Origin of the sequence: Pseudomonas sp. NFACC04-2, from assembly GCF_900119265.1 — a bacterium.
Taxonomy (GTDB): Bacteria; Pseudomonadota; Gammaproteobacteria; order Pseudomonadales; family Pseudomonadaceae; genus Aquipseudomonas; species Aquipseudomonas fluorescens_AA.
The window spans coordinates 1-113,709 of sequence record NZ_FPJC01000010.1; the positions used below are offsets into that span (position 1 = coordinate 1).

General features: G+C 60.1%; 107 protein-coding genes, 1 tRNA gene and 1 pseudogene (1 of these 109 only partly in view). 74 read left to right on the plus strand and 35 right to left on the minus strand.

Translation table 11 applies throughout. The features are described 5' to 3' along the window. The 5 genes from BT125_RS29440 to BT125_RS14840 all read left to right on the plus strand — a co-directional run. A partial coding sequence (locus tag BT125_RS29440; protein WP_218190269.1) for an autotransporter outer membrane beta-barrel domain-containing protein occupies positions 1-1,350 on the plus strand: 1,350 nt, incomplete at its 5' end. 96 nt (positions 1,351-1,446) lie between these two features. Beyond that, positions 1,447-3,111, plus strand: coding sequence for a ShlB/FhaC/HecB family hemolysin secretion/activation protein (locus BT125_RS14820; RefSeq protein WP_218190270.1), 1,665 nt, complete (start codon positions 1,447-1,449; stop codon positions 3,109-3,111). Positions 3,112-3,626: 515 nt separating this feature from the next. Then, entirely contained in the window at positions 3,627-4,463 is an 837-nt protein-coding gene (locus tag BT125_RS14830) for a response regulator transcription factor (protein ID WP_083564501.1), read from the plus strand. Further along, positions 4,463-6,862: a hybrid sensor histidine kinase/response regulator gene (locus tag BT125_RS14835; protein ID WP_083564502.1), complete on the plus strand. Its 2,400-nt coding sequence runs from the start codon at positions 4,463-4,465 to the stop codon at positions 6,860-6,862. The genes BT125_RS14830 and BT125_RS14835 overlap by 1 nt, the downstream gene beginning before the upstream one ends. 1 nt (position 6,863) lies before the next feature. Continuing rightward, positions 6,864-9,215 carry a TonB-dependent receptor gene (locus BT125_RS14840; protein ID WP_072408041.1) on the plus strand — a complete coding sequence of 784 codons (2,352 nt, stop codon included), beginning with the start codon at positions 6,864-6,866 and terminating at the stop codon, positions 9,213-9,215. On the opposite strand, the gene BT125_RS14845 is transcribed toward BT125_RS14840, so the two are convergent. Further along, positions 9,199-10,284, minus strand: coding sequence for a sensor domain-containing diguanylate cyclase (locus tag BT125_RS14845; RefSeq protein ID WP_072408043.1), 1,086 nt, complete (start codon positions 10,282-10,284; stop codon positions 9,199-9,201). The genes BT125_RS14840 and BT125_RS14845 overlap by 17 nt on opposite strands. Positions 10,285-10,782: 498 nt before the next feature. On the opposite strand from BT125_RS14845, the gene BT125_RS14850 reads away from it, so the two are divergent. From BT125_RS14850 to BT125_RS14865, 4 genes and pseudogenes are all read left to right on the plus strand, one after another. Next, positions 10,783-11,148 carry a DUF6124 family protein gene (locus tag BT125_RS14850; RefSeq protein ID WP_072408045.1) on the plus strand — a complete coding sequence of 122 codons (366 nt, stop codon included), beginning with the start codon at positions 10,783-10,785 and terminating at the stop codon, positions 11,146-11,148. 158 nt (positions 11,149-11,306) lie between these two features. Further along, positions 11,307-11,729, plus strand: a pseudogene (locus BT125_RS14855) (GNAT family N-acetyltransferase); the annotation flags it as partial. A 175-nt stretch (positions 11,730-11,904) separates the two neighbouring features. Next, complete coding sequence (locus tag BT125_RS14860; protein WP_072408047.1) at positions 11,905-12,390, plus strand: DUF3592 domain-containing protein; 486 nt, start codon at positions 11,905-11,907, stop codon at positions 12,388-12,390. A 61-nt stretch (positions 12,391-12,451) separates the two neighbouring features. After that, entirely contained in the window at positions 12,452-13,147 is a 696-nt protein-coding gene (locus BT125_RS14865) for a hypothetical protein (RefSeq protein WP_072408049.1), read from the plus strand. Between the two features lie 30 nt (positions 13,148-13,177). Here BT125_RS14865 and BT125_RS14870 read toward each other — a convergent pair whose 3' ends face one another. Next, positions 13,178-14,530: a PBS lyase gene (locus BT125_RS14870; protein ID WP_072408051.1), complete on the minus strand. Its 1,353-nt coding sequence runs from the start codon at positions 14,528-14,530 to the stop codon at positions 13,178-13,180. Positions 14,531-14,718: 188 nt separating this feature from the next. Here BT125_RS14870 and BT125_RS14875 point away from each other — a divergent pair, with 188 nt between their 5' ends. Further along, on the plus strand, positions 14,719-14,949 hold the full coding sequence (locus BT125_RS14875) for a DUF6429 family protein (RefSeq protein ID WP_072408053.1): 231 nt from the start codon (positions 14,719-14,721) through the stop codon (positions 14,947-14,949). A 219-nt stretch (positions 14,950-15,168) separates the two neighbouring features. Here BT125_RS14875 and BT125_RS14880 read toward each other — a convergent pair whose 3' ends face one another. Both BT125_RS14880 and BT125_RS29675 read right to left on the minus strand, forming a co-directional pair. Then, the gene (locus BT125_RS14880) at positions 15,169-15,501 is read right to left on the minus strand and encodes a type II toxin-antitoxin system HicB family antitoxin (protein WP_072346904.1); all 333 of its coding nucleotides are present in this window, start codon (positions 15,499-15,501) and stop codon (positions 15,169-15,171) included. Continuing rightward, positions 15,498-15,689: a type II toxin-antitoxin system HicA family toxin gene (locus BT125_RS29675; RefSeq protein WP_371857812.1), complete on the minus strand. Its 192-nt coding sequence runs from the start codon at positions 15,687-15,689 to the stop codon at positions 15,498-15,500. Before BT125_RS29675 ends, BT125_RS14880 begins: the two co-directional genes overlap by 4 nt. 244 nt (positions 15,690-15,933) lie before the next feature. Between BT125_RS29675 and BT125_RS14890 the strand changes: the two genes are divergently transcribed. Then, a complete protein-coding gene (locus BT125_RS14890) occupies positions 15,934-16,617 on the plus strand; it encodes a hypothetical protein (protein WP_072408055.1) in 684 nt (227 codons plus the stop codon). Positions 16,618-16,736: 119 nt separating this feature from the next. On the opposite strand, the gene BT125_RS14895 is transcribed toward BT125_RS14890, so the two are convergent. The 3 genes from BT125_RS14895 to BT125_RS14905 form a co-directional block, all read right to left on the minus strand. After that, positions 16,737-16,997: a Rho-binding antiterminator gene (locus BT125_RS14895; RefSeq protein WP_072408057.1), complete on the minus strand. Its 261-nt coding sequence runs from the start codon at positions 16,995-16,997 to the stop codon at positions 16,737-16,739. A 73-nt stretch (positions 16,998-17,070) separates the two neighbouring features. Further along, entirely contained in the window at positions 17,071-17,958 is an 888-nt protein-coding gene (locus BT125_RS14900; RefSeq protein ID WP_072408059.1) for a dihydrodipicolinate synthase family protein, read from the minus strand. Between the two features lie 19 nt (positions 17,959-17,977). Then, complete coding sequence (locus BT125_RS14905) at positions 17,978-18,760, minus strand: aldolase (protein ID WP_072408061.1); 783 nt, start codon at positions 18,758-18,760, stop codon at positions 17,978-17,980. A gap of 150 nt (positions 18,761-18,910) precedes the next feature. Here BT125_RS14905 and BT125_RS14910 point away from each other — a divergent pair, with 150 nt between their 5' ends. Together BT125_RS14910 and BT125_RS14915 are read left to right on the plus strand one after the other, a co-directional pair. Further along, the gene (locus BT125_RS14910; protein WP_072408063.1) at positions 18,911-19,477 is read left to right on the plus strand and encodes a helix-turn-helix domain-containing protein; all 567 of its coding nucleotides are present in this window, start codon (positions 18,911-18,913) and stop codon (positions 19,475-19,477) included. A gap of 513 nt (positions 19,478-19,990) precedes the next feature. After that, positions 19,991-20,350 (plus strand): DUF6124 family protein, encoded by a 360-nt coding sequence (locus BT125_RS14915; protein WP_072408065.1) that lies wholly within the window; start codon positions 19,991-19,993, stop codon positions 20,348-20,350. A gap of 143 nt (positions 20,351-20,493) precedes the next feature. Here the strand turns inward: BT125_RS14915 and BT125_RS14920 are convergent, their stop codons facing one another. The 7 genes from BT125_RS14920 to BT125_RS14950 all read right to left on the minus strand — a co-directional run bounded on the left by BT125_RS14920 (position 20,494) and on the right by BT125_RS14950 (position 29,236). Beyond that, positions 20,494-21,708, minus strand: a complete 1,215-nt coding sequence (locus BT125_RS14920) for a putative phage abortive infection protein (protein ID WP_072408068.1) — start codon at positions 21,706-21,708, stop codon at positions 20,494-20,496. A 101-nt stretch (positions 21,709-21,809) separates the two neighbouring features. Continuing rightward, the gene (locus BT125_RS14925) at positions 21,810-24,329 is read right to left on the minus strand and encodes a DEAD/DEAH box helicase (protein ID WP_072408070.1); all 2,520 of its coding nucleotides are present in this window, start codon (positions 24,327-24,329) and stop codon (positions 21,810-21,812) included. 73 nt (positions 24,330-24,402) lie between these two features. Further along, on the minus strand, positions 24,403-25,251 hold the full coding sequence (locus BT125_RS14930; protein ID WP_218190271.1) for a HamA C-terminal domain-containing protein: 849 nt from the start codon (positions 25,249-25,251) through the stop codon (positions 24,403-24,405). A gap of 418 nt (positions 25,252-25,669) precedes the next feature. Continuing rightward, a complete protein-coding gene (locus BT125_RS14935; RefSeq protein ID WP_072408072.1) occupies positions 25,670-27,007 on the minus strand; it encodes a hypothetical protein in 1,338 nt (445 codons plus the stop codon). A 518-nt stretch (positions 27,008-27,525) separates the two neighbouring features. Then, positions 27,526-28,395, minus strand: a complete 870-nt coding sequence (locus tag BT125_RS14940; RefSeq protein ID WP_139271739.1) for a hypothetical protein — start codon at positions 28,393-28,395, stop codon at positions 27,526-27,528. A gap of 138 nt (positions 28,396-28,533) precedes the next feature. After that, the gene (locus tag BT125_RS14945; RefSeq protein WP_072408076.1) at positions 28,534-28,863 is read right to left on the minus strand and encodes a hypothetical protein; all 330 of its coding nucleotides are present in this window, start codon (positions 28,861-28,863) and stop codon (positions 28,534-28,536) included. A 288-nt stretch (positions 28,864-29,151) separates the two neighbouring features. Next, positions 29,152-29,236 (minus strand) — tRNA-Leu (locus BT125_RS14950). 108 nt (positions 29,237-29,344) lie between these two features. On the opposite strand from BT125_RS14950, the gene queA reads away from it, so the two are divergent. The 6 genes from queA (at position 29,345) to BT125_RS14980 (ending at position 35,430) form a co-directional block, all read left to right on the plus strand. Beyond that, positions 29,345-30,394 carry a tRNA preQ1(34) S-adenosylmethionine ribosyltransferase-isomerase QueA gene (gene queA / locus BT125_RS14955; protein WP_025211994.1) on the plus strand — a complete coding sequence of 350 codons (1,050 nt, stop codon included), beginning with the start codon at positions 29,345-29,347 and terminating at the stop codon, positions 30,392-30,394. Between the two features lie 14 nt (positions 30,395-30,408). Then, a complete protein-coding gene (gene tgt, locus BT125_RS14960) occupies positions 30,409-31,524 on the plus strand; it encodes a tRNA guanosine(34) transglycosylase Tgt (RefSeq protein ID WP_161951757.1) in 1,116 nt (371 codons plus the stop codon). Positions 31,525-31,567: 43 nt separating this feature from the next. Continuing rightward, positions 31,568-31,906, plus strand: coding sequence for a preprotein translocase subunit YajC (gene yajC / locus BT125_RS14965; RefSeq protein ID WP_007916913.1), 339 nt, complete (start codon positions 31,568-31,570; stop codon positions 31,904-31,906). Between the two features lie 65 nt (positions 31,907-31,971). Continuing rightward, positions 31,972-33,840, plus strand: a complete 1,869-nt coding sequence (gene secD, locus BT125_RS14970) for a protein translocase subunit SecD (protein WP_072408078.1) — start codon at positions 31,972-31,974, stop codon at positions 33,838-33,840. Positions 33,841-33,849: 9 nt separating this feature from the next. Then, positions 33,850-34,764 carry a protein translocase subunit SecF gene (secF, locus tag BT125_RS14975; protein ID WP_072349309.1) on the plus strand — a complete coding sequence of 305 codons (915 nt, stop codon included), beginning with the start codon at positions 33,850-33,852 and terminating at the stop codon, positions 34,762-34,764. Positions 34,765-34,881: 117 nt separating this feature from the next. Then, positions 34,882-35,430, plus strand: coding sequence for a glycine zipper 2TM domain-containing protein (locus tag BT125_RS14980; protein WP_014336691.1), 549 nt, complete (start codon positions 34,882-34,884; stop codon positions 35,428-35,430). A gap of 183 nt (positions 35,431-35,613) precedes the next feature. On the opposite strand, the gene suhB is transcribed toward BT125_RS14980, so the two are convergent. Beyond that, a complete protein-coding gene (gene suhB, locus BT125_RS14985; RefSeq protein WP_003185165.1) occupies positions 35,614-36,432 on the minus strand; it encodes a type III secretion system regulator SuhB in 819 nt (272 codons plus the stop codon). 144 nt (positions 36,433-36,576) lie between these two features. Between suhB and trmJ the strand changes: the two genes are divergently transcribed. The 21 genes from trmJ to BT125_RS15090 all read left to right on the plus strand — a co-directional run bounded on the left by trmJ (position 36,577) and on the right by BT125_RS15090 (position 55,540). After that, on the plus strand, positions 36,577-37,347 hold the full coding sequence (gene trmJ / locus BT125_RS14990) for a tRNA (cytosine(32)/uridine(32)-2'-O)-methyltransferase TrmJ (RefSeq protein WP_072408080.1): 771 nt from the start codon (positions 36,577-36,579) through the stop codon (positions 37,345-37,347). A gap of 1 nt (position 37,348) precedes the next feature. Then, positions 37,349-38,125, plus strand: coding sequence for a serine O-acetyltransferase (gene cysE, locus BT125_RS14995; protein WP_060739095.1), 777 nt, complete (start codon positions 37,349-37,351; stop codon positions 38,123-38,125). A gap of 250 nt (positions 38,126-38,375) precedes the next feature. Further along, positions 38,376-38,867, plus strand: coding sequence for a Fe-S cluster assembly transcriptional regulator IscR (iscR, locus tag BT125_RS15000; protein ID WP_003185160.1), 492 nt, complete (start codon positions 38,376-38,378; stop codon positions 38,865-38,867). 50 nt (positions 38,868-38,917) lie between these two features. Continuing rightward, positions 38,918-40,132 (plus strand): IscS subfamily cysteine desulfurase, encoded by a 1,215-nt coding sequence (locus BT125_RS15005; protein WP_072408082.1) that lies wholly within the window; start codon positions 38,918-38,920, stop codon positions 40,130-40,132. 43 nt (positions 40,133-40,175) lie between these two features. After that, complete coding sequence (iscU, locus tag BT125_RS15010; protein ID WP_003185157.1) at positions 40,176-40,562, plus strand: Fe-S cluster assembly scaffold IscU; 387 nt, start codon at positions 40,176-40,178, stop codon at positions 40,560-40,562. A 25-nt stretch (positions 40,563-40,587) separates the two neighbouring features. Next, on the plus strand, positions 40,588-40,911 hold the full coding sequence (gene iscA / locus BT125_RS15015) for an iron-sulfur cluster assembly protein IscA (RefSeq protein WP_003185155.1): 324 nt from the start codon (positions 40,588-40,590) through the stop codon (positions 40,909-40,911). Positions 40,912-40,919: 8 nt separating this feature from the next. Beyond that, on the plus strand, positions 40,920-41,441 hold the full coding sequence (gene hscB, locus BT125_RS15020) for a co-chaperone HscB (protein ID WP_072408084.1): 522 nt from the start codon (positions 40,920-40,922) through the stop codon (positions 41,439-41,441). A 50-nt stretch (positions 41,442-41,491) separates the two neighbouring features. Continuing rightward, on the plus strand, positions 41,492-43,354 hold the full coding sequence (hscA, locus tag BT125_RS15025) for a Fe-S protein assembly chaperone HscA (protein WP_072408086.1): 1,863 nt from the start codon (positions 41,492-41,494) through the stop codon (positions 43,352-43,354). A 3-nt stretch (positions 43,355-43,357) separates the two neighbouring features. Continuing rightward, complete coding sequence (gene fdx, locus BT125_RS15030; RefSeq protein ID WP_042727996.1) at positions 43,358-43,699, plus strand: ISC system 2Fe-2S type ferredoxin; 342 nt, start codon at positions 43,358-43,360, stop codon at positions 43,697-43,699. A 13-nt stretch (positions 43,700-43,712) separates the two neighbouring features. Then, the gene (gene iscX / locus BT125_RS15035) at positions 43,713-43,913 is read left to right on the plus strand and encodes a Fe-S cluster assembly protein IscX (protein WP_072408088.1); all 201 of its coding nucleotides are present in this window, start codon (positions 43,713-43,715) and stop codon (positions 43,911-43,913) included. A gap of 87 nt (positions 43,914-44,000) precedes the next feature. Then, positions 44,001-44,426 carry a nucleoside-diphosphate kinase gene (ndk, locus tag BT125_RS15040; RefSeq protein ID WP_042727994.1) on the plus strand — a complete coding sequence of 142 codons (426 nt, stop codon included), beginning with the start codon at positions 44,001-44,003 and terminating at the stop codon, positions 44,424-44,426. Between the two features lie 28 nt (positions 44,427-44,454). Continuing rightward, on the plus strand, positions 44,455-45,603 hold the full coding sequence (gene rlmN / locus BT125_RS15045; protein ID WP_053118626.1) for a dual-specificity RNA methyltransferase RlmN: 1,149 nt from the start codon (positions 44,455-44,457) through the stop codon (positions 45,601-45,603). Between the two features lie 12 nt (positions 45,604-45,615). Then, positions 45,616-46,374 (plus strand): type IV pilus biogenesis/stability protein PilW, encoded by a 759-nt coding sequence (gene pilW, locus BT125_RS15050; RefSeq protein ID WP_072408090.1) that lies wholly within the window; start codon positions 45,616-45,618, stop codon positions 46,372-46,374. After that, a complete protein-coding gene (locus tag BT125_RS15055; RefSeq protein ID WP_072408092.1) occupies positions 46,374-47,405 on the plus strand; it encodes a RodZ domain-containing protein in 1,032 nt (343 codons plus the stop codon). The genes pilW and BT125_RS15055 overlap by 1 nt, the downstream gene beginning before the upstream one ends. Positions 47,406-47,408: 3 nt before the next feature. Then, a complete protein-coding gene (gene ispG, locus BT125_RS15060; RefSeq protein ID WP_003185136.1) occupies positions 47,409-48,518 on the plus strand; it encodes a flavodoxin-dependent (E)-4-hydroxy-3-methylbut-2-enyl-diphosphate synthase in 1,110 nt (369 codons plus the stop codon). A 22-nt stretch (positions 48,519-48,540) separates the two neighbouring features. Next, positions 48,541-49,830, plus strand: coding sequence for a histidine--tRNA ligase (gene hisS / locus BT125_RS15065; RefSeq protein ID WP_025212010.1), 1,290 nt, complete (start codon positions 48,541-48,543; stop codon positions 49,828-49,830). A gap of 40 nt (positions 49,831-49,870) precedes the next feature. Further along, positions 49,871-50,512, plus strand: a complete 642-nt coding sequence (locus BT125_RS15070) for a YfgM family protein (RefSeq protein WP_025212011.1) — start codon at positions 49,871-49,873, stop codon at positions 50,510-50,512. Then, positions 50,505-51,656, plus strand: coding sequence for an outer membrane protein assembly factor BamB (gene bamB / locus BT125_RS15075; RefSeq protein ID WP_060739088.1), 1,152 nt, complete (start codon positions 50,505-50,507; stop codon positions 51,654-51,656). Before BT125_RS15070 ends, bamB begins: the two co-directional genes overlap by 8 nt. A 201-nt stretch (positions 51,657-51,857) precedes the next feature. Beyond that, positions 51,858-53,330: a ribosome biogenesis GTPase Der gene (gene der, locus BT125_RS15080; protein ID WP_072408094.1), complete on the plus strand. Its 1,473-nt coding sequence runs from the start codon at positions 51,858-51,860 to the stop codon at positions 53,328-53,330. Between the two features lie 279 nt (positions 53,331-53,609). Beyond that, positions 53,610-54,758: a pyridoxal phosphate-dependent aminotransferase gene (locus BT125_RS15085; RefSeq protein ID WP_072408096.1), complete on the plus strand. Its 1,149-nt coding sequence runs from the start codon at positions 53,610-53,612 to the stop codon at positions 54,756-54,758. Then, positions 54,746-55,540, plus strand: coding sequence for an amidohydrolase (locus BT125_RS15090; protein WP_072408325.1), 795 nt, complete (start codon positions 54,746-54,748; stop codon positions 55,538-55,540). Before BT125_RS15085 ends, BT125_RS15090 begins: the two co-directional genes overlap by 13 nt. A gap of 276 nt (positions 55,541-55,816) precedes the next feature. Here the strand turns inward: BT125_RS15090 and leuA are convergent, their stop codons facing one another. From leuA to xseA, 3 genes are all read right to left on the minus strand, one after another. Further along, a complete protein-coding gene (gene leuA, locus BT125_RS15095) occupies positions 55,817-57,496 on the minus strand; it encodes a 2-isopropylmalate synthase (RefSeq protein ID WP_060739084.1) in 1,680 nt (559 codons plus the stop codon). Positions 57,497-57,934: 438 nt separating this feature from the next. After that, the gene (locus BT125_RS15100) at positions 57,935-58,756 is read right to left on the minus strand and encodes a peptidoglycan DD-metalloendopeptidase family protein (RefSeq protein ID WP_072408098.1); all 822 of its coding nucleotides are present in this window, start codon (positions 58,754-58,756) and stop codon (positions 57,935-57,937) included. Positions 58,757-58,759: 3 nt separating this feature from the next. Continuing rightward, on the minus strand, positions 58,760-60,139 hold the full coding sequence (xseA, locus tag BT125_RS15105; protein ID WP_072408100.1) for an exodeoxyribonuclease VII large subunit: 1,380 nt from the start codon (positions 60,137-60,139) through the stop codon (positions 58,760-58,762). A gap of 254 nt (positions 60,140-60,393) precedes the next feature. On the opposite strand from xseA, the gene BT125_RS15110 reads away from it, so the two are divergent. The 4 genes from BT125_RS15110 to guaA all read left to right on the plus strand — a co-directional run bounded on the left by BT125_RS15110 (position 60,394) and on the right by guaA (position 65,156). Further along, the gene (locus BT125_RS15110; protein ID WP_072408102.1) at positions 60,394-61,161 is read left to right on the plus strand and encodes a sulfite exporter TauE/SafE family protein; all 768 of its coding nucleotides are present in this window, start codon (positions 60,394-60,396) and stop codon (positions 61,159-61,161) included. A gap of 66 nt (positions 61,162-61,227) precedes the next feature. Beyond that, positions 61,228-61,776, plus strand: coding sequence for a sugar ABC transporter ATPase (locus BT125_RS15115; RefSeq protein WP_072408104.1), 549 nt, complete (start codon positions 61,228-61,230; stop codon positions 61,774-61,776). A 253-nt stretch (positions 61,777-62,029) separates the two neighbouring features. Further along, the gene (gene guaB / locus BT125_RS15120; RefSeq protein ID WP_060739079.1) at positions 62,030-63,499 is read left to right on the plus strand and encodes an IMP dehydrogenase; all 1,470 of its coding nucleotides are present in this window, start codon (positions 62,030-62,032) and stop codon (positions 63,497-63,499) included. 79 nt (positions 63,500-63,578) lie between these two features. Further along, positions 63,579-65,156, plus strand: a complete 1,578-nt coding sequence (gene guaA / locus BT125_RS15125; RefSeq protein ID WP_072408106.1) for a glutamine-hydrolyzing GMP synthase — start codon at positions 63,579-63,581, stop codon at positions 65,154-65,156. A gap of 207 nt (positions 65,157-65,363) precedes the next feature. Here guaA and BT125_RS15130 read toward each other — a convergent pair whose 3' ends face one another. Further along, positions 65,364-65,993, minus strand: coding sequence for a TetR/AcrR family transcriptional regulator (locus BT125_RS15130; protein WP_072408108.1), 630 nt, complete (start codon positions 65,991-65,993; stop codon positions 65,364-65,366). A 104-nt stretch (positions 65,994-66,097) separates the two neighbouring features. Here BT125_RS15130 and BT125_RS15135 point away from each other — a divergent pair, with 104 nt between their 5' ends. From BT125_RS15135 to BT125_RS15150, 4 genes are all read left to right on the plus strand, one after another. Further along, complete coding sequence (locus tag BT125_RS15135) at positions 66,098-66,991, plus strand: NAD(P)/FAD-dependent oxidoreductase (RefSeq protein ID WP_072408110.1); 894 nt, start codon at positions 66,098-66,100, stop codon at positions 66,989-66,991. A 56-nt stretch (positions 66,992-67,047) separates the two neighbouring features. After that, on the plus strand, positions 67,048-67,425 hold the full coding sequence (locus BT125_RS15140; RefSeq protein ID WP_072408112.1) for an antibiotic biosynthesis monooxygenase family protein: 378 nt from the start codon (positions 67,048-67,050) through the stop codon (positions 67,423-67,425). A 169-nt stretch (positions 67,426-67,594) separates the two neighbouring features. After that, positions 67,595-68,440: an alpha/beta fold hydrolase gene (locus BT125_RS15145; protein ID WP_072408114.1), complete on the plus strand. Its 846-nt coding sequence runs from the start codon at positions 67,595-67,597 to the stop codon at positions 68,438-68,440. 63 nt (positions 68,441-68,503) lie between these two features. Continuing rightward, the gene (locus BT125_RS15150) at positions 68,504-69,367 is read left to right on the plus strand and encodes a class I SAM-dependent methyltransferase (RefSeq protein WP_072408116.1); all 864 of its coding nucleotides are present in this window, start codon (positions 68,504-68,506) and stop codon (positions 69,365-69,367) included. Between the two features lie 101 nt (positions 69,368-69,468). Here BT125_RS15150 and BT125_RS15155 read toward each other — a convergent pair whose 3' ends face one another. After that, positions 69,469-70,380, minus strand: coding sequence for a LysR family transcriptional regulator (locus tag BT125_RS15155; RefSeq protein WP_072408118.1), 912 nt, complete (start codon positions 70,378-70,380; stop codon positions 69,469-69,471). Positions 70,381-70,481: 101 nt separating this feature from the next. Here BT125_RS15155 and BT125_RS15160 point away from each other — a divergent pair, with 101 nt between their 5' ends. Together BT125_RS15160 and BT125_RS15165 are read left to right on the plus strand one after the other, a co-directional pair. Then, positions 70,482-70,808 carry a nuclear transport factor 2 family protein gene (locus BT125_RS15160; protein WP_072408120.1) on the plus strand — a complete coding sequence of 109 codons (327 nt, stop codon included), beginning with the start codon at positions 70,482-70,484 and terminating at the stop codon, positions 70,806-70,808. Further along, complete coding sequence (locus tag BT125_RS15165) at positions 70,805-71,587, plus strand: SDR family oxidoreductase (RefSeq protein WP_072408122.1); 783 nt, start codon at positions 70,805-70,807, stop codon at positions 71,585-71,587. Before BT125_RS15160 ends, BT125_RS15165 begins: the two co-directional genes overlap by 4 nt. A 141-nt stretch (positions 71,588-71,728) precedes the next feature. Here the strand turns inward: BT125_RS15165 and BT125_RS15170 are convergent, their stop codons facing one another. Next, positions 71,729-72,340 (minus strand): TetR/AcrR family transcriptional regulator, encoded by a 612-nt coding sequence (locus BT125_RS15170; protein WP_072408124.1) that lies wholly within the window; start codon positions 72,338-72,340, stop codon positions 71,729-71,731. A gap of 104 nt (positions 72,341-72,444) precedes the next feature. On the opposite strand from BT125_RS15170, the gene BT125_RS15175 reads away from it, so the two are divergent. Continuing rightward, the gene (locus BT125_RS15175; RefSeq protein WP_072408132.1) at positions 72,445-73,359 is read left to right on the plus strand and encodes an SDR family oxidoreductase; all 915 of its coding nucleotides are present in this window, start codon (positions 72,445-72,447) and stop codon (positions 73,357-73,359) included. A gap of 56 nt (positions 73,360-73,415) precedes the next feature. Here BT125_RS15175 and treR read toward each other — a convergent pair whose 3' ends face one another. Continuing rightward, complete coding sequence (gene treR, locus BT125_RS15180) at positions 73,416-74,120, minus strand: trehalose operon repressor (RefSeq protein WP_072408134.1); 705 nt, start codon at positions 74,118-74,120, stop codon at positions 73,416-73,418. A 245-nt stretch (positions 74,121-74,365) separates the two neighbouring features. Between treR and treP the strand changes: the two genes are divergently transcribed. The 8 genes from treP (at position 74,366) to tadA (ending at position 84,352) form a co-directional block, all read left to right on the plus strand. Further along, positions 74,366-75,808, plus strand: coding sequence for a PTS system trehalose-specific EIIBC component (treP, locus tag BT125_RS15185; RefSeq protein WP_072408136.1), 1,443 nt, complete (start codon positions 74,366-74,368; stop codon positions 75,806-75,808). A gap of 70 nt (positions 75,809-75,878) precedes the next feature. Continuing rightward, positions 75,879-77,522, plus strand: a complete 1,644-nt coding sequence (gene treC, locus BT125_RS15190) for an alpha,alpha-phosphotrehalase (RefSeq protein WP_072408138.1) — start codon at positions 75,879-75,881, stop codon at positions 77,520-77,522. A gap of 142 nt (positions 77,523-77,664) precedes the next feature. After that, entirely contained in the window at positions 77,665-78,888 is a 1,224-nt protein-coding gene (locus tag BT125_RS15195) for a maltoporin (RefSeq protein WP_072408140.1), read from the plus strand. A gap of 71 nt (positions 78,889-78,959) precedes the next feature. Beyond that, a complete protein-coding gene (gene ptsP / locus BT125_RS15200) occupies positions 78,960-81,494 on the plus strand; it encodes a phosphoenolpyruvate--protein phosphotransferase (RefSeq protein WP_072408142.1) in 2,535 nt (844 codons plus the stop codon). Between the two features lie 2 nt (positions 81,495-81,496). Continuing rightward, on the plus strand, positions 81,497-81,784 hold the full coding sequence (locus BT125_RS15205; RefSeq protein WP_072408143.1) for a PTS sugar transporter subunit IIB: 288 nt from the start codon (positions 81,497-81,499) through the stop codon (positions 81,782-81,784). Between the two features lie 106 nt (positions 81,785-81,890). Continuing rightward, a complete protein-coding gene (locus tag BT125_RS15210) occupies positions 81,891-82,283 on the plus strand; it encodes a DUF6632 domain-containing protein (RefSeq protein WP_072408145.1) in 393 nt (130 codons plus the stop codon). A gap of 195 nt (positions 82,284-82,478) precedes the next feature. Then, entirely contained in the window at positions 82,479-83,855 is a 1,377-nt protein-coding gene (locus BT125_RS15215) for a multicopper oxidase family protein (RefSeq protein ID WP_072408147.1), read from the plus strand. Next, positions 83,855-84,352 (plus strand): tRNA adenosine(34) deaminase TadA, encoded by a 498-nt coding sequence (gene tadA, locus BT125_RS15220; RefSeq protein ID WP_072408149.1) that lies wholly within the window; start codon positions 83,855-83,857, stop codon positions 84,350-84,352. Before BT125_RS15215 ends, tadA begins: the two co-directional genes overlap by 1 nt. Before the next feature lie 35 nt (positions 84,353-84,387). On the opposite strand, the gene cmoB is transcribed toward tadA, so the two are convergent. The 8 genes from cmoB to BT125_RS15265 all read right to left on the minus strand — a co-directional run bounded on the left by cmoB (position 84,388) and on the right by BT125_RS15265 (position 93,838). Next, positions 84,388-85,344, minus strand: a complete 957-nt coding sequence (cmoB, locus tag BT125_RS15225; RefSeq protein WP_072408151.1) for a tRNA 5-methoxyuridine(34)/uridine 5-oxyacetic acid(34) synthase CmoB — start codon at positions 85,342-85,344, stop codon at positions 84,388-84,390. Further along, positions 85,341-86,084 carry a carboxy-S-adenosyl-L-methionine synthase CmoA gene (gene cmoA / locus BT125_RS15230; RefSeq protein WP_072408153.1) on the minus strand — a complete coding sequence of 248 codons (744 nt, stop codon included), beginning with the start codon at positions 86,082-86,084 and terminating at the stop codon, positions 85,341-85,343. Before cmoA ends, cmoB begins: the two co-directional genes overlap by 4 nt. 152 nt (positions 86,085-86,236) lie before the next feature. Further along, positions 86,237-86,872 (minus strand): lysoplasmalogenase, encoded by a 636-nt coding sequence (locus BT125_RS15235; RefSeq protein WP_072408155.1) that lies wholly within the window; start codon positions 86,870-86,872, stop codon positions 86,237-86,239. A 2-nt stretch (positions 86,873-86,874) separates the two neighbouring features. Further along, the gene (locus BT125_RS15240; RefSeq protein WP_014336724.1) at positions 86,875-87,267 is read right to left on the minus strand and encodes a protease inhibitor I42 family protein; all 393 of its coding nucleotides are present in this window, start codon (positions 87,265-87,267) and stop codon (positions 86,875-86,877) included. Positions 87,268-87,481: 214 nt separating this feature from the next. Next, positions 87,482-89,896, minus strand: a complete 2,415-nt coding sequence (lon, locus tag BT125_RS15245) for an endopeptidase La (protein ID WP_072408157.1) — start codon at positions 89,894-89,896, stop codon at positions 87,482-87,484. A gap of 151 nt (positions 89,897-90,047) precedes the next feature. Next, positions 90,048-91,361 carry an MFS transporter gene (locus BT125_RS15250; protein WP_060739061.1) on the minus strand — a complete coding sequence of 438 codons (1,314 nt, stop codon included), beginning with the start codon at positions 91,359-91,361 and terminating at the stop codon, positions 90,048-90,050. A gap of 410 nt (positions 91,362-91,771) precedes the next feature. Next, positions 91,772-93,013, minus strand: coding sequence for an HlyC/CorC family transporter (locus BT125_RS15260; protein ID WP_072408162.1), 1,242 nt, complete (start codon positions 93,011-93,013; stop codon positions 91,772-91,774). 12 nt (positions 93,014-93,025) lie between these two features. After that, positions 93,026-93,838, minus strand: a complete 813-nt coding sequence (locus tag BT125_RS15265) for a cytochrome C assembly family protein (protein WP_060739059.1) — start codon at positions 93,836-93,838, stop codon at positions 93,026-93,028. Positions 93,839-94,033: 195 nt separating this feature from the next. Here BT125_RS15265 and ffh point away from each other — a divergent pair, with 195 nt between their 5' ends. The 11 genes from ffh (at position 94,034) to BT125_RS15320 (ending at position 104,576) form a co-directional block, all read left to right on the plus strand. After that, positions 94,034-95,410 carry a signal recognition particle protein gene (gene ffh, locus BT125_RS15270; protein ID WP_060739058.1) on the plus strand — a complete coding sequence of 459 codons (1,377 nt, stop codon included), beginning with the start codon at positions 94,034-94,036 and terminating at the stop codon, positions 95,408-95,410. A 251-nt stretch (positions 95,411-95,661) separates the two neighbouring features. Further along, positions 95,662-95,913: a 30S ribosomal protein S16 gene (rpsP, locus tag BT125_RS15275; RefSeq protein ID WP_003198088.1), complete on the plus strand. Its 252-nt coding sequence runs from the start codon at positions 95,662-95,664 to the stop codon at positions 95,911-95,913. A 5-nt stretch (positions 95,914-95,918) separates the two neighbouring features. After that, entirely contained in the window at positions 95,919-96,455 is a 537-nt protein-coding gene (gene rimM, locus BT125_RS15280; RefSeq protein ID WP_058544503.1) for a ribosome maturation factor RimM, read from the plus strand. After that, complete coding sequence (trmD, locus tag BT125_RS15285) at positions 96,437-97,210, plus strand: tRNA (guanosine(37)-N1)-methyltransferase TrmD (RefSeq protein ID WP_170842268.1); 774 nt, start codon at positions 96,437-96,439, stop codon at positions 97,208-97,210. The genes rimM and trmD overlap by 19 nt, the downstream gene beginning before the upstream one ends. A gap of 45 nt (positions 97,211-97,255) precedes the next feature. Next, the gene (rplS, locus tag BT125_RS15290) at positions 97,256-97,606 is read left to right on the plus strand and encodes a 50S ribosomal protein L19 (RefSeq protein WP_003175895.1); all 351 of its coding nucleotides are present in this window, start codon (positions 97,256-97,258) and stop codon (positions 97,604-97,606) included. 132 nt (positions 97,607-97,738) lie between these two features. Beyond that, on the plus strand, positions 97,739-98,635 hold the full coding sequence (gene xerD, locus BT125_RS15295) for a site-specific tyrosine recombinase XerD (protein WP_072408166.1): 897 nt from the start codon (positions 97,739-97,741) through the stop codon (positions 98,633-98,635). Between the two features lie 299 nt (positions 98,636-98,934). Next, complete coding sequence (dsbC, locus tag BT125_RS15300) at positions 98,935-99,666, plus strand: bifunctional protein-disulfide isomerase/oxidoreductase DsbC (RefSeq protein ID WP_072408168.1); 732 nt, start codon at positions 98,935-98,937, stop codon at positions 99,664-99,666. A gap of 132 nt (positions 99,667-99,798) precedes the next feature. Continuing rightward, positions 99,799-101,103 (plus strand): homoserine dehydrogenase, encoded by a 1,305-nt coding sequence (locus BT125_RS15305; RefSeq protein WP_072408170.1) that lies wholly within the window; start codon positions 99,799-99,801, stop codon positions 101,101-101,103. Between the two features lie 103 nt (positions 101,104-101,206). Then, on the plus strand, positions 101,207-102,616 hold the full coding sequence (gene thrC / locus BT125_RS15310) for a threonine synthase (RefSeq protein ID WP_063322824.1): 1,410 nt from the start codon (positions 101,207-101,209) through the stop codon (positions 102,614-102,616). 120 nt (positions 102,617-102,736) lie between these two features. Continuing rightward, positions 102,737-104,125, plus strand: a complete 1,389-nt coding sequence (locus BT125_RS15315; RefSeq protein ID WP_072408172.1) for a transporter substrate-binding domain-containing protein — start codon at positions 102,737-102,739, stop codon at positions 104,123-104,125. A 163-nt stretch (positions 104,126-104,288) separates the two neighbouring features. Next, positions 104,289-104,576 (plus strand): DUF3509 domain-containing protein, encoded by a 288-nt coding sequence (locus BT125_RS15320; RefSeq protein ID WP_060739052.1) that lies wholly within the window; start codon positions 104,289-104,291, stop codon positions 104,574-104,576. 294 nt (positions 104,577-104,870) lie between these two features. On the opposite strand, the gene BT125_RS15325 is transcribed toward BT125_RS15320, so the two are convergent. Next, positions 104,871-106,070 carry a CaiB/BaiF CoA transferase family protein gene (locus tag BT125_RS15325; protein WP_072408175.1) on the minus strand — a complete coding sequence of 400 codons (1,200 nt, stop codon included), beginning with the start codon at positions 106,068-106,070 and terminating at the stop codon, positions 104,871-104,873. A gap of 147 nt (positions 106,071-106,217) precedes the next feature. Between BT125_RS15325 and BT125_RS15330 the strand changes: the two genes are divergently transcribed. The 3 genes from BT125_RS15330 to BT125_RS15340 all read left to right on the plus strand — a co-directional run bounded on the left by BT125_RS15330 (position 106,218) and on the right by BT125_RS15340 (position 110,133). Beyond that, complete coding sequence (locus BT125_RS15330; protein WP_003198109.1) at positions 106,218-106,760, plus strand: YaeQ family protein; 543 nt, start codon at positions 106,218-106,220, stop codon at positions 106,758-106,760. A gap of 167 nt (positions 106,761-106,927) precedes the next feature. Further along, entirely contained in the window at positions 106,928-108,637 is a 1,710-nt protein-coding gene (gene recJ, locus BT125_RS15335; RefSeq protein ID WP_072408176.1) for a single-stranded-DNA-specific exonuclease RecJ, read from the plus strand. Between the two features lie 389 nt (positions 108,638-109,026). Then, a complete protein-coding gene (locus BT125_RS15340) occupies positions 109,027-110,133 on the plus strand; it encodes an NADH:flavin oxidoreductase/NADH oxidase (protein WP_072408178.1) in 1,107 nt (368 codons plus the stop codon). A 176-nt stretch (positions 110,134-110,309) separates the two neighbouring features. Here BT125_RS15340 and BT125_RS15345 read toward each other — a convergent pair whose 3' ends face one another. Then, on the minus strand, positions 110,310-111,938 hold the full coding sequence (locus tag BT125_RS15345) for a glucan biosynthesis protein D (RefSeq protein ID WP_060739047.1): 1,629 nt from the start codon (positions 111,936-111,938) through the stop codon (positions 110,310-110,312). Between the two features lie 362 nt (positions 111,939-112,300). On the opposite strand from BT125_RS15345, the gene BT125_RS15350 reads away from it, so the two are divergent. Continuing rightward, positions 112,301-112,486 carry a hypothetical protein gene (locus tag BT125_RS15350; RefSeq protein WP_003198116.1) on the plus strand — a complete coding sequence of 62 codons (186 nt, stop codon included), beginning with the start codon at positions 112,301-112,303 and terminating at the stop codon, positions 112,484-112,486. A gap of 44 nt (positions 112,487-112,530) precedes the next feature. Here the strand turns inward: BT125_RS15350 and BT125_RS15355 are convergent, their stop codons facing one another. From BT125_RS15355 to BT125_RS15365, 3 genes are all read right to left on the minus strand, one after another. Beyond that, positions 112,531-112,830, minus strand: coding sequence for a type II toxin-antitoxin system RelE/ParE family toxin (locus BT125_RS15355; RefSeq protein WP_063322817.1), 300 nt, complete (start codon positions 112,828-112,830; stop codon positions 112,531-112,533). Continuing rightward, entirely contained in the window at positions 112,793-113,056 is a 264-nt protein-coding gene (locus BT125_RS15360; protein WP_072408180.1) for a CopG family ribbon-helix-helix protein, read from the minus strand. Before BT125_RS15360 ends, BT125_RS15355 begins: the two co-directional genes overlap by 38 nt. A gap of 146 nt (positions 113,057-113,202) precedes the next feature. Continuing rightward, positions 113,203-113,709 carry the 3' end of a gamma-aminobutyraldehyde dehydrogenase gene (locus BT125_RS15365; protein WP_072408182.1) on the minus strand. It continues 918 nt past the right edge of the window, so only the last 507 of its 1,425 coding nucleotides appear in the window; its start codon lies off the right edge, out of view; it ends in the stop codon at positions 113,203-113,205.

Below are 113,709 nucleotides of genomic sequence, written 5' to 3' on the forward strand. Positions count from 1 at the left end.
AACCTGAAGGTCGGCACGCTGACTGAAACCGACGGCAACGGCAACGTGGTCAAGGTCACCACCGGGGTGAACAACACTGGCGACGTCAGCATCGGTACCCAAGGTGACTTGGCGATCAACGAAGGACTGACCACCCGCGGCAACGTGTTCCTGAACATCGGCGGCAAGACCACCCAGGATGCCAACGGCAATATCACCGCCGATGGCCTGGCGCTCAAGGGCGGGAATTTCGATCTGCGCAACGCCAGCAACTGGGTCGGCGATATCGCCAGCCGAGCGAAGGATGTCAGCTTCGTCAATCGGGCCGACGTCACTGTCGGCACGCTGACCGAGACGGCACTGGACGGCACCCGGCTGGATCAGATCGTCGGTATCGGCAACACCGGCAAAGTCCAGGTTGTGACGACCACCGGCAACATCACCCTGACCGAGAACGTCAGCACCACCAGCAATGCCTCCGATGCGATCGTGCTCAACGCCGGTCAATCCGCTTCGGCGGGCGTGGCTGCGGGCGGTGACGTGAAGGCAGACGCGGGCGTGACGGTGTCTACCGGCGCCGGCGGCCGGGCGGTGATCTACACCGGTAGCCTCGCTGGCAGCACCCGCATGGTGGATGTGGTCGGCAGTGGCAGCGGCAATTTCCGCTACAACAGTGACGAGCAACAGAGCAATTTCGGCAGGGCCCTGGGCAACACGGGCGTTCATGCCGTTTACCGCGAGCAGCCCGTCTTGGTGGTGTCCACTAACGGCGCGACCACCCAGACCAAGGTGTTCGATGGCCAAACCACGTTCAACGGCGGCGGTATCGCCGGTTATGACGCCAACGGCCTGTGGAATGGCGACACCAAGCCGATGCTCGGCAACCCACTGTATTCGGTAGGCACTCAAGGCCCGGGTTCGCACCTGATCAACATTGGCGGGCTGGCTGACCTCGGTTACCTGATCGTGAGCAGTCCGGCCAACGCCAATCTCACCGTGACGCCGTCGATTGATTATGACGCCGTCCGGCAGAGCGTCGCCGATGCCACACGCGTCGGCGCAGAGGTGAGTTCGCCCCATGCACCGGAGCTCAACCCAGCCCAGCCGAAACCGGCTAATTGGTCTGACTACGGGGTCGAAGACGGCGGTCTGTTACTGGTGGACCAGGGCGGTACTCGTGCCAACGGCAATACTGGCGACAGCGATTCGGCTGCCCAGGCCGAGGACACCGCCAGCGAGCGGGAACTGGTCGGGAATGTCTGCTCCGATGGCGGCGTATCCGAAGGCGGCGCCTGTGCGGCCTACCCACCGCAGACTGTGTTCGTCGTGCGCGGCGGCGTGCGCTTGCCGAGCCTGGCCATGCGTCCCTGATCCCTGACATCCACCTTTTCATTTGAAGGAACCCTTGGCCACGTCCCCGGACGTGGTCATGGGCTCCGGCAACCCGAATTATTCGAGATTGATCCCATGCATAACAAACTGATGTCCTGCGCGGCCGGTCTGGCGTTGTTGTCCACTTCCCCGGCCTGGGCGGCGACCCTGCCGGCACGCCCAATCCCCGACGCCGGCCGTATCCTGCAGGAACTGCCGATTCCGCAGCAGGAGCTTCCGCAAAGCATTCGCCTGGATATAGACGCACCACAACCGGCGCAGGAAAAAGTCGGCGGCGCCAAGGTCCAACTCAACGCCGTCCACTTCACCGACAACACGCGCATCGACGAAGCCAGCCTGCAACGCGTCGTCGCCCCGGCTATCGGTCGGGCTCATGACCTGGACGAGCTGCGGGAAGTGGCCCGGCAGGTCACGCTTTACTACCGTGAACAGGGTTACCCGTTTGCACGTGCCTATTTGCCGGCCCAACGCATGGCCAACGGTGAACTGACCATTGCGGTGATCGAAGGCCGTTATGGAAAAATCACCGCCACCAACGACGATGCGAAACTGGCCGCACAGGCGCAGCCGTTCCTGGACGACTTGCAACCGGGTGACGTGATCGAGCGTGACCGGCTGGAGCGCAGCATATTGGTGCTCTCGGACTTGCCAGGCGTGGCTGTCCGTCCGGTCATCCGGCCAGGTGAGGCGCTCGGCACGGGCGATCTCGATGCCAAAGTGAGCAAGACCGAGGCCTTCGAGGGCAAGGCCACCCTGGACAACCATGGCAATCGTTATTCGGGGCGCAATCGCCTGACGGTACAAGGCGACTGGAACAGCCCGCTGATGTTGGGCGACCGGCTCAGCGCCGCGGTGATGGCCACCGATGAGGACCTGTACTTCGGCAGCCTCGGCTACTCGATGCCATTGGGCACCTCTGGCCTGCGCGGCAACGTGGGTTACGCCCAGAGCGCTTACGACCTGGGTGCGGAATTCGCCGACCTGGGGGCCACCGGTACCGCCGAGGTCAGCAGCATCGGCTTGAGCTACCCGCTCTTGCGCAGTAACCAGGCGAACCTCATGTTGGCTGGGCAATACCAGCACAAGGAACTCGAGGATAAGTACGAAGTGTTGGGTCTCAGCTTTGAAAAAAGCAGTGACACGCTGCCCATCAGTTTGCAATTTGACGTGAGGGACACCGTATTCGGCGGCGGCATCACCTACGGCGGCGCGACGCTGACCTATGGTGACCTGAAGCTGGATTCGGCCCTGCGCGAGGGCGACCGCCAGACCGCCCAGACCGAAGGCCAGTTCAGCAAAGTGAACGTCGACCTCGCGCGCCTGCAAGCGCTGCCGGCCAACTTCACGCTCTTCGCCCGTGTCCTTGGGCAATGGAGCAGCGACAACCTGGACTCGTCCGAAGATTTCAGCCTCGGCGGCATCGACGGCGTGCGGGCTTATCCCCAAAGCGAAGCCTCGGGCGACGAAGGCATGCTGACCCAGATCGAGCTTCGTTACCCGATCGACAAGCTCACGCCCTACCTGTTCTGGGACGCCGGCAAGGTGCGCATCAACCACAACGAGTGGGCCGATGAAGAAAACACCCGCAGCATCTCCGGCGGCGGTGTGGGCTTGCGCGCTCAATACGGCCAACTCTCGTTCGACGCAACGGTCGCCTGGCGCCACTCCGGCGGCGAAGCGCAGAGCGATACGCGCCAGGAAAACCCACAACTGCTCGCGCAGATCGGTTACTCGTTCTAATCGATTGCCGCTCATTTAAGGAACTCAATAACCCGTGGCGAGGGAGCTTGCTCCCGCTGGGCTGCACAGCAGCCCCAAAGCAGCGAACTCAAGCTATCTGGCACACCGAGCGGTCTGGTTTGGGGGCTGCTTCGCAGCCCAGCGGGAGCAAGCTCCCTCGCCACAAAACCCGCAACCGCTCGATCAGATCGGTTGGTTATTCGTTCTGATCGTTTAAAGCCCACCGCACGGTTTAGTGAACAGCATCAACCCCGTTGGCCACCGCGCCTGGGCTTTTTCCAGGCATAGCCCCTCTCGTTCGATATCCCTCGCCACACGCCCCTGCGCCCCGCCCGTAACGCCCCGTATCGGTAGGCGCCACGAGGGGACGACCGTTTAACGCCCGTTAAAAATTTGATAGCTTCAGTTCTCGCTCGATCTGCCGCTATATCGGTTTGTTGCCGGCCCGATACGTGCTTCCTCGCCTGGCAATTGCGTGACAGCGACCTGGCTAAACACAAGAAGAGACCTGGCGAATGGACAACGGACGATACGAAAGGCAGGTATTGACGGCGGCAGGCGTGGCGGCGTCCGAGCCGTTGCCGCATATTCTGCTGATTGACGATGTCCCCGAAGACATTCGCGCCACGCTCATTCTGTTGAAGACCCAGCCTTGGCGCATTTCCCTGGCCAGCGATGCCTATCAGGGCTATCAACGCGCCCTAGCCCTGCGCCCGGACCTGATCGTCCTGGATGTGCACATGCCGCAAATGGACGGTTTCAGCCTGTGCCGGTTATTACGCGAGGCACCGGCCACCCGGCATACCCCGATCCTGTTTCTGTCGTCGGCCAATACGTCGTTGGAGCGGTTGGAAGGGTTGACCGTGGGCGCGGTGGACTACATTCCCAAATCCTGTGCCCCCGAGGAAGTGCTGGCACGCATCAGGATCCATCTGCAATTGACCTGGCGAGCGCCACCGGCCATTGCGGCCAACCCGGCCGATCCGGAACCGCAAGGCGATGAAATCGTGCTGCGCGCGGCGATGCGACTGATCGAAAACCAGTTGGACGACATACCGTCCCTGGGCATGCTCGCGCAAAAAGTCGGCACTCATGAAAAACGCCTCTCCGCCATTTTTCGCGAACACCTGGGGATGACCGTGTTTGCCTACATTCGCGATGCGCGATTGCGGCGCGGCCAGGAACTGCTCTCCGAAAGCGCCATGAGCGTGCAGGACGTCGCCGAAGTGGTGGGCTTTCGCAATGCCTGCAACTTCACCACGGCGTTTCGACAGCGCATCGGCATGACCCCCAGCCAGTTTCGCCAGCAAACCCTGGGCTTCGTTGATGCAGAGTCGGTCGGGCGCGCCTGATGCGGCTCCTACGGTTTCTGGTGCTGACGATTGCCTTGTTGTCCGCTGGCCTGCTACACGCCGCGCCCGTGGAACTGTGCCGGGCTGACCGTCTGGACCTGATGCCTGCGGCGCAGATTTTCGAAGACACCCAAGCCCGCTTGAGTCTCGAAGAAGTCGCCCGACTGCCCGACGCCCGTTTCAACCCCGCAACCCCGAGCTGGCCGAGCCAAGGCCACAGCCGCTCCGCCTTCTGGTTGAGATGGCAGCTCACCAATTCCAGCGATGCGACGTGTTCGCGCTTGCTGGTGGTCGGGGCGCCGCGCCTGGACGACATCCGCGTCTTTCAATCTTCAGCCGGGCACTGGCGTGATGCCCACGCCGGAGCCGCCTATCCCTTGGCCGAATGGCCCCAGCCGGCGGCGCGTCAGCCGGCGTTCCCGGTGTCGTTGGCGGCGGGGGAGAGCGCCACGGTGTTCGTCCGCGTGACGAGCCATTTCCAGATGTTGCTGGAACCGGAACTGTGGTCCGAACCGGCGCTGCTGCGCAGCCAGCAACGGACTTACCTGAGCGACGGGCTCGCCCTCGGTATTGTCCTGCTGGTCGTCCCCTTCGGCCTGATCGTCGGCTGGATCCTGCGTTCGCGACTGCTCACCGTGAACGCGGGCGCGGTGCTCAGTTATATCCTGCTGACCTGCGTCGTGAACGGCTACCTGATCTACTGGCCCACCGCCCTGGGCTGGATGCGCGAATTGCTGACCCTCGCCAGCGCGCTCTCGTTCGTCCTGTTCCTGGCCTATTTCCGCGTGCTGTTGCAGGTGTCCCGGCTGCCAAAAATCATTGGCTGGAGCTATTGGGTACCGCTGGTGGGCTGTGTCCTCGGCCGACTCTGGTGGCTGAAGGTCGATCCGGTCCAGGGTGCTTACTGGGTCCAGGTTGCCCTGTTCAGTTTCTATGGCGTGTTGCTCGCCACATTATTCATGGCTTGGCGCAGAAGGCTCACTTACAGCTGGATGGCGTGGCTGGTGCCGGGGCTCTTGTTCGCACAATTGCTGATGCGGATGTTTTTCCCGCAAGAACAGTTGCCCTGGCAGTCGCCGGACAGCAAATACAGCCTATCGTCTACGCTGGCGGGCGTGGCATTGCTGGTGTGCACGCTGATCATGGAAGTGGCCCGCAGCCGCAACCGCGAAAAACACGCCTTGGCCACCCTCGAACAACAACGCCAGGCCGAGCACGAACGCCTGGAAAGCACCGTGGCCCTGCGCACGTCGCAGTTGCGCGACTCCCTGGCGGCCCGCAGCGCGTTGATGGCGCGCATCAGCCACGACCTGCGCTCGCCGCTGGTGCGCATCATCGACTATGCGCGTCTGCTGCACGCCGGGCCCAACCGCGACTATCAGGCGACCATCGAGCGCAACGCCCGCCAGCAACTGGAGCTGATCGACGAGATGCTCGAGTTCTCCCGTGGCGAGCTGGAGCAAATGCAACTGACCCTCGCGCCGGGCTACCTGTACGGGTTCCTCAACGAGATTGCAGACGAAGCGGGCTTTCTCGCCGCACGCCAGGGCAACACCTTCGAAGTTGTGCTGGCCGATGACCTGCCGCCACTGGTGGAGGCCGACTTCAAACGCCTTCGGCAGGTGCTCATGAACCTTCTGGCGAACGCGGCGAAATTCACCCGCAACGGCCAGATCCGCTTCGAAGTGGATTGGGCGCCGGGCGCGACTGCCAACGCCGTGGAACTGCGCTTCAGCGTGATCGACACCGGCATCGGCATCGACCCGCAAGAATTCGAACAACTGCTGCAACCGTTCCGCCGCGGCCGCAATGCCCAGCGCTATGAAGGCAGCGGGCTGGGCCTGTCCATCGTCACCCAACTGCTGGAGCGCATGGACAGCCGCCTCGAACCCCAAGCCACGAGGCAGGGCAGCCACTTCAGTTTCCGTCTGCAATTGACATGCGCCGACGAGCACGACTTGGAAAACGGTATCGTCGACAACAACGCCACGCCGTTTGATGGCCAGGGCAAACACGTTCTGCTGGTGGACGACGTCGAGCAGAACAGTGAATGGCTCTACGACTTGCTGGCCGGTTACGGTTTCGATGTCAGCATCGCAACGAACGGTCAAGACGCCTTGGCCTGCCTGGCGCAGCAGCCAATCGACCTGCTGATCAGCGACCAGATGATGCCCGGCATGGACGGTTGGGCGCTGCTGCGCCAAGTGCGCGAGCGTTGGCGCCATCTGCCGGTGATGCTCTATTCGGCGGTGCCGCCACGCAGGCCGCAGGACTATCCAGACGACCTGGCCTTCGACGCGGTCCTGCTCAAGCCTGCCGACAGCCGTGAATTGCTGGCGTGGGTGAAAACACTGGCTTGCACGGACACGGTGCATCGTACGATGGCTCGGGAGTTCTAGCATGCCGGGTCTGGGTTATCGGCTGCTCTTGCTCGGCAGCCTTTCGACGTTGCCCTGGGTGTCGGCCCAGGCCGAACAAACGGCGCCCAGCGCCCTCACGCTCGACGCCACCACCGTCACCGCTCGCCGCCGCGAGGAAGACCCGCAAGACGTACCGATCCCGATCAACGTCCTCTACGGCGAGCAACTGGACGAGGCCGGCCTGCACCGCCTGCAAGACATCCAACAGCGGGTGCCCGGCCTGGTGGTGTCCGGCCACGACGCCCGTTACGCCGGCTTCGGCCTGCGCGGCTTCGGCGCGACGGCCTACAACGATGGCCTGGAAGGCAGCGTCGGCACCTACGTCGACGGCGTTTATCAGGCGCGCCAAGGCATGGCCTTCACCGAGTTGATGGACATCGAGCGCATCGAAGTGCTGCGCGGGCCGCAAGGCACCTTGTTCGGCAAGAACACCACCGCGGGCGCGCTGAACATCATCACTCGCCAGCCAACCTTTCAGCCCGAAGCCAACCTCGAAGCCAGCTACGGCGAGCGCGGCCTACGGGAATATCGCGGCACGGTTTCCGGGCCGTTGCAGGACGACGTGCTCGCCGGCCGACTTAATATTTTCGACAGTTCCACCGATGGCGCCGTGGAAAACCTGCAAGACGGCGCCCGCCTCGGCGACGCCGACAGCCATGGCCTGCGTGGCCAGTTGCTGTGGACACCGACCCCGGACTTCAGCGCCCGCCTGATCGCCGACTATGCCGAGCAAAACGAGGCCGGCAATGTCCTGCTGGTCAATCATTACAGCCAGCAGACCCGCAAGCGCGCCCAGTTCCTCGGCTATCCGTTGTCGGAGCCCGACCCTTACAAGCGCGAGGCACGTATCGACGCGCCGGGTCATCCGCAAACCCTGCAGAACGGTGTCTCACTGGAATTGAATTGGGACCTGGACGAGGCGATGCGCTTGACCAGCATCACCGCCTATCGCGACTGGGACTACCGCGCCACCCGCGACAGCGACAGCACCGCGCTGTCCGTGGCCGAATCCGAAACCGAGCTGGGCCACCGGCAGTTCAGCCAGGAATGGCGCCTGTCCGGCACGGTCGGTTCTTCCGTCGACTATGTGGCCGGGCTGTATTACCTGCGCCAACAACTCGACCGCGAGATCGACGCCGAATTCGGCAAGGACGCCGCGCCCTGGTTCGTCGGCGATCAGTTGGAAGCCTTGCGCAAGCTCTACGGCATCACCTTCACCGATCCGAAGCAGGTGCCGGCGATGCTGCTGGACGGCGCCCGGCAACGCTATGATGGCGAGCAGAAGGGCGACAGCCGAGCCATTTTCGGCCAGCTCTCCTGGCGCCCGATCGACCCGCTGGAACTCACCGGCGGCCTGCGTTACAGCCAGGAGCGCAAGGACGGCTGGATCTCCCGCGACGTCAGCAACCTCACCCCGCTGACGGGGTTGCCAGCGGTGTTCCAGTCCGGTGGACTGTTGCTGCGCGACATTGCCCTGGGGGGGGGTTATTACCGCGAGGATTCGATAAAGGAAAACAACGTCTCCAGCCTCCTCAGCGCCAGCTACCGCTTCAGCGATGGGGTGATGGGCTACGTCAGTTGGTCGCGGGGCTACAAGGCCGGCGGCATCAACTTCGACGTGGTCGGCCCGTTCACCGCGCCCACCTTCGAGCCGGAGCGGGCCACGTCCCTGGAGCTGGGCATGAAGACGCGTTTCTGGGACGAGCGCGCGTTGCTCGACCTTGCCGTCTACCAGACCGACGTCGACAATTACCAGGCGCTCACCTACAGCCCGCCAACATCCATGTTCGCGCCACCGCTGCGGGACAACCTGATCAACGTCGGCAAGGTCCGCCTGCGCGGTATTGAACTGGATTCCGCCTGGCAACTCACCCCCCGACTCACCGGGCGCCTGGGCCTGGCCTGGAGCGATGCGCGCTACCGCAGCTTCCCCAACGCCCCGTGCCCGCCGGCCTCGGGCCAATGGACCTGCGACCTCAGCGGCGACCGCCTCTACAACGCGCCGGAATGGAACCTCAGCAGCGGCCTCGACCACACCCATCCGCTGCCCTATGGGCTGGAAGCCTTCAGCGGTATCGACTACAGCTTCCGCACCGGCTACTTCGGCACCCTCGAAGGCGGCGAAGGCAGCTATCAACCCAGCTACGGCCTGACCAATTTGCGCCTGGGCCTGCGCAGCCAGGACCGTGCCTGGGAAGTGGAAGGCTGGGTGCGCAACGTCTTCGACCGCAACTACATCACCGCCGTCTATTCACTGCTCGGCGCCGGTGACTATGGTGTCATGACCGGCAGCGAACGAACCCTCGGCACCACCGTCAGGCTTCGCTATTGAGCGAAATAAACCGCGTCGGACAAAACGCCAGACGATTGCCGCCGGCCTTTTTCGACAGGTACATCGCCTGGTCCGCCTTGCTGATCAGCCCATCGACCTCCTGTCCATGTTCCGGAAAAAACGCCACGCCGATACTGGCGGCAATCTCCACCGTTTGTGCGCCGATCAAGATCGGCGCATTGGCCGCCGCCAGCATCCGCTTGAGCAACGGCTCGCTGTCCTCCACCGCCTGCAAATCCACCAGCCCCGCCACGAATTCATCGCCACCGAGGCGCGCCAACGTATCGCCTTCACGCAGTGTGGCATTGATCCGTGTGGCGACAATCTGCAACACCCGATCACCCCAGTCATGCCCATAGCTGTCGTTGAGCGCCTTGAACCCATCGAGGTCGATAAACGCGATGGCCACTTTCTGCTGATAGAGAGCGGCCTTGCCCAGGGCCTGGCGCATCCGTTCGGTCAACAGCAACCGGTTGGGCAGTTGCGTGAGCGCGTCATGCCGAGCGTCACGCTCCAGTAACTGCAGGCGCTGCTTCATCTGCGTCATGTCGCTGAACAACGCTACATAGTGCTGAACATTGCCATGCCGGTCATGCACCGCACTGATGCTGATGCGCGACGTCATCTCGCGGCCATCCTTGTGATTGCTTTGAATTTCACCGGACCAATGCCCATGGAAATCCAGCGCATTCTTCATTGGCGTATAAAACGCCGCGAGCCGCCGAACCATGCGATGGGAGTTCAACTCCCGACCCTTTATCTCTTCTTGCCCGTAACCGGTCAGGCGCGTGAAGGCCTCGTTCACGGCGATGACCCGGCCGTACGGGTCAACCAGGATGACCCCCTCCCGAGCGTGGCTGAACACGGTTGCGGCCAGTTCCGGGCGCACGGTGTCGAGACGACGGTCCAGGGCACCTTCGTCGCGGGTGGCCGGCCAGGACTTGTCGTCGAAGCCTTGTTGCGCCAGATAACGGGCCAGGGAGGAAAACGCTTGGTGCAGGCGGGTCAGGGCATTCGTGGCGAGCCTGGAATCCAGGCAGTAGCGACGGATGAAGGTGCGTAGGTTCATGGGGGCACACGGTGCTCGGTTGCAGCGCTAGGGGGTGTGGAAAGAAGGCATTATCGAGGTAGGGATTTGTGAGGGACTTTGCTGGAGCGGATGGGGGCTTTGCGGGGAGGGATGGAGTGGAAAGATTTTTTGCGAGGGTTGTAGGAACGTCAGCCGTGGCTGTCAGCCAATGGGCGTCCGCAACTCGCCAGCCGACGTCGCCTTGCGCCTTTGCCTACAACTACGCCAGAATCCGCCGGCTTGTTCGCCTGGGGTTGCGTCGGTAGTTTGGGACCTGTCACTGCTCATCAGTGATCGGGTTTAGTCGCCCGTCGTTGCTAAGTCGCTCAAGCGTCCATCAGTCAGGTATCCCCATCCCTGCACTCGATGGTGGCTGTGCGCAGGGCGCCCTCGGGCGCGCCGATTTCTTAGCTCGTCGGTCGACTAACCTGCGTACAGCTGCCTCCCAATCGTTTAGTCGCGAGCGTGACGTAGCCCAACCCAAAGAGAGCTAAGGCTATGGTCAAAACTACCCCGAATCCTCCAGTTACAGATACAGACGAACCCACATCACGTGCCCAATCGGCTCGCAACAAAAAGCTCGACGAAGCGGCCACTCGTGCCTTGGATTACTACCTGAAGCCCAAGCCTAAGAGCGAAACGTCTGACAAGACCGACTCCATTCTACGGATTGACCCTGGGGTTGATTCTGAGTGTTTGCTGGCGAATCTCAGTGAGAACCTGGCGTCGGCGAATGCCATGATCAGCGATTTGGCGTTCGATCTGGATGGGTCTCGGCGGCATGTGGCGTTGGGGATTTTGCAGGTGATCGAGGTGAGTGAGCTGTTGGCGAACCGGGCGTTGGATATTGTTGAGGTGAGGTAGCCGAGCGTTTGCCTCAATACAGGAAAGGTCTCGCACAGCTGGACCTTTCCTTGGACAAAGCGCTGCATGGGCGATCCCCACGCGAATCGGCGCAGCACCCTCCAAGCGGCTTCTGCTAGTCTGCTGGGCCAGCCAGGTAACACAGCAAGGCTCAATCAATGTTCAATATCCGTGTCATGACCATGGACGATTACGATGCAGTGATCGACCTCATGAGGCGTAGTCCAGGCGTCTCCTTCCGTGACGCTGACTCTCGTGAATCGACCGCGAAATACTTGGAACGAAATCCCGGGATGAGCTTCGTGGCTGAAGTCGGAGCCGTCCTCTGCGGTTGCGTCATGTGTGGACACGACGGCCGCAGAGGTTATCTGCAGCATTTGGTTGTTCTTCCCCAGTATCGGCGACAAGGCATAGCAAACGCGTTGGTCGAGCACTGCCTTTCGAGTCTTGAGAAACACGGAATACTTAAATGTCATCTCGACGTGTTCAAGACCAATCTAACAGCGGCCAACTATTGGCATAGCCAAGGCTGGCAGCTCAGGTCTGATATCGATCGGTATTCGTTTACCCGATCGGGTAATGGAACGTGTGAGCGGTACCTGGCCCGTGAGGGCGGTTTAGTCCTGTTACTCCAAACAATGGATATTGTTGAGGTGAGGTAGCCAAGGCGCCTGCCTCCGGACAGGAAAGGTCAACTCAAGTTGCCGGATCACACGCCGATAAGTTGCGGACGAATTTCATACGAAGGACCGGAGCATGTTTTACCCACGTGAAGCTGAAAAAGATCAACTCTATAACCGAATAGTCCTGCTTACCGTTGCGTGCTGTGTGCTGCTGTTCCTGGCCTCCCTGGCGAAACACTCCGGGTCCATTTATGGGGCGATCCGGTGGAGCGCTGTCGAGGTAAAAGGCACCGTGACGCAACTGGAAAGCATCCCGATGAATGCTAACGGCATCATCATTCACTACCGGTATGTCGACGGTGATCAACAAGTTCATGAAGACGAATACGGGGACCAACGCTATAACGAACATGATCAGTACGAGGTAGGGGGCGACGTTCCGCTGCTCTACTCACGTTGGTTTCCGCAAATCAGCAGTATCGCCACCGAGCTTCACACGTATCGCTCCGGCTTTTTCATCATGGCTGGCGGAGTCGTGCTGACATTGGTATTCCTCGGGATTTCCTTCGTAACCTTCGGAAGGATTTATCGCATGAAGGAAGAAGACCGCTTCTATTGAAACGGTTGTCGGTCATGGCGCCCAGAGCCCCCATTCATCCAGGTAATCGGTTTCCCCACCCATGAAAAAGTTGATGCTCGCGTTGCTTTCGCTCGTTCTGCTTTCCGGCTGTGTAACCAAGTCTTTGAGTGTTGAGGATCGCCACCAGATCAAAACGATCAAGATCCTTCCTGTGTACTTTGCTGTAGAAAACTTCAAGTACACGAGCATGACGCAAGCGTGGGGTGCAGGCCTGGGTGCCGGAGCAGGCGCAGCGACTGGCATGGCCGCCGGGGCATCGAACGCCGGCACGAGCGCATTGGCGGGCGCCGGTTCGGTTGCGGGCACCAAGGCGGCCGACGGCGCGACGGCGGATATTTCCCAGGCGATTCTGAACAACATGCAAGCCCACGGTATCGATGTGGGCAAACTGGTGCGTGAAAGCTTCGAGAGGCGTATCAAGCAAGAAGGGCTGTTCATCATCGTGGCGGAAGGCGAGAGAGCGGACGCCGACGTTGAAATCATGGTCATGCAGTGGGGGCTTAGCCTGAAAAACTACAGCTCCGTGCTTTACCCAGTCATCGGCGTCAACGGATTCATGAAACGTAGCGGTACTTCGGTTTGGCGCAACTTCAATACCATTTCGCCATTCAATGAAAACAACACCCTCGCTTACACCCCTGAGCAGTACGCCACCGATCCTGAAGCGCTGCGGGCGGCGTTTTCCCGGGTGTCTGATTTGGCTGTAGGTAAGCTGATAGAAGATCTGAAGCAATAAAGGTTCAGGCAAACCGGATTCTTAGGTTCCTTAAACAACCCGGGCAACGTTATTGCTATCGATAAGACCGCGCACAGCCAGCGCTCGGAGTCGCTCCGTGAGCTCTGCTCGCTCAGCCTTTGACGTGATGGGATCGACCATCTGATATTGGCGATCACACCACATATTCAACTGGCGCAGCCAAAAGGCTTGCAACGCCGGTTCTGCGTCCAGCCGAGCCAGTAAGTAAGCAGCCTGCTGCCATAGCGGCCGCAGATGGAGTATTGCGCTTCGGCGCATTGCCGAAAGGTCATGCCAATCCCGGTCTAACTTGGCATCCAGCCCGGCCTTCACCAAAGCCCATGGTTGTTTGTTCAGACGAGCGATTGCTGCGGTAAAAACCTTATCTGATGGGTCATCAAGCGCTCTGAACAGTTCGGGCAGTTGGCTATCGGGGGCTGCGATGACAGCGGCATGCCTCACCGTTGAATAAGTGGAATGCAGCGCTTCCTTTAGCCACTGCGGCTCCAGTTCGATGCTGAGTTCCGCTGCAAGGCCAAGTACCCCCAGCCAGTCGCGCTTTCGGATGGGCAAATCCTGCTTCAGCCGGTCAGACAGGACCGCAGCGGCGTCGACTTTGCTGCTTGGCGCGGCCCAGCGCGCCAGGTTACGAATCGAGGGTGACGCGTCGAGCAACGCCTCACATAAAACAGGCCTCGGATCGTCAAGCAAAGGAAGCAGCGCACGTAGCACGCAAACGCGGAATTTGGCACCGGGTTGAGACAGGGCTTCGATCAGCAATAGCCGAGTTTGGACGACCGGCAATGCCTGACAGGCAGGCACAGCCATCAAGCGTACGGTCACTTCACGATGGGCGAGGGCACTGCGTAGAAGCGCTTCAGGGGCAGGATCACTCTCAAGCAAAAGCTCGAACAAATAGCGGGCCGCTTTACCCTGTCGCGTCAGGAAATTTGCGTGGACCTCGTCTCGGATAACAGGCGACTGCAAAGCAGCACGTGCGGCATGGAGCGTATTGCCATGGTCGGCTCTGCGCCGCGCCGCTAGAGCAATGAGGGGCTCCACTGCAAACAGCAATGCTTGGAGATGGGAGGGCGACAGGTAGTGTTCCAGGCCTGCCGTGGCTAAATCGCGAATTTGCGGAACCCAATCATTCAGCCGGTCTATCAAGGCCACTAAGGCTTCAGGGGACGGATGACTGCACAGCTCTCTAACCGCGATTTCCCGCACGAAACCGTTGTAATGGCAACTGAGTTCTATCCACGTAGTGTCAGTCCCTATGCTCGCGAGCACTTCCAACGCTTCGTTGCGCCGGTGATCGGCCCAAGTGGAAGTGGGCGTTTGCTTGTTTTTCAACCTGTCCAGCCATGATTGTATTGCGCTCACGTTCCAGTCCTTTGTATGAAAATGCCACCAGCATAAGCCGACGACAGCGGCGCAGCCAGATCCTCAACCGATCCAGCTCTACTTCGTTCCGGATAGCTAAACTCACTGCTTATCTTTAACTGGATGGGGTTTAGAGAGCGCTGTGCATAATTCAGCGCTAACGGTTAAACACGAGCGGAGCAGCGACCATGAATTACGACGACAAATTGATAGAAGAAGCTGTGCTTGCCTTGTTGGCAGCCTTCAGTTCCGACGATGGCAATGCCTGGAAAGGTTTCGACTTCGAAGTCATGAACCGATTGCATGAACAAGGTCTCATCAGCGATCCAGTAAACAGGAACAAATCGATCTGGTTGACGGCTGAAGGGCTAGAGCGAGGTCGGCAGCTTGCCGAGCGGTTGTTTGGAAAAGAGACTTGAGGGTGCGCGGCGCCCCGTGATGCTGGAAAGCCACGGCATAATGCAGTGATCAGTGATCTGGTTCGATCTGGATGGTTCGTGGCGGCATGTGGCGAATGAACCGTTGGCGAATCGGGCGTTGGATATTGTCGAGGTGAGATAGCGGGCCGGCGGCGTTCAACAACAAGAAAAAGGTCTTGCTCAGCAAGACCTTTTTTCAATCACCCCGTGTATCTAACGTCAGACGTGCGCTGCGCGCTCAAACACCTCATCAGCCCACTGGTTCAGGCTTTTGCCGGCGGTTTGGGCTGCAATGGTAGCGGCAGCGTGCACTTCAGGACGAATGCGTAGCATCACCTTGCCGGAAGCAGGCTTCTCAGGGCTGACGCCTTGCTCGGCACAGTCCGCCAAGTAATCCTCAACAGCACTGGCAAACTCCGCTCGTAGCTCGGTCACGGAATCGGCGTGAAAACTGATGATGTCACGCACACCCAGAATTCGACCGACGAAGATGTCGTCACGCTCATCGAACTCAATTCGGGCTGTGTAGCCCTTATAAGTCATGCTGTTCATAGCTCAACTCCTGCCCGCTGGAGAAATTCGCGAGCCTCTTCTACCTGATATTTCTTGGCTTCTTTCCCAGGGTGTGGCCGATGGCAACGCCATTGAGCCTCCCCTAGGATCAGCTTGACCCGAGAACCTTCACGCTCCAGCACTCGGCCACCCAGATGAACGACCAAGGCTTCAATGTCAGCAAACACTGTCGCCGCACTCGTTGGCGTGCGTGAACGCTTCAAGGGTTTTCCGGTGTCTGTTTTTCATGCATCTGAGTGTTACCAAAAAAAGATAACATTCTCTAGCCCGCTCGGCGCGTTGCCACTCTCAGCATTTTGTCCCCCGTGCTCTTTAGTGCCGTGGCTTCTCTCTACACGCGAAGCTGGAAAACTCGCTGCTCGACCGGGAGTCATTTAATATCTCGACCTCGTCCAATACGTGGTCTCGTCTATGCAGTCTCTCGAAAATACGCTGCTGTCTTACGCCACACAGCACTTGCCATCACTTCCCCATACCTATACCTGGACGTTCGATACCGCTCTTGTCCACGATTCATTCAAATGGGAGATCGATGGCTCGAACTGGTACGAAAAAGCGCGCGCCCTGAAGCGACATGTCGCCCAGGAATGGACCACGTCGCCCGAACAACGAATGGCCCTCGCAGACTACGCGGTGCGTGTGTGGGGAGGTATTGGGGGAAATAAGCTGGTAACGATGCAAGGCTACGTTCAGACCGTGTCGCAGGGGCGGGTGCCGGACAAGCACAACGGCATCGCCTCATGGTCGAAGGTGGCGGCATTCTCGAATCCAACCGAGCATGCCATCTTCGATGCGCGGGTTGCATTTTCCCTGAACGTTCTACAGATGCTTCACAGCGATGAGCAACGCTGGTGGTTTCCGCACTTGGCGGGCCGAAACACCCAGCTCAACGCCTGTTGGCCCCGCTTGAAAACCCAGGCGCGTGAACAGCGCTGGATTCGAATTGCGACGACCGATGTCTACCCGACCTACATCCAGTTGCTGGTGAACGTCTCCCGAAAGCTGGATGTGGAGATCGGTGACGTGGAGATGCTGCTTTTTTCGAAGGCGGAAGATTTTGCAGGGGCGTACAACGAGGCCTATCCCCCGTCCTGACGACCAAAGCCCCTCGGCACTTATCAAAAGGGGACGGCAGGCAGTTCCCCCGTGGCGAGGGAGCTTGCTCCCGCTGGGCTGCGCAGTAGCCCCAAAACCTCACAGCCCGGCAGGCTCCGCTACGCCAGCACAACCCGGCCAAACCTGGCGTTGTCATCCTGCGGCGTAATCGCCAGCAACTGATCAAGGCGAATCTCCAGGCGACCATCCGCAGTTTCGACGTCGAGAAACTCCTCCCGAGTGGAAGCGGTGCGCGTGGTGATCGCACGGGCGGTCAGGCGTTGGCCGTCAATCAGCTCAATGTCCAGCGTGTAGCCGTACAGGCAGGCGATCTCCAGGTAATCATGCAGATCGCAGTTCAACGGTTGATAGGTCTTCATCCCAAGTGACCTCCAATGGAGTGACCGGACAGGTTCGGGCGCCACCTGTCCGTCGCAAGATTAGAACTCTGAATCAGAGCAGTTGCTTCAACATCGTCTGCAGTTGCTGGTTACGCGCCTCATCCAATGGAAAAACCGGAAGGCGCGGATCGCCAACCTCCAGGCCAAGAGTGCGCAAACCGGCCTTGATGGTGGCGGGTAAACCGCCCTTGAGGATGAAATCCAGCAGCGGCAATTGACGATAGAACAACGCCCGGGCCTGGTTCAGGTCGTTGGCCAGGACAGCGGCGTACAGGTCGAGGTTGAGCTGCGGGATCAGGTTCGGCGCGGCAGTGCACCAGCCCTTGGCCCCGGCGGCGAAGGCTTCCAGCGCCAGCGGGTTGCAACCGTTGTAGAACGGCACCTGGCCTTCGCCCAGCAACTGCAGCTTGTGCATGCGCTGAATGTCGCCAGTGCTTTCCTTGACCATGGTGACGTTATCCACCGTGTTGAAAATCCGCAGGATCAGCTCCACCGACATGTCGATGCCGCTGGTGGCGAGGTTGTTGTAGAGCATGATGGGCAGGTCGATGCTGGTGCCGATGGCCTGGTAGTGCGCGAGGATTTCCGCCTCGCTCAGTTTCCAGTACGAGGCCGGCAACACCATCACCACATCGGCGCCCTTCGCCTGGGCAAAACGTGCGCGGCGTACCGCCTTGGCGGTGGTCAAGTCAGACACGCTGACCACGGTCGGCACCCGGCCGGCGACGCGGGCGATGCTGAACTCGCTGACCTGGTTCCACTCGGCGTCGCTCAGGTAGGCGCCTTCGCCGGTGCTGCCCAGGGGCGCGATGGCATGCACGCCGCTGTCGATCAGACGGTCGATGGACCGGCCCAGTGCGTCCAGGTCCAAGCCCTGGCCGTCGGTGAAGAAGGGCGTGATGGTATAGCCGATGATGCCGTGGATATTGGGGGTAGACATGGCTTCGCTCCTGGTGGGTTCAGTTCAAGCAATCGGCGTGTTGACGCAAGGTCTGCCGGGCGTAGTAGTTGAAGGCGGCCGCGTGGCGCTTGGGGCGGGCGATCCAGTCGTGGGCTTCGCGGCCCAAGTGAGGCAGGATCGGTTTCACCTCGCCGGCGGCCATGGCCAGCAATTGCAGCTTCGCGGCGCGTTCGATCAGTTGGGCGATGTTGCAGGCTTCTTCCACGGTGGCACCGGTGGACAACTGGCCGTGGTGGGAAAGCAGGATGGCGCGCTTGTCACCCAGGGCACCGGCGATCAATTCGCCTTCCTCGTTGCCCACCGGCACACCCGGCCAGCCCTCCAGGAAGGCACAGTCTTCGTACAGCGGGCAGAGGTCCATGTGGGAAATCTGCAGCGGCACTTCCAGCATCGACAGCGCGGCGATGTGGGTCGGGTGGGTGTGGATGATGCAATTCACATCCGCCCGGGCGCGGTAGACCCAAGTGTGAAAGCGGTTGGCCGGGTTGGGCATGCCATGGCCCTCCAGCACCTCGAGGTCTTCATTGACCAGCAGCAGGTTGCCGGCGGTGATTTCATCGAAGCCCAGGCCCAGTTGCTGGGTGTAATAGGTGCCCGGTTGCGGCCCGCGCGCGGTAATCTGCCCCGCCAGCCCTGAGTCGTGGCCGTTCTCGAACAGGATGCGGCAGGTCAGGGCCAGCTTTTGTCGTACAGTCCACGTATTATCCGGCAGTGTTTTCTGCATCTGGTTAACAGCATGCTGGACCAACTGGTCCTTGGGCGTCGCCAGTGTCTTGCTCATACCCGTTCTCCTGATTCGTTCTTTGACCGTTCTTGATCCGCGTCATGGAAGCTGTGAAAGGAAGGTGCTAATGACACTAAATAGACTATATGACACAAAGTGTCATTTGCAATCGCAGATTGTCCGTTTCTCTGGAAATGTTGGTTACCTATGTCCATTCGCTTGAAATTGCTCAGGAAAAAACTCGGCATGACACTGGACGTCCTGGCCGAAAAAACCGGGATGACCAAGAGCTACCTGTCCAAGGTGGAGCGAGGCCTGAGCACGCCCTCCATTGCCACGGCGCTCAAGCTCGCCAAGGCCCTGAGCGTGAAAGTCGAGGAGCTGTTCTCCGAAGAAACCATCTCCCTCGACAGCTACAGCCTGGTGCGCAGCGAAGACCGCCAATCCCTCGCAGCGAGCGGCGGCAGCTCCGAATACGCGGTACTGGCCCACCAAGTATCCGAGCGCAGCCTGCTGCCCTTCATCCTCTATCCGGCGAGCGAATTCACGGCCCATCACGCGTTCAAGGAACACACGGGAGAGGAGTTTCTGTTCGTGCATGAGGGGCAGGTGGAAGTGGACTTCATGAACGAGCGCGTGCTGTTGAACCGTGGGGATGCCCTGCATTTCAATGCGCAGAAACCCCATCGGCTGCGTTCGGTGGGGGATGTCCAGGCGCAGTTGCTGGTGGTGGTGCACAGCGATGAATCGCCAGAGAAGGGCGAGGGCGCCTAGTGGCTCCACTCACAACGCAATTCAGGAAGCAAACCACCGTGGCGAGGGAGCTTGCTCCCGCTGGACTGCAAAGCAGTCCCCTCCAATGACCGCCTCGCCACAGATCTTCCGACGACCTCAACTGAACGGCATCGAGCACCTGCCCGGACCAGTCGAGCGGCGTCTGTCAGTAAAGACCGACAGACACCAGCGACGAAGGCTCGCCAAGCCACAGCGCCTTGCGCCTTTGCCTACAACTACGCCAGAATCCGCCGGCTTGTGCGCCTGGGGTTGCGTCGGTAGTTTTGGACCTGTCACTGATGGTCAGTGATCGGGTTTAGCAGCTCGTGGTGAAACAGGTTGTGCAAGGCGTCATCCAGTCAGGATTCCCCATCCTGCACTTGATGGTGGCTGTGCGCAGGGCGTCCTCGGACGCGCCGGTTTCTTGTTTCCCCGGTCTGCTAACCTGCGTACAGCTGCCTCCCATCGTTTAGCAGCGAGTGGGTGATGGCTCCTACTACAGGAAGCAAGACGATGGTAAAAGTTACTCCAAATCCTCCTGCGGCAGACGAACCCACGTCCCGCGCCCAATTTGCTCGCAACAAGAAAATTGACGACGCTGCCACTCGGGCGTTGGATTACTACCTGAAGCCCAAGCCTAAGGGCGAAACGTTTGACAAGTCGGACTCCATTTTTCGGATTGATCCGGGGGTTGATTCTGAGTGTTTGCTTGCGAATCTCAGTGAGAACCTGGCTTCGGCGAATGCCATGATCAGTGATTTGGCGTTTGATTTGGATGGTTCGCGACGGCGGGTTGCGTTGGGGATTTTGCAGGTGATTGAGGTGAGTGAATTGTTGGCGAATCGGGCGTTGGATATTGTTGAGGTGAGGTAGCGTAGGGAGGCAGAATAAAATCTGCCACTCTAGATATATAAAGGGTTCTGCTTGGGCAGGCCCTTTATGCTCCGATACAAATAATCTTTCCCTTTTAGCTTTCACTGAAGCTCAGCGAGAACTTCACTCTAGAAACTAGAACATTAAACATTATCATCTAGCGCGATCTCATCCGTCTCAAAAATTATGGATGGGTAATAACGTCTATAGCGTATGCCAGACATATGAGCGCCTGGCAGATTTTTAATAAGCTCATACCGCGCGATATAGTCGCTCTTTTTATTGTTCTCATTCCCACTGTTCTGAGGGCGAATGATCTCTGCCCGTATTCCCCATCTCATTCCTTGCCATGAGAGGCTATTAATGAATAGGAGCGCTTGTTCGTATGTCGAAAGCTGAGCACGGAGCATCTTTCCATAATGTCGTTTTTGCGCGTCGTTAAGAAAGTCACTTGAGTCCAAGAATTTATATGATTGATAAAGGTGTCTGAAATAATGACCAAGACGGAGCTGATGGCCGCCATAGTATTTTTCGTATTTCCCTAAACCCAAGAATAGCTTTGCCGTGGCATTTTCAGTGCTGAGTTTGGTCAGGTCTTTTCGGCTTGAATACAAAATATCGAGAGTTTCATGAAGGTCTTTCTCCTGAAGATTTTTGAGGGCCCCCCATTTACTCCAGTTTGGGTGGCTTCCTTTAGGTTTTAGTTTGATGTAGTGAAGCAGTCTGAAATAATATTTTGGATTGTATTTTGCTCTGGCTGCTTGCTTGATAAGCTGTTCGCCTTCCTCCCCAAGGCCAAAAAATACTACCATGTAGGCGAGGTCAATAATGGCTAGTTCTATAGCATCGATTTTAATTCCGGCTTTATTGGCAATGGAGTTAAATTTCACCTGGTGGGCTGGCAGAACGTAATCTTCGACTTTCTTGGAGTTCGAAAATTTTTTTACTTCTCGGTAGCATTGAATGAATTCTTTAGATATTTCTCGAAAAACTTGCCTGTTTTCGTAAGTGTAGTCTTTCTGATGTTTGTGTTTGGTGTATTTTAGTTCGCTTATGTTGTCGCGATGGAGTCGGAGCATTTCAAAAAAAGATGATTCAAAACTTGTCAGTTCGTTTTGTTTTCGTTGAGTATTGAAGTTTAGATAGATAAGTAGTGTTCCTGATAGCGCAAAAAAAGTTCCCGCTACGCCACCAAAGAAGTCTCCAAATTGACCACTGACAGCATAGTTTGTAGGGCTGTCGAAGGATATGCTAAACCCGTCGATATGAGATTTTGCTAAGAATACTAATAAAATAACGCAACCTAACGCTACAAGAAATAATGCCGCCCAGTGCGTAATCCTCATGTCTATTTTCATTTCTGATTCGTCCTTTTGAATGGTTCCAAAAGAAAGGGGGGCTATTTTTTGCGTGGAATAATTCCTCCCCTTTTAGCTACCCATTTGGGCTCTGGTGTTAGTTAACTCGGCTTTAATCCTAAGATATCTTCGATCTCGTACTGGCACATCTTTGGAAGCCCCAATTTTGAGATGTCATGTCTCATCAAAACTTCAAGATAGTCCTCAGGCTCGGAAGAGTCAGCCCAGTTGAGCCTCTCTTTAAGCCGCAGTGCGGTAAATCTAGAGAATCCTAAAGCCATTAAACTCAGATTCACTTTATCACAGGAGCCGAACTCTAAAAATGTGTGGTACGGAGCAATTTTTATTGTCTTTTCCATGTGGTGTCTGTCGATCATTGCTTGACGTAGTAAGTCCTCGTAGGCGCTAAAGTATTTGACAAGGCTAAATCGAATTTTCTTTTCAATAACAGACAAAATAGATCTAATTATTGGAGGGGCTTTCGCCATCGGGTCGTCTTTGCGCAACCTAACAATCCGTTCGCGAATGAGTTTGCTGATCGGGACGCCTGTAACCCACTTGTGAGCTAATCCTCCATACCAGAGGCGTTGCAGTTCAGTTAGTTTCCAGTCGAATGCTTCGCAAATAAGCTCAATAGCTTTTTCCATACGTGATTTCCCACCAGTTTCATAAGGTGAGATTAGAGTGAGTTGGTTTATATCGATCTCTTCCATGAAACGGTTGTATAAGTTTTGAAGATGGTCTGGTCTCAACACCCTGTGGGTGTCCAAGATTTGCGTCGGAAGGCTAATGTCAAGAGAATCAATTATTTCTAGTGTTCGCGCTAAATCGTCGGAATTTAAATTGGACTCGTATTTTTTTGTAATGTCTTCAATGGTACTTTGTTGGCTTTCATGGAAAAGCCGTCCGAGACCGGCTTCGGCAAGCTCTTTTTGATTTTCGCCTTCAACTTTACCATTTATCAAGCTTTGGATTAAGGTTCCTCCGTCCTCCATGATTTTTGACATTGACGATTGGATTTCCTGTAGCCCGTCACCTGTATAAGACGGTTCTTCCCATGACTCAGGCGTCAGACACCATACATTCCCATGAAACTCTTTAAGTAGGCGTCCAGCTCGTCCTGCTAGGTTTAAAAAGTCTGGGCGATGCATCGGTGACGCCCCGCTTTTAGGGTTCTCAATGACGATATGCTTTGCTGGAAGGTTCACTCCTTGTAATAGAGTACTAGTGCTACATATATATTTTATTTCCCCGGATTTAAATAATGACTCTACACCTGACCTAACAATTGAAGGTAAATCGCCATAGTGGAAAGCGACTCCCTTGGGAAGGGTCACTACTAGCGGATGCTCCTCGTGTATTTCATTTTTTATGAATGTAATAAAGTCTTTGACATCCTCACAGATGTCTTGTGGTTCGAGAGTTTTAGCTAGGAATCTAGCTAGATCTTCGGCTTCAGCGGGTCCATTCGAAAATATAATGGTGGACTCGTTTTGTTTTGTGATGAGCTTGGCGAACGCAGCTCTTCGTTGGAAAATTGGAGGCCTAAACGAAATGCCAAGATCATAGTTTCCAACGTCAATAATGCCAAACCGGGTATGCAATTTGAAATTGGCAAATTTAGTTTGTCTCTCTATCTTAGAGACTAGAATTATGTTTTGAGATACGGGGGAGATTTGCTCTGTGAAAAAATATCCATTATCTAGTCTGTTAAATAAATGCAAAAAATACCCAGGATTCTTAATTAATGGGCTCGCAAAAAAGACTGAGGCAGATGGGTATTTTTTTAGGGTTAAATCTACAGCGTTTTGTAGCACTATTCCTCTTTTACCTTTGTGGATCTCGTGAGCCTCGTCCACGAATATTGAATCTATCCTATTTACTTCATTCTCAGGCTTCAATAAACTCAGTAATCGTTCTTGCGTTAACACATAAACCACGCTTTTGGACTTGAGGTGGCTTTCAAGCGGAAATGGAGCTGATCTAATGATTACGTCATTCAAACCTTGATGGCGGACCGTAGCGCGAACTCTGGACGTCACTTCGGATATTAAGGCCCGAGTGGGAACTATATAAATTATGCATTTATCTGTTTGAGATGTAAGTCTTCTCATTAAGTCCATGTTTAAAACGAAGGATTTTCCTGCTGAGGTTGGCGCAGAGACACTTAAAGAGCGTTCTCCAGACAAAGATGTGAAAAGTTTATATTGAAAATTTGTTAGTAGGGTGTCATTGCTTACGGAGTTCTCGGCTTCTCTAGCAAGTCGCTCCAGGGAGAGAGTAAAAGGAATGTCGGGACTGTCTCCGCCTGTATAACGTGATCTTAAAAGTGTTCTGCCTGGAAAATTGCCTATTCGGGAAAAAATTAGATCAGCTGCTCCATTGATTTTCGGTAAATCCTCAGAGTGGTTTTCTAAAAGCCTTGTTATGATCTCATATGAAATATTTATTTCATCGCTACTTTCAGAAATGGATAATGCTGAGGCTAATCCGATTAAACGATTGCACTCAGTCTCAGAAAGTATGTCGTTATGTTCTTTGTTGGAAGAGAAAAGTTTTAAAATGCTCCCGCGGTATAGTTTTGTTAAAGGTATAGAGAATTCCTTATCAAAAAAATCCATTAATTGAGCGCCTCATTAAATGCGTCGCGAAACTCTTGGACTGAAGGGAAGGGTATAAAAAATACTTCGAATCTCAGGTGTTTCTTTTCAAACTTGGAAATTTGTTGTTAAGTATTTGTGAAAGTCGATTGCTGTCCTGTAAGAGTCGTGCGCGAAAATCTTGTACGTTCCTCTTTAAACTCGCAGCGGGATCAATGTTATATTCAGCCCAGTCATATCCTATCAAGCATGCATGATTTATTCTCACGCCAGGACCAGGTTCGCCAAATTTAATTAAGTCCATTACAGCGGTGCGAATATTTTCGTCAGCGTATTTGAAGTGTTTGGTGACCATGTTGAATTCGTGTTTGTACATTTTTCCATCGTGAAAACCGTCTACGCTATCAAGTGCTGCACTTACTGCACGGTTTACGTCCTGATACATCTTCGATTCGCCAAAGTAAAAATCGATCATGTCGTCTTCTGTGCACCATTTTATATGAATGCCATCGGAGCCTTTGACCTCATCTTTGCGGTTTGTCTTAAGTTCCATTTTTGCAACAACTTGGGGGGCTTCGAGAATGGCCTCACTCAAGAAAAAGAGCAGAGCTTCACCCGCTTCGCCGCTTATGTCAGGACTTTTTGGAGAGTTTGGCGGATGCCTGAAAAGCTCTCTAGCCTCTTTAGTCAGCTTAGCTGCCTGTCTGGTATTTAGCTGTTCTGGTCTATTTTTACAAGAAATACAATACTCAATAATGTATTGATAGAGTGCTTCAGCTAAAGGCTTAATCGCCGGTCTGCCATTTCCATCAAAGCGCATATGATGCACACGCATATTTGCGGCAATACCGCCTATCTTTTCGGTATGCTCTATGACATCCAAGCATGATTCAAGATCAGACTTAGCAACAGAAAGGAAACGACTAAAATCAAGTTTTTCCATAAACTTTCGATTGCCTCTAGTTACTAGGTTTTTGATTTTTAAGAGAACGCCTTATTTTACGAATGCTCGACTTCCTATAGAAATAGCAGAAATATGGCGTTTTGCTATGTCTCGACAATAACCTGATGGTCTTCTGCCGTAAAGGGATAGCAGGTGCGAGCATCGGGGCCTGAAGGCGGATGAGGTCACTACGGAAAAAAGCGTGTTTCGAAATTTGGTCTGCGGGTGTATGTCTACCGTTTTATGAGAATTGCTCTCATTTTTAGAGTGTTTTTGAATCGAGGAAGGGATCGAGGGGAAAAAAGGGGACGGATTTACTTTCTATAGCTGAGCTGGTCCGTCTCCTTCGTTACCTAGATTGGTCTGGCGTAAACGGCCGGCGCTCGGTACGTCTATCGCTAGAGTTAGTCTCCTCGTGCTACCCCCGTTTAAGCAACTTGGATGCGCGTGTCGCAGCGAACCATGCAAATTGACCGAAACCACCCAGCAGGCGCTTCATCACACGGAGGCACTGACCCAAGCGATGCCGTGCACCCCTAAGAACACGACGCCTATCAGCCCCAGGCCGTGCATCAATCAAACACAACTTGGTAGTCGCCAAGGCCACCTTCGCTCCGACCGCCACAGCGACAGCAAGGAAATACAGCCAACGCTGATTCTTGGCTTTGTCATGTTGGCTGACTAGCGCCGACAACTGCTTCAGGGAAGGCTTGGCACCGGCGAGCCAGGGAATGATGCATTCGCTGGCCAAGGCTACGGTGTGGCTGCTGATGTTTTTGTCTACAAGTCCCGGCGGGCCATCAGGATTGACCGAGCAATAGCCACGGGGGACGTACTCGCAGGTGCTGGAGAGTGGCGATGAGCGCGACATGCCACTGGAGAAGTGCTTCACGGGGCACAACCGTTGGTTGTAGTCGTTGATCTCTGTGCGAATGGCGATCACGTCCTCATCGCTTAGGGTTCTTCTATTCGCGGCGTAGAACCCTTTGGAGTCGTCCGGTGCGTAATCTATGAAGTAGCTGGCTTCACCTTCCTTGATGTGAGTAAAGGTCCACTGTGAATCGCTGCTCCACTGGCACGACTTCAGGTTACCCAGGCCATTGGTCTTACAGTAATCATCGTAGCGCCTGATCTGGCCCAACAGGAACGCGCTGGCGTCCTGGATGCTCGCTGTCGCTTCCTTCAGCAATGCGGCGTCTTCATTGGCGCCGTTGTCCGCCACGAAGAACACCGCTGCGACCAATGCCAGCGGAAACCAGAAGTGATCGTAGAGCTGTCGGAAGCGTTCGGTGAGGTTGAGGTTGTCATAAATAAGGACCATGACACCCCATCCGGTGAGGGCGCAAAGCATCAACAGGGGAATCAGCCCGACTTCGCTGCCCAGCTTTCCAACGCCATTGATGGTGTAGCGGATGGGCAGGTAATTGATGGTTGGGAAAAGGCCCAGGCAGTTCAACACACCGGGCAGGAACAGGAGCGCGAAGAAGATGAACACGCCTCGCTTTTTGCTCACGGTAAAGGCCGTTGCTGCCAGCAAGGGAATCAGCAGCAGTGACAGCATCATCAGATAGCCCAGCGTGATCACCATGGCTTCATCGGGCGACCAGTAAGTTCCGATGATTTGCCCGGCGTCGTTACGCCCGGTGAAGGTCGATGATACGACGCCAAGGCCTTCCAGGATCTGGTGCAGGTTGTAGGCAGCGCCGTGGAGAAACTTTACGTAAGGGTGGAAAAAATCCTTTATCGAAATTGACATCAATTTGAGTCCTTCAATTATTTAGTCATTCCGTGGTTCCGTAGAAGACCTGTGGATGAAATTCTTGCGTCCGAGTAGGCGCGCAGACAGACGACGAGTTCGTCTTCGTCGTGGAAGTTATCGTTACAGATCCTCGTTGCTTTGCGGAGCGCGGTTAGGAACTGATCGATCACTCCGCCGGACTCGGGAAGAAAGGGGAGGGAAGAAAGGGGGCGAATCTATTTTTCCTAGCTGACTGAAATAGATCTGTCCCCCTTTCGCTCCTTGCATCCCGAATCGATAGCACTAGCGAGCCCCAACCACAGCTATCCAACGCCACCCACACTAGCCACAATCCCAGTTCACGCTTACTATCTCGCCGCCTCGTATTACCGTGGCTGCTGAGCTCGGTACTCATGAGAAAATGACCATGGAGAGAGCCCGTAACTGGAGGCGAGCACAATCCCGCAAGCGACGCGGAGCGTAGGAACGATCCACTGTCGCGGCGGATCACCCCTTCATATTGATATGCTGTGTGATTACCGTGCGACCTCCAGTGCAAAGTTGTCAGAGCTCCAATAGGCGATTTTTTTGCACAATTCAAGCTGTTCTTGGGATACGGTGAGCTCGCCATGTGCCAAGTCATTGCGTACATCTGCAAGAGCGATTGAGTCGTTCAAGTCGAAGTCGTTAATGATTGCGTGTAGCAAGAAATATATTTTTGTGCGCTGGCTTCCTTTTGTACTCAGCGAATGTCTTGATATGTCGATAGCCACTGGGTTAGAAGATGGGATGGATTTGGAAGATGCCATGTCATCTGAAATTATTTCGATTATATTGTAATACGATAGGAAACTGAATCTTTTGGATACGTCTTCAAGCTCAAGCGCTTCTTTAAGTCGTTTTCTAATGGTGGCGGATTTCTTTGATCGTTTGTCTGTTCGTGTTGAGGTAAGCTCGTAGGCCTCAACAATTTTTTGAATATCCGGGCGGCGTAATTCTTTATGGATGTTTTGGAAGGTAACATAGCCGCCAAAGCTGTTTACCTCGAGCCATTGACCTTCATACTCTTCCCACTGAGAGTAACTTGTTGAGAGGCGATATTTGAATCCAAGGAGGGGCATGACGCGATCTAGGCATTCATGAATGTCAAAATTATTACCTCCTCTGTGCGAGTCTGCGCTTGAGATTACTTGACATTCAAAGGCTGGAGATAGTCCTTCTATGTCTCCTCTTGTCGAAGTCTCTAATGGTAGAGGTGATAGAGTTAGCTCAAATCCATTTAGTTGGAAGTGGTTTATAGTCTCTAAACTGTTATCCGAATAAACTAATGCTCGGAGTTTATAGCGGGTTGCTTTGATTTTTCGATCGAGGTAGTCCAGCCACTTCACCGTGTCTTCTTTGTTCATGGGGGGCTCTTTATTGTAAGTGCTGACTTTTGTGAATGGATAAATCGGCTTGGATGGATTATAAGTGTTTGCTTACTAACTGCGATGTGGAGCGTCACTGAATGCATTTCCACTCGGAGCGTGGGGACGATCACTCCTTCATAGAATATCTTTCAGATAGTTCTTAAGTGCGCTGAGCGGTACCTGAAGCTGTTCGGTTGTTTGTGCAGTATGGAGCTCTGCAGTCAGCCGCTGCAGTTCGGTGCCTAGTACCGTATCGGGGCCTCCAACGGCCCCCAACGCCAGATCCAGGCACCGCCCCATCTCACTTTGAATCCCAGCCACATCCCCTCGCCGCACCAACAACCCAAAAACCTCCCGATCACACCCGCCCATCAACGGATCATCCCGCAAAATCGGACTATGCCCCTCCGTCTCATAAGCCAGCTTCAGCGAGTAAAGAGCGACCGTTTCCAGCAGCAATTCCATGGGGTGAAATCCTTTGTCAGCGGGTGAGGAGGGGCGGTGGATCAACTGGGCGTCGCAAGGCGGAGCATCGGTGGGGGCTGTGTCATTTTTGTGAGCGCTTTGCGCTCAAGCGGGAGCAAGCTCCCTTGCCACAGGTTCCTATTAGCCACAGATTCTTCCTTGCCAGAGGTTTGGTCGTTGGGGCCGCTTCGCGACCCAGCGGGGATAAATTCCCTCGCCACAAATGGATCGGGTGACTTTTCTGCAGACGAAAAAAAAGACCTTGAATTTCAAGGTCTTTCTTTAAGATGGTGCCCCGAGGGAGACTCGAACTCCCACTCCTTTCGAAAACGGATTTTGAATCCGCCGCGTCTACCAATTCCGCCATCAGGGCTCAATGGCGGCGAAGTATAGAGAGGTGCCTACCGTTGGTCAATCACGTTTCATGGTGAATTTTTGATATTTCCGCTAGACTTTCCGGCCCTGCTAGACGAACCCCATCATGCGTGTTGCTGACTTTACCTTCGAACTCCCGGATTCGCTGATCGCTCGCCACCCTCTGGCCGAGCGTCGCGCCAGTCGACTGTTGACCCTGGATGGGGTCAGCGGTGCCATGGCTCACCGTCAATTCACTGATTTGCTTGAGCATTTGCGCCCGGGCGATTTGATGGTGTTCAACAATACCCGGGTGATTCCGGCGCGGTTGTTTGGCCAGAAGGCCTCCGGCGGCAAGCTGGAGATTCTGGTGGAGCGGGTGTTGGACAGCCATCGTGTGCTGGCCCATGTGCGCTCCAGCAAGTCGCCCAAGCCGGGTTCGTCGATCCTCATCGACGGTGGCGGTGAGGCGGTGATGGTGGCGCGGCATGATGCGTTGTTCGAGCTGGAGTTTGCCGAAGAGGTGTTACCGCTGCTCGACCGTGTCGGGCACATGCCGTTGCCTCCTTATATAGACCGCCCGGACGAAGGTTCGGACCGCGAGCGTTATCAGACCGTGTACGCCGAGCGCCTGGGGGCGGTGGCGGCGCCGACGGCGGGGTTGCATTTCGACCAGCCGTTGCTGGAGGCGATTGCCGCCAAGGGCGTGGAGACCGCGTTCGTGACGCTGCACGTGGGCGCTGGCACGTTCCAGCCGGTGCGGGTCGAGCGTATCGAAGACCACCACATGCACAACGAATGGCTGGAAGTGAGCCAGGAAGTGGTCGATGCCGTGGCGGCCTGTCGCGCTCGCGGTGGGCGGGTGGTGGCGGTGGGGACCACCAGTGTGCGGTCCCTGGAAAGCGCTGCTCGCGATGGTGTGCTCAAGCCGTTCAGCGGCGACACCGATATCTTTATCTACCCGGGCCGGCCGTTCCATGTGGTCGATGCCCTGGTCACCAACTTTCATTTGCCCGAGTCCACGCTGTTGATGCTGGTTTCGGCGTTCGCCGGTTATCCCGAAGCCATGGCCGCCTACAAGGCCGCCGTCGAGCACGGATACCGCTTTTTCAGCTACGGTGATGCGATGTTCATCACCCGTAACCCCGCGCCACGCGGACCCGAGGAAACAGTATGAGTCGCACCTGTCGCATGTCCTTCGAGTTGCTCGCCACCGATGGCAAGGCTCGTCGCGGTCGTCTGACCTTCCCCCGCGGAACCGTGGAAACCCCGGCGTTCATGCCGGTGGGCACCTACGGCACGGTCAAGGGCATGCTGCCACGGGACATCGAGGCGATTGGCGCGGAAATCATCCTGGGTAATACCTTCCACCTGTGGCTGCGCCCGGGCATGGAAGTGATCAAGGCCCACGGCGACCTGCACGATTTCATGCAGTGGAAAGGCCCGATCCTGACCGACTCCGGCGGTTTCCAGGTGTTCAGCCTGGGCGCGATGCGCAAGATCAAGGAGGAGGGCGTGACCTTCGCCTCTCCTGTGGACGGTTCCAAGGTGTTCATGGGCCCGGAAGAGTCGATGCAGGTGCAGCGCGACCTGGGATCGGACATCGTGATGATCTTCGACGAATGCACGCCGTACCCGGCCGATGAAGACGTGGCGCGGGTGTCCATGGAGCTGTCGTTGCGCTGGGCCCAGCGTTCGAAGAATGCCCATGGCGAAAATACTGCGGCGTTGTTCGGCATCGTCCAGGGCGGCATGCACCGCGACCTGCGCATGCGTTCCCTCGAAGGCCTGGACAAGATCGGCTTCGACGGCCTGGCGATTGGCGGTTTGTCGGTGGGTGAGCCGAAGCACGAGATGATCAAGGTGCTCGATTACCTGCCGGGCGAAATGCCCGCTGACAAACCTCGTTACCTTATGGGCGTTGGCAAACCGGAAGATCTGGTTGAGGGTGTGCGCCGCGGGGTGGACATGTTCGATTGCGTGATGCCAACCCGTAATGCCCGCAATGGGCATCTGTTCATCGACACCGGTGTGCTGAAGATCCGTAACGCGTTCCATCGCCATGATGATTCGCCGCTGGATCCGACGTGCGATTGCTATACGTGCCAGAACTTCTCCCGCGCTTATCTGCATCATTTGGACAAGTGCGGCGAAATGCTCGGGAGTATGCTCAATACCATCCACAATTTGCGCCATTATCAGGTGCTTATGGCTGGTTTGCGCGAGGCTATCCAACAGGGTACATTGGCCGCCTTTGTCGAGGCCTTCTATGCCAAGCGCGGGTTGCCTGTTCCGCCTTTGGACTGAGTTTTCCGATCCCTAGATTCAATACTTGCAACTGGAGTGCTAAATGAGCTTTTTTATCTCTAACGCCATGGCTGATGCCGCTGCACCTGCTGCTGCCGGCCCTATGGGTGGCGGTTTCGAGTGGATTTTCCTGGTCGGCTTCCTGGTCATCTTCTACCTGATGATCTGGCGTCCACAGGCCAAGCGCGCCAAAGAGCAGAAGAACCTGCTGAGCAGCTTGCAGAAGGGCGATGAAGTGGTCACTACCGGCGGTATCGCTGGCAAGATCACCAAAGTGGCTGATGACTTCGTGGTACTGGAAGTGTCCGACACTGTTGAAATGAAGTTCCAGAAGGGCGCCATCGCGGCCACGCTGCCAAAAGGCACGCTGAAAGCGATCTAAAGTTTCAAACTTCTATTCAATCGACGGGGCGCGCAAGGCGCCCCGCGTCATAAGCGGGCGGCGTGATGCTGAACAAATACCCTCTGTGGAAATATGTACTGATCCTGGCGGTGCTGGCGGTCGGTCTGATTTATTCCGCTCCCAATCTATACCCGGATGACCCGGCCATTCAGGTCAGTGGCGCAAGCACTGCGCTGCAGGTCACCCAGGCCGATCTGGACCGTGCGAGCGCTGCGCTCAAGGCGGCCAATATCGAGGTCAAGGCTGCGTCCATCGCCGAAAACGGCAAGGGCGGCCTGTTGCGCCTGACCAAGGCGGAAGACCAGCTGCCGGCCAAGGACGTGGTGCGCAAGGCCATGGGCGACGATTACGTCGTAGCCCTGAACCTGGCGCAGACTACGCCGCAATGGTTGCGCAAGCTTGGCGCGCACCCGATGAAGCTGGGCCTGGACTTGTCCGGCGGTGTGCACTTCCTGCTGGAAGTGGACATGGAAAAAGCCCTCGACGCGCGGATGAAAGTCTACGAAGGCGACGTCAAGAGCTTGCTGCGTAAAGAGCGCCTGCGCTATCGCAGCCTGCCGCAGCTCGACGGTGCCATCCAGCTGGGCTTCAGCGATGAAGATACCCGCGAGCAGGCCCGTGCGCTGATCCGCAAGAACTTCAACGATTTCGACATTGTGCCGGCCGACCTCAACGGTCAGGCGGTGCTGCGTCTGGCGATGACCCCGGCCAAGCTGGCGGAAATCCGCGAGTACTCCATCAAGCAGAACTTGACCACGGTGCGTAACCGCGTCAACGAACTGGGTGTGGCCGAGCCGATCGTGCAGCGCCAGGGCGCCAACCGCATCGTGGTTGAGCTGCCGGGCGTGCAGGACACCGCCGAAGCCAAGCGTATCCTCGGCAAGACCGCCAACCTGGAATTCCGCCTGGCCGCTGAGCCGGGTGCGTCCAAGGCCACTTCCGAGAGCTTCGAGTTCCGTGAGGGCGGTCGTCCGGCGGCGCAGATCGAGCGTGGCCTGATCATCACCGGTGACCAGGTGACCGACGCCCAGGCGGGCTTCGACGAGCAGGGTCGTCCGCAGGTGAACATTCGCCTCGACGGCCACGGTGGCGAACTGATGAGCCGCGCCACGCGCAGCAACGTCGGTCGCAGCATGGCGGTGATCTTCATCGAGCAGAAGCCGACCACCACCTACACCAAGCAAGTGGTCGACGGGGTCGAGAAAGACGTCGCGGTGCAGACCTTCAAGGAAGAAAAGAAGATCATCAGCCTGGCGACCATCCAGTCGCCACTGGGCAGCCAGTTCCGCATCACCGGCCTGAACGGCCAGGGTGAATCCTCGGAACTGGCCCTGCTGCTGCGTGCCGGTGGCCTGGCCGCGCCGATGTACTTCGCTGAAGAGCGCACCATCGGCCCGAGCCTGGGTGCCGACAACATCACCAAGGGTATCGATGCATCCCTGTGGGGCATGCTGTTCGTCTCGCTGTTCATCATCGCCATCTACCGCTTCTTCGGCATCATCGCCACCGTCGCGCTGGCGGTGAACATGGTGATGCTGCTGGCGCTGATGTCGCTGCTAGGGGCTACGCTGACCCTGCCGGGTATTGCCGGTATCGTCTTGACCATGGGTATGGCGGTGGACGCCAACGTGCTGATCTTCTCGCGGATACGTGAAGAGATCGCCGCAGGCATGACGATTCAACGTGCGATCAACGAAGGCTTCGGCCGGGCATTCACCGCGATCCTCGACGCCAACCTCACCACGTTGCTGGTGGGCGGGATTCTCTTCGCCATGGGCACCGGCCCGGTCAAGGGCTTCGCAGTGACCATGTCCCTCGGGATCTTTACCTCGATGTTCACAGCCATCATGGTGACCCGCGCAATGGTCAACCTGATCTTTGGCGGTCGTGACTTCAAGAAGTTGTGGATTTAAGGGGCTGCCATGTTACGTACAATCAACTTCATGGGCGTTCGCAACGTTGCGTTCGGCGTCACATTGTTCCTCACCGTACTGGCGTTGTTCAGCTGGGCCACCAAGGGGCTGAACTACGGCCTGGACTTCACCGGCGGTACGCTCATCGAGCTGACCTACGAGCGTCCGGCCGATGTCACCAAGGTGCGTGAGCAACTGGCGACGTCGGGCTATAGCGATGCCATCGTGCAGAGCTTCGGTGCGACCACGGACCTGTTGGTGCGCATGCCGGGTGAAGACCCGCAGCTGGGCCACCAGGTGGCCGAGGCCTTGCAGAAGGCGGGCGGCGATAACCCGGCCCAGGTCAAGCGCGTCGAGTTCGTCGGCCCGCAGGTGGGTGAGGAGCTGCGCGACCAGGGCGGCCTCGGCATGCTGATGGCGCTGGGCGGCATCCTGCTCTACCTGGCCTTCCGCTTTCAGTGGAAGTTCGCGGTGGGGGCGATTGTCTCGCTGATCCACGACGTGATCGTGACCGTGGGCATCCTGTCGTTCTTCCAGATCACCTTCGACCTGACGGTGCTGGCGGCGGTACTGGCGATCATCGGTTACTCCCTCAACGACACCATCGTGGTGTTCGACCGGGTGCGTGAGAACTTCCGTGTGCTGCGCAAGGCGTCCTTGATCGAGAACATCAACATCTCGACCACCCAGACGCTGCTGCGGACCATGGCGACGTCGATCTCCACCTTGCTGGCGATCGCGGCGCTGCTGATCTTTGGTGGCGACAACCTGTTCGGTTTCTCCATCGCGCTGTTTGTCGGTGTATTGGCGGGTACCTACTCGTCGATCTACATCGCCAACGTGGTGCTGATCTGGCTGAACCTGAGCACCGAGGACCTGATTCCTCCAGCGGCCACCGAAACGGAAGTGGACGACCGCCCATAAGGCTCGTCGCTCCGCCCGTCACCGCTGAAAAGGCGCGAGTTGAACTCGCGCCTTTTTTTGTGCTCCAAGGCTGGGAGAAGCGCGGATTAATCCGCTTGTGATGGCCTGGAGGTTCAAGTGAACAAATCGATGCTGGTTGGTGCGGTATTGGGTGCTGTCGGTGTGACTGCCGGTGGTGCGGTCGCGACCTACAGCTTGGTAAAGAGTGGCCCTGAGTATGCGCAAGTACTGGCCGTGGAACCGGTCAAGACCCAAATCAAGACCCCGCGTGAAGTGTGCAAGGACGTCACCGTGACTCGGCAGAAGCCGGTCCAGGACCAACACCAGATCGCCGGCACCGTGCTGGGCGCTGTAGCCGGTGGCCTGCTGGGTAACCAGATCGGCGGCGGCACCGGCAAGAAAATCGCCACCGTGGCGGGTGCGGCCGGTGGTGGTTATGCCGGTAACAAGATTCAGGAAGGCATGCAGGAACGCGACACTTACACCACCACCCAGACGCGCTGCAACACGGTCAATGACATCAGCGACAAGGTTGTAGGTTACGACGTTCGCTACATGCTCGACGGCAAAGAAGGCAAAGTCCGCATGGACCGCGACCCGGGCAACCAGATCCCGGTGAGCAAGGAAGGCCAACTGATCCTGGGGCAGAACGAACCCGCCCAGTGATCCAGCCGTTATGAAAAAAGCACCCTTCGGGGTGCTTTTTTTGTGCCCGGCTTTCGGGCATCCCTCAACCCCTGTGGGAGCGAGCTTGCTCGCCACAAAGGGAGGTGCTTGCCTACATGAGGGCAGATTCCAGCAGGCATAAAAAAAGCACCCCGAAAGGTGCTTTTTCTGTAGCCGAGCGGCTTAACGCTTCAACGAAGCCGGCAGGTGCGGCTGGATAGCAGTCAGCACAGCCTTGAAGCATTTGGTGTTGCCGGCAACGATGTGGCCTTTTTCAAGGAAGTCGTGGCCGCCGGTGAAGTCGCTCACCAAGCCACCGGCTTCCTGGATCAGCAGGGCGCCCGCTGCCATGTCCCACTCGGACAGGCCCGACTCCCAGAACGCATCGAAACGACCCGCAGCCACGTAAGCCAGGTCCAGGCTCGCAGCGCCGGCGCGGCGGATGCCGGCGGTCTGGCCGACCAGGGCGCGGAACATGCCCAGGTAGTTGTCCAGGTTGTCCATCTGGTCATCACGGAACGGGAAGCCGGTACCCAGCAGGGCGCCGTCCAGGCTGGTGCGGCCGCTGACGCGCAGGCGACGGCCGTTCAGTTGGGCGCCACGGCCACGGCTGGCGGTGAATTCTTCCTGGCGAACCGGGTCCAGCACGACAGCGTGTTCCAGGCGGCCACGGTATTTGCAGGCGATGCTGACAGCGAAGTGAGGAATGCCGCGCAGGAAGTTGGTGGTGCCGTCCAGCGGATCAATGATCCACAGGTACTCTTCGCCTTCGATGCCAGTACCGGCGTGCATGCCGGTCTCTTCACCGAGGATGGAGTGGTTCGGGTAAGCCTTGCGCAGAGCGTCGACGATCTTTTGCTCGGCGGCGCGATCAACCTCGGACACGTAGTCCTTGGCGTCTTTTTCATCGACCTTGATGGTATCCAGGCGCTCGATGGAGCGGAAGATCAGTTCACTGGCGCTGCGGGCGGCGCGCAGCGCGATATTCAGCATGGGCTGCATGGATGTGTCACCTAAGGTTGTTAAAGAAAGCCGCGCATTCTATCAGAAAGTTTTCCGAGGAGAAGGTTGGTGTTCGCTTTCATAGCTTAACGGTAGGTGCTTATGTAAGATTTGCTCCCTTTATCGTGTTCGAGAGCGCCTCCCTTGTTGCAGAACATTCGTGTCGTCCTGGTCAATACCAGCCATCCGGGTAACATCGGCGGAGCTGCGCGGGCCATGAAGAACATGGGCCTGTCGCGCCTGGTGCTGGTCGAGCCGCGCTTGTTTCCCCATCACGAAGCCGACGCCCGGGCCTCCGGTGCCGGTGACATCCTGGCCAGCGCGCAAGTCGTCGCCACCCTCGAAGATGCCCTGGTGGGTTGCAACCTGGTGCTCGGCACCAGCGCTCGCGACCGGCGTATTCCCTGGCCGCTGCTCGACCCCCGCGAATGCGGCACCAAAGTGGTCGAGGAGGCTGCGCAAGGCTTTGAAATCGCCCTGGTGTTCGGCCGTGAAGACTCCGGCCTGACCAACGACGAGCTGCAGCGATGTCACTTTCACGTGCATATCCCTTCCGACCCCGAGTTCAGCTCCTTGAACCTGGGGGCGGCGGTGCAGGTGTTGAGTTATGAAGTGCGCATGGCTTGGCTGGCGGCCGAAGGCAAGCCCAGCAAAGTCGAAAAAACCGAGGTCACGTCGCCGCGCAGTGAGACACTGGCGACCATGGACGAGTTGGAACGATTCTATGAGCACCTGGAGCAGACCCTGGTGGACATCGAGTTCCTCGACCCGGAAAAGCCGCGGCACTTGATGGCGCGCCTGCGTCGGTTGTACGGACGAAGCTCGGTCAGCCGGGCGGAGATGAATATATTGCGCGGCATCCTCACGGAAACCCAGAAGGCGGCCCGTGGCGAGCTGATTAAGCGGAAGAAATAAAATGTTCGAACGTTTGCGTGAAGATATCCAAAGCGTTTTCCATCGCGACCCAGCGGCGCGCAACGCCTTTGAAGTGCTGACTTGCTACCCGGGCATGCACGCGATCTGGATCCACCGCCTGTCCGGCGCCTTGTGGAACATGGGCTGGAAGTGGCTGGCGAGGCTGGTCTCGAACTTCGGCCGCTGGCTGACCGGGATCGAGATCCACCCGGGCGCCAAGGTCGGCCGTCGGTTCTTCATCGACCACGGCATGGGCATCGTCATCGGCGAAACTGCCGAGATCGGCGACGACGTGACCCTGTACCAGGGTGTGACCCTCGGTGGCACCAGCTGGAACAAAGGCAAGCGTCACCCAACCCTGGAAGACGGCGTTGTGGTCGGTGCCGGCGCCAAGGTGCTGGGACCGTTCACGGTAGGGGCGGGGGCGAAAGTCGGCTCCAACGCCGTGGTGACCAAGGCCGTGCCGCCGGGTGCGACCGTGGTGGGGATTCCGGGGCGGATCATCGTCAAGTCCGATGAGGAGCAGGATGCTCGCCGCAAGGCCATGGCCGAGAAGATCGGCTTCGACGCCTACGGTGTCGGCGAAGACATGCCCGACCCGGTCGCCCGGGCTATCAATCAGTTGCTCGATCACCTGCAGGCCGTCGATGGGCGCCTGGAGGGGATGTGCGGGGCCCTGAAGGACCTGGGCAGTAATTACTGTGCCAAGGACCTGCCTGAACTGCGCGAGGAAGACTTTGCGTGTGTGAAGGACAAGGATCAGAGCCAGGCTGGCTGAAACCCTGCTGGCCTCATCGCGAGCAAGCTCGCTCCCACAGGGATCGCATCAGCACCCGTGATCCAATGTGGGAGCGAGCTTGCTCGCGATAAACAACAACGCGGTATCACTGGTCGCCGCCGACCAGCCTTTGCTATCATGCGCGCGCTCTTTCGCGGGTAAACCTGAGTAAAGTACTAGGTCTTATACTTGACTTAAATACTCGGGAATTGCATACTCGCCCCCATTCCGAACTCCGTGGTAATTGTCCATGCGACTGACTACAAAAGGCCGATACGCCGTGACCGCAATGCTCGATCTGGCATTGCATGCGCAGCACGGGCCGGTGTCCCTGGCCGATATCTCCGAGCGCCAGGGCATTTCCCTGTCTTATCTTGAGCAGCTGTTCGCCAAGCTGCGCCGCAGCAACCTGGTGTCCAGTGTTCGCGGCCCCGGCGGCGGCTATCAGCTGTCGCGGGACATGCAAGGCATCCAGGTCGCCCAGGTGATCGATGCAGTGAACGAATCGGTCGATGCGACCAAATGCCAGGGCCTTGGCGATTGCCATGGCGGCGATACTTGCCTGACCCACCACTTGTGGTGCGACCTCAGCCTGCAGATCCACGAATTTCTGAGCGGTATCAGCTTGGCTGACCTTGTAACTCGCCGTGAGGTGCAAGAAGTAGCCCAGCGTCAGGACCAGCGCCGTTGCAACAGCAAGGCGCCGCACCTGGACAAGATTGAAGCGTCCGCCGTCGAATGACCGCCGCAGAGCAAGCGGAACGCCAGCCAGCCTGATTTAGGAGAGAGTCCATGAAATTGCCGATTTACCTTGATTACTCTGCGACCACCCCGGTTGATCCGCGTGTTGCGCAAAAAATGAGTGAATGCCTGCTGGTCGACGGAAACTTCGGTAACCCGGCGTCCCGTTCCCACGTGTTTGGCTGGAAGGCCGAAGAGTCGGTCGAAAACGCCCGTCGCCAGGTCGCCGACCTGGTCAACGCCGACCCGCGTGAAATCGTCTGGACCTCCGGTGCCACCGAATCCGACAACCTGGCAATCAAGGGTGTCGCGCATTTCTACCACACCAAGGGCAAGCACCTGATCACCTCCAAGATCGAGCACAAGGCTGTCCTGGACACCATGCGCCAACTGGAGCGTGAAGGCTTCGAAGTCACCTACATCGAGCCCGGCGAAGACGGCATCATCACCCCGGCCATGGTCGAAGCCGCCCTGCGCGACGACACCATCCTGGTCTCGATCATGCACGTGAACAACGAAATCGGCACCGTCAACGACATCGCGGCCATCGGCGAACTGACCCGCTCCAAAGGCGTCCTGTTCCACGTCGACGCGGCCCAGTCCACCGGCAAGGTCGACATCGACCTGTCCAAGCTGAAAGTCGACCTGATGTCGTTCTCGGCCCACAAGACCTACGGCCCTAAAGGCATCGGCGCCCTGTACGTCAGCCGCAAGCCGCGTGTTCGCCTCGAAGCGACCATGCACGGCGGCGGTCACGAGCGTGGCATGCGTTCCGGTACCCTGGCGACCCACCAGATCGTCGGCATGGGCGAAGCCTTCCGCGTCGCCAAGGAAGACATGGCCGCCGAGAACGTACGCATCAAGGCCCTGAGCGACCGCTTCTTCAAGCAGGTCGAGCACCTCGAAGAACTCTATGTCAACGGCAGCCTGACCGCCCGCGTACCGCACAACCTGAACCTGAGCTTCAACTACGTTGAAGGCGAGTCGCTGATCATGGCGCTCAAGGATCTGGCCGTGTCGTCCGGTTCGGCGTGCACCTCGGCGTCCCTGGAGCCTTCGTACGTACTGCGCGCCCTGGGCCGCAACGACGAACTGGCCCACAGCTCCATTCGCTTTACCTTCGGCCGTTTCACCACCGAAGAAGAAATCGATTACGCCGCGCAGAAAGTCTGCGAGGCCGTTACCAAGCTGCGCGCTCTGTCGCCGCTGTGGGACATGTACAAAGACGGCGTCGACATTTCGAAAATCGAGTGGGCGGCGCACTGAAGAAGTCGCCACCAGAGCGACTCACTGATGAGGATTGAAGCAAATGGCATATAGCGAAAAGGTCATCGACCACTACGAGAACCCGCGCAACGTCGGCAAGATGGACGCGCAGGATCCTGATGTCGGCACCGGCATGGTCGGCGCGCCGGCGTGCGGCGACGTGATGCGTCTGCAGATCAAGGTCAACGAGCAAGGCATCATCGAAGATGCCAAGTTCAAGACCTACGGCTGCGGCTCGGCCATCGCGTCCAGCTCCCTGGCCACCGAGTGGATGAAGGGCAAGACCCTTGATGAAGCCGAAACCATCAAGAACACCCAGCTGGCCGAAGAACTGGCCCTGCCGCCAGTGAAGATCCACTGCTCGGTACTCGCCGAAGACGCCATCAAGGCCGCCGTTCGCGATTACAAGCAGAAGAAAGGCTTGATCTGATCCGCGTTACGGTAAGGAGTTTTCCATGGCTATCCAGATGACAGAAGCGGCAGCTAACCATATCCAGCGCTCACTCGCGGGGCGCGGCAAGGGCGAGGGTATCCGCCTGGGTGTTCGCACCACGGGCTGTTCTGGTCTCGCCTATGTACTGGAGTTCGTCGACGAAGTGGGCGAAGACGATCAGGTATTCGAAAGTCATGGTCAGAAAGTGATCATCGACCCGAAAAGCCTGACGTACCTGGACGGCACCGAACTGGATTTCGTCAAGGAAGGGTTGAACGAAGGCTTCAAGTTCAACAACCCCAACGTGCGCGGTGAATGTGGCTGCGGCGAAAGCTTCAACATCTGAGGCGGCTTGTGGGTACTCCTTGTCATTTTGCGTTGTTCCAGATGCAGCCTGCGTTCCAGCTGGATCTCGAGCAGTTGTCCGCGCGTTATCTTGAATTGGCCCGTGGCGTCCATCCCGACCGCTTTGCCGATGCCTCCGAGGCGGAGCAGCGGCGGGCGCTCGAGCAGTCGGCGAACCTCAACGAGGCTTACCAGACGCTCAAGAGTCCTGCCAAGCGCGCGCGTTACCTGCTCGCCATCAGCGGCCATGAGTTGCCGCTGGAGGTCACGGTCCACGATCCCGAGTTTCTTTTGCAGCAGATGCAGTGGCGCGAAGAGCTCGAGGACCTGCAGGACAGCGCCGACCTGGCCGGTGTCGCGGTATTCAAGCGGCGCTTGAAAGACGCCCAGCAAACACTGAACGATAGCTTCGCAGCCTGCTGGAACGATGCCGCGCAACGCGAACAGGCCGAACGCCTGATGCGGCGCATGCAGTTCCTCGACAAGCTCACCTACGAAGTGCGCCAGCTAGAAGAGCGCCTCGACGATTAACCCAGTGCCGCTCCGGTCGCACGCCTGATTACAGATAAGTCCTGATTACGATGGCCCTACTGCAGATCGCCGAACCCGGCCAAAGTCCACAACCGCACCAGCGTCGCCTGGCTGTCGGGATCGACTTGGGTACTACCAATTCCCTGGTCGCTGCCTTGCGCAGCGGTCTTTCCGAGCCGCTGGCCGATGAACAGGGGCAGGTGATCCTGCCGTCCGCTGTTCGCTATCACGCCGATCGCGTCGAAGTGGGCGAGTCGGCCAAGCTGGCCGCCGCCACTGACCCTCTGAACACCATTGTCTCGGTCAAGCGCTTGATGGGTCGTGGTCTGTCCGACGTCAAGCAATTGGGCGACCAGCTGCCGTACCGCTTCGTCGGTGGCGAATCCCACATGCCGTTCATCGAAACCGTGCAAGGCCCGAAAAGCCCGGTCGAGGTTTCCGCCGACATCCTCAAGGTCCTGCGCCAGCGTGCCGAAGCGGCGTTGGGCGGTGAACTGGTGGGCGCGGTCATCACCGTCCCGGCCTATTTCGACGACGCCCAGCGCCAAGCCACCAAGGACGCCGCCAAGCTGGCCGGCCTTAACGTGCTGCGCCTGCTCAACGAGCCGACTGCCGCTGCCGTCGCGTATGGCCTCGACCAGCATGCCGAAGGCCTGGTCGCGATCTACGACCTGGGCGGCGGTACATTCGATATTTCTATCCTGCGCCTGACCGGCGGTGTTTTCGAAGTCCTGGCCACCGGTGGCGACAGTGCCCTGGGTGGCGATGACTTCGACCACGCCATCGCCGGCTGGATCATCGAGCAAGCGGGCTTGTCCGCCGACCTCGACCCGGGTGCGCAACGCCACCTGCTGCAAACCGCTTGCGCCGCCAAGGAAGCCTTGACCGACGCTGCCGCCGTTGAAGTCGCTTATGGCGACTGGAAAGCCTCGCTGAGCCGTGCCGCCTTCGATGCATTGATCGAACCCATGGTCGCCCGCAGCCTCAAGGCCTGCCGCCGTGCCGTGCGTGATTCCGGCATCGAGCTCGAAGACGTCAAGGCCGTGGTCATGGTGGGCGGTTCGACCCGCGTGCCTCGGGTTCGCGAAGCCGTCGCCGAGGCCTTTGGCCGCCAGCCGCTGACCGAAATCGACCCGGACCAGGTGGTCGCCATCGGCGCCGCGATCCAGGCCGATACCCTGGCCGGCAACAAGCGCGACGGCGGCGAACTGCTGTTGCTCGACGTGATTCCGTTGTCCCTGGGGCTGGAAACCATGGGCGGCCTGATGGAGAAGGTGATTCCACGCAACACCACCATCCCGGTTGCCCGCGCCCAGGACTTCACCACCTATAAAGACGGCCAGTCGGCCATGATGGTCCACGTGCTGCAAGGCGAGCGTGAGCTGATCAGTGACTGCCGTTCCCTGGCCCGCTTCGAACTGCGCGGCATCCCGCCGATGGTGGCCGGGGCGGCGAAGATCCGCGTGACCTTCCAGGTCGATGCCGACGGTTTGCTCAACGTTTCCGCCCGCGAACTGGCTTCGGGCGTGGAAGCGAGCATCCAGGTCAAGCCGTCCTATGGCCTGACCGACGGCGAAATCGCCAAGATGCTCAAGGATTCCTTCCAGCACGCCAGCGACGACAAAGTGGCCCGTGTGCTGCGTGAGCAGCAGGTCGACGCCCAGCGTCTGATCGAAGCCGTGCAGGGGGCCCTTGAAGCCGACGGCGAGCGTTTGCTGGATGCCGAAGAACGCATGGTCATCGAGCTGCAGATGCAGGAACTGTCCGAATTGATGAAAGGCACCGATGGTTATGCCATCGAGCAGCAGACCAAGCGTCTGTCGCAAGTCACCGATGCCTTTGCTGCCCGCCGCCTGGACTCGACGGTCAAAGCCGCCCTGGCGGGGCGCAACCTGAATGAAATCGAGGAATAACTGATGCCGCAGATCATTTTTCTGCCACACGCCGAGCATTGCCCGGACGGTATGGTGGTAGAGGCCGAAACCGGCAAGTCCCTGCTTGAAGTGGCCCATGACAACCACATCGAGATCGAGAGCGCCTGCGGCGGCGTTTGTGCCTGCACCACGTGCCATTGCATCATTCGCGAGGGTTTCGACTCGCTGAATGAAGCCGATGAGCTGGAAGAGGACTATCTTGATCGGGCGTGGGGCCTGGAGCCGACGTCGCGCCTGACCTGTCAGGCCAAGGTCGGCACCGAAGACCTGGTGGTCGAAATCCCGAAATATTCGCTTAACCATGCGGCCGAAGCGCCGCACTGATGGTGACACTGTCATGAGCTATGGTTGGAATGACGTACAACGCATCGCGGAAGAGTTGGCCGAGGCCCACGAAGGGCTCGATCCGTACTCTGTAGGTTTCGTCCGTCTGCAGCAGATGATCCTGGATCTGCCTGACTTCGATGCCACCTCTGGCCGAGTCGGCGAGAAGGTGTTGGAAGCGGTTCAGGAACTCTGGGCCAAAGAATTGGACTGATCGCCTCGCAGGTTAGGCAATACCCAAGAACCCGCGTATAATTCGCGGGTTTAATTTTTCGTAAATTACCGTTTCTGGAGTTACACCATGGCTGTTCAACGTACTTTCTCCATCATCAAGCCTGACGCCGTTGCTAAAAACGTGATCGGCAAGATCGTTACCCGTTTCGAAGACGCTGGCCTGCGCGTTGTAGCTTCGAAAATGAAGCAACTGTCCAAAGCCGAAGCCGAAGGCTTCTACGCTGAGCACAGCGAGCGCGGTTTCTTCGGTGAACTGGTTGCCTTCATGACTTCCGGTCCGGTTGTCGTTCAGGTGCTGGAAGGCGAAAACGCCATCGCTCGCAACCGTGAGCTGATGGGCGCTACCAACCCTAAAGAAGCCGCTGCCGGCACCATCCGTGCTGACTTCGCCGAGTCCATCGACGCCAACGCCGTCCACGGTTCGGACTCCGAAGCCGCTGCAGCTCGCGAAATCGCTTACTTTTTCTCCGCTACTGAAGTAACCACTCGCTAAGCCCAGGCTTTTGAGTGAAGGTGAATCCATGACTACATCGAACGGCAAAACCAACCTGTTGGGCCTGACCCAGCCGGAAATGGAGAAATTCTTCGACTCGATCGGGGAGAAGCGTTTCCGTGCCGGCCAGGTGATGAAATGGATTCACCACTTTGGCGTCGACGACTTCGACGCCATGACGAATGTCGGCAAGGCCCTGCGTGAAAAGCTCAAGGCTGTTGCCGAGATTCGCGGCCCCGAAGTGGTCAGCCAGGACATTTCCAGCGACGGCACCCGCAAGTGGGTGGTGCGCGTGGCGTCCGGCAGCTGCGTCGAGACCGTCTACATTCCCCAGGGCAAGCGCGGCACCTTGTGCGTTTCGTCCCAGGCAGGCTGTGCCTTGGATTGCAGTTTCTGCTCCACCGGCAAGCAAGGCTTCAATAGCAACCTCACCGCCGCCGAAGTGATCGGCCAGGTGTGGATTGCCAACAAATCCTTTGGCAGCGTCCCGGCGACCGTCGACCGTGCCATCACCAACGTGGTGATGATGGGCATGGGTGAGCCGCTGCTGAACTTCGACAATGTCGTTTCCGCCATGCACCTGATGATGGACGACCTGGGCTACGGCATCTCCAAGCGCCGCGTGACCCTGTCCACCTCCGGCGTGGTGCCGATGATCGATGAGCTGGCCAAGCACATCGACGTCTCCCTGGCGTTGTCGCTGCACGCACCCAATGACGCATTGCGTAACCAATTGGTGCCGATCAACAAGAAGTATCCGCTTAAGATGCTGCTCGAGTCGTGCCAGCGCTACATGTCGTCCCTGGGCGAAAAACGCGTGCTGACCATCGAGTACACGCTGCTCAAGGATGTGAACGACAAGGTCGAGCACGCGGTCGAGATGATCGAGTTGCTCAAGAACATCCCGTGCAAGATCAACCTGATCCCGTTCAACCCGTTCCCGCATTCCGGTTACGAGCGTCCGAGCAACAACGCGATTCGTCGCTTCCAGGATCAGCTTCACCACGCTGGCTTCAACGTCACCGTGCGCACCACTCGCGGCGAAGACATCGACGCCGCCTGTGGCCAATTGGTAGGACAGGTGCTGGATCGCACCCGTCGCAGCGAACGCTACATTGCCGTGCGTGAGTTGAACGCCGCGGACGATGCGGTGCAAAACGCTGCGAACAGTCACTAAGAGAGGAACTCTATGTCCCTGCGCTTCGCGCTCGTTTTGCTGTTGGCCGGCCTGTGTTCCGGTTGTGTCCTGTCGGGTGACTACAACCCGATGAAGACCAGCAAAGGGCGTGACGAGGCACGTGTGGCCTATGTGCAACTGGGCATCGGCTATCTGCAGCAGGGCATGACCGAACGGGCCAAGGTGCCGCTCAAGAAGGCCCTGGAGCTGGACGATTCCGACCCGGATGCCAACGCGGCCCTGGCCCTGGTGTTCCAGGCCGAGATGGAGTCGGAACTGGCCGACCAGCATTTTCGCAAGGCGCTGTCCGGCCGCCCCCAGGATGCACGGATCCTGAACAACTACGGCAGCTTTCTTTTCGAGCAGAAACGCTACAAGGAAGCCTACGAGCGCTTCGAGCAGGCTGCCGCCGATACCCTTTACCCCGAGCGTTCGCGGGTTTTCGAGAACCTCGGCATGACGGCCGCGCAGTTGGGCCAGCGTGACCTGGCCCGCCAGCAGCTCGAAAAGGCGCTGCGGCTCAACCGCCAGCAACCGCGGGCGCTGCTGGAAATGGCTGAGTTGTCCTACGAAGACAGGCATTATGTGCCCGCGCGTGACTACTACGAGCGTTTTAGCCTGCTGAGCGAGCAAAATGCACGTAGTCTATTGCTCGGCGTTCGGCTGGCACATGTGTTTGAAGATCGCGACAAGGCTGCGAGTTACGGCTTGCAACTCAAAAGACTCTATCCCGGTACGCCGGAATATCAGCAATACCTGTCGGAGCAATGATGAAAGCGGCGCATCCCGAAGTTGTAGCAGCGACTCGCGTAAATCCCGGTGAGACCCTGCGTCAAGCCCGCGAAAGCAATGGTTGGTCGCTGGCCGAAGTGGCCCTCAAGCTCAATCTTACCGTGGCTTCCCTGGGCAATCTGGAAGCGGGCGCGTTCGACAAGCTGCCTGGGCACACCTTCGCCCGGGGCTATATCCGCGCCTATGCCAAGTTGCTCGGCATGGACCAGACCGTGCTGGTCCAGCAATTCGATCAATACACCGGTTCCGATGCCCAGGGCAGCAACGTGCACAGCCTGGGGCGCATCGAAGAGCCGGTTCGCGTTTCCCACACCATTTTGCGCATCGTCAGCCTGTTGCTGCTGATCGCGGTGATCGGTGGCGGTTTTGTCTGGTGGCAGGACCAGGCGTCCTTGCGCAACAAGGAGCCCGTCGCCATGAACCCCGAGCACGTCGAGGTCGAGGGCGCTGACGGCACCACCCAGATCCATCCGCTGGACGAGCCGGAAGACCAGGCTGTCGTCGAAGGCCAGGCCGAAGGCGAAACCACCCTGGCGTTGCCGCAAAGCCAGGACGACGCCGATGCCCAGGCGGGTGCCGAGCCGGCTGTTCCAGCTCCGGCACCGACGGCACCGGCTGCCCCGAACACCGGCAGCGCACCGATTGCCACGGCACCGGCCGCGCCGAGTACGCCAGCACCGACCGCGGCTGCGCCTGCGACCCACGCCGCGCCGACCGCTCCAGTCGCCCCGGCAGCTCCGACGGCCCCGACCCCAGCGCCAGTCGCGGGTGAAGGCCAGGTGCAGATTCAGTTTGTCGCCGACTGCTGGACGCAGATCACCGACGGCAACGGCAAGGTGCTGTTCAGCGGCCTCAAGCGCAAGGGCGACAGCACCGCCGTCAACGGCAAGCCGCCGTTTGCCGTGCGCCTGGGGTATGCCCGTGGCGCCCAGGTCAGCTACAACGGCCAGCCGGTCGACATCGCTCCGTTCACCAGTGGCGAGACCGCTCGCCTGAAGTTGGGTCAATAAGTCATGCACGGCGAATCTCCAATCAAGCGTCGCGAATCCCGAAAGATCTGGGTCGGTAACGTGCCCGTGGGCGGCGATGCGCCTATCGCTGTGCAGAGCATGACCAACAGCGACACCAATGACGTGGCCGCCACGGTCGCGCAGATCAACCGCCTGGAAGCCGCCGGTGTCGACATCGTGCGGGTTTCCGTGCCGGACATGGACGCCGCCGAGGCGTTCGGCAAGATCAAGCAACTGGTCAAGGTCCCCTTGGTCGCCGACATTCACTTCGACTACCGCATCGCCCTGCGCGTGGCCGAACTGGGCGTCGATTGCCTGCGCATCAACCCGGGCAACATCGGTCGCGAAGACCGTGTGCGCGCCGTGGTGGACGCCGCCCGCGACCGGGGCATCCCGATCCGCATCGGCGTCAATGCCGGTTCCCTGGAAAAAGACCTGCAAAAGAAATACGGCGAACCGACCCCGGCGGCGCTGGTGGAATCCGCCCTGCGCCACGTCGAGCACCTGGAGCGCCTGAATTTCCAGGACTTCAAGGTCAGCGTGAAGGCCTCCGACGTGTTCATGGCCGTCGAAGCCTACCGCTTGCTGGCCAAGGAAATCGTCCAGCCGCTGCACCTGGGCATCACCGAAGCCGGTGGGTTGCGTTCGGGCACGGTGAAATCCGCCGTCGGCCTCGGTATGCTGCTCGCCGAAGGGATTGGCGATACCATCCGCATCTCGTTGGCGGCTGATCCGGTCGAGGAAGTGAAAGTCGGCTACGACATTCTCAAGTCCCTGCACCTGCGTTCCCGTGGCATCAACTTCATCGCCTGCCCGAGCTGCTCGCGGCAGAACTTCGATGTGGTCAAGACCATGAACGAACTGGAAGGGCGCCTCGAAGACCTGCTGGTGCCGCTGGATGTCGCGGTGATCGGTTGCGTGGTCAACGGGCCGGGCGAAGCCAAGGAGGCCCATATCGGCCTGACTGGTGGTACCCCGAACCTGATTTACATCGACGGCAAGCCGTCGCAGAAACTGACGAATGACAATCTGGTGGATGAGCTGGAACGGCTGATTCGCCAGAAAGCGGCCGAAAAGGTCGAAGCCGACGCAGCGGTCATCGCGCGCGGTTAAGTCGAAAGATTAAGGAATAGACGTGAGCAAGTCTCTGCAAGCCATTCGTGGCATGAACGACATCCTGCCCGAGCAGACGCCCCTGTGGCGCTATTTCGAGGGCACCGTGGCGCGCCTGCTGGATAACTACGGTTACCGGCAGATCCGCATGCCAATCGTCGAGTTCACCGAGCTGTTCAAGCGCTCCATCGGTGAAGTGACCGACATCGTCGAAAAAGAGATGTACACCTTCGACGACCGCAACGGCGATTCCCTGACCCTGCGCCCCGAAGGCACAGCGGCCTGCGTGCGTGCGGTGCTCGAACACGGCATCACCGGCGGCGGCCAGGTGCAGAAACTCTGGTACGTCGGCCCGATGTTCCGTCACGAGCGCCCGCAGAAAGGCCGTTATCGCCAGTTCCACCAGATTGGCCTGGAAGTGTTCAACCTCGAGGGCCCGGACATCGACGCCGAGCTGATCGTCATGACCTGGCGCCTGTGGGGCGAACTGGGGCTGCGTGACGCGGTCAAGCTCGAGCTCAACAGCCTGGGCACCAGTGAGTCCCGTGGCCGCTACCGCGAAGCGTTGGTGGAGTTTCTTTCCGCGCATCTGGACAAGCTCGACGAAGACAGCCAGCGCCGTCTGAAGACCAATCCGCTGCGCGTGCTCGACACCAAGAACGCCGATACCCAAGCGGTCCTGGTCGACGCGCCGAAAATGGCCGACTACCTCGACGACGAGTCCCGTGCGCACTTCGAAGGGCTGAAGGCGCGCCTCGACGCTGTCGGCATTCCCTACGTGATCAACCCTAAGTTGGTTCGCGGCCTGGATTACTACAGCAAGACGGTCTTTGAGTGGGTCACCGACAAACTCGGCGCCCAGGGCACCGTCTGTGCCGGCGGCCGCTACGACGGGCTGGTGGAGCAGATGGGCGGCAAGCCGACCCCGGGCGTGGGCTTTGCCATGGGCATCGAGCGCCTGGTGCTAATGTTGGAAGCCTTGGACAAGGTACCCGAAGAACTGTCCCGTCAGGTCGACGTCTACCTGTGCGCCTTTGGCGAGGCCGCCGAACTGGCCGCCTTGTCGTTGAGCGAGCGGATCCGCGACCAGTTGCCCAACCTGCGCTTGCAGATCAACGCCGGCGCCGGCAGCTTCAAGAGCCAATTCAAGAAGGCCGACAAGAGCGGTGCGCTGTACGCACTGATCCTCGGTGACGACGAACTGGCCCAACAAGTGGTAGGTTTCAAACCCCTGCGTGGCCAGGGCGAACAACAAAGCATTGCCTGGGATGCGCTTGCTGCACACCTGGCCACCTGCGTCGTGCAGGGTTGAAGCTGTCAAACAGCCGATTTAGCGATTAAGGAGTATTGGGGTGTCGAGTACCGAAGATGAACAGCTGGCGGATTTGAAGGACTGGTGGACGCGCAACGGCAAGCCGCTGGTCACTGGCGGCCTGTTGGCGCTGGTCATCGTGTTCGGCTGGCAGGCCTACCAGAAATACCAGAGCAACCAGTCGCAAGGCGCCTCGGTGCTCTACCAGCAATTGCTGGAAACCACCCTGACCCCGGACGGCAAGCCTGACCCTGCCCGTGTGGCGGACCTGGCCGGCAAGCTGGACAAGGAATTCGGCGGCACTGCCTACGCGCAGTACGGTCGCCTGTTCGTGGCCAAGGTGGCGGTGGACAGCGGCAAGCTGGACGACGCCGCGACCGAGCTCAAAGGTATCGTCGACAAGCCGGCCAACCCGACCCTGGGCGAAGTGGCGCGTCAGCGCCTGGCGCAGGTGCTGGCGGCACAGAACAAGGCCGAAGACGCCTTGAAGCTGCTCGACGGCGATGCCGACAAGGCGTTCCTGGCGACCCGCGAAGAACTCAAGGGCGACCTGCTGGTACAGCTGGGCCGTGCCGATGAGGCCCATGCGGCCTACCAAAAAGCCAAGGCTGCGCTGTCGGATGAAGCCGCGGTCGGTGGCCTGCAAATCAAGCTGGACGACCTGGCCAAAGGGGATGCGTGACGTGATCCAGTGGAAACATGCAGCATTGCTGGCCCTGGCCATTCTGGCCGCGGGTTGCAGCAGCAACAGCAAGAAAGAACTGCCACCGGCCGAGCTGACCGACTTCAAAGAAGAAGTCGTGCTGCAGAAGCAGTGGAGCCGCTCCATCGGCGATGGCCAGGGTGAAACCTACAACATGCTGGTGCCGGCCATCGATGGCGACACCATCTATGCCGGCGACGTCACGGGCGTGGTCATGGCGATGGATCGCAGCAATGGCGACGTCAAATGGGAGAAAGATCTCGAACTGCCTGTTTCCGGCGCCGTTGGCGTGGGTTACGGCCTGGTCATGATCGGCACGCTCAAGGGCGAGATCGTCGCCCTGGACGCGAGCAGCGGTGAAGAGAAATGGCGCGCCCGGGTGACCAGCGAAGTGCTCGCACCACCCGCCACCAACGGCGACGTGGTGGTGATCCAGACCCAGGATGACCGGCTGATTGGCCTGGATGCCGCCACCGGCAACCAGCGCTGGTTGTACGACAGCACCCCGGCGGTACTGACCCTGCGCGGCACCAGTGCGCCGATCGTCACCAACCGCCTGGCGGTGGCTGGCTTGTCGACCGGTAAAGTGGTGGCCCTGGATGTTTCCAACGGCGTGCCGGTCTGGGAGCAGCGCGTAGCCATCCCGCAAGGTCGTTCGGAGCTGGAGCGTGTGGTCGACATCGACGGCGGCTTGCTGCTGTCCGGCGGTACGTTGTATGTCGCCAGCTACCAGGGCCGCGTGGCGGCACTGGACCTGGAAAGCGGTCGTCCGTTGTGGCAGCGCGATGCGTCCAGTTACGCCGGTGTCGCCCAAGGCTTTGGCAGCGTCTACGTGAGCCTGTCCTCGGGCACCGTCGAAGGCGTTGACGAGCGTTCCACCACCGCCTTGTGGAGCAACGATTCCCTGGCCCGTCGTCAATTGTCGGCCCCGGAAGTGTTCTCCAGCTACGTCGCAGTGGGTGACCTGGAAGGTTACCTGCACCTGCTCAGCCAGGTGGACGGTCGTTTCGTCGGCCGTGAGCGCATCGACAGCGACGGCCTGCGTGCCCGTCCGCTGGTGGTGGGCAACATGATCTATGTGTATGGCAACAGCGGCAAACTGGAAGCCCTGACCATCAAGTAAGACTATGCTTGGGGCTAGATCTCAAGCGGCCCGTCCTTTGTGGGAGCGGGCTTGCTCGCGAATACGGTGTATCAGAAGAAAATTTGTTAACTGACACACCGCTTTCGCGAGCAAGCCCGCTCCTATAGGACTGCCTCCGAGCACCAGCCGCTGCCTCGCAGCGGCTTTTGTATTTTCTGAAATAACGAAGTGGAGAGCCGCATGGTTCCCGTAATCGCCCTGGTGGGCCGACCGAACGTCGGCAAGTCCACCTTGTTCAACCGCCTGACCAGGACTCGCGACGCCATTGTCGGCGACTTGTCCGGTCTGACCCGTGATCGCCAATACGGTGAGGCCAAGTGGCAAGGGCGTACCTATATTCTGGTCGACACCGGCGGCATCTCCGGTGATGAACATGGCATGGACGAAAAAATGGCCGAGCAGTCGCTGCTCGCCATTGAAGAAGCCGATGTGGTGCTGTTCCTGGTAGACGCCAAGGCTGGTTTTACCGCCGCCGACCAGATGATCGCCGAGCATTTGCGCAAGCGTAACAAGCGTTCCTACGTAGTCGCCAACAAGGTCGACAACATCGACCCGGACATGGCCCGCGCCGAGTTCGCACCGTTGGGCATGGGCCAGGCGATCCCGATCGCCGGCGCCCACGGTCGTGGCATCACTCAGATGCTGGAAATCGCCCTGGAGAGTTTCCCCAAGGACGACTCGGAAGAGCCGGAAGAGGGCGAGGAAGAGATCGTTGCCGAGGGTGAGGAAGCCAAGCGCATTCCGGGCCCGAGCGAAAAAGACGGGATCAAGATCGCCATCATCGGCCGTCCCAACGTGGGCAAGTCGACGCTGGTCAACCGCATGCTCGGTGAAGACCGGGTCATCGTCTACGATCAGCCTGGCACCACCCGTGACAGCATCTACATTCCCTTCGAGCGTAACGAAGAGAAGTACACGCTGATCGACACCGCCGGTGTGCGCAAGCGCGGCAAGATCCACGAAGAAGTTGAAAAGTTCTCCGTGGTCAAGACTTTGCAGGCGATCAAAGACGCCAACGTGGTGATCTTCGTGATGGACGCCCGCGAAGGTGTGGTCGATCACGACCTGAACCTGCTGGGCTTCGCCCTGGAAGCCGGGCGTGCGCTGGTCATCGCGATCAACAAGTGGGACGGCATGACGCCGAGCGAGCGGGATTTCGTCAAGGTCGAATTGCAGCGCCGGCTGTTCTTCGTCGACTTCGCCGACATCCACTTCATCTCGGCCCTGCACGGCACGGGCGTGGGCAACCTCTACGCTTCGGTGCAGAACTCGTTCAAGTCGGCGGTCACCCGCTGGCCGACCAACCGCCTGACCCAGATCCTCGAAGATGCGGTAGGCGAGCATGCGCCGCCGATGGTCAACAACCGTCGGATCAAGCTGCGCTACGCCCACTTGGGCGGTGCCAACCCGCCGATTATCGTGATCCACGGTAACCAGATCGAGAAGGTGCCCAAGTCGTACGTCCGTTACCTGGAAAACACCTACCGTCGCGTCCTGAAGCTGGTCGGCACGCCGATCCGCATCGAGTTCAAGGGCGGCGAGAACCCGTACGAAGGCAACAAGAACACGCTCACCGACCGCCAGGTCAACAAGAAGCGCCGCTTGATGTCGCACCACAAGAAGGCCGACAAGAAGCGCCGCGACAAGCGTTGATCGGACCTGCTGTCCAGAGGAGCTTTTGTGGCGAGGGAGCTTGCTCCCGCTGGGTTGCGAAGCAACCCCAAATCTATCAGCGGCCACGCTGTAGCAGATGGAAGGCAAGGGGCTGCTACGCAGCCCAGCGGGAGCAAGCTCCCTCGCCACAGAGTCTTCCTGCGATTCTGCGACAAGAGAAGGGTGCCCTTTGTGGCACCCTTTTTCATGCCCGGCGATTGGGCTATCCTCGACCTCTCCCGCGCCGCACCAGAGCCGGGTGCAGAGCAGGGACCCTTCATGATCACCAGCAAGTTGCCGAACGTCGGCATCACGATTTTCACCCAGATGTCCCAGCTCGCCGCGCAGACGGGCGCGCTGAACCTGTCCCAGGGTTTTCCCGATTTCGATGGCCCGCAGGCCCTGCGCGATGCGGTTGGCCGGCACATTGCTCAAGGCCATAACCAGTACTCACCGATGACCGGCCTGCCGGCGCTGCGCCAGCAGATCGCGGCGAAGATCGCCCGTAGCTACGGCGCCAACGTCGATGCCGATCAAGAGGTCACCGTGACCCCTGGTGCGACCCAGGCGATTTTCTGTGCCATCGCGGCGGTGGTCCACAGCGGTGACGAAGTGATCGTTTTCGATCCGAGCTATGACAGCTACGAGCCTTCCGTCCTATTGGCCGGTGGGCGCTGCGTGCACGTGCCATTGAGCCTGGATGACTTCGCCATCGACTTCGAGAAGCTCGGCGAAGCCCTGAGCCCGCGCACGCGCATGATCATCCTCAACTCGCCGCACAACCCCAGCGGCGCCCTGATCAGCCGCGCCGAACTCGATCAGTTGGCGACGCTGATTCGCGACCGTGACATCTACCTGGTCAGCGATGAGGTCTACGAACACCTGGTGTTCGACGGCATCGCCCACGCCAGTGTCCTGGCCCATGAAGAACTGTACCGCCGCGCCTTCGTGGTCAGTTCGTTCGGCAAGACCTACCACGTCACCGGCTGGAAAACCGGCTACGTGGTGGCGTCAGCGGCCCTGACGGCAGAGCTGCGCAAGGTGCACCAGTACGTCAGCTTCTGCGGCGTGACGCCGTTGCAGTACGCCCTGGCCGACTACATGGCCGAACATCCGGAACACGTCGACGAACTGCCGGACTTCTACCAGGCCAAGCGCGATCTGTTCTGCGATCTGCTGGCTCCGTCACGGTTCAGCTTCAGGCGCGTGACCGGTACTTATTTCCAGTTGGTGGATTATTCGCGGATTCGCCCGGACCTCAATGACGTCGACATGGCGGTGTGGATGACCCGCGAGCATGGCGTGGCGACGATTCCGATCTCGGTGTTCTACCAGGACCCACCCCAAGGCCAGCGCCTGGTGCGCCTGTGCTTTGCCAAACGCGAGGAGACGCTGCGCGAAGCGGCGGAAAAACTATGCGTGATTTGAGCGCGTTGCCGGACCTCGACATTGCCCTGGTCCAGACCACCCTGGCCTGGCACGACCGCGAGGCCAACCTGGAACATTTCGAAGCGCTGCTCGAGCAGGCGCGTGGGGCTGACCTGATCATCCTTCCGGAAATGTTCACCACCGGTTTTTCCATGGAGTCCGACACCCTGGCGGAGCCGGAAAACGGCCCGACACGCCAGTGGCTCAAGGCCCAGGCCGCGAAGTTGGACGCGGTCATCACTGGCAGTGTGATCATCCAGGATGCTGACGGCAGCCACCGCAACCGCTTGCTGTGGGCGCGGCCGGACGGAGAAGTGTTGCATTACGACAAGCGCCATCTGTTTCGCATGGCCGGCGAGCACAACCACTACACGCCGGGCGAGCGGCAGGTGCTGTTCGAACTCAAGGGCTGGCGGATTCGCCCGTTGATTTGCTACGACCTGCGCTTTCCGGTGTGGAGTCGCGACGCCGAGGACACCGACCTGCTGCTGTACACCGCCAACTGGCCCGGAGCGCGACGTCTGCACTGGAACCGGCTGCTGCCGGCCCGGGCGATCGAGAACCTGTGCTACGTGGCGGCGGTCAATCGCGTCGGCACCGACGGCAAGGGCTTCGCCTACACCGGTGACAGCCAGGTGCTGGATTTCCAGGGTGAAACCTTGCTCAGCGCCGGTGACGCGGATGGTGTGTTCACGGTGTGTTTGCAGGCGGCGGACCTGGCGGCGTATCGCACACGGTTTCCGGCGAACCTGGATGCCGATCGCTTCGAATTCACGAATTGAAACGACTCAGCCTTAAAGAACGGTGTTGCGTGCTGATAACCGGTCAGCCAAGGAGAAGTTCTATGACCCGACTTGGATTGCCTGACAGGTCGCCATCGCGAGCAAGCTCGCTCCCACAGGGGGCTGAGGTGGGCACAGGATTTCGGCTTCACTGAAGATCCAGTGTGGGAGCGAGCTTGCTCGCGATAAGGCCCGTACAGTCAGCACCCAACCATCAGCCAAACAAAAGGCCCCAGGGTTCACACCCTGGGGCCTTTTTGCATTTCAGCCCAGGGATCAGGCCGCCTTGGCTTCCGGCTGGCTCAGCGAGCGGTTCAGCGCACTGAACAGCGCCTTGAAGCTCGCCGTGGTGATGTTCTCATCGATACCCACGCCATGCACCGCACGCTCGCCGTTGACTCGCAGTTCGATGTAGGCCGCCGCCTTGGCATTGGTGCCGGCGCCGATGGCGTGTTCGTTGTAGTCCATGATCTCCACCGGAATCGGCAGGCCGGCCACCAGCGCTTCCAGGGCGCCGTTGCCCTTGCCGCGCCAGTGCAGGTTGGTCTCGCCCTGGCCCTTGCTTGCCACTTCCACTTCTACGGCACTGTTGCCGTTCTCTTCCTGCAGGCGATGGCTGACCAGCGCGTACGGGGTGTTGGCTTGCAGGTATTCACGCTGCAACAGGCCGTGGATCTGCTGGGCGGTCATTTCCAGGCCCAGGCGATCGGTTTCCCGCTGTACCACTTGGCTGAACTCGATCTGCATGCGACGCGGCAGGCTGATGCCGTATTCCTGTTCCAGCAGGTAAGCGATACCGCCTTTGCCCGACTGGCTGTTGACGCGAATCACCGCCTCGTAGCTGCGACCGATGTCGGCCGGGTCGATCGGCAGGTACGGCACTTCCCACAGGGTGTCCGGTTTCTGCTGGGCGAAGCCCTTGCGGATGGCATCCTGGTGCGAGCCGGAGAACGCGGTGTGGACCAGGTCGCCGACGTACGGATGACGCGGGTGCACCGGGATCTGGTTGCACTCCTCAACCACTTTGCGCACGCCGTCGATGTCGGAGAAGTCCAGTTCCGGGTTGATGCCCTGGGTATAGAGGTTCAGCGCCACGGTCACCAGGTCGACGTTACCGGTGCGTTCGCCGTTGCCGAACAGGCAGCCTTCGACACGGTCGGCACCGGCCATCAGGCCCAGCTCGGTGGCGGCCACGCCGGTGCCACGGTCGTTGTGGGTGTGCAGGCTGATGAGCACGCTGTCACGGCGGGTGATGTTGCGGTGGAACCACTCGATCTGGTCGGCGTAGATGTTCGGGGTGGCGACTTCCACGGTAGCGGGCAGGTTGAGGATCACCTTGCGCTCGGGCGTCGGGTTCCAGACTTCGATCACCGCGTCGCAGACCTCCTTGGCGAACTCCAGCTCAGTGGCGCTGAAGGTTTCTGGCGAGTATTCGAACTGCCATTGGGTTTCCGGCTGCTGAGCGGCGTATTTGACGAACAGTTTGGCCGCGTTCACCGCGATTTCCTTCACGCCTTCCTTGTCCTGGTTGAACACGATGCGGCGGAACGACGGGCAGGTGGCGTTGTACAGGTGGACGATGGCTTTTTTCGCGCCGCGCAGGGATTCGAACGTACGGGCGATCAAGTCTTCACGGGCCTGGGTCAGCACCTGGATGGTGGTGTCGTCCGGGATGTGGCCTTCTTCGATGAGGGTACGCACGAAGTCGAAGTCGGTCTGGGAAGCGGCCGGGAACGATGCCTCGATTTCCTTCACGCCCACCGCGACCAGGGTTTTCCAGAAGCGCAGCTTCTTGACCGCGTCCATCGGCTCGATCAGCGACTGGTTGCCGTCGCGCAGGTCGGAGCTGCACCAGATCGGCGCGGCGGTGATGGTCTTCGACGGCCAGGTGCGATCCGGCAGGTTGATGGTCGGGAAGGCACGGTATTTGGAAGACGGGTCTTTGAGCATGCTCATGGGGAAATCCTTATTGTCGTGGCCGGAAAAAGGCGGCCTGCCGGTGGTTCGAATGGGGTGGCTTCACAGCCGGGACGAGGTGCCGCGATTCACCCCGGCAGTCGTGCGCTGACGAGGCACAGGCTGCGGTGCTGGCGAAGCTGGATGAGGGTGTGAGAGGTTTTCATGCCTCAACCCTAACCGCGTGAACGGCGGATCGCAAGCAGTCGGAAAAAATTGAGAGAACTTCTGCTTTTGAGCGGGTTTGCGAGATTTAATCGCGCATGTTCGAGATGTCGATATTGGAAATTGCGTCGATGTTTTGAGCTTGGCAATTCACAGGCGGTGGCGATGCGGCTACCGTCATCGCGAGCAAGCTCGCTCCCATAGGGGGGCACAACACATCCCAATGTGGGAGCGAGCTTGTTCGCGATGAGGCCAGTAGCCCCAGCGCACATCTCAGGGTTGGAAAGCACCGATGAAAATCGCCGGATCCACCCGCGCATCATTCAGGCTGATATTCCAGTGCATATGCGGCCCGGTCGCCCGACCCGTGGAACCGACCTTGCCCACCACGGTGCCCCGGGCCAGTTGCTGGCCGACCTTCACGTCGATCTTCGACATGTGGCAGAACATGCTGATGAAACCCTGGCCATGGTCGACGAACACCGTATTGCCATTGAAGAAGTAATTGCCGGTGAGGATCACCTTGCCGGCGGCCGGAGTCTTGATCGGTGTACCGGCGGGCACGGCGAAGTCCAGGCCGGCGTGGGGGTTGCGCTCCTCGCCATTGAAGAAGCGGCGTACGCCGAACTTGCTCGACAGTGGGCCGTTGACCGGCTTGTCCAGCAGCAGGTTGCTGGGAATGTTCGGGCTGAAGCTGCGATAGGCCTTCAGTTGCACCGCCAGCTCGGCGTCGATGCGCTTGAGGTCCGCCGGGTTCGGGTTGACCTGGCGCTTGTTCTTCAGGGTGATGTGTTGCTCGGGGTATTTTTTGTAGCCGACCACGAACGGCTGGGTGGCGCCGCCACTGCTGATTTGTTGGGTGCCGGGCTGGACCGTCAGCGGAATGCCGACAATCGCCAGCCAGTTCTGCTGTTCCTTGACCACCAGCACCGGCTTGCCCTGGTAAGTGGCTTTGGGTGCCTGGGCCGCGCTGCCCAGGTCCACCACGGCCACGCCGCCGGGCACCGGCTTGTTCAACAAGCGAGTGATGTAACTGTCGGCGTGGGCATTGAACGTCAGGCACAACAACAGCAGTGGGGCGAGATAGCGCGGCATGAATCAGTCCAGTAAAGAAAGGGTGACTGGCGTCAGGTGATTGTCTTCGACCCGCACCAGCAGTTCGCCTTCGCCGAGCTTGGCGGTCAGGCGCTGGCCGGTCTGGGTTTGCCCGGCGCTGCGGATCGCATGGCCGCGTTCGTCGAGCAAAATGCTGTAGCCGCGGCCAAGGGTCGCCAGGGGGCTGACGATGTGCAGCGTCTGCATCTGGTTGTGCAATTGCACGCGGCGCGCCTTGAGGCCTTCGCGCATCGCCCGGGGCAGGCGTTCGGCCAGGCTGTCCAGGCGCTGGCGCAGTAACGCCAGGTGTCGGCCCGGATGTTGCCCGGCCAAGCGGGTTTCCAGGCGGATCAAGCGTTCGCGGCGGGTATTGAGGCTGCGCTCGAAGGCCCGGCGCAGGCGCATGTCCAGGTCGTCGAGGCGCTGGGCTTGCTGGCGCAGGCGTTCGCCGGGATGACGCAGGCGCCGGGTGAGGCCTTCGAGGCGCAATTGATCGCGCATCAGGCGGTCGCGCATGCGCATCACCAGTCGGCGATGCAGGCTTTCGACCCGGCGCACCAGGTCGCCGGCATCCGGAGCCAGCAGTTCAGCGGCGGCAGACGGGGTCGGGGCGCGCACGTCGGCGACGAAATCGCTGATGGACACGTCGGTTTCATGGCCGACGGCGCTGACGATTGGCGTGACGCAGGCATCCACCGCCCGGGCCACGGCTTCTTCGTTGAAGCACCATAAGTCTTCCAGCGAGCCGCCGCCCCGGGCCAGGATCAGCGCATCGAAACCGCGGGCATCGGCCAGCTTCAGGGCGCGGACGATTTGCCCGGTGGCTTCGCGGCCTTGCACGGCGGTGGGAATCAAGGTCAGGGATATCTGCGGCGCCCGGCGGCGGAACACGCTGATGATGTCGCGGATCACCGCGCCCGTGGGCGAACTGATGATGCCGATGCGTTGCGGATGGGCCGGCAACGGCACCTTGCGTTCGGCGCTGAACAGGCCCTCGGCGCTGAGTTTTTCCTTCAGGGCATCGAAGGCCAGGCGCAGGGCGCCATCGCCGGCCGGCTCCACGGTGTCGAGGATCAACTGATAATCGCCACGGCCTTCGAACAGCGAAACCTTGCCGCGTACCTTCACCGCCAGCCCGTCCTTCAAGGCCTGGCGCACCCGGGCGGCATTCTGCCGGAACAGCGCGCAACGCACCTGGGCACCGCTGTCCTTGAGGGTGAAGTACACATGGCCGGAGGCCGGACGGGCAAGGTTGGAGATTTCGCCCTCGACCCAGATGTTGCTGAACACGTCTTCAAGCAACACCCGGGCACGGCCGTTGAGCTGGCTGACAGTCAGGACCTCGCGGTCCAGGCCCAGTCGGGCAAAGGGATCTTTAATCATGGGCGGCATGATAAGGGCATTCGCTGGTGAATCTCCATGTGTGCAGACAATTCCTTCTGTGCGCTTTCTGTCAGATCGAGTCGTCCCCTTCGCGAGCAAGCCCGCACCCACAGGGGATATCAGCGCTTTCAAGGTTGACGCTGTACCTGTGGGAGCGGGCTTGCTCGCGAATGCGGTAGTTCAGCCACCACAAATGCTGGATATGCCACCAGCCTCTGGCTAAAGTCGCTGCTTCGTCATCAGGGACGTGCCGGATGAATCTTCTGTCGTGGTTGGGCCAGTGGGCATTTGCCCCCATGCAATGGCTGGTGATCGGCTCGGCCATTACCCTGGCCTACATCGTGTTCGGCATCGCCGGGTTCGGCACGGCACTGGTGGCCGCGCCCATCCTGTTGCTGTTCATGCCATTGTCGAAGATCATCCCGCTGCTGGTCCTGCTCGACTTTGTCGCGGCCTTCGGCAACCTGTTGCCATCGCGTCGGGATGTGTCCCGGCCGGAGCTGCTGCGGTTGCTGCCGTGCATGGCACTGGGCTGCACCCTGGGGGTGATTTTCCTGCTCAACCTCAAGTCCGACCTGTTGTTGCTGTTGATGGGGCTGTTCATCAGCAGCTATGCCATCTATAGCCTGTTGATAAAAACCCGGCCGACGCAGTTGTCATCGCGGTGGGCGTTTCCGATGGGCACGGTGGGCGGAATGTTCGGGGCGTTATTTGGCAGTGGTGGCTTTTTATATGCCATCTACCTGAACAGCCGCTTGCCCAAGGACCCGGCCCGGGCCACGCAAAGCGCCTTGATCAGTTGCAGCACGGTGGTGCGCTTGAGCCTGTTTATCGTCGCCGGCGTGTATGCCGAGCTACCCTTGTTGGTACTGGCGCTGTGTTTGTTGCCGGCCATGGCGCTGGGGCTGTGGGTGGGTCGTCGCCTGACCATGAGGTTGTCGCGCGAGGCGTTCGTGCGCTTGGTGACCTGGCTGGTGCTCGCCAGCGGCATTGCCTTGATCGGGCGTTACCTGAGTGCTTGACCTGGCTCGGCCAGGGATTAAGCTGCCGGCCTTTATTCGCCCCCATGGGAACCTCCAGGTCTCGTCATGAATTCGCAAAGCATCATCGTCCCGAAAATTTCCACCCTGCCGGTCCACGAGCCCCGGGCCCGGGCGATCGTGCGCTGGCTGGTGCGCAAGAACATCGTCGAAGAACAACTGACCACCTGCGGGCGCACCGGCAATCGCATGGCCCACGCCATCGCCCCCGGTGCCCGCGACGTGGTAATGCACCCCGAAGCCTTGCCGTTCGGCGAAGCGATCAATGGCCTGGAGATCATCACCAAGCGCTGCATCTATACGCCGGCCAAGGGCTTTCTTGAAGAGGCCGGCTGTGCCGAGTGCCGCAAGGAAGTCGGCGAGGCGCTGTTCGAAAGCCTGGAAGACTGGATGCCCGCGCGCACCGACAACTTCACCTGCCCCGAGTGTGGGCACGAAGATGACATCAACGGCTTCCTGTTCCTGCAGCCGTGCGGCTTTTCCAACCTGGGGTTCATCTTTAATAACTGGCTGGAGGCGGGGTTCAAGCAGGACTTTCTCGATGAGTTTGCCGATTGGCTGGATCAGCCGGTGAGTTGGGTGAGGGTGGAGTTGTAGGTGAGGGGGCATGCAGTCCCGTGGCGAGGGAGCTTGCTCCCGCTCGGTTGCGCAGCAACCGCCAAAAGCCGGGGCCGCTTCGCAGCCCAGCGGGAGCAAGCTCCCTCGCCACAGGGGTTCTGTGTTGTATAAGAGTGTGGTGGTTTTGCCCCGTCAATCAGCCCGCCAATAATAGACAGAGTTTTACATTGAGCCAGACGGGGTCCATGAGTATAATGGCGCGCTTCCATTTTCCCGCTCGGGAGCCCCCGCGATGCTGCGTATCAGCCAAGAAGCTCTGACCTTCGACGACATTCTCCTAGTGCCCGGTTATTCCGAAGTACTGCCCAACGAAGTCAGTCTCAAAACCCGTCTCACCCGTGGCATCGAACTGAATATCCCCCTGGTTTCCGCCGCCATGGACACCGTGACCGAAGCCCGTCTGGCCATTGCCATGGCCCAGGAAGGCGGTATCGGTATCATCCACAAGAACATGACCATCGAACAGCAGGCCGCCGAAGTGCGCAAGGTCAAGCGGTTCGAGGCTGGCGTGGTCAAGGATCCGATCACCATCGAGGCTGACGCCACGGTCCGGGATCTGTTCGAACTGACCCGCATGCACAACATCTCCGGCGTTCCGGTACTGCACGATGGCGACCTGGTCGGCATCGTCACTTCCCGCGACGTGCGTTTCGAGAACCGTCTCGATGCTTCCGTCCGCCAAGTGATGACGCCCAAAGAGCGCCTGGTCACGGTCAAGGAAGGCACCAACAAGGACGAAGTCCGCGAGTTGCTGCACAAGCACCGTATCGAGCGTGTGCTGATCGTCGACGACAAATTCGCCCTCAAGGGCATGATGACCGTCAACGACATCGAAAAAGCCAAGGCCTACCCGCTGGCGAGCAAGGACGACCAGGGTCGTCTGCGCGTCGGCGCTGCGGTCGGCACCGGCAAGGACACCGGCGACCGCGTCGCCGCCCTGGTCAATGCCGGCGTTGACGTGGTGGTGGTCGACACCGCCCACGGTCACTCCAAAGGCGTGATCGACCGCGTTCGCTGGGTCAAGCAGAACTTCCCTGACGTGCAGGTGATCGGCGGCAACATCGCCACCGGCGAAGCTGCCAAGGCCCTGGCCGAAGCTGGCGCCGACGCGGTCAAGGTCGGTATCGGCCCTGGCTCGATCTGCACCACCCGTATCGTCGCCGGTGTCGGCGTGCCGCAGATCAGCGCCATCGCCAACGTCGCCGCCGCCCTTGAAGGCACGGGCGTGCCGTTGATCGCCGACGGCGGTATCCGCTTCTCCGGTGACCTGTCCAAGGCCATTGTCGCCGGTGCCTACTGCGTGATGATGGGTTCGATGTTCGCCGGTACCGAAGAAGCGCCGGGCGAGATCGAGCTGTTCCAGGGCCGTAGCTACAAGGCTTATCGCGGCATGGGTTCGCTGGGCGCCATGTCCCAGGCCCAGGGCTCTTCCGACCGTTACTTCCAGGACTCCTCCGCGGGTGCCGAGAAGCTGGTGCCGGAAGGCATCGAAGGTCGCGTGCCGTACAAAGGCACCCTGAGCGCCATCATCCATCAATTGATGGGCGGCCTGCGTTCCTCCATGGGCTACACCGGCAGCGCCGACATCGAAGAGATGCGCACCAAGCCGGAATTCGTGCGCATCACCGGCGCCGGTATGGCCGAGTCCCATGTCCACGACGTGCAGATCACCAAGGAAGCGCCGAACTACCGCGTAGGTTAAGGCTTCCAGCAAAACGTTAATCACCGGGGCTGTTCATTCAGCCCCGAGTTGTTTCTGATTCACTACATGAGAATGAGTCATGGCCCTCGACATTCACGCTCACCGCATCCTGATCCTCGACTTCGGTTCCCAGTACACCCAGCTGATCGCCCGCCGCGTGCGTGAAATCGGCGTGTACTGCGAACTGCATCCGTTCGATATGGATGACGAAGCGATTCGCGAATTCGCTCCGAAAGGCGTCATCCTCGCCGGCGGCCCCGAGTCCGTGCACGAAGCCGACAGCCCGCGCTGCCCGCAAGCCGTGTTCGACCTGGGCGTGCCGGTCTTCGGTATCTGCTACGGCATGCAGACCATGGCCGAGCAACTGGGCGGCAAGGTCGAAGGTTCGGACCTGCGTGAGTTCGGTTATGCCCGCGTCGACGTGGTCGGCAAGAGCCGCCTGCTGGACGGCATCGAAGACCACATCGACGCCGACGGCCTGTTCGGCCTGGACGTGTGGATGAGCCACGGTGACAAGGTCACCAAGATGCCGGAAGACTTCCACATCCTGGCCAGCACCCCCAGCTGCCCGATTGCCGGCATGTTCAACGATGATCGCCGTTACTATGGTGTGCAGTTCCACCCTGAAGTGACCCACACCAAGCAGGGCGGCCGCATCCTGTCGCGCTTCATCCTCGACATCTGCGGGTGCGAAGCCCTGTGGACCCCGTCAAAAATCGCTGAGGACGCCATCGCCCAGGTCCGTGCCCAGGTCGGCACCGACAATGTTTTGCTGGGCCTGTCCGGCGGCGTCGACTCCTCGGTGGTTGCCGCATTGCTGCACAAGGCCATTGGCGACCAACTGACCTGCGTCTTCGTCGACAACGGCCTGCTGCGCCTGCACGAAGGTGAGCAAGTGATGGCCATGTTCGCCGAGAACATGGGCGTCAAGGTGATCCGCGCCAACGCCGAAGAGCAGTTCCTGAACAACCTGGCCGGCGAGTCCGACCCAGAGAAGAAACGCAAGATCATCGGCCGCACCTTCATCGACGTGTTCGATGCCGAATCCTGCAAGCTGGACAACATCAAGTACCTGGCCCAGGGCACCATCTACCCTGACGTGATCGAGTCGGCCGGCGCCAAGAGCGGCAAGGCCCACGTGATCAAGTCCCACCACAACGTCGGCGGCCTGCCAGAGGAAATGAACCTCAAGCTGGTCGAGCCGCTGCGCGAATTGTTCAAGGACGAGGTTCGTCGCCTCGGTCTCGAACTGGGCCTGCCCTACGACATGGTCTACCGCCACCCCTTCCCGGGCCCGGGCCTGGGCGTGCGGATCCTCGGTGAAGTGAAGAAGGAATACGCCGACCTGCTGCGTCGCGCCGACCACATCTTCATCGAGGAACTGCGCAAGGCCGACTGGTACCACAAGGTCAGCCAGGCGTTCGTGGTGTTCCAACCGGTGAAATCGGTGGGCGTGGTCGGCGATGGCCGTCGTTACGCCTGGGTCGTGGCCCTGCGTGCCGTGGAAACCATCGACTTCATGACCGCTCGCTGGGCACACCTGCCCTACGAGCTGCTGGAAACCGTTTCCGGGCGCATCATCAACGAAATCGAAGGCATCTCCCGCGTCACGTATGACGTGTCGAGCAAGCCGCCGGCGACGATTGAGTGGGAATGATGGGGCGTCCGGCATTGTCCGGCACCCATTAGCAGGAAATGCCCTGAAGCCCGCGTAATTGCGGGCTTTTGGCTTTTTGGGGAAATGCCCTGCTGGGTGCTCGATACCCTGTCGTCTTGGCAGGGAAGGGCCTGGGATCAAATCTCTTGATCAGCCAGGTTTCGTTGGGTTCTCTCGTGACGCATGAGTACTTTTTCGGGCATGGCGTTATTTTTCGTGCGCGGCGATGAACATGGCGACGGCCGCTCGGCAATAGGATTCGATTTCATTGTCGTCCTCTGCTCTGGCCTCATCGAAGCGCGCGATCATCAGGAGATCGGATCCTTTGAAAAGCGCGGCAAACAAACGGGCGGACCGCAGAGGATCGGGCACGTTCAGCACCGCCTTCGCGTGCAACTGACGCAACAGGGCCTCGATCTGGGCAATGACATAGGCGGGGCCGGCTTCGTAATGGCGCTTGCTTAACGATTTTTGATTCGTCTTGTCGGCCATGATCATGGCTTCGACACTGCGCACGTCGGGGCTCAGCAACGTGCGAAGCAGGGATGTTCCCACCGCCATGAGCTGATCTGCCGCCGAACCGCCGACGCCTTCAATAAGGGCCTGCGGTGCAAACTGTTGGCAGTGGGCCGCAATGGCCGCACTGAACAGCGCCTCCTTGTTCTCGAAGTGCCGATAGATGCTGAGCTTGGATATCTTCGCCCGCTGGGCGACCTTGTCCATTGTCGTCGCTTGAAAACCCAATTCCACAAAAAGTTCGCCCGCGGCGTCGATGATCGTCTGGCCTAGCGCATCGTTGACGGGGCGGCCGCGTCGGCCCTGACTGTTTCCGCTCATAAAATTCCAGTACTTGACAGTATCTAAATTCGTGAATTATGGTACTCCATAGTTTCTTAATTGTGCAAGCGATCTCCCTTCATCACAGCACGGAGCCCATCACCATGAATGACGTCATCATCATCGGCGGCAGTTTTGCCGGTCTTGCCGCCGCCCTGCAGCTTGGCCGTGCCCGCCGCAAGGTCACCGTTCTCGATACCGGCCTGCCGCGCAATCGCTTCGCCGACCACTCCCATGGCCTGCTCGGCCACGACCACAAGCCACCGCTGGAGATCCTGGCCGAGGCGCGACAGCAGCTGGCGCGCTATTCCACGATCAAACTGGTCACTGCTCGGGCCGAGAGCGTCTCCGGCGCTATCGACGATTTCTCCGTCCTCACGGGCGAGGGCGAAACCCTCAGGGCGCGCCGCCTGATCCTGAGCTATGGCGTCGCCGACCAGATGCCTGAACTGCCTGGCTTTGCCGAAGGCTGGGGCACCTCCATCGTGCCTTGCCCCTATTGCGACGGCTTTGAAGTTGCCGGCCGGCATTGGGGCCTCGTCTGGTCCGGCCCAATGTCGCACAACTACGTCAGGCTGTACCACGACTGGACCGACACATTGACGGTCTTCGCCAATGGTCACGACATTCCACCCGACATCCGGGCCGATCTGGCGCGCCGTGGCATCCCTGTCGTCGATGGTCGGATCACCGAAATCGACCATGACGAGAGCCATAACGCCACCGTCAGGCTCGACGCCGGCCCCTCTGTCGCGGTCGACATCCTGTTCGCGCATCCGCTCAACAAGCCGTCCGCACGCCTGCATGAATCGCTGGGTCTCGCCACGGTCGATACGCCCCAGGGCATCGTCCTCAAGGTCGACGAGCGCCGCGAAACCAGCGTGCCCGGCATCTACGCCGCCGGCGACCTCGCCAACCCCGCAATGCCCTCGGTCACCACGGCATCATGGCAAGGCGCGACGGCGGGCATCTTCGCCCAGCAGTCGATGCTGGTTTGAGATCAAGCAGCATCGATCACGCCAATTCCAACTTCACAATAGACGCGAGTGCCACCATGGAAGTCCTGAAGAAATTCAAGCCGCTAGACGATAAATTCCCGCTTGAGCGCCAACTCGGCATCTCGGCCGCGCCAATCGTACTTATCAACATATTCACGGTCGGTTCCGCCGACGAAGCGGGCTTCCTGGACGCCTTCAAGGCGGCAGGCGAAACCCTGAAGCAGCAGCCGGGCTTCATCTCCACCCAACTGCACCGAGCGATCGGTGATAGCCCGACGTTCCTGAACTATGTGGTGTGGGAGTCCACCGAGACGCTCCGCGATGCCTTCGCTCGTCCCGAATTCGTCGCGAAGGTTTCGGCCTATCCGTCATCCGTCGTAGCCACCCCGCACTTGTTCCAGAAGGTTGCCGTCCCCGGCTTTTGCACGGCCTGACTCCAGAAATATGGCAAGGCGCGATGGCGGGTACCTTCGCCCAGCAGTCGGTGCCGGCTTGAGAGCACAGATTGGAGATGAGCATGGAGGCGCACATGTCCAAGACCAGAAAAACCGAAGCCAGCATCAGCATTCTCGCCCGACCACTCTTGAAAAAAGGCTGACACACATGGAGTTCGAACACGTCACTTTCGACCTGCCACACGGCACCTTTCATGCGCTGAAGGGGGGGGATCCCGATGGTCAACCGACGATCGTCTTGCACGGTTTCCCGGATCATCCGCCGACCGCGAAGCCCTTCCTTGCTGAGCTCGGCCGCCGTGGCCGTCACGTCATCGCACCCTGGCTTCGCGGTTACTCACCGTCCCCGACTGCGGGCCCGTTCGACTTCGCAGCCCTCACCAGCGACGTGCTCGCGCTGATCGACCGCTGGTCTCCGGGGCGAGCCGTGGAGTTGATTGGCCACGACTGGGGCGCCCTGATCACCTATGACGCCTGCGTCACCGCGCCGGAGCGGATCGAACGCGCGGTCGCGCTCGCAATCCCTCACCCACTCACGTTCATGAGCCGGCTGACGCGCCCCGCTCAACTGCGTCGGAGCTCGTACATGGGGCTCTTTCAACTGCCTGGAAGCGGCTGGATCGCCACCGCCCGCGATCTCGCCTTCATCGACCGCCTCTGGCGTCAGTGGTCGCCCGGCTTCTCGCTCGATCCCGCTCTCAAGGCAGAGCTACACGATCATCTGCGCAAGAGCATGCCCGCGCCCCTAAAATATTACCGGGCGATGCTGCGCCCCGGCATGATTGGGGCGACGCGCCGCATGTCTCAGCCGATCACGGTGCCCCTGTTGCAGCTTCACGGTGCCAACGACGGCTGCATCCTCCCCGCGCAGGTCGACGACCGACATCGGTTCGCCGCCCCGCACGCGATGGAGATCGTCCCCGGCGTCGGTCACTTCCTGCACATCGAGGCCCCTGAGGCGATCGCGGAACGGATCGCGGCATGGGCCAAGTAGCGTCCTTTCCTTGCCTCGATCAAAGGGTAGCTGGTTAAGAACGAATCAAAACGAGGAGATGTCATGACAGAGCAAAAAGCCTCTCAGGTCGCCGACTGGAATGGCCAAAGCGGAGAGTACTGGGCCGCCAACCAGGCCCGGCTCGACGCCATGTTTGCGGTGTTCGGCCAGGCCGCGATCGAAGCCGCCGCGCCCGCCACGGGGGAACGCGTGCTGGACGTCGGCTGCGGTGCGGGCGCGTCGAGCCTGGCTCTGGCCGCCCGCGTCGGCGCGGGCGGCCATGTACTGGGCGTGGACATATCCGAACCGCTGATCGGCCGAGCGCGCGCACGGGCGCCCCAGGATACGTCGGCCCAGTTCCGGGTAGCCGACGCCAGCCGCGCCGAGCTGCCCGAGGGCGCGTTCGACATCTTGTTCTCGCGTTTCGGAGTGATGTTCTTCGACGATCCGACAGGGGCGTTCGCCCATATGCGACGCGCGCTCCGGCCGGGCGGGCGGGTCGCTTTCGTCTGCTGGCGCGGCGTGGCCGAGAACGATTGGGTTCGCCTGCCGATGAGCGCGATCAAGGGCATCGTCCCACTGACCACACCGACCGATCCCGAAGCGCCCGGCCCATTCTCGTTCGGCGACCGGGGGCGGGTGACACGCATCCTGACGGCGGCCGGCTTCACCGGTATCACTATCGCGCCCTTCGATGCTTCCATCCCGTTCGGCGAGGGCGGGACGCGGGACGCGGCTATCGACGACGCGGTGAAGATGGCGTTCGAAGGCGGCCCATTATCGCTTGTGCTCGCTGATCAGCCCGACGACATCCGTGCCCGCGCCTGGGCCGCGGTTCGTGCCGCCTTCGCGGGCCTCCCCGGCGAGCGGTCGGTGATGATCGACGGCGCGGCGTGGATCGTCATGGCATGCAATCCGGCAAGCTGACAGGGGGCTGGCGGTAAAAGCCGTCATGCACCGGAGGAAAAACCTCGATGCTTACCGACACCGCACTGCGTAACTTCAAGTCAAAGTCCAAGACGCTTGCCCTAGAGCTGATCGAACGGTTTTCGATCCAAGAGACAGTCGATGAACGCCCCGAGGAGGGCGGGTCGATGCTGGCGGCTCGGATAGTAGAGGAACAGCCCCGGGCGTGAAATCGACCAGTCCGGCAGGACCTGGACCAGCCGTCCCTGGGTCAAGAGCTCGCCCACGCCATCTCGCTCGAAGTGATAGGCAATGCCGAGCCCGTTCAGCGCGGCAGCAATGCCGATGTCGGCATGATTGGTGACGACGGGGCCGTCCACCGCCACTTCGACTCGCTGCCCTCGTTTCTCGAACTCCCAACGATATTGCCTGCCGTCCATCTGGAGTCGCCAGTTGATGCATGTATGGTCATGCAAATCGGCAGGTGACTTGGGGGTTCCTCTGCGCGCGATATAGTCCGGGGAGGCCACGGCCACCATGTTCAGGTCCGGCGTGAGGCGCACGGCAACCATGTCTTTCTCGAGCTGGCCACCCACGCGGATGCCCGCATCAAAGCGGCCAGAGACGATATCGGCGAGCGCGTCGTCGACCACGATGTCGAGAACCACGTCAGGGTGTGCTTGATGGAAGCGTGAAAGCCGGGGTGCGATGATGGTCCGCGCTGCGATCCCCAGCGTGTTGATGCGAAGCGTGCCGCTCATCTGTCCTGTCGCCTCACTGGCTTGGGCGACTGCAGCAGCCATCTCCCGAAACAATGGCGCTATGCGTCTGTAGAGCCGTTCGCCACTGGCCGATGGCGCGACGCTTCGAGTTGTGCGATTCAGAAGGCGAGCGCCGATGCGGCCTTCGAGTTGCCGAATGGTCTGGCTGAGTGCCGACGGCGATAGGCCCAAATGCTCTGCAGCTCGGGCAAAGCTCTGGCGCTCCACGACGGCTACGAAGGCCTTCAGTTCAGCGAAGTCGGATCCACGCATTCTGTATCGTTTCCTAAGCAACCTATAAAGATTCTAGTGTATTCACTGAATTCAGGTAGACGCGCATCCTGAGGCCTTCGCTGACCCCATGGAGCCAAAACTTGAATACCTTGACCCTTCCTGAGCCTATTGCCGCGTACTTCGCGGCGGAACACAACCCCGACGCCTTGGCGCGCTGCTTCACCGCGCAAGCCGTCATGAAGGACGACGGCCGTACCTACACGGGCGTCGACGCCATCAAGGCCTTTATGGCCGAGGCATCGGCCAAGTACAGCGCGACGAGCGTGCCGTTCGCCATTGAGGGAGAGGACGGCTTTCAAGTTGTCCGCGCCAACGTCACCGGCAACTTCCCTGGCAGCCCGATCGTTCTGTCCTACCGCTTTCGCCTTGAACGCGGCCTGATCGCATCGCTGGAGATCACGGCATGAGCTTCGACCTTCATCTGAATGGCCTGCGGACATTGGTCACCGGCGGCACGCTGGGCCTTGGCGCTGCCGTCGTGAAAACCCTTGTGGAGGCCGGTGCTCGGGTGGCGACATCCGCGCGCACCCTGCCAGCGGAGCCGGTGGAGGGCGTCAACTACGTGGCTGCCGATCTGTCGACGGCGCAAGGTACGAATCACCTTGCTCAGACCGTCCTGCAGGACTGGGGCGGCGTCGATATCCTGATCAACGTGCTCGGCGGTTCGAACACTCCCGGTGGCGGTTTCGCCGCGATCAGTGATGAGCACTGGTTCGCCGAGCTGAACCTGAACTTGATGCCTGCCGTACGCCTGGATCGTGCGTTGCTGCCAGCGATGCTGGCTCAGGGCTCCGGCGTCATCATCCACGTCAGCTCCATCCAGCGCGTGCTGCCTTTGCCCGAGTCCACCACCGCCTACGCCGCAGCCAAGGGGGCCCTCACGACCTACAGCAAGTCTCTGGCGAGAGAGGTGACGCCGAAGGGCGTTCGCGTGTTGAGCGTTGCGCCGGGCTGGATTGAGACCGAGGCTTCCGTAGCGTTTGCGCAGCGGATGGCGGCAGACGCCGGAACGGATTACGAGGGCGGCAAGAAAATCGTCATGGATTGGCTGGGAGGCATTCCAGTGGGTCGACCGGCCACACCACAAGAGGTCGCCGATTTGATCGCTTTCCTGGCGTCCCCGCGGTCTGCTTCGATCGCAGGAGCCGAGTATCGGATCGACGGCGGCACCGTTCCGACAGTTTAGCCAACAGCCGCAACTGGCTGAACACTGGCCGCGTGACCTCGCAGCATGGCCCGGCGTACGCCGAGGCTTTTCCCGAACCGGACGTGGCAGTTCTGCCGCGTCCGGTATCAATGTCCACCCGCAAATGCCCCGTCGCTACAGTCAAAGCTCTGTTTTCAAACTGTCAAAGGCGTCCTGCAGGAACTTGGCCACCGGCCTTCGCTGGCCGGTCTGATCCCGCCACGCCTGGAGCGCGAGTCTCATCGCACCGACGGACACCACAGCCACCATCCGAAGGGCCAACCGCCGCTCAGGCTGCCGCCAGACTTCACACAGCGCGTTGAACAGCGCTTGTTCCTGTTGCGCGTAGTACGCCTGCTTGCGCGCAAGCAGCGATTCGCTCGAACGCATGAGATTGTCCACGGCTGTCATCTGCTCGGTCGTATAGCGCGCGATGTGCTTGACCATCACATCGCGAACAGCATCGAGTGGCGGTACGTCGGGCGATGTCTTCAGCAGATCGGCAATCAGCCTGGCCGAATCGGCGTCCTGCCAGAACAAGATGATGTCGTCCTTCGATTTGAAGTACGAGAAAAACGTGCGGCGCGAGATACCAGCCGCTGCCGCGATGGTGTCCAGCGTTGTGCCTTCGTAACCGTTGACGAGGAACAAACGCTGGCCGGCCTCGGCGATGCGCTGGCGTGTTTCGCGGCGCTTGCTTTCCCGCAAGCCTTCTGTGGGTGCTGCGTCTGCGGGAGGGATGGATTCTGACATTCCGATGGCCTATTGCATTTCTGCACTGAGTGCAGCAAAGTTAGCACTAAGTGCATATTTATATGCACCTAGTGTATGTTCCGACTTCTCGGCAGGCAAGGATCATGACCCACTGGACAGTTTCCGACATCCCTTCCCAACGCGGCCGTACGGCGGTCGTCACCGGTACTGGCGGCCTTGGCTTGCAAGACGCGCTGGCGCTGGCCCGTGCCGGTGCGAATGTCATCATCGCCGGTCGAAATCCGTCGAAAGGCGCCGCAGCAGTCGATCAGATTCGCCAAAGGGTTCCCGGCGCGAATGTGACTTTCGGGGCACTGGACCTCGCCAGCCTCGAATCCATCGAGTCGTTCGGCGAGCGTCTGCGAAGTTCGCGCGACAGCCTGGACTTGCTGATCAACAACGCGGCAGTGATGGCGCCGCCGAAGCGTGAGGTGACTTGCGACGGATTCGAGTTGCAGTTCGGCACGAACTACCTGGGTCACTTCGCCTTGACTGCTCAACTGCTGCCGCTGCTGCGCAAGGGCAACAAGCCCCGGGTGGTCAGCCTTTCAAGCGTCGCCGCCCGAAGCGGCACGATCGACTTCGATGATCTGCAAGCTCAGCGCAGCTACAAGCCGATGCCGGTTTACAGCCAATCGAAACTCGCTTGCCTGATGTTCGCCCTTGAATTGCAACGCCGCAGCGATGCTGGGGGCTGGGGCATCCAGAGCGTCGCTGCTCATCCTGGCATTTCGCGCACTGATCTGTTGCCCAATGGCGCCGGCGCACGGAGCGTTCCGGGCATGGCTCGTCGTTACATGTGGTTCCTGTTCCAGCCGGCGGCGCAGGGGGCGTTGCCGACCCTCTTCGCCGCGACGTCACCGCAGGCACAAGGCGGTGTCTATTACGGCCCGGACAGGCTCGGCGAAACACGCGGCTATCCAGCCATTGCCAAGGTTCCTGCGCAAGCACTGGACACGAGCGTTGCTGCGAGGCTGTGGCTTGAGTCGCAAGGGCTTACGGAAGCGGTCTTTCGGTAAACCAACCGTGCATAAACACATTGCCTATGCTTCGCGACTGCCAATCACACACGACTTCAGCGCCGCGCCACATCCGAAAAATAAAACTTATCCAGGGTATGCCGTGATTCGGTGTACTCGAACTGTCGGCCGTCCTGGAGAAAGGTCTGGTTGCTGACCACGATGACGTGGCTTTGGCCGTCGAGGTCCAGGTGTTGCTGGTCGTCCTTGCCGCAGCGAACCGCTTCGATGGTGCGCTGGGCATAGGCGATTTGCAGCTGCAGGGTCTGTTCGATGAAGGCGTAGATCGAGCGCTCGGCGATGTCGCGGGTCAGGCCGGGGATCACGTCGCTGACGAAATGGTTGATGTCCAGGATCACCCGTTTGCCGTCGATTCGTCGTACCCGCTTGATGCGCGTCACCTGGCTGCCGGCGGGTGCCTTGATGTGCTCGAGCAGGGCACCTTCCAGGGGCATCTGGCTGAATTCGACCACATCGGTGCTGACGTCGTCGCCCAGGCGCGGGTACGTCTCCTGGAAGCTGACGATGCCGCCGAGCTGGAATTCGATGGGGGAGGTCGACAGCACGAAGGTGCCCTTGCCGTGGATCTTCTGGGCAAAACCACGTTCCTGAAGCTGTTCGATGGCCTTGCGCACGGTGCCTCGACTGGCCTGGTAGCTGTCCATCAGTTCGGTTTCCGAAGGCAAGCGGGCGCCACGCTCCAGGCGTTCAGTGGTAATGCTGGTCAGCAGATCGTTGTAGATCCGGTTGTATTTATTCATGGAGAGGGCTCTGTACCGCGCTGTTCACCGGGGCGGAACCTTAAGGGCCAAGTGGGGGATTTGTCCATTCGGCTGTCATTATTTGATGAGAGGAGCGTAGGACGTTTCCTTTTTTCAGGGGGGGCATCATAAACAATTTCAAAACTCGTCTGTACGAGTTGTTGATTTAACTCGTACAGACGAGTACTTTCCCTTCCACGTGCTGTCGACTCTCAATAACAAGAATGACGCGGAAGAAAAAAAGCATGAGCCACGACTACTCCAAAATCGCCAGTGAGCTGCTGCAAAGCCTCGGTGGCGTCGACAATATCGAGCAAGCAGCCCATTGCGTGACGCGCCTGCGCCTATCCCTCAAGGACGCCGCCCGGGTGAACAGCGCAACGCTGAACCAGATCGACCTGGTCAAGGGCTCGTTTTTTACCGGCGGGCTGTTCCAGGTAGTCATCGGCCCAGGCGAAGTGGAAAAGGTCTACGCCGCCCTGCGGGAGCTGACGGGGCTGGCCGCCGCGACCATTGCCGACGTCAAGCGCCAGGGCGCGCAGAAGGGCAACGGCATGCAGCGCCTGGTACGGGTGCTTTCCGACGTGTTCATGCCGATCCTGCCCGCCTTGGTGATCGCCGGCCTGTTGATGGGCGTCAACAATCTGCTGGGGGCCAAGGGCATGTTCATTGCCGGCCAGACGTTGCTCGACGCGTATCCGAACCTGGACGGTGTCTGGAGCCTGATCAACCTGATGGCCAACACCTCCTTCGTCTTTCTGCCGGCCCTGGTGGGCTGGTCGGCGGCCAAGCGTTTTGGCGGCAGTGAAATCCTCGGCATCGTGCTGGGCCTGATGTTGGTCCACCCGGACCTGCTCAACGCCTGGAACTACGGCAAGGCCGTGGCGGGGCTGGACGGCCAGAGCCTGCCCTATTTCGATATCTTCGGCTGGTTCCGGATCGAAAAAGTCGGCTACCAGGGGCAGATCCTGCCGATCCTGCTGGCGGCCTATGTCATGAGCGTGATCGAGAAATGGTTGCGTGCCAGGGTGCCCAATGCCATCCAGCTGCTGGTGATTCCCATCACCACCATTGTGGTCACCGGGGTGCTGGCCCTCGCCATCATCGGGCCGGTTACCCGGCACCTCGGGATCCTGATCACCGAAGGCATGGTGGCGCTGTTCGACCTGGCGCCGGTGATTGGCGGCGCGATTTTCGGCCTGCTCTATGCGCCGCTGGTAGTCACCGGCATGCACCACATGTTCCTGGCGGTGGACCTTCAGTTGATCTCGACCCAGGGCGGGACCTTTATCTGGCCGATGATCGTCATGTCCAACCTGGCCCAGGGTAGCGCGGCGCTGGCGGTGTTCTACATGACCCGCAGTGCCCGGGACAAGAGCATGGCGTCCACCTCGGCTATTTCCGCTTACTTCGGCATCACGGAACCGGCGATGTTCGGGGTCAACTTGCGCTACAAATTCCCCTTTTATTGCGCCTTGGCCGGTTCGGCCCTGGGCTGCATTTTCCTCTCGTTGAACAAGATCAAGGCCTCGGCCATTGGCGTGGGAGGCTTGCCGGGTTTCATTTCGATCGTTCCCGACGCCATACCCATGTTCGTGATCGGCATGGTCATCGCCATGAGCGTGCCCTTTGCCCTGACCTGCGCGTTGAGCATGAAGATCGTCCGGCCCGGGTATCGCGTCGCCTGACCTCCATGTAGCCGGGCTGCCTGCAATGAAACCTGCGGGCCAGCACCCAACAGACTGAAGGAATCTCGCCATGCAAGACTGGCAACGCTCAGTGATCTATCAGATTTATCCAAAGAGTTTCTACAGCCACGGCGGCCAGGCCACCGGTGATTTGCTGGGCGTCGTGGACAAGCTCGATTACCTGAACTGGCTGGGAGTCGACTACCTGTGGCTCACCCCGTTCCTGCGTTCCCCGCAACGGGACAATGGTTACGACATTAGCGATTACTACACCATTGACCCCAGCTACGGCACCATGGCCGATTGCGAGTTGTTGATCGCCGAAGCCAACAGGCGCGACATCAAGCTGATGCTCGATATCGTCGTCAACCACACGTCCATCGAGCACCCCTGGTTCCAGGCTGCTCGCAGCAGCCTCGACAACCCGTACCGCGATTTCTATATCTGGCGCGACCAGCCCAACAGTTGGGAATCCAAATTCGGTGGTTCTGCCTGGGAGTACGAAGCACAGACCGGTCAGTATTACTTGCACCTGTTCGACCACACTCAGGCCGATCTGAATTGGGACAACCCGCAGGTACGCGCCGAAGTGTTCAAGATGATGCGATTCTGGCGGGACAAGGGCGTGGGCGGCTTCCGTCTCGATGTGATCAACCTGATCTCCAAGCCGGCCGACTTTCCTGACGATCACACCGATGGCCGACGTTTCTATACCGATGGCCCGAACGTACACCGCTATCTGCAGGACATGCACCGGGAAGTCTTCGAAGGCTTCGACCTGATCAACGTTGGCGAGATGTCGTCCACCAACCTTGAGCACTGCGTTCGTTACTCGTGCCCGGACTCACGGGAGTTGTCGATGACCTTCAACTTCCATCATTTGAAAGTGGATTACCCGAACCTGCAAAAGTGGGTGCGGGCCGACTTCGACTTTTTAGAGCTCAAGCGCATTTTGTCCGACTGGCAGACCGGCATGCAGGCCGGTGGCGGCTGGAACGCACTGTTCTGGTGTAACCATGATCAGCCGCGGGTGGTGTCGCGTTTCGGGCAAGACGGAGAGTATCGGGTGGTCTCGGCGAAGATGCTCGCCACCGCGCTGCACTTTCTCCAAGGCACGCCTTTCGTGTACCAGGGCGAGGAACTCGGGATGACCAATCCGGGCTTCGATCACATCGATCAATACCGCGATGTGGAAACCCTGAACATCTACCGCCTCAAGCGCAACGCCGGAGTGTCTGAAGCCGAGGCCATGGCGCCGATCATGCAAAAGTCCCGCGACAACGGGCGTACGCCGATGCAATGGACTGCCGGGCCGAATGCGGGTTTCAGCCGTGCCGAACCCTGGATCGATGTACCCGCCAACGCGGCCTTCATCAATGTCGAACAGCAACTGCAAGACCCTACCTCGGTACTGCATTACTACCGTCGCTTGATTGCCCTACGTCGCAGCGAAGCCCTGATCCAGGACGGTGTCTATCGTCTGCTGCTGCCCGAGCATCCCTATGTGTGGGCGTACCTGCGCGAAGGCCAGGGCGAGCGCCTGCTGGTCGTCAGCCACTTTTACGGTGGCGACTGCGAAGTCCAGTTGCCCGAAGGGACCCTCTCCGGCGACACGAAGCAACGCTGGGTGATCGGCAACTACGACCGCCAACATCGTGAGCGACGATTGTTTCTACGCCCCTACGAGTCGTTCGTGCTGCACCTGAGCGACTGAATAAACGTCATTTCTGACCCAGGCATTGCCTGATAGCGATCACGTTGCGCTCGACGCACCGTGTGCCCTTTATCGCCCATTCGTTGGCAGGCGAAGGACGATTGAAGTGCATCAAAAAACAATAAAAAAGAAGGAGCGGCATATGAAAATAACAATAAATCGTGGACTTGCGGTGTCTTGTATCTGCCTTACGTTGCCATTCCCGGCCCAGGCCCTGGAGTTCTCCGGCTACCTGCGCAGTGGCGTCGGCAGCGCCACCAATGGCCGCTCCCAATCCTGTTTCCAGTTGCCCGGGGCACAAAGCAAATACCGATTGGGCAACGAGTGCGAACAATATGGCGAACTGGAGCTGCGCCAGGACCTTTTCACCCTCGACGACGGTTCGGTACTGAGCGTGGATGGCATGGCGTCGCTGTACAACCGCTACGACCGCACACCGACGTTCCAGGGCGAAAACGGCGCGGCGCGGATGCCGCAGATGTATGCCCAGTGGTCGAACATGCCCAGCCTGAACGGAGGCTCGCTATGGGCCGGTCGGCGTTACTACAAGCGTAACGACATCCATATTTCCGATTTCTACTACTGGAACCAGAGCGCCACTGGGGCCGGAATCGAGGATGTGTTGATCGGCGGGCTGAAATACAGCTACGCCTTTTCGCGCAAGGACAACCTGTACCAGAAAGACCCAGTCAACCGGCATGATTTCAACGTGGGCGGCTTCGATACCAACGCCGGTGGCGAGCTGGAGTTCGGCGTAAGCTTCATCGATCAGGCGAATCGTCGCGGTGCTCATCGCGGCTGGGCCTTGACCGCCCAGCATGTGCAGCAGGACTTCCTTGGCGGCAAGAATAAACTGGCCTTGCAATACGGTGAGGGGCCCGGCACAGGACTGGGTTATACCGGCGATACCGGACTGGACGGCAGCAACAAGAGCTATCGTCTGGTGGAGTTTTTCGATTGGCAGGTCACGCCGCGTTTCGGCGGGCAAATGCAGGCGGTGTACCAGAAGGACATTCGCCCTGATGGCGCCGATCAGGACTGGCTGTCGTTGGGGGTTCGTCCGGCCTACGCCATCACCGATCAGTTCAAGTTGGTGGCCGAACTGGGCCATGACCAAGTGCAGGCCAGCGATGGAACACGCAAGCTGAGCAAATTCACCTTTGCCCCTACCTGGTCGCCCAAGGGCCCGGAATTCTGGGCCCGCCCGGAAATACGACTGTATTACACCTATGCCAGCTGGAACGCGGCGGCCCAGCGCGCAGCCAATGAACTGGCGGCCGGTTCGGCGCTGTCCGACACCGGTGCATTTGGCGGCACGCGGCATGGTTCCAACGTGGGCGTGCAGGTTGAGTACTGGTGGAAATGATCCGTGTGACGCGGGTCGGTGGATGCGCTCTGCCCGCGATGCCAAAAGAACAGACAGCAGCAGGTGAAGTCATGAACACAACGCAACCTTTGCAATTGCTCGCACCGTTGTCCGGGATCTTGATGCCCTTGGACAACGTGCCTGATCCGGTCTTTTCCAACCGTGTCGTGGGGGATGGCATCTGTATCGATCCGACGTCGCAGACCCTTTGTGCGCCGCTCTCCGGTGTCGTCGGCACGCTCCAGGACAGCGCCCATGCAGTGAGTATCACCAGTGACAACGGTGTTCAGGTGTTGATGCACATTGGCCTGGACACGGTGAACCTGGCGGGCAAGGGCTTTACCTCCCGAGTAGAGATAGGTCAACGAGTCGAGGCCGGGCAACCGCTGATCGATTTCGATGCCGACTACATCGCCTTGCACGCGCGCAGTCTGTTGACGTTGATGCTGGTGGTCACTGGCGAAGACTTCAGCCTGATGCCGGCCCAGTCGTCCTGGGTGGAAAGCGGTCAGCCGTTGCTGCAGGTGAGTCAAGGGACGCAAGGGCAGGACGCGCAGACGCAACAGGGCTCGGTGCTGTTTTCCAAGCCGCTGATCCTGCCTAATGACAGCGGTCTGCATGCGCGTCCCGCTGCGGTGTTCGCCCAGGCGGCCAAAGGCTTTGATGCGAACATCTGCCTGCACAAGCAGCAGGGCAGCGCCAATGCCAAATCACTGGTGGCGATCATGGCGTTGCAAACGGTCAAGGGCGATAGTCTGCAGCTCAGTGCCGCCGGTCCACAGGCCGAACAGGCGCTCGAGGCACTGACGCAACTATTGTTGGCGGGCTGCGGTGAATCCGTCCAGGCGCAGCCGACGCCAGAAGTGCCCATGTGCGTCGAATCGCCCACGCCTGAGCGCTGGCAAGGCGTGTGTGCCTCGCCGGGCTCGGTGTCGGGTGTGGTGGTGCAGATCGCGACCCAGGCGTTGGAAGTGCAAGAGCCAGGCGCGGGAATCGAGACCGAGCAGGCCCTCCTGGACCAGGCGTTGAACCAGGCGAACCAGGCATTGAAGGCGCTGCAGAACGAGGGCGCGGGCAGCGTCCAGGCGCAGATTTTTGGCGCTCATCAGGAGCTGCTGGAAGACCCCACCTTGCTGGAGCAGGCTCGGGATCTGATCGTCGAAGGCAAGAGTGCGGCCTTTGCCTGGAAAACCGCGACCGAGGCGACCGCCACGCAATTCCAGCAGTCGGGCAGTGCCCTGCTGGCCGAGCGCGCGATGGATCTGTCCGATGTCGGGCACCGGGTCCTCAAGCTGATTCTCGGCGTACGGGACCACGCCTGGGATCTGCCCGAGCAGTCGATCCTGGTGACCGCGCAGTTGACGCCGTCCCAGACCGCCAACCTGGACACCTCGCGAATCGCCGGTTTTGTCACGGTGGGTGGCGGTGCTACCAGCCATGTGGCGATCCTGGCCCGTGCGCTGGGCCTACCGTCGTTGTGTGGCGTGCCTGAGCAGGTATTGACCCTCGCCAACGGCACCCCGGTGTTGCTGGATGCCGACAGCGGAGAACTGCATCTGAATCCAGACGCGGCGCGGATTGAGCAACTCCAGGCCTCCCGTGACCGACAGTTGCGACGGCAGCGGCGCGACCTCGAGCAATCGGCCCTGGCGGCCCGTACCCTTGACGGTCACCGAGTCGAGATCACTGCCAATGTCGGCTCGCTTCGGGATGTGGAGCAGGCCATGACCCTGGGGGGCGAAGGGGTGGGGCTGTTGCGCTCCGAACTGCTTTACCTGGATCGCGCCCACCCACCGGGACACGACGAGCAAGCGCTCCTGTATGGCGCTGTCGCCCGGGCCCTGGGGGCTGAGCGTAATCTGGTGGTGCGTACCCTGGACGTGGGCGGGGACAAGCCGCTGGCCTATGTGCCGATGGCCCACGAGGCCAATCCGTTCCTGGGCATGCGTGGTATTCGCCTGTGCCTGGAGCGACCTCAGTTATTGCGCGAACAGTTCCGGGCAATTCTCGCCTGTTCGGGGCTGACGCGGCTGCACATCATGCTGCCAATGGTCACGCAGCTGTCGGAGTTGCGGCTGGCGCGGCAGATGTTGGACGAAGAGGTGCGCAACCTGGGCCTGCCGCAAGCGCCGAAGCTGGGCATCATGATCGAAGTGCCGGCGGCGGCGCTGATGGCCGACCTGTTTGCTCCCGAAGTGGATTTCTTCTCCATCGGGACCAACGACTTGACCCAGTACACCTTGGCCATGGACCGCGACCACCCGCGCTTGGCCAGCCAGGCCGATGGCCTGCATCCGTCGGTGCTGCGCCTGATCGCTCGGACGGTCGAGGCCGCTCACGCCCATGGCAAATGGGTCGGAGTGTGTGGCGCGCTGGCATCGGAAACCTTGGCGGTACCGGTGTTGCTGGGGCTTGGCGTGGATGAGCTATCGGTCAGCGTGCCGCTGATTCCGGCCATCAAGGCCTGCGTGCGTGAATGGGATCTGAGCGAATGTCGCACGCTGGCCGAACAGGCCTTGGCCCAGGAAAGCGCCGAGCAAGTGCGCGATCTCTTGCGTATTCATTCATCCACGGCCAGTCCGGCCACCCTGGTCATGGAGCATTGAACATGTTCGACAAACTGCAACAGGCATTCTGGAAAGCCCTGACCCCGGACCTGGTACCGGAAGAGCCCAGGCCAGCGACAGCGGTTGATGAGCTGTCACCGGCCATCGTCGCCGCGCTGGGAGGCGCGGATAACCTCAAGCACCATCAACCCGTAGCGCTGACGCGGCTGCGGGTGGAGTTGCGGGACGTGGCACGGATCGACCGGACCGGGTTGAGCGCGGCCGGGGTGGCAGGGGTGATGACACTGGAGCACGGTGTGGTGCATCTGATTACGGGCTTGCCGGTCTGAACCGTCAAGACGACTGACGGTATCGGTTGACGGGGTATACACCGGGGAGCGTTCTATACTCACGGGCATCCAGTTACAGCAATCCGCCGCAATAAGGGAGCCCGCCATGAACGACACCCAACGGCTCGCCGCCTTGCGCATCGTTTTGATCGTAGTCGGTCTGATCGCCATATTCGCGATCTGGCCGCTGATGATCCTGTGGCCGTCCGGCTGGGCGTGGCACAGCGGCCATTCCCAGTATCCGCTGATGATCGTCGGCATCTACGCGACACTCGGTGTGTTCCTGCTGATGGCGTCGCGCGATCCGATGAAGCATTTGAGCCTGATCTGGTTCACCGTGTGGTCGAGCGTCGTGCACGGCGCGATCATGGCCGTGCAGTCCTTCGGCGTCGAGGTGGATGGGACAAGCCACGTCGGCCATCTGGTGGGCGACGTGCCCGCGTTGTTCATCGTTGCAGCGGCGTTGGCCTTCTTCACGCCGCGGCGCAGCAATACGTAACCAGCGAATAGACTGATCCTGTCGAAAAGGCTTGCCTCGGAGTGCACGAAAATGCCCTGTGGATAACCTCCCCAGGGCATTTTTCATTTTGTTTTTTTCATTTTCGCCGCCCTTACTGTTTCTCATCTGCGGGTGTATCGTATTCGCCTTTTGCGGGCCCAACGGTTCGCGCGGATTCAATAGGTGGTTGCGTTCATGTCCTTTACCCGTCGCCAAATACTCGGTGGCCTGGCCGGTCTTGTTGTCGTTGGTGTGGGGGCAGGCGGCGCGTCGCGGTATTGGCTGGGCAAGCGGGCCGACGCCGAAGCCGGTCACGACTATGAACTGATCGCCGCGCCCCTGGACGTCGAGTTGGTCGCCGGGCACAAGACCCAGGCCTGGGCGTTTGGCCCCTCGGCACCGGGTACCGAGCTGCGGGTGCGCCAGGGCGAGTGGTTGCGGGTGCGTTTCATCAATCACCTGCCGGTCGCCACCACCATCCACTGGCACGGAATCCGTCTGCCGCTGGAGATGGACGGCGTGCCGTATGTCTCGCAGTTGCCGGTGTTGCCGGGCGAATATTTCGACTACAAATTCCGCGTGCCGGACGCCGGCAGCTATTGGTATCACCCCCACGTCAACAGCAGCGAAGAGCTCGGGCGTGGGCTGGTGGGGCCGCTGATCATCGAAGAGCGTGAGCCCACCGGCTTCAAATACGAACAGACCCTGAGCCTCAAGAGCTGGCATGTGGATGAGCAGGGCGAGTTCGTCGCGTTCAGCATTCCCCGCGAGGCGGCGCGTGGCGGCACGGCCGGGCGGCTGGCGACCATCAACGGCGTGCCGCAGGCGGTGATTGACCTGCCGGCCGGGCAGATTACCCGGGTGCGTTTGCTCAACCTCGACAACACCCTGACTTACCGTATCAACATCCCAGGCGTTGAAGCGCAGATCTATGCGTTGGACGGCAACCCCATCGAACCGCGCCCGCTGGGCAAGGAATACTGGTTGGGCCCGGGCATGCGCATTTGCCTGGCGATCAAGGCGCCGCCGGCGGGCGAAGAATTGTCGTTGCGCAATGGCCCGGTGCGCCTGGGCACCTTGCGTTCGGTGCCCAACAGTGACGCACCGACCCAGTGGCCGCCAGCGTTGCCAGCCAACCCGGTGTCCGAACCGGACCTGGCCAATGCCGAGAAACTCAACTTCAATTTCGAATGGGTCGGTTCGGTGTCGGTCAATGTCGACAACGGCAAGCCGCCAAGCCTGTGGCAGATCAACGGCAAGGCCTGGGATATCACCGACAAGACCTGCGCCGACCGGCCGATCGCCACCCTGAAGAAGGGCCAGAGCTACATTTTCGAATTGAAGAACATGACCCAGTACCAGCATCCGATCCATTTGCACGGCATGAGCTTCAAGGTGATCGCGTCGAACCGGCACAAGGTCGTGCCGTATTTCACTGACACTTACTTGCTGGGCAAGAACGAACGGGCGCAGGTGGCACTGGTGGCGGATAATCCAGGGGTGTGGATGTTCCACTGCCATGTGATCGACCACATGGAAACCGGCCTGATGGCCGCCATCGAGGTGGCGTGATGCGTCAGATTCGTCCCGCCAAAATCATCGACCGTAGCCGCGACCAGGACTTCATGCGCGAAGCCCTGGCCCTCGCCGCCCAAGGCGCCGCCATGGGGGAAGTGCCGGTGGGCGCGGTGCTGGTGCAGGACGGCGAGATCATCGGGCGTGGCTTCAACTGCCCGATCAGCGGCCACGATCCCAGTGCCCACGCGGAAATGGTCGCCATTCGCGCCGCCGCCCAGGCGGTGAGCAACTATCGCCTGCCCGGCAGCACCCTCTACGTGACGTTGGAACCGTGCAGCATGTGCGCCGGCCTCATCGTCCACTCGCGCATCGCCCGGGTCGTCTACGGCGCCCTGGAGCCCAAGGCTGGCATCGTGCAGAGCCAGGGGCAGTTTTTCAGCCAGGGTTTCCTGAACCATCGGGTGATGTACGAAGGGGGCGTGCTGGCCGAGGAGTGCAGCGCGGTGTTGAGCGAGTTCTTCAAGGCCAGAAGAGCCAAAGCTCCAGACTAAACACCGAGCCCCTGTGGGAGTGGTGTCTGGGGTATTTATTTGCGCGCCACAATCACCGCGCGCATCGGCGCCGGCAGCCCTTCGATGGTTTTGCTGTGGTCGGCGGGGTCGAGGAAATCACTCAATGACTGATACTTCATCCACTCGGTGCTGCGCTGTTCTTCCACGGTCGTCAGGCTCACGTCCACGCAGCGCACGTCGCTGAACCCAGCGCGGCGCAGCCAGCGTTCCAGGGCCGGGACCGACGGCAGGAACCACACGTTGCGCATCTGCGCGTAGCGGTCCTCGGGCACCAGCACTTGGTGCTCATCACCCTCGATCACCAGGGTTTCCAAGACCAGCTCGCCGCCCTTGACCAGGCAATCCTTCAAGGCGAGCAAATGTTCAATCGGCGAGCGGCGATGGTAGAACACGCCCATGGAAAACACCGTGTCGAAGCCTTCCAGTTCCGCTGGCAGGGCCTCGAAGGGGAACGGCAAATGCCAGGCGTTGGGCTGCGACAGGTAGCGCTGTACCGCCTGGAACTGGCAGAAGAACAGCCAGTTGGGGTCGACGCCGATCACCGTATCCGCCCCGGCGCCGAGCATCCGCCACATGTAGTAGCCGTTGCCGCAGCCCACATCGAGGATGCGCTTGCCCTTGAGGTCCAGGTGCGGCGCCACCCGCGACCACTTCCAGTCCGAACGCCACTCGGTGTCCACGTGCACGCCGAACAGCTTGAACGGCCCTTTGCGCCACGGCGACAGGCCCATCAGTGCCGTACGCATCTGTGCACGGGTTTCGTCGGAACAGTCGGTATCGAGGGTCAGGCCGTTCAGCAGGTCGATCTCGCTCGGCTGCAGCACCGGCAAGGCATCGAGGGCGCTTTGCCAGCGTTCCAGATCGCCATGGCCCTTCTCCATTTTGCTGTCGAGTTGCGCCTGCAGCGTTGCGGCCCAATCGGCCAGGGGCGTGCCGGCCAGATGGCGGGCGAGGGGGGACAGATCAATCATGGTAGGGCAATCAACGAGGCGAAGTTAAGACACTGGAACCACGGCACGACTTTCGAGAACCCGGCCGCCAGCAGGCGTTCGCGGTGCTCTTCGAGGCTGTCAGGCTTCATGACGTTTTCGATGGCGCTGCGTTTCTGGGCAATTTCCAGCTCGCTGTAGCCGTTGGCACGTTTGAACGCCACGTGCAGGTCGGTGAGCAGGGCGTGTTCCTCTGCATCGTTGAAACGCAATTTTTCCGACAGGATCAGGGCGCCACCCGGCAGCAGGGACTGGCGGATGCGGCTCAACAGGGTGGTGCGCTGGTCCGGCGCGATGAATTGCAAGGTGAAATTCAGTGCCACCACCGAGGCTGGCTGGAACGTCAGGGCGAGGATGTCGCCTTCGATCACTTCCACCGGCAGCAGCTCCTGGAACATCGAGTCCTGGCCGTTGAGGTATTCACGGCAGCGCTCGACCATGGCCGCCGAGTTATCCACCGCGATCACCCGGCAACCGTCGGTGCGCACATGGCGGCGCAGGGCCTGGGTCACCGCGCCCAGGGACGAGCCGAGGTCGTAGAGCACGCTGTCCGGCTGGGCGAATTGCGCGGCGAGCACGCCGAGGTTTTCGACGATGGTCGGGTAACCCGGCACCGAACGCTTGATCATGTCCGGAAACACCCGCACCACGTCCTCGTTGAAGGCGAAGTCCGGCACTTGGGCCAGGGGTTGGGCGAATAGGCGGTCAGGGTCTTTGCTCACGGCGGTTCCAGCGGCATGGGTGGTGAAAAGGCCGGCATTTTAACCAAAAAACCAGTGGGAGCGAGCTTGCTCGCGATGGCGATGGTTCAGCCGGCCATAATGTTGACTGACAGACCGCTATCGCGAGCAAGCTCGCTCCCACGTTATTTGGCTCAGTGTGGCTTTCGAGCGAACGCCGACGCAGTAATGCCCCATTGGCCCAGCCAATAACTGACGATGATCAGGTATGGCGCGGCATGGAAGGGTTGCACGAACCGGTTGATGCCGATGAGGCTGTCGGAAAACACAAACGCCAGCGCCCCGGCGGCGGCCAACCACGCCGAACGCTTGGGCACGTCGGTACCCAGTCGCGCCAACGCTCGCCAGAGCATGGCGCTGATGACCAGGCCGTAGAGCACCACCGGCACCAGCAACGGCCCGAGACCGCTCGACATCAGAATTGCCAGGAGCACCGCGCCGATGCCCAAGGCCAGGGTCAATGGCAGCAGCGCCGGTCGGCGGCAGTCGCTGAGGTAGGCTTTCAGGTAGGCCAGGTGCGCCAGCAGAAATGCACCAAGGCCGAACACGAACAGGTCCCCCGGCCAGGCCAGCAACACATCGCCCACCAGCGAAAAAATCAGCCCGAGGCTGATCCAGCGCCGATATTCGCTGGGCGGGGCGTCGTGCAGCCAGCCGAGCAGGGCCAGCACCGGCATGGGTTTGACCAGCAGGCACAGCAGCGTGGCATGCATGGCCAGGCCGTACAGGTAGGTGGCCGCACCCATCAGTGCGAGGATCAGCCAACCCACAGTCAGTTCACCGCGATGGCGCAGTCAAAGGTTTCCACGGGCGGCACTTCCGGTGCCCAAGGCTGTTGATAAGTCAGGCGCAAGCGCCCGGTGCCGGCGCTGAACGCCTGGAAGCGCCAGGTCGAGACACCCGCGGCGCCAACGATGCCGGCGTCTTCCGGGTTGCGATAAACCTCCGGCCCCAAGCCCTTCAACACGCCACCGGCCGAATCCTGGATCGCCCAGCGATAACCGGTGCTGGGGTTGCTGGGCAGGCTCAGGATCAGGTTCTGTCCGTTATTGAGCCTTACGGGGCACTGGCTCAGTTTTTCCACGGTCACGTTGTTGCTGGTTTGCGTGGCGCAGGCGCTCAGCAGGGCGAGGCTGAGGGGGACGAGCAGGCGAGTGAGGGACATAAGGGCAACGGCTCCGGCATTCACGACGAACGGCGAGCATAACCGAAGATGCTACTGGATGTGTCGGGTGGGGATATGTTGTTGCCAATGCCGCCATCGCGAGCAAGCTCGCTCCTACAGGGTTTGGTGTTGATCACAAATGCTGTGAACACCACAAATCCACTGTGGGAGCGAGCTTGCTCGCGATGAGGCCCGTGCAGGCGCTACAAGATGCTCAGAACAACACCTTCGCCACATCCGCAAACCGTTTGGCAAAGTGCACCGTCACCCCTTCCTTGAGGTACTCGGGCAATTCTTCGAAGTTGCCCCGGTTGGCTTCTGGCAGGATCAGTTCGTTGATTTTCTGCCGGCGCGCCGCGATGACCTTCTCGCGTACACCGCCAATCGGCAGGACGTGTCCGGTGAGGGTCAGTTCGCCGGTCATGGCCACGCCTTTTTTCGGCGGCTGGTTGCGGGCCAGGGACAGCAAGGCACTGGCCATGGTCACGCCGGCGCTCGGGCCGTCCTTGGGCGTGGCGCCTTCCGGTACGTGCAGGTGAACGAAGGCCTCGTCGAAGAACTTCGGGTCGCCGCCAAATTGCTTCAGGTGCGAACTGACGTAGCTGTGGGCGATCTCCGCCGACTCCTTCATCACCTCTCCCAGTTGCCCGGTCAGCTTGAAGCCGCGATTGAGGGTGTGGATGCGCGTCGCCTCGATCGGCAAGGTCGCCCCGCCCATGCTGGTCCAGGCCAGACCGGTAATCACGCCGATGCCGGACAACACCTGCTCGTTGCGGAACACGGGCTTGCCCAGGGAGGCCTCGAGGTCCTTCGGCCCGAGCTTGATCACCGCTTTCGGGTCGTCGATCAGCTTCATCACCGCCTTGCGCACCAGTTTGCCCAGCTGTTTCTCCAGCTGTCGCACTCCGGCCTCACGGGCGTAACCGTCGATCAGGGCCTTGAGGGCGCTGTCGTTGATGCTCAGGCTGCCCTTGGATACACCCGCCTTGGCCAGTTGCTTGGGCCACAGGTGCCGTTTGGCGATGGCGACTTTTTCTTCGGTGATGTAGCCCGACAGGCGGATCACTTCCATCCGGTCCAGCAGCGGGCCGGGAATCGAGTCCAGAGTGTTGGCGGTGCACACGAAGAGCACTTTCGACAGATCCAGGCGCAGGTCCAGATAGTGGTCGAGGAATTCGACGTTCTGTTCCGGATCGAGGGTCTCCAGCAAGGCCGAGGCCGGGTCGCCCTGGTAGCTCTGGCCCATCTTGTCGATTTCGTCGAGCATGATCACCGGGTTCATCACTTCGACATCCTTGAGCGCCTGCACCAGCTTGCCCGGCTGGGCACCGATGTAGGTGCGTCGATGGCCCTTGATCTCGGCTTCATCGCGCATGCCGCCGACGCTGAAGCGGTAGAACGGCCGGCCCAGGGATTCGGCGATGGACTTGCCGACGCTGGTCTTGCCCACGCCCGGCGGGCCCACCAGTAGCACGATGGAACCGTTGATCTCGCCTTTGTAGGCGCCAACGGCGAGGAATTCGAGGATGCGGTCCTTGATGTCGTCCAGGCCGGCGTGGTGCTGGTCGAGCACCTTGCGCGCATGCTTGAGGTCGAGTTTGTCCTGGCCATACACGCCCCACGGCACCGAGGTCGCCCAATCCAGGTAATTGCGGGTGACGGCGTATTCCGGCGAGCCGGTTTCCAGGATGGAAAGTTTGTTCATCTCCTCTTCGATACGCTTCTGCGCCTGGGCCGACAGCACTTTGCCTTCCAGCCGTTGCTCGAATTGTTCGATGTCGGCGCTACGGTCGTCCTTGGTCAGCCCCAGTTCCTGCTGGATGACCTTGAGTTGCTCCTTGAGGAAGAATTGGCGCTGGTGTTCGCCGATCTTGTTGTTGACCTCGGCGGAAATCTCTTTCTGCAACCGCGCCACTTCGACTTCCTTGCGCAGCATCGGCAGCACTTTTTCCATGCGCTTGAGCATGGGCACGCAGTCGAGCACTTCCTGCAGCTCATTGCCGGTGGCGGAGGTGAGCGCGGCGGCGAAGTCGGTCAGCGGCGAAGGGTCGTTGGGGCTGAAGCGGTTGAGGTAGTTCTTCAGCTCTTCGCTGTACAGCGGATTGAGCGGCAGCAGTTCCTTGATCGCGTTGATCAGCGCCATGCCGTAGGCCTTGACCTCGTCGGTTGGCTCGCTCGGCTGGTGCGGGTATTCGACTTCCACCAGGTACGGTGGGCGATGGTGCTTGAGCCAGGTGCGGATGCGCACGCGGGTCAGGCCCTGGGCGACGAACTGCAGCTTGCCGCCTTCCCGGCTGGCGTGATGGACCTTCACCAGTGTGCCGTACAACGGCAGTTTCGAGGTATCGAAATGGCGCGGGTCTTCCTGGGGCGTGTCCATGAAGAACAGTGCCAGGGAGTGGTGATCGGACTTGGCCACCAGTTCCAGGGTCTCGGCCCACGGTTCTTCGTTGACGATAACCGGCAACACCTGGGCCGGGAAGAAGGGGCGATTGTGGATGGGGATGATGTAGACCTTGTCCGGCAGGTTCTGGCCGGGCAGCGCCAGGCCGGTGCCGGAGGACGTGTGTTCGATGTGTTCGGAATCAGCGTAGTCGTTAGTGGCTTCAGTAGAGTGCTGGTCGCTCATGGGGCACCTGCGCAATGGGGTATGGGTCTTAGATGGGGCAGGTGGGGGGTGGTTTCAATGGTGGGCGATTGTTAATGGTTATTTCATTGGTGGCCGTTCAGGCTCGCGACAGGTTTGCGTGGCGAGGCGCGAAGCCTCGCCACGGGCTCGGCTAGGCGACCCGATTCAAGTCGTTGTGGCGCGTTTCCTTCAGGCACAGCACGGCGATGACGCTAAGCAGCGCAGCCGCTGAAACATAGCCTCCGACATAGCTCAAGCCGCCCATCGCCACCAGTTTCTGGGCGAAGAACGGTGCGGCCGAGGCGCCGACGATACCGCCCAGGTTGTAGGCCGCCGAGGCGCCGGTATAGCGCACGTGGGTCGGAAACAGTTCCGGCAGCAAGGCGCCCATGGGGGCGAAGGTCACCCCCATCAGGAACAGCTCGATGCACAGGAACAGCGCCACGCCGCCGGTCGAGCCGTGGGTCAGCAACGGTTCCATGAGGAAACCCGAGGCAATCGCCAGCAGGCCACCGATGATCAAGATCGGTTTGCGGCCGTAGCGGTCGCTGGCCCAGGCGGACAACGGCGTAGCGGCGGCCATGAACAGTACGGCAAAGCACAGCAGGCCCAGGAATGTCTCGCGGCTGTAGCCGAGGGTGGACACGCCGTAGCTCAGGGAAAACACCGTCGAGATGTAGAACAGCGCGTAACACACCACCATCGCCGCGGCGCCCAGCAAGGTCGGCGCCCAGTATTGGCTGAACAGCTCGACCAATGGCACCTTGACTCGCTCCTGGCGGGCCATGGCATTGGCGAACACTGGGGTTTCATGGAGCTTGAGCCGCACATAGAGGCCGACGATCACCAGCACGGCACTGAGCAGGAACGGAATCCGCCAGCCCCAGTCACGGAACTGCTCGTCGTCCAGGCTCATGGCCAGGGTCAGGAACAGGCCATTGGCCGCCAGGAAGCCGATGGAGGGCCCCAGTTGGGGGAACATGCCGAACCAGGCGCGCTTGCCCTTGGGCGCGTTCTCGGTGGCCAGCAGCGCCGCTCCGCCCCATTCACCCCCAAGCCCCAGGCCCTGGCCGAACCGCAGCAGGCACAGCAGGATCGGCGCCCAGGCGCCAATGCTGGCATAGCCGGGCAGCACGCCAATGAGTGTGGTGCACACGCCCATCAGCAGCAGGGAGGCCACCAGCGTCGACTTGCGGCCGATCCGGTCGCCGAAATGGCCGAACAGCGCAGAACCCAGCGGACGGGCGAGGAAGGCGATGCCGAACGTCAGGAAGGACGACAGCATCTGTGCCGTGCCTGAGGTTTGTGGGAAGAACACCGGCCCGATCACCAGGGCCGCCGCCGTGGCATAGACGTAGAAGTCGTAGAACTCGATGGCAGTGCCGATGAAGCTCGCGGTCGCCACGCGAGTGGCCGAGTTGGTCGGCTGGGCAGGCACAGCCTCGTTGCAGGTAGCGGTCGTCATGCGGTTATCCCTGACAGTCATGTGCTCCGTTGGAGCGAATTATTATGGTCGAACACCCAGGGATGTGGGCGGGTATCCCGTCGCTGTTTCAGGTAGGAACAGTCCCAGGGCTGTTACGGATTTTGCCGATGATCTGGCCGGAACCGACCGGGCGCTGGGTAGGCACGGGGTTCGGGCGGAGCTGGGTAAGCGGGTTGAGTATAGGAAGGGGGCTAACGAATCAACAATACCTGTTGACGCCGAAACGAGCTTTTGTGGCGAGGGGATTTATCCCCGTTGGACTGCGAAGCAGTCCCAAAAAGACGTTGCGCCGAATCTGAGGCAGCTGACTAACAGTTTGGGGCGCTGTGCGACCCAACGGGGATAAATCCCCTCGCCACAACTGTGTTTCACTTTGGGACTGTTGGGAATTAAGAGCTGGCAGGCACCGAACTGTTATGCCACGCCAGCACCTGGCTGACGCGGTTGTCCACGGTCTCGATGATTTCCAGCCGATAACGCCCGATTTTCAGGCAGACCGGGCTTTCGGGGATGGTTTCCAGGGCTTCGGTCACCAGCCCGTTGAGGGTCTTGGGACCGTCGCAAGGCAGATGCCAGCCCAGGGTCCTGTTCAATTCGCGGATCGACGCCGCGCCATCGATCATCAGGCGGCCATCGGGCTGGGGATGGACGTGGGGGTTGTCGAGGCTGTGCTGGCTCTCGAATTCGCCGACGATTTCTTCGAGGATGTCTTCCAGGGTGACGATGCCCAGTACTTCGCCGTATTCGTCCACCACCATGCCCAGGCGCCGCTGCTGCTTGTGGAAATTCAGCAGTTGCAGCTGCAAGGGCGTGCTTTCGGGCACGAAGTAGGGTTCATGGGAAGCCGTCAGCAGCGCTTCCTTGGTCAGGCTCGCGTCCGCCAGCAAGTGACGGATCTGGCGGGTGTTGAGCACCGCTTCGACCTGGTTGATATCGCTGTGGAACACCGGCAGGCGCGTCCGTCGGTTCAGGCGCAACTGTTCGATGATCTCGCCGATGGGGTCGTCGAGGTTGATCCCATCGACTTCGCTGCGGGGCACGAGGATATCGTTGACGGTGATGTTGTCCAGGGCGTGGATGCCGGAAATCGGATGCAGCCGGCCAGTGCCTTGCTCTGATTCCTGCTCGCTGCGCGGTGGGACGGGCATTTCGTCGTCGCTCTGCTGCACCATCCCGGGCTTGCGGGCAAATGGACGCAGCAACAACCGGCTGGCGCCATTCAACAGCCAGGCAAAGGGATAAAGGATCTTCAACGGTATGCCCAGCAAGGTGTTACCCAGTGCCAGCACCGCGTCCGGCTGGCGGCTGGCCAAGGTGCGCGGCAGGTAGTCGGCGAACACCAGCAGGGCGGCGCTGGTGCCGAGCCAGGCGACCCAGGGGCCGTTTTCCAGCCAGGTAAAAATCGCCAGCAAGGTGCCGATGACCACGGCCAGGGCGCGACAGAGGGTATTGCACAGGATCAGGCTGGGCAGGGGGAAGGTCAGTGTCGCCAGTGGTTTGTCACTGGCACGCGAAGCCGTGCGCTGGGCCAGCAGGTGTTGCTGGGCGGCTTCGATGGCCGTGAACAGGGCCGACCAGAGGATCAGCACCACCAGCACGGCGAACAACGGCGCTACGGGCAACGTATCCATCAAGGCCGTCCGTCAGATATGCAGGATGTATTCACGGACCAGCTTGCTGCCGAAGTACGCCAGCATCAGCAGGCAGAAACCGGCCAGGGTCCAGCGAATCGCTTTGTGCCCACGCCAGCCGAGGCGGTTGCGGCCCCACAGCAGCACGCTGAAGACCACCCACGCCAGGCAGGCCAGCAAGGTCTTGTGTACCAGGTGCTGGGCGAACAGGTTCTCGACGAACAACCAGCCGGAGATCAATGACAGCGACAGCAGGCTCCAGCCGGCCCAGAGGAAACCGAACAACAGGCTTTCCATGGTTTGCAGCGGCGGGAAGTTGCGGATCAGCCCGGAGGGGTGTTTGTTCTTGAGCTGGTGGTCCTGCACCAGCAGCAACAGGGCCTGGAACACGGCGATGGTGAACAGGCCATAGGCGAGGATCGACAATAGGATGTGGGCGAGGATGCCCGGTTCTTCGTCGATGATCTGCACGGTGCCCGACGGCGCGAACTGCGCCAGCAGCACCGTGGCCAGCCCCAGCGGGAACAGCAGCACCAGCAGGTTTTCCACGGGAATGCGCGAGCAGGCCAGCAGCGTCAGGGCGATCACGGCGACGGCGATCAGGCTGGCGGCGTTGAAAAAGTCCAGGCCCAGGCCGATGGGTGTCATCAGGTGGGTATAAAGGCTGGCCGCGTGGCCGAGCACCGCCAGCACGCCAAGCGTGACCAGCAGGCGTTTGTTCGCCTTGGCACCTGTGGCCAGGCGGGTGCCTTGATAGAGGGTCGCAGCGGCATAAAGGCAAGCGGCGGCGAGGGTGGCAAGCAAGCTGGGTGACAAGGGGAGCATAAATCCTGTTAGGCAAGCCCGAAAGGCGCTGAGTTTGGCATAGAACCCCCTCCACACGAAAGACCACAGCAGGTGTACGCCGCACGCTTCTTCGCTATAATCCGCGACCTGCCCACGCCGCAGGCTCGCCGAGCACATTTTTCACGGTCTGGGCCGCCATTATCCCGGTCTCATCTGGGCCTGAAAGGATCGCGCATGTTTGAAAACCTAACCGACCGTCTCTCGCAGACGCTGCGCCATGTCACCGGCAAGGCGAAACTGACCGAGGACAACATCAAAGACACCCTGCGCGAAGTGCGCATGGCGTTGCTCGAAGCCGACGTCGCCCTGCCGGTAGTCAAGGACTTCGTCAATTCGGTCAAGGAACGCGCCGTCGGCACCGAAGTGTCGCGCAGCCTGACGCCGGGCCAGGCGTTCGTGAAGATCGTCCAGGCCGAGCTCGAAAGCCTGATGGGCGCCGCCAACGAAGACCTGAACCTCGCCGCCGTACCGCCAGCGGTGGTGCTGATGGCCGGTCTGCAGGGCGCGGGCAAGACCACGACAGCCGGCAAGCTGGCGCGCTTCCTTAAGGAGCGCAAGAAGAAGTCGGTGATGGTGGTGTCGGCGGACATCTACCGTCCGGCGGCGATCAAGCAGCTGGAAACCCTGGCCAACGACATCGGCGTGACGTTTTTCCCGTCCGACCTGAGCCAGAAGCCGGTGGACATCGCCCAGGCAGCTATTAAGGAAGCGAAGCTCAAGTTCATCGACGTGGTCATCGTCGATACCGCCGGTCGCCTGCACATCGATGAAGAGATGATGGGCGAGATCAAGGCGCTGCATGCCGCGATCAATCCGGTGGAAACCCTGTTCGTGGTCGATGCCATGACCGGCCAGGATGCGGCCAACACCGCCAAGGCGTTCGGTGATGCACTGCCGCTGACCGGCGTGATCCTGACCAAGGTCGACGGTGACGCCCGTGGCGGTGCCGCGCTGTCGGTACGTGCCATCACGGGCAAGCCGATCAAGTTCATCGGCATGGGCGAGAAGAGCGAAGCGCTCGAGCCGTTCCACCCCGAGCGTATAGCCTCGCGCATCCTCGGCATGGGCGACGTGCTCAGCCTGATCGAGCAGGCCGAGCAGACCCTCGACAAGGACAAGGCCGACAAGCTGGCCAAGAAGCTGAAGAAGGGCAAGGGCTTCGACCTCGAAGACTTCCGCGACCAGCTGCAACAAATGAAGAACATGGGCGGCCTTGGCGGCCTCATGGACAAACTGCCGAACATCGGTGGCGTGAACCTGGCGCAGATGGGCAATGCCCAGGGCGCGGCTGAAAAGCAGTTCAAGCAGATGGAAGCCATCATCAACTCCATGACCCCGGCCGAGCGCCGCGACCCTGAGCTGATCAGCGGTTCGCGCAAGCGCCGCATCGCCATGGGTTCCGGCACCCAGGTGCAGGACATCGGTCGCTTGATCAAGCAACACAAGCAGATGCAGAAGATGATGAAGAAATTCTCCGCCAAGGGCGGGATGGCCAAGATGATGCGCGGCATGGGCGGTATGTTGCCCGGCGGCGGCATGCCGAAAATGTAAAGAATCTGCGCCGGCTGTCATGCCGGCGTCGCCCCGCACGGATGCGGGGATCTCCAGCAAACCCGCGCTATGCGGGAGCTGACCTGCCGTTTTTCATGACGGCTCTATGGCAAATCTTGATCGCATGGCGCCAGGCGCCGGAAAAAGACATTTGCAAAAGTCCGGATATTCCTTAGAATATGCGGCCTTTCGGGCACCTATGCCCGCTGTGCATTTAGATTTGCAGCACCGACTACAGGAACGATGTTCACATGCTAACAATCCGTCTTGCCCTTGGCGGCTCCAAAAAGCGCCCGTTTTACCACCTGACCGTAACCGACAGCCGCAACCCGCGTGACGGTTCCCACAAGGAGCAGGTTGGTTTCTTCAACCCTGTTGCCCGTGGTCAGGAAGTTCGTCTGTCCGTGAACCAAGAGCGCGTAGCCTACTGGCTGAGCGTTGGTGCACAACCTTCTGAGCGCGTTGCTCAGTTGTTGAAGGAATCGGCTAAGGCTGCGGCCTGAGCAATATGAACGCGACGCCAAAAGATGCTGATGATTTGATCGTTGTCGGCAAGATCTATTCTGTACATGGCGTTCGCGGCGAAGTGAAGGTGTATTCCTTTACTGATCCGATCAAGAACCTGTTGGACTACAAAACCTGGACGCTCAAGCGCGAAGGTAGCGTGAAACAGGTGGAGCTGGTCAGCGGACGCGGGAACGACAAGTTCCTGGTCGCGAAGCTCAAGGGTCTCGATGATCGTGAAGAAGCTCGTCTTCTGGCCGGTTATGAGATCTGCGTGCCGCGCAACCTGTTCCCTGAACTGACCGACGGCGAGTACTACTGGTACCAGCTGGTGGGTCTGAAGGTCATCGATCACCTCGGGCAATTGCTCGGGAAAATCGATCATCTGCTCGAGACCGGTTCGAACGATGTCATGGTGGTCAAGCCTTGCGTCGGCAGCCTGGATGATCGCGAACGCCTGTTGCCCTATACCGAGCAATGCGTGTTGGCCGTCGACCTTGCCGCAGGCGAGATGAAGGTGGAATGGGATGCGGATTTCTAAACGTGGCTAATTTGCGCGTTGAAGTCATCACGTTGTTTCCCGAGATGTTTTCCGCCATCAGCGAGTACGGCATAACCAGCCGCGCGGTGAAACAGGAGCTGTTGCAGCTCACCTGTTGGAATCCGCGGGACTACACCACGGATCGGCATCACACTGTGGACGATCGCCCGTTTGGCGGTGGTCCGGGCATGGTGATGAAGATCAAGCCCCTGGAAGATGCGCTGGTTCAGGCCAGGACGGCAGCCGGGGAGGGTGCGAAGGTGATCTACCTGTCGCCCCAAGGCCGCCAGCTGACTCAGTCGGCGGTGCGCGAGCTGGCGAAATCGGATGCATTGATCCTGATTGCCGGCCGTTATGAAGGCATTGACGAGCGTTTCATTGAAGCTCATGTCGATGAAGAGTGGTCGATTGGCGACTATGTACTGTCTGGCGGCGAGCTGCCGGCGATGGTCCTGATCGATGCGGTTACACGACTGCTGCCTGGAGCTTTAGGGCATGCAGATTCCGCTGAGGAAGATTCCTTTACGGATGGTCTGCTGGATTGCCCGCACTACACCCGACCGGAGGTGTATGCGGATCAGCGTGTTCCCGACGTGTTGCTAAGTGGCAACCACGCGCACATCCGGCGTTGGCGTTTGCAGCAGTCCCTTGGTCGGACCTACGAACGACGCGCCGATCTTCTGGAAAGCCGCTCGCTTTCTGGAGAAGAGAAGAAGCTGCTCGAGGAATACATCCGCGAGCGGGACGATAGTTAACAACGTATCGATGGTGAGTCCGACGACTCGCCTTAGGAGCACAGCATGACTAACAAAATCATCCTTGCACTCGAAGCAGAGCAGATGACCAAAGAAATCCCTACCTTTGCCCCAGGCGACACCATTGTCGTCCAGGTGAAAGTGAAGGAAGGCGACCGTTCCCGTCTGCAAGCGTTCGAAGGCGTCGTTATCGCCAAGCGTAACCGTGGCGTGAACAGTGCATTCACCGTTCGTAAAATCTCCAACGGTGTTGGCGTAGAGCGTACTTTCCAGACCTACAGCCCGCAAATCGACAGCATGGCTGTCAAGCGTCGCGGTGACGTACGTAAAGCCAAGCTGTACTACCTGCGTGACCTGTCGGGTAAAGCAGCTCGCATCAAGGAAAAACTGGCTTAAGTCCAGCTTCCGATGCAAAAAAAGCAGCCTGCGGGCTGCTTTTTTGTTGCCTGCGATTTGCGCTTTGAGCACCCTGCATAGCTTCATTTTCCATTTCGATGCCGTGTGTGCCCGCATCCTTCAAGAGTTCTTATGCCAGCCATCGATCATCCGCTGATAGACCAGTTTCTCGACACCCTATGGCTGGAGAAGGGCCTGTCCGATAACACCCGCGATGCCTACCGCAGCGACCTGGCGTTGTTCAACGGCTGGTTGCAGGAAAATCACCTGGAACTGGTCAATGCCGGCCGGGAATTGATCCTCGATCACTTGGCGTGGCGCCTGGAGCAGAACTACAAACCCCGCTCGACCGCGCGGTTTCTCTCCGGCCTGCGTGGGTTTTATCGCTATTTGCTGCGGGAAAAGCTGATCGCGGTAGACCCGACCTTGCGCGTGGAAATGCCGCAACTGGGGCGTCCGTTGCCCAAGTCCCTGTCGGAAGCCGATGTGGAGGCACTGCTGGCGGCACCCGATCTCAGCGAGGCCATCGGTCAGCGCGACCGGGCCATGCTGGAAGTCCTGTATGCCTGTGGCTTGCGCGTCACCGAGTTGATCAGCTTGACGCTGGAACAGGTCAACCTGCGCCAGGGCGTGCTGCGGGTGATGGGCAAGGGCAGCAAGGAGCGCCTGGTGCCGATGGGCGAGGAAGCGATTGTCTGGGTCGAGCGTTACATGCGCGATGCCCGTCATGAATTGCTGGGCGGACGCCCCAGCGATGTGCTGTTCCCCAGCCTGCGCGGCGAGCATATGACTCGCCAGACGTTCTGGCACCGCATCAAGCACCAGGCCAAGGTGGCCGGGATCAATAAATCCCTCTCGCCCCACACCTTGCGCCATGCCTTCGCCACACACCTGCTCAATCACGGCGCCGACTTGCGGGTGGTGCAGATGCTGCTCGGCCATAGCGACCTGTCCACCACTCAGATCTACACCCACGTCGCCCGGGCGCGGTTGCAGGACTTGCATGCCAAGCATCATCCACGGGGATGACATCTGCCGCGATGTCGTCAATGCTGACGCCATCGCGAGCAAGCTCACTCCCACATTTTGGAGCTGTGCCAGACCGCAATTGCGCGTCCACCAAAAATCCCTGTGGGAGCGAGCTTGCTCGCGATGATGGCGTGTCAGCCGACATCAATCCTGTGTGTGCTTACAAAACGTCGTGCGTCAGCGGCATTCGGCCACGCCGGCCTTATGTGGTAGGCTTTGCCGGTTTGCACAGTGGGCGGTTGGAACCCGAATCTGCGGGTCGGCGTTTCCCGTCTCATTTGTTCGCCTCAGGAGTCCCCATGCGTTTGATCCAGATGTTCACCGCCGTCGCCATTGCGTTGGCCAGTACCTTCGCCGTCGCCGATGACGCGGCCGACAAGGCTATCCGCAAAAGCCTGGAAAACCTTCAGCTCGAAGTGCCGATCGAAGCCATCTCGGCCAGCCCCATGGCCGGCCTTTATGAAGTCAAGCTCAAGGGCAGCCGCGTGCTGTACGCCAGCGCCGACGGCCAGTATATCGTTCAGGGCAACCTGTTCGAGCTCAAGGACGGCAAGCCGGTCAACCTCACCGAGATGACCGAGCGCCAGGGTATTTCCAAGTTGATCAACGGCATTCCGGTCGCTGAAACCGTGGTTTATCCGGCGATCGGTGAAACCAAGTCCCACATCACAGTGTTCACCGACACCACCTGCCCGTATTGCCACAAGCTGCACGCCGAAGTGCCGGAACTGAACAAGCGTGGCATCGAAGTGCGCTATGTGGCGTTCCCGCGCCAGGGCCTGGGCTCGCCGGGCGATGAGCAGTTGCAGGCGGTCTGGTGCTCCAAGGACAAGAAAGCGGCCATGGACAAGATGGTCGACGGCAAGGAAATCAAGGCCGCCAAGTGCGAGAATCCGGTTTCCAAGCAGTTTGCGCTCGGACAGTCAATAGGCGTGAACGGTACGCCGGCGATTGTTTTGGCCGATGGTCAGGTAATTCCGGGCTACCAGCCGGCACCACAAGTGGCCAAACTGGCCCTGAGCGCGAAATGATCATGGGCGGTCCGCTTTTGAAGATCACGGCTCGGCGAACACATTCGTCGGGCCGTTAAACACAGAGCCGCGTTGCTGCGCGGCTGTATTTCACGGCCGACCTTGCGTCGGCCGTTTCATGGGGAGTCAAGAGTGAATCCGGTCAAAGTAGGCATCTGTGGGTTAGGTACCGTCGGTGGCGGCACCTTCAACGTACTTCAGCGCAACGCCGAGGAAATTTCTCGTCGTGCCGGGCGTGGGATCGAAGTGGCACAAATTGCCATGCGCACGCCAAAGCCTCAGTTCCAGACGACCGGTATTGCGATTACCAACGATGTCTTCGAAGTGGCCACGAACCCTGAGATCGACATCGTCATAGAGCTGCTGGGCGGCTATACCGTTGCCCGCGAGCTGGTACTCAAGGCCATCGAGAATGGCAAGCATGTGGTCACCGCGAACAAGGCGCTTATCGCTGTTCACGGTAATGAGATTTTCGCCAAGGCCCGCGAGAAGGGCGTGATCGTGGCATTCGAAGCCGCCGTGGCCGGTGGTATCCCGGTGATCAAGGCGATCCGCGAAGGCCTGTCGGCCAACCGCATCAACTGGGTCGCGGGGATCATCAACGGCACCGGTAACTTCATCCTCACCGAAATGCGCGAGAAGGGTCGCACCTTCGAAGACGTGCTCGCCGAAGCCCAGGCCCTGGGCTACGCCGAGGCCGATCCGACCTTCGACGTGGAAGGCATCGACGCAGCGCACAAGCTGACGATCCTGGCGTCCATTGCGTTCGGCATTCCGTTGCAGTTCGACAAGGCGTACACCGAAGGCATCACCAAGCTGACCACCGCTGACGTGAACTACGCCGAAGCCTTGGGCTACCGCATCAAGCACCTGGGCGTGGCACGCAGCACCGCCAGCGGCATCGAGCTGCGCGTGCACCCGACGCTGATCCCGGCCGATCGCCTGATCGCCAACGTCAACGGCGTGATGAACGCGGTGATGGTCAACGGCGATGCCTCTGGCTCGACGTTGTTCTACGGCGCCGGCGCGGGCATGGAACCGACGGCCTCTTCGGTCATTGCCGACCTGGTGGACGTGGTTCGCGCCATGACCTCGGACCCGGAAAACCGTGTGCCGCACCTGGCCTTCCAGCCGGATTCGCTGTCGGCGCACCCAATTCTTCCGATCGAGGCGTGCGAAAGCTCCTACTACCTGCGCATCCAGGCCAAGGACCATCCGGGCGTGCTGGCCCAAGTGGCGAGTATTCTCTCGGAACGCGGCATCAACATCGAGTCGATCATGCAGAAGGAAGTCGAGGAGCACGACGGCCTGGTGCCGATGATCCTGCTGACCCACCGGGTGGTCGAGCAGAACATCAACGACGCGATTGCGGCGCTGGAAGCGCTCCAGGGTGTCGTTGGGCCGGTGGTCCGTATCCGCGTCGAACATTTGAATTAATTTAGCGGCAAGTTATAAGCTGCAAGCCGCAAGTAGAAGCCGAGCCGCTTTGACTTGTCGCGTGCAGCTTGACCTTGAAGCTCAAACCGAAGGTTTGCCAAAAATGCGCTATATCAGCACCCGCGGCCAGGCACCGGCCCTGAATTTCGAAGATGTCCTCCTGGCCGGCCTGGCCACGGATGGCGGTCTCTATGTGCCGGAAAACCTGCCGCGCTTCACCCAGGAGGAAATCGCTTCCTGGGCCGGCCTGCCGTATCACGAGCTGGCGTTCCGGGTCATGCGCCCGTTCGTCACCGGCAGTATCCCGGACGCCGATTTCAAAAAGATCCTGGAAGAGACCTATGGGGTCTTTTCCCATAATGCCATCGCACCGTTGCGTCAGCTCAACGGTAACGAATGGGTCATGGAGCTGTTCCACGGTCCGACCCTGGCGTTCAAGGACTTCGCCCTGCAACTGCTCGGTCGCCTGCTGGACTATGTGCTGCAAAAGCGTGGCGAGCGCGTGGTGATCGTCGGTGCCACCTCTGGCGACACCGGTTCGGCGGCCATCGAAGGCTGCAAGCATTGCGAAAACGTCGACATTTTCATTCTGCACCCGCACAACCGGGTCTCGGAAGTGCAGCGTCGACAGATGACGACGATTTTCGGCGACAACATCCACAACATCGCCATCGAAGGCAACTTCGATGACTGCCAGGAGATGGTCAAGGCCAGCTTCGCCGACCAGAGCTTCCTCAAGGGTACGCGGCTGGTGGCGGTGAATTCGATCAACTGGGCGCGGATCATGGCCCAGATCGTCTATTACTTCCACGCAGCCCTGCAATTGGGCGGTCCAGCCCGTTCCGTATCGTTCTCGGTGCCGACCGGCAATTTCGGCGATATCTTCGCCGGTTACCTGGCGCGCAACATGGGGCTGCCGATCAACCAATTGATCGTCGCCACCAACCGCAACGACATCCTGCACCGCTTCATGAGCGGCAACCAGTACGTCAAGGAAACCCTGCACGCCACGCTGTCGCCTTCGATGGACATCATGGTGTCGTCGAACTTCGAGCGCCTGCTGTTCGACCTGCACGGTCGCAACGGTGCGGCGATTGCCGGGCTGATGGATAGCTTCCGCCAGGGTGGCGGTTTCAGCGTCGAGCCTGAGCGCTGGACCGAAGCTCGCAAGTTGTTCGACTCCCTGGCCGTGGATGATGAGCAGACCTGCGAAACCATCGCCGAGGTGTTCGCCCAGAGCGGCGAACTGCTCGACCCGCACACGGCCATCGGCGTCAGGGCGGCCCGTGAATGCCGTCGCAGCCTGGACATCCCCATGGTGATCCTGGGCACGGCACACCCGGTCAAGTTCCCGGAAGCGGTGGAGAAAGCCGGTGTAGGAAAAGCGCTCGAACTGCCTGCGCATCTTTCTGATTTGTTTGAGCGAGATGAGCGTTGCACCGTGTTGCCCAACGACTTGAAAGCCGTGCAGGCCTTTGTCAGCCAGCATGGCAATCGCGGCAAGCCACTCTGACCGGGTAAACCTGTCACATTTTGAAGCCCGTCTCCTGACGGGCTTTCTTGTTTCTGCATGCCAAACTGGCCGGGTTTTCGCCCTTGGAGGGATGGGCGAGTCATCTCGAAGGAAATGCAGATGTCGTTTTTTATCAAAGGCAAACCAGCCCTGGGCTGGGTAATGGGGCTGGCCCTGATGTACTGGACGCAGGGAGGCAACGCGGCGCCGCTGGCGGCTTTCGAAATACCACCACCCAACCCCGGCGAACGGCTGGTGCTGGACGCGCAGGAGTTGAAATGGATCAAGGAGAACCCCCGGGTCATCGTGGCCACGATGCAGTTTCCGTTGTACCTGTTCAGGAATGAACAGGGGCAGTGGAATGGGTTGAACCACGACGTTCTCCAGCGCATCGCGCACATGACCGGCCTTGAGTTCGTGCATCGGGAATCGTTCTCTCCCGGCGAGTTGCTGACAATGCTGGAGAATGGCGAAGCCGACATGACGACCCTGCTGGCGATGAATGAAGAACGTCGGGACTTCCTGAGTTTCAGCCATGCATTCGGTGGTTCCGGTTGGGTATTCGTCGGCCGTGACGGGGAGTCGTCCCTGCATTCGCTGGAGCAGCTCGAAGGCAAGGTCCTGGCGTTGCCGGCACGGCATGCATTGGAAGCGGAAATCAGGCGCGATTACCCGGCGATCAAATTGCGCACGACCAAGACCTTTGGCGAGGCGCGGGCGCTGGTAGAGAGCCGGGAAGCCTATGCCACCATCGAAAATGAAACCGGGGTGCATCTCTATCCCGCCGGGCAGTTGCAGGTCGGCAGCGGCCTTGAGGGCAAGTGGGAACCGGACTACCTGGCGGTGCGCCAGGACCTGACCGTGCTGTTGAGTATCTTGAATAAAGCGCTGGAAGCCTTCCCCGCCGAGGACATGCGTGCACTGCGTTCGAAATGGATGGCCGGTGCGACTCCCGTCCAGGCGCCATCGATCTGGGAGCGGATCTCCCGTTGGGGCTACTGGTGTGTGACCGTGGTCCTGGTGTTTGGCCTCTTGTCCCTGCTGTGGAACCGCCGCCTGCAGATACAGATCGACCAACGCCTCAAGGCCGAAGCGGTCCTCAAGGACCAGTTGATGCTCCAGCGAGCCTTGATGGATGCCATTCCCGACCCGATTTTCATCTGTGATCTGGAAGGGCGCCTGATCATGTGCAACAAAAGCTATGAAGACCAGTTTGCGACCCGCTTCGAAAAACTGCGGGGCACGCGGCTTACCGACTCGGCATCATTCCCGCCGGCCACCGCCGAGCTGCTGCATGGAGAAGTGATGGAGCAATTGCGCACCGGCCAGTCTCGATTCGTCGACCGGCAATTGATGTTCAACGGCAGATTGCGGGAAATCTATCATTGGTCGGTGCCGTTCTATGGAGCTGATGGACAGTTGCGCGGCATTCTGGGCGGCTGGACCGATGTCGGGCGGCGGTGGCGTCGTTGCGACAGGGGCTTGGCCGAGCCGGCGGTCACCCCGTAACGACTCTTGGAGAACGCTGTTGTTTGCCTGTCATATTGGACGCGCATGCTCGGTTGAACAGGTTGAAGGCATGCCGGTTCGGTGCGCTGACGAACTTTCTGCTGCGGCCCACGGTCATTTACTGTGCACATGCAGTTGTTTCGGACTATTGAAGGGTGAGCGAATGGAAAGTATCAGCCTATTGCTGAATGAAGCCTTGAGCCCGTATCAGGTCTCGCTGACTCCCTCCGGCGCCAAGGGCGAATGCCGGGTGACGCTGAAGAATGCCAGCGGGGTCATCATGGTCGAGCGAGTGTTCAATCAGGCCCAATTGACCGACAAGCGTCAGTTGACGGACGTAGTCGATGGCCTGCATCGCGATGTGCTGATTGCCGAGGGGCGCCTGGAGCCCTGTGTGATTGCGGCGCTGCGCAATCTGGCGCGCGACAAGGTCATGGTCGCGGCGAATTGACTGGGCTTTTGTGGGAACCTTCCTACGTCTTGATGAGTCAGACCCTTTACCAGCAAGAGCGAGCATTGTGCTCCGGTGCTTGTCGCTTGTTGTACGGACCTTGAGTGGTCACGTTTAACCCCGAGTCGTCTCCCCACTTCTCGGGGTTTCTTTTTGCCCGGCGTTTATGTTCGTGGGAGCGAGCTGGCTCGCGCTTGCGGTGTGCCAGTCAACATCAAGTCGACTGGGCCGACGCCATCGCGAGCAAGCTCGCTCCCACAGTTTGATCTCCAGCGACTGCTCCCCTGCAGTGCCTCAAATGGCGCCGTCGCTGCGCAGTTTGGCGATCTGCTGTGGGTCGTAGCCCAGTTCGCCGAGCACTTGGGCGTTGTGCTCGCCCAGTGCCGGCCCGACCCATTCGCAGGTGCCCGGGGTGTCGGAGAGCTTTGGTACGATCCCCGGCATCTTGAACGCCTTGCCGTCCGGTAGCTTGGCCTGCAGAAACATCTCACGGGCCAGGAACTGCGGGTCGCTGAACATATCCTCGGCGCTGAAGATCCGACTGGCCGGCACCCCGGCCTGGTTCAGTTGGTCGATAACGCTATCGAGCGGCAGCGCGTTGACCCAGCGATCGATGACCCCGTACAGCTCGTCACGCCGACTGTCACGGCCATCATTGCTGGCCAGTTGCGGGTCATTGGCCAGGTCGTCACGGCCGATGATCTGCATGAAGCGCTTGAAGATCGCATCGCCGTTGGCGCCAATTTGCACGTGCTTGCCATCGGCGCTGGTGTGGATGGACGAGGGGGTGATGCCAGGCATGATATTGCCGGTGCGCTCGCGGATGAAGCCGAACACGTCGAACTCCGGCACCATACTTTCCATCATGGCGAAAATCGCTTCGTACAAGGCCACGTCCACCACTTGTCCGGTGCTGCCGTTGACCTCCCGGTGACGCAGGGCCATCAATGCGCCAATCACGCCCCAGAGGGCGGCGATGGAATCGCCGATGGAAATCCCGGTGCGCACCGGTGGGCGGTCTTCGAACCCCGTGATGTAGCGCAGGCCGCCCATGGATTCGCCCACCGCGCCAAACCCCGGCTGGTCTTTCATTGGCCCGGTCTGGCCGAAGCCCGAAAGCCGCACCATCACCAGTTTCGGGTTCAGGGCATGCAGCACATCCCAGCCCAGGCCGAGCTTTTCCAGCACGCCGGGGCGAAAGTTTTCGATCAGGATGTCGGCTTCGCCGAGCAGTTTTTTCAGGATCGCCAGGCCTTCGGGGTGCTTGAGGTTCAAGGTCAGGGACTTCTTGTTGCGCGCCTGGACGAACCACCACAGTGAGGTGCCTTCGTACAGCTTGCGCCACTTGCGCAGCGGATCACCGCCGTCGGGCGATTCGACCTTGATGACTTCGGCACCGAATTCGCCGCAGATGCGCGAGGCGAAGGGCCCGGCGATCAAGGTGCCAAGTTCGATGACTTTGACGCCGGCAAGGGGTTTGGCAGTAAGCGACATGACGGATCCTGTAGGACAAAGGCAGAACGAATAGAGCGTTTTATCATAGGCCAGGGCCGGTCGCCGCAGGTTGATGGTCGGCAATTCGTGGATTGCCTGCGTCATCGGTTAGACTTGCCGCCTTTCCTCGTATCAAGAAGCCCGTTCATGGCCCAGCCGTCCACGACCTACAAGTTTGAACTGAACCTCACCGACCTCGACCGCAATGTGTACGAGAATGTGAAGCAGACCATTGCCCGCCACCCTTCGGAAACCGAAGAACGCATGACCGTGCGCCTGCTGGCCTACGCGTTCTGGTACAACGAGCTGCTGGCGTTTGGTCGTGGTCTGTCAGACGTTGATGAGCCTGCGCTGTGGGAAAAAAGCCTGGATGACCGTGTGCTGCACTGGATCGAAGTCGGCCAGCCGGATGCCGATCGCCTGACCTGGTGCTCGCGCCGGACCGAGCGCACCAGCCTGCTGGCCTATGGCAGCCTGCGGGTCTGGGAAGGCAAGGTGATCCCGGCGGTCAAGAACCTGAAGAACGTCAATATCGCCGCCGTGCCCCAGGAGGTGCTCGAAACCCTGGCCCAGGACATGCCCCGGGTGATCAAGTGGGATGTGATGATCAGCGAGGGCACGATTTTCGTGACCGACGACCGTGGCCAGCATGAAGTCCAGTTGCAGTGGTTGCTGGGCGAGCGCGGTTGATCCGCCCCGGCATCAAGTGAACTCATTGTGGGAGCGAGCTTGCTCGCGAATACGGTAGATCAGTTTGCATTTATGTTGAATGTGCCGCCGCTTTCGCGAGCACGCCCGCTCCCACACAAGCTCCCTGCCAGAATTTTCACGATTATCCAGAGAAATGTCGTCACCCCATGCGCATAGAACCCCGCCAACTGCCCGACACCCTGCCATTTCTCGGTGACCTGCCGCCCCTGTTGGCCCGCCTGTACGCGGCACGCGGCGTGCAGTCCGAGGCTGAACTGGACAAGCGCCTGGCGCGCCTGATTCCCTTTGAGCAGCTCAAGGGGATCGACGCCGCGGTGGACCTGTTGGTAACGGCGTTGGAGCAACGCCAGCGCATCCTAATCGTGGGTGACTTCGATGCCGATGGCGCAACCGCCAGTACCGTGGGCGTGCTGGGCTTGCGCCTGCTCGGTGCGGCCCATGTCGACTATCTGGTGCCCAATCGTTTCGAATATGGCTACGGGCTGACGCCGGAAATCGTCGAAGTAGCCTTGACCCGCGAGCCACAGTTGCTGATCACCGTGGATAACGGCATCTCCAGCGTGGAAGGCGTGGCGGCGGCGAAAGCGGCGGGGCTCAAGGTGTTGGTCACCGATCACCACTTGCCAGGCCTCGAACTGCCGGCGGCCGACGCCATCGTCAATCCGAACCAGCCAGGCTGTGAGTTCCCGAGCAAGGCCCTGGCCGGGGTCGGCGTGATTTTCTATGTGCTGATGGCGCTGCGGGCCCGTCTGCGCAGCCTGGGTTGGTACGCCAGCACACCCCAGCCGAACATCGGCGAATTGCTCGACCTGGTGGCCCTGGGCAGCGTGGCCGACGTGGTGCCCCTGGACGCGAATAACCGGATCCTGGTGCACCAGGGCCTGGAGCGGATTCGCGCCGGCCGCGCCCGGCCCGGCATCAAGGCGATCCTGGAAGTGGCCAAGCGCGACGCTTCACGGATTACCTCCACCGACCTCGGATTTATCCTCGGGCCGCGTCTGAATGCGGCAGGGCGCCTGGACGACATGAGCCTGGGCATCGAATGCCTGCTTACCGACGACCCGGCCCTGGCGCGGGAGATGGCGGCGCAACTGGACGGCATGAATCAGGACCGCAAGTCCATCGAGCAGGGCATGCAGCGTGAAGCCCTGGCTCAGCTCAAGGACCTGCCAGTGGAGTCGATGCCATTCGGTTTGTGCCTGTTCGACCCGCAGTGGCACCAAGGGGTCATCGGCATTCTCGCCTCGCGGATGAAAGAGCGCTATTTCCGCCCGACCATTGCCTTTGCCGATGCTGGGGACGGTTTGCTCAAGGGCTCGGGGCGCTCGGTACCGGGCTTTCACATTCGCGATGCACTGAGCGTGGTGGCGGCGCAGCATCCGACCCTGATCAGCAAGTACGGCGGTCACGCCATGGCGGCGGGATTGACGTTGCCGGAAGCGAATTTTCCGTTGTTCGCCGAAGCGTTCGACGCGGAAGTGCGCCGGCAATTGCGCGAAGAAGACCTGACCGGCCGGTTGTTGTCGGATGGCACCCTGGCGGTGGAGGAATTCCACCTCGAACTGGCCCGGGCGCTGCGACATGCCGGTCCCTGGGGCCAGCATTTCCCGGAACCGATGTTCCATGGCGTGTTCCAGTTGGTCGAACAACGCGTAGTGGGCGAACGGCACCTGAAGGTCATTCTCAAGAGCGAGTGCGGCTCGGTGAAGCTCGACGGCATCGCCTTCGGCATCGACCGCGAGATCTGGCCAAACCCTACCGTGCGCTGGGTGGAACTGGCCTACAAGCTCGACCTCAACGAGTTCCGCGGCCAGGAAACGGTGCAGTTGATGATTGTCCATATCGAACCGCGGTAGGCACAAATGCTATTGATCAAGTGATGATGTGTGGCGAGGGGATTTATCCCCGCTGGGCTGCGCAGCAGCCCCCAAAATATCCCAGCACCGTATTCCTTCAGCCAAACGGCATTGCTCGGGCTCACGGCTGCTGCGCAGCCGAACGGGGATAAATCCCCTCGCCACAAAGTCACAGGCCCGATCGAGAGTAATCTGGTCACACCGTCGGTTTTTAAGTTCTGAACCCTCCTGCCTCCCGGGTTGTCGACTAGGCTCTAAGCACTGCTTGATAGCCCTTGTGACGTCTTGTCGAATTTTTTGCCCGCGGGGGCGGGTGTTGCACCTTATTGTCACTCGTCGACTTTTCAAACAGAACCCTGGAGCCTGCCCACTGATTCGAGAGGTGCCCCATGAGTCTGCTGCTGGAACCCTATACCCTTCGCCAATTGACCCTGCCCAATCGCATCGCGGTATCGCCGATGTGCCAGTATTCGAGCACCGATGGCCTGGCCAACGATTGGCACCTGGTGCATTTGGGCAGTCGCGCCGTGGGCGGTGCCGGCCTGGTGTTCACCGAAGCCACCGCCGTGACCGCCGACGGTCGTATCACCGCCCAGGATCTGGGGCTGTGGAACGATGAACAGATCGAACCCTTGCAACGCATCACCCGGTTCATCACCGCCCAAGGGGCCGTGCCGGGCATACAGCTGGCCCATGCCGGGCGCAAGGCCAGCACCTGGCGACCTTGGCTGGGCAAGCATGGCAGCGTCAAACCGGAGGATGGCGGTTGGGTGCCGGTCGGTCCGTCGCCGATTGCTTTCGACCCGCAACACACCCAGCCGGTGCAGTTGGACGAAGGGCAGATCGCCGGGGTGATCCAGGCCTTCGTGGATTCGGCCAAGCGGGCCCTCGCGGCCGGCTTCAAGGTGGTCGAGGTCCACGCGGCCCATGGTTATCTGCTGCATCAGTTCCTGTCGCCCTTGAGCAATCAGCGGCGCGATCAATACGGCGGCTCCTTCGAAAACCGCATCCGCCTGGTGCTGCAAGTCACCGAAGCGATCCGGGCCGTATGGCCGCAAGAGTTGCCGGTGTTCGTTCGCGTTTCCGCCACCGATTGGGTCGAGGACGGTTGGAACCCGGATGAAACCGTGGAGCTGGCGCGGCGCTTCAGGGCGCTGGGAGTGGACCTGATCGATGTGTCCTCGGGCGGCACGGCCGCCAATGCGGAAATCCCCACCGGCCCGGGTTACCAGACACGCTTCGCCGAGCGGGTGCGCAAGGAGTCGGAAATCGCCACCGGCACCGTCGGCATGATCACCGAACCGGCCCAGGCCGAACATATCCTGCGCACCTGCCAGGCCGACATAATTTTCCTGGCCCGCGAATTGTTGCGCGATCCATATTGGGCCCTGCATGCCGATGATGACCTGGGCGGCCGCAAGGCCACGTGGCCGGCGCAGTACCAGCGGGCTACGCATCGGGACCAGCCGATTCATGAGTCGGATTTACGCGATTGAGTGCCGAGTAAAACAAAAAGCCCCGGTCATCATTGGCCGGGGCTTTTTCATCTCTGAAATCGCTGGTGCTTATGCTGCCGTCTTCGCGAGCAAGCCCGCTCCCACAGGGTAGAACATCAATCTACTGTGGGAGCGAGTTTGCTCGCGATAGGGCCAGCCCAGACACCCGATCACTGTCAGGGATACTTGCGCTTATCCGGCGCAGGCGGGAAGTACTGGTACAACCAGGTCTCGCTCAAGGTGCGGTCCTTGGTGCGAATGAACAGGCGCATCTGCACCGGGTCCACCCGGTCGTCGGTCGGGTACCAGTCGAAGGTAATGCGGTAGCCCTTGATCGCATCGAGCACCAACACATTGAAGTCCTTCACTTCGCCGTGGGAGCAGGTCACCACCGGTTCGATGCCGGTGCCCGGCGGCAATTGGTCGAGGCCGCCGCCGCTGAAGTCCACGGCGAAACGACGTGCCCAGACGGTCGGGTAATGCTCGCCCGGTGCCCAGCCTTCGATAAAACCGCCCATGCCTGAACGGGTGGCGTCGACGTGGGCCAGGTCGGTGCTGACCGGCGGCAGCGCGCTCCAGTAGAGCTTGTAGCCATAGTTCAGCGAATCACCGGCGGCCACCGGTTTTTTCGGCGTCCAGAACGCGACGATGTTGTCCAGGGTCTCTCCGGTGGTAGGAATTTCCAGCAGGTCCACCGAGCCTTCGCCCCACGCCGTCGTCGGTTCGACCCAAAGGCTTGGGCGTTTGCTGTACCAATCCACGGTGTCCTGGTAACTGGCGAAGTCGTGGTCAGTCTGCACCAGGCCGAAACCTTTCGGATTGTTGTCGGCGAAGGCATTGAATTGCAGCGTGGCAGGGTTGTTCAACGGACGGCAGACCCACTCGCCGTTGCCGCGCCACATGGCCAGCCGGTCGGAGTCGTGGATTTGCGGGTGAATGGTGTCGCACATGCGCCGTTCGACGGTGCCGCAACTGAACATGCTGGTCATGGGGGCGATCCCCAGTTGCTCGATGGCGGTACGGGCATTGATGTGGGCATCGATTTCCATCACCACCCGGGTCGGCTGGCAATCGATGTCGAACCGATAGGCACCGGTGGCGCTGGGGGAGTCGAGCAGGGCGTAGACCACGAAACGGGTGCTGTTCTTGTCCGGGGTTTCGAACCAGAACTTGGTGAAATCCGGGAATTCCTCGCGCTTCTTGGCGTAGGTGTCAATGGCCAAGCCCCGGGCCGACAGCCCGTACTGGCCGCTGGCATCCACGGCGCGGAAATAGCTGGCCCCCAGGAACGAAACGATGTCGTGCCGATCCAGCTCCGGCGCCTTGAAGACACGAAAGCCGGCGAAGCCCAGGTCACCCGTCAGTTGCGAGGTGTTGACCGTGGTTTTCTCATAGTTGAACAGTTCCGGACGGAAGTGCACCTCACGGGCCATACGCGTCTTCGGATCGACGCTGTACATGCGCACCGGCTGCTTGAAGCCCATGCCGACGTGGAAGAACTGTGCGTCCAGTTGCCGCCCTTCCAGGTCATTCCATAACGAGTGGTTGACGTCGTATTGGATGGCGTTGAACTGCAGCGGCGACATTTGCGCCAGGGTGGGTGGCAGGACTTGCTTGGTGTCGACGTAGCGGCTCTCGGCCAGCCTCCGGGCCTGATCCTTCAAACCGTTGAAATCGAAGGGACGGGCTTCGCCGTCGGCAGTCTGATCGGCGGCCCAGGCGCGTGCGGCCATGAGCCCTGAAGCCGACAGCCCGGTGTAGGCGGCGAAGGCCATGGAGGCCTTGAGCAGATTCCTGCGGTGCATAAATACAACCTTTCTCGAAACAATCCCGCGCCGATCCTGGCGACAGAGATTGGTAAATGAGTTCGGACATGCCTTTGGCCAAACGCGACGAACGTTAGAACAGATGCCTGAGAGCTGGATCGGTTCACCGAGGCGCAAAATCATAGGGGAAATAGGGGTTTTGAGAGAAAGGAAAGCGTGGCTTGGTCAAATTTTCTTACAGTTATTTCTTTTTTTAGGTCGATTCCAATTTTTTTTGACTAATTACTCTAAAACTCCCTTTCCACGCTTTGAATCCTCCCTATTCTTTTAGCGTGATAGACGAGCTAACCCGGGTTCAGATGGCGCTATCAGGTCAACCTCGACGTAAAGAAGGACAACTCATGACAAAAATACAGGGCATTACCGAAATGCTGGGGATCTTTCCAGGCCTGACCAACCCGCGCAGGACACGCCGGCTCAGCCTTGAAGAATTGAGGCTGGTGGAGCGCTATCGGGAGTTGTCGGAAAACGACCGCATCGCCATGCGCTATCTGGTGGATGCGATGAGGAGTGTTTCGCGGTTTTGAAGCGTGGCGCAGGTGAGCGGTCGGGGCAGGCGCGCCGGCCGACATCACTCCACCGACCAGTCCTGGGGACGTTCGGTGCGCTGGTGCAGTATCCGCAGGACTTGCAGTTGTCCCTGCTCGAGCCGGTACGGGGCAACGAACGGGTACCGTGTCAGCACCAGCTCTCGAATATCGGGAACGACCGAAGGACGGCCCGAGCCGGGAAAGCGTTGCAGTTGGCGCAATGTCTCCAGGATGGCGAGGATGACCTCATCGGCGCCTTCTGCGCCGATAGCGCTTTGGTAATGTTCGTGGATCGAGTCGAGGTCACTTTGTGCTTTGTCGGTCAGTACGATGCTCGGCACGCTTTGCCCACTTAGCCTTCACGGCGTCCAGATCGGTCAGATTTCCAGCGTCGGCATCGGCCATGCCTTCGCTGATGGCTTGCAGATGCCAGGATTCGGCTTCCACATATCGAACCAGTGCACGCTTGAGGTGATATTGGCGGTCGCGGTCGGTGGCGGCAGCCAGCAAGTCCAGCTGTTGGGCCAGACCTTCTTCCACACGAAAGGACAAAACGGGCGAGGCCATGGCTGATCTCCAAGGTGTATACGTTGTAGACACCCTAGGTGCTGCCAGGATTTCCGTCAACCGGCGGGCGTGCACCGATCGACGAAAACCTTAGCAGGACGAACGCCGGGCAGGCGCGAGCATGTGTTGCCAACGTTGTCTTGTCGTCAATGCTTGAACATCACATGCCGCACCACCGTGTAGTCTTCCAGCCCATACATGGACATGTCCTTGCCATAGCCGGAACGTTTCTGACCGCCATGGGGCATTTCACTGACGAGCATGAAGTGGGTGTTCACCCAGGTGCAGCCATATTGCAGGCGTGCCGACAGGCGATGGGCACGGCCGACGTCGCTGGTCCAGACCGATGAAGCCAGGCCGTAGTCCGAGTCGTTGGCCCAGGCCAGCACTTGTGCTTCGTCAAGGAACGGGGTGACGGACACCACCGGTCCGAAGACTTCCCGGCGGACGATTTCGTCATCCTGCTGGGCGTCGGCCAGCACCGTCGGTTCGAAGAAGAACCCGTTGCCGTCCACCGCCTTGCCACCGGTGACCAGGCGGATATGCGGCTGGGCGATGGCCCGCTCGACGAAAGCGGCCACGCGGTCGCGGTGCTGGGCAGTGATCAGCGGGCCCATTTCGGTGTCGGATGCGGTTTGCAGGCCGTACTTGAT

What these genes read in the sequence shown, in the direction of transcription:
- BT125_RS14820 (WP_218190270.1), top strand. Translation starts at nt 1,447, where the DNA reads ATGCATAACAAACTGATGTCCTGCGCGGCCGGTCTGGCGTTGTTGTCC.
- BT125_RS14830 (WP_083564501.1), top strand. Translation starts at nt 3,627, where the DNA reads ATGGACAACGGACGATACGAAAGGCAGGTATTGACGGCGGCAGGCGTG.
- BT125_RS14835 (WP_083564502.1), top strand. Translation starts at nt 4,463, where the DNA reads ATGCGGCTCCTACGGTTTCTGGTGCTGACGATTGCCTTGTTGTCCGCT.
- BT125_RS14840 (WP_072408041.1), top strand. Translation starts at nt 6,864, where the DNA reads ATGCCGGGTCTGGGTTATCGGCTGCTCTTGCTCGGCAGCCTTTCGACG.
- BT125_RS14845 (WP_072408043.1), bottom strand. Translation starts at nt 10,284, where the DNA reads ATGAACCTACGCACCTTCATCCGTCGCTACTGCCTGGATTCCAGGCTC.
- BT125_RS14850 (WP_072408045.1), top strand. Translation starts at nt 10,783, where the DNA reads ATGGTCAAAACTACCCCGAATCCTCCAGTTACAGATACAGACGAACCC.
- BT125_RS14860 (WP_072408047.1), top strand. Translation starts at nt 11,905, where the DNA reads ATGTTTTACCCACGTGAAGCTGAAAAAGATCAACTCTATAACCGAATA.
- BT125_RS14865 (WP_072408049.1), top strand. Translation starts at nt 12,452, where the DNA reads ATGAAAAAGTTGATGCTCGCGTTGCTTTCGCTCGTTCTGCTTTCCGGC.
- BT125_RS14875 (WP_072408053.1), top strand. Translation starts at nt 14,719, where the DNA reads ATGAATTACGACGACAAATTGATAGAAGAAGCTGTGCTTGCCTTGTTG.
- BT125_RS14880 (WP_072346904.1), bottom strand. Translation starts at nt 15,501, where the DNA reads ATGAACAGCATGACTTATAAGGGCTACACAGCCCGAATTGAGTTCGAT.
- BT125_RS14890 (WP_072408055.1), top strand. Translation starts at nt 15,934, where the DNA reads ATGCAGTCTCTCGAAAATACGCTGCTGTCTTACGCCACACAGCACTTG.
- BT125_RS14895 (WP_072408057.1), bottom strand. Translation starts at nt 16,997, where the DNA reads ATGAAGACCTATCAACCGTTGAACTGCGATCTGCATGATTACCTGGAG.
- BT125_RS14900 (WP_072408059.1), bottom strand. Translation starts at nt 17,958, where the DNA reads ATGTCTACCCCCAATATCCACGGCATCATCGGCTATACCATCACGCCC.
- BT125_RS14905 (WP_072408061.1), bottom strand. Translation starts at nt 18,760, where the DNA reads ATGAGCAAGACACTGGCGACGCCCAAGGACCAGTTGGTCCAGCATGCT.
- BT125_RS14910 (WP_072408063.1), top strand. Translation starts at nt 18,911, where the DNA reads ATGTCCATTCGCTTGAAATTGCTCAGGAAAAAACTCGGCATGACACTG.
- BT125_RS14915 (WP_072408065.1), top strand. Translation starts at nt 19,991, where the DNA reads ATGGTAAAAGTTACTCCAAATCCTCCTGCGGCAGACGAACCCACGTCC.
- BT125_RS14920 (WP_072408068.1), bottom strand. Translation starts at nt 21,708, where the DNA reads ATGAAAATAGACATGAGGATTACGCACTGGGCGGCATTATTTCTTGTA.
- BT125_RS14925 (WP_072408070.1), bottom strand. Translation starts at nt 24,329, where the DNA reads ATGGATTTTTTTGATAAGGAATTCTCTATACCTTTAACAAAACTATAC.
- BT125_RS14930 (WP_218190271.1), bottom strand. Translation starts at nt 25,251, where the DNA reads ATGGAAAAACTTGATTTTAGTCGTTTCCTTTCTGTTGCTAAGTCTGAT.
- BT125_RS14935 (WP_072408072.1), bottom strand. Translation starts at nt 27,007, where the DNA reads ATGTCAATTTCGATAAAGGATTTTTTCCACCCTTACGTAAAGTTTCTC.
- BT125_RS14940 (WP_139271739.1), bottom strand. Translation starts at nt 28,395, where the DNA reads ATGAACAAAGAAGACACGGTGAAGTGGCTGGACTACCTCGATCGAAAA.
- BT125_RS14945 (WP_072408076.1), bottom strand. Translation starts at nt 28,863, where the DNA reads ATGGAATTGCTGCTGGAAACGGTCGCTCTTTACTCGCTGAAGCTGGCT.
- queA (WP_025211994.1), top strand. Translation starts at nt 29,345, where the DNA reads ATGCGTGTTGCTGACTTTACCTTCGAACTCCCGGATTCGCTGATCGCT.
- tgt (WP_161951757.1), top strand. Translation starts at nt 30,409, where the DNA reads ATGTCCTTCGAGTTGCTCGCCACCGATGGCAAGGCTCGTCGCGGTCGT.
- yajC (WP_007916913.1), top strand. Translation starts at nt 31,568, where the DNA reads ATGAGCTTTTTTATCTCTAACGCCATGGCTGATGCCGCTGCACCTGCT.
- secD (WP_072408078.1), top strand. Translation starts at nt 31,972, where the DNA reads ATGCTGAACAAATACCCTCTGTGGAAATATGTACTGATCCTGGCGGTG.
- secF (WP_072349309.1), top strand. Translation starts at nt 33,850, where the DNA reads ATGTTACGTACAATCAACTTCATGGGCGTTCGCAACGTTGCGTTCGGC.
- suhB (WP_003185165.1), bottom strand. Translation starts at nt 36,432, where the DNA reads ATGCAGCCCATGCTGAATATCGCGCTGCGCGCCGCCCGCAGCGCCAGT.
- cysE (WP_060739095.1), top strand. Translation starts at nt 37,349, where the DNA reads ATGTTCGAACGTTTGCGTGAAGATATCCAAAGCGTTTTCCATCGCGAC.
- iscR (WP_003185160.1), top strand. Translation starts at nt 38,376, where the DNA reads ATGCGACTGACTACAAAAGGCCGATACGCCGTGACCGCAATGCTCGAT.
- BT125_RS15005 (WP_072408082.1), top strand. Translation starts at nt 38,918, where the DNA reads ATGAAATTGCCGATTTACCTTGATTACTCTGCGACCACCCCGGTTGAT.
- iscU (WP_003185157.1), top strand. Translation starts at nt 40,176, where the DNA reads ATGGCATATAGCGAAAAGGTCATCGACCACTACGAGAACCCGCGCAAC.
- iscA (WP_003185155.1), top strand. Translation starts at nt 40,588, where the DNA reads ATGGCTATCCAGATGACAGAAGCGGCAGCTAACCATATCCAGCGCTCA.
- hscA (WP_072408086.1), top strand. Translation starts at nt 41,492, where the DNA reads ATGGCCCTACTGCAGATCGCCGAACCCGGCCAAAGTCCACAACCGCAC.
- fdx (WP_042727996.1), top strand. Translation starts at nt 43,358, where the DNA reads ATGCCGCAGATCATTTTTCTGCCACACGCCGAGCATTGCCCGGACGGT.
- iscX (WP_072408088.1), top strand. Translation starts at nt 43,713, where the DNA reads ATGAGCTATGGTTGGAATGACGTACAACGCATCGCGGAAGAGTTGGCC.
- ndk (WP_042727994.1), top strand. Translation starts at nt 44,001, where the DNA reads ATGGCTGTTCAACGTACTTTCTCCATCATCAAGCCTGACGCCGTTGCT.
- rlmN (WP_053118626.1), top strand. Translation starts at nt 44,455, where the DNA reads ATGACTACATCGAACGGCAAAACCAACCTGTTGGGCCTGACCCAGCCG.
- pilW (WP_072408090.1), top strand. Translation starts at nt 45,616, where the DNA reads ATGTCCCTGCGCTTCGCGCTCGTTTTGCTGTTGGCCGGCCTGTGTTCC.
- BT125_RS15055 (WP_072408092.1), top strand. Translation starts at nt 46,374, where the DNA reads ATGAAAGCGGCGCATCCCGAAGTTGTAGCAGCGACTCGCGTAAATCCC.
- ispG (WP_003185136.1), top strand. Translation starts at nt 47,409, where the DNA reads ATGCACGGCGAATCTCCAATCAAGCGTCGCGAATCCCGAAAGATCTGG.
- bamB (WP_060739088.1), top strand. Translation starts at nt 50,505, where the DNA reads ATGCGTGACGTGATCCAGTGGAAACATGCAGCATTGCTGGCCCTGGCC.
- der (WP_072408094.1), top strand. Translation starts at nt 51,858, where the DNA reads ATGGTTCCCGTAATCGCCCTGGTGGGCCGACCGAACGTCGGCAAGTCC.
- BT125_RS15085 (WP_072408096.1), top strand. Translation starts at nt 53,610, where the DNA reads ATGATCACCAGCAAGTTGCCGAACGTCGGCATCACGATTTTCACCCAG.
- BT125_RS15090 (WP_072408325.1), top strand. Translation starts at nt 54,746, where the DNA reads ATGCGTGATTTGAGCGCGTTGCCGGACCTCGACATTGCCCTGGTCCAG.
- leuA (WP_060739084.1), bottom strand. Translation starts at nt 57,496, where the DNA reads ATGAGCATGCTCAAAGACCCGTCTTCCAAATACCGTGCCTTCCCGACC.
- BT125_RS15100 (WP_072408098.1), bottom strand. Translation starts at nt 58,756, where the DNA reads ATGCCGCGCTATCTCGCCCCACTGCTGTTGTTGTGCCTGACGTTCAAT.
- xseA (WP_072408100.1), bottom strand. Translation starts at nt 60,139, where the DNA reads ATGATTAAAGATCCCTTTGCCCGACTGGGCCTGGACCGCGAGGTCCTG.
- BT125_RS15110 (WP_072408102.1), top strand. Translation starts at nt 60,394, where the DNA reads ATGAATCTTCTGTCGTGGTTGGGCCAGTGGGCATTTGCCCCCATGCAA.
- BT125_RS15115 (WP_072408104.1), top strand. Translation starts at nt 61,228, where the DNA reads ATGAATTCGCAAAGCATCATCGTCCCGAAAATTTCCACCCTGCCGGTC.
- guaB (WP_060739079.1), top strand. Translation starts at nt 62,030, where the DNA reads ATGCTGCGTATCAGCCAAGAAGCTCTGACCTTCGACGACATTCTCCTA.
- guaA (WP_072408106.1), top strand. Translation starts at nt 63,579, where the DNA reads ATGGCCCTCGACATTCACGCTCACCGCATCCTGATCCTCGACTTCGGT.
- BT125_RS15130 (WP_072408108.1), bottom strand. Translation starts at nt 65,993, where the DNA reads ATGAGCGGAAACAGTCAGGGCCGACGCGGCCGCCCCGTCAACGATGCG.
- BT125_RS15135 (WP_072408110.1), top strand. Translation starts at nt 66,098, where the DNA reads ATGAATGACGTCATCATCATCGGCGGCAGTTTTGCCGGTCTTGCCGCC.
- BT125_RS15140 (WP_072408112.1), top strand. Translation starts at nt 67,048, where the DNA reads ATGGAAGTCCTGAAGAAATTCAAGCCGCTAGACGATAAATTCCCGCTT.
- BT125_RS15145 (WP_072408114.1), top strand. Translation starts at nt 67,595, where the DNA reads ATGGAGTTCGAACACGTCACTTTCGACCTGCCACACGGCACCTTTCAT.
- BT125_RS15150 (WP_072408116.1), top strand. Translation starts at nt 68,504, where the DNA reads ATGACAGAGCAAAAAGCCTCTCAGGTCGCCGACTGGAATGGCCAAAGC.
- BT125_RS15155 (WP_072408118.1), bottom strand. Translation starts at nt 70,380, where the DNA reads ATGCGTGGATCCGACTTCGCTGAACTGAAGGCCTTCGTAGCCGTCGTG.
- BT125_RS15165 (WP_072408122.1), top strand. Translation starts at nt 70,805, where the DNA reads ATGAGCTTCGACCTTCATCTGAATGGCCTGCGGACATTGGTCACCGGC.
- BT125_RS15170 (WP_072408124.1), bottom strand. Translation starts at nt 72,340, where the DNA reads ATGTCAGAATCCATCCCTCCCGCAGACGCAGCACCCACAGAAGGCTTG.
- BT125_RS15175 (WP_072408132.1), top strand. Translation starts at nt 72,445, where the DNA reads ATGACCCACTGGACAGTTTCCGACATCCCTTCCCAACGCGGCCGTACG.
- treR (WP_072408134.1), bottom strand. Translation starts at nt 74,120, where the DNA reads ATGAATAAATACAACCGGATCTACAACGATCTGCTGACCAGCATTACC.
- treP (WP_072408136.1), top strand. Translation starts at nt 74,366, where the DNA reads ATGAGCCACGACTACTCCAAAATCGCCAGTGAGCTGCTGCAAAGCCTC.
- treC (WP_072408138.1), top strand. Translation starts at nt 75,879, where the DNA reads ATGCAAGACTGGCAACGCTCAGTGATCTATCAGATTTATCCAAAGAGT.
- BT125_RS15195 (WP_072408140.1), top strand. Translation starts at nt 77,665, where the DNA reads ATGAAAATAACAATAAATCGTGGACTTGCGGTGTCTTGTATCTGCCTT.
- ptsP (WP_072408142.1), top strand. Translation starts at nt 78,960, where the DNA reads ATGAACACAACGCAACCTTTGCAATTGCTCGCACCGTTGTCCGGGATC.
- BT125_RS15205 (WP_072408143.1), top strand. Translation starts at nt 81,497, where the DNA reads ATGTTCGACAAACTGCAACAGGCATTCTGGAAAGCCCTGACCCCGGAC.
- BT125_RS15210 (WP_072408145.1), top strand. Translation starts at nt 81,891, where the DNA reads ATGAACGACACCCAACGGCTCGCCGCCTTGCGCATCGTTTTGATCGTA.
- BT125_RS15215 (WP_072408147.1), top strand. Translation starts at nt 82,479, where the DNA reads ATGTCCTTTACCCGTCGCCAAATACTCGGTGGCCTGGCCGGTCTTGTT.
- tadA (WP_072408149.1), top strand. Translation starts at nt 83,855, where the DNA reads ATGCGTCAGATTCGTCCCGCCAAAATCATCGACCGTAGCCGCGACCAG.
- cmoB (WP_072408151.1), bottom strand. Translation starts at nt 85,344, where the DNA reads ATGATTGATCTGTCCCCCCTCGCCCGCCATCTGGCCGGCACGCCCCTG.
- BT125_RS15240 (WP_014336724.1), bottom strand. Translation starts at nt 87,267, where the DNA reads ATGTCCCTCACTCGCCTGCTCGTCCCCCTCAGCCTCGCCCTGCTGAGC.
- lon (WP_072408157.1), bottom strand. Translation starts at nt 89,896, where the DNA reads ATGAGCGACCAGCACTCTACTGAAGCCACTAACGACTACGCTGATTCC.
- BT125_RS15250 (WP_060739061.1), bottom strand. Translation starts at nt 91,361, where the DNA reads ATGACGACCGCTACCTGCAACGAGGCTGTGCCTGCCCAGCCGACCAAC.
- BT125_RS15260 (WP_072408162.1), bottom strand. Translation starts at nt 93,013, where the DNA reads ATGGATACGTTGCCCGTAGCGCCGTTGTTCGCCGTGCTGGTGGTGCTG.
- BT125_RS15265 (WP_060739059.1), bottom strand. Translation starts at nt 93,838, where the DNA reads ATGCTCCCCTTGTCACCCAGCTTGCTTGCCACCCTCGCCGCCGCTTGC.
- ffh (WP_060739058.1), top strand. Translation starts at nt 94,034, where the DNA reads ATGTTTGAAAACCTAACCGACCGTCTCTCGCAGACGCTGCGCCATGTC.
- rpsP (WP_003198088.1), top strand. Translation starts at nt 95,662, where the DNA reads ATGCTAACAATCCGTCTTGCCCTTGGCGGCTCCAAAAAGCGCCCGTTT.
- rimM (WP_058544503.1), top strand. Translation starts at nt 95,919, where the DNA reads ATGAACGCGACGCCAAAAGATGCTGATGATTTGATCGTTGTCGGCAAG.
- trmD (WP_170842268.1), top strand. Translation starts at nt 96,437, where the DNA reads ATGGGATGCGGATTTCTAAACGTGGCTAATTTGCGCGTTGAAGTCATC.
- rplS (WP_003175895.1), top strand. Translation starts at nt 97,256, where the DNA reads ATGACTAACAAAATCATCCTTGCACTCGAAGCAGAGCAGATGACCAAA.
- xerD (WP_072408166.1), top strand. Translation starts at nt 97,739, where the DNA reads ATGCCAGCCATCGATCATCCGCTGATAGACCAGTTTCTCGACACCCTA.
- dsbC (WP_072408168.1), top strand. Translation starts at nt 98,935, where the DNA reads ATGCGTTTGATCCAGATGTTCACCGCCGTCGCCATTGCGTTGGCCAGT.
- thrC (WP_063322824.1), top strand. Translation starts at nt 101,207, where the DNA reads ATGCGCTATATCAGCACCCGCGGCCAGGCACCGGCCCTGAATTTCGAA.
- BT125_RS15315 (WP_072408172.1), top strand. Translation starts at nt 102,737, where the DNA reads ATGTCGTTTTTTATCAAAGGCAAACCAGCCCTGGGCTGGGTAATGGGG.
- BT125_RS15320 (WP_060739052.1), top strand. Translation starts at nt 104,289, where the DNA reads ATGGAAAGTATCAGCCTATTGCTGAATGAAGCCTTGAGCCCGTATCAG.
- BT125_RS15325 (WP_072408175.1), bottom strand. Translation starts at nt 106,070, where the DNA reads ATGTCGCTTACTGCCAAACCCCTTGCCGGCGTCAAAGTCATCGAACTT.
- BT125_RS15330 (WP_003198109.1), top strand. Translation starts at nt 106,218, where the DNA reads ATGGCCCAGCCGTCCACGACCTACAAGTTTGAACTGAACCTCACCGAC.
- recJ (WP_072408176.1), top strand. Translation starts at nt 106,928, where the DNA reads ATGCGCATAGAACCCCGCCAACTGCCCGACACCCTGCCATTTCTCGGT.
- BT125_RS15340 (WP_072408178.1), top strand. Translation starts at nt 109,027, where the DNA reads ATGAGTCTGCTGCTGGAACCCTATACCCTTCGCCAATTGACCCTGCCC.
- BT125_RS15345 (WP_060739047.1), bottom strand. Translation starts at nt 111,938, where the DNA reads ATGCACCGCAGGAATCTGCTCAAGGCCTCCATGGCCTTCGCCGCCTAC.
- BT125_RS15350 (WP_003198116.1), top strand. Translation starts at nt 112,301, where the DNA reads ATGACAAAAATACAGGGCATTACCGAAATGCTGGGGATCTTTCCAGGC.
- BT125_RS15360 (WP_072408180.1), bottom strand. Translation starts at nt 113,056, where the DNA reads ATGGCCTCGCCCGTTTTGTCCTTTCGTGTGGAAGAAGGTCTGGCCCAA.